This is a genomic window from Fibrobacter sp. UBA3629, assembly GCF_002374005.1.
Lineage (GTDB): Bacteria > Fibrobacterota > Fibrobacteria > Fibrobacterales > Fibrobacteraceae > Fibrobacter.
Map to the genome: position 1 here is coordinate 1 of NZ_DFLC01000040.1, position 115,343 is coordinate 115,343.

Below are 115,343 nucleotides of genomic sequence, written 5' to 3' on the forward strand. Positions count from 1 at the left end.
ACAACTTCTTACGAGCGATGAGGTTCGCGATAAGCGGAGTCTCGTGGAGGGATTCGTAGTAGGCGCTCATCGGCTTGATGCCCACGGAGCACATGGTTTCGAATGCGAGTTCCACACCGGCCTTGATCATGGCGGTCATGAGAACGCCGCGGTCGAAGTATTCCTGTTCGGTGATCACCTTGTCGGTAGCTTCGACCTTTTCGAATTCGAGCTCGCCCGTTTCGCCACGCCACTTGAGCAAATCCTTGTCGCCGGCTTCCCAGTCCACCATCATGGTGCTGGAGAACTTGCCAGAGATGATGTTGTCCTGGTGTTCGCAGTAGAGCGGCTTCATGATCTTCTTCATCTTCTCGGCGAGTTCCGTGGCGCGGATCTTGGCCGGGTTGGAGAGACGGTCCATCATGTTGGTGATGCCACCGTGCTTCAGGGCTTCGGAAATGGTTTCCCAGCCGTACTGGAGCAGCTTGACCGCGTAAGCCGGTTCAACGCCGAAATCCTTCACCATCTTGTCGTAGCAGAGGATCGTGCCGGTCTGGAGCATACCGCAAAGGATGGTCTGTTCGCCCATGAGGTCAGACTTCACTTCGGCAACGAAAGAGCTTTCGAGAACGCCCGGACGGTCGGCATGGAGACCAGCGGCGTAAGCCTTGGCGTAGTCCCAACCCTTACCTTCGGGGTCGTTTTCCGGGTGCACAGCGATAAGGCAGGGCATACCGAAACCGCGAACGTATTCGCTACGGACTTCGGAACCCGGGCCCTTCGGGGCGACCATGATCACGGTGATGTCCTTGCGGATTTCCTGGCCTTCTTCGACGATGTTGAAGCCGTGGCTGTAAGAGAGGGCGGCGCCCTTCTTCATGAGCTTCATGATTGCCGGGATCACGTTGTGGTGCTGCTTGTCCGGTGTGAGGTTGCAAACGAGGTCTGCATCCGGAATCATTTCTTCGTAGGTACCGACCTTGAAGCCGTTTTCAGTAGCGTTCTTCCAGGACTGGCGCTTCTGTTCGATGGCTTCCTTGCGGAGCGTGTAAGAGACGTCGAGGCCGCTATCGCGCAGGTCAAGACCCTGATGGAGACCCTGGGCACCGCAACCGACGAACACGATCTTCTTGCCCTTGAGGGCTTCAACACCACGGCTGAATTCAGAATGTTCCATGAAACGGCAGTGGCCAATTTCTTCGAGTTGGCGACGCATAGGGATAGAATTGAAATAATTCATTTTTTGAACCTCTGTTAAATAAAATTGTTCCGGCGGAAAATGTAGTTAAAAACGCGGCCGCAAAGAGCCCCGATTTAACAGAAAATGTAAGCAAAAACGCCCCAAAAACGTCATTCTGGAGCCGAAGGCGATAGAATCCACTACAAAAGGGGGAAGCCTCCCCCTGTTTTCGGCCTCGTCTCAGCCTGCTCCGCACGCGAACAGGTCCTCGCCTTCGGCTGCGAATTGTTCGCTTAGCGGCCAGGCTATCGCCGAGTCCTACTCCACCCCCTCTCCTAGGGGGACACCCCCTAAAACCCCTGAGTTCAAGTCCTAGTCCAAACGTCATAACCTAGAAGAGAACAAAACCTTATAAAAGTAATAGTACCAATCCCAAAACATAAACTATGCTATATTACCTAAAAGAGGTCATATATGGAATCAGAAAAGAAAGAAAATACCCAGAAACGAGAGTTCCCCACCATCTGGAACACCATAGCAATCTGCCTGGAATTTCCTGCCTGTTGCGGATTTCTAATATGGATAGCTTCTCTCATCCTAAGTTTTTTTGGCATCTCTGATGAGGCGATATTCAAATATTCTCTACCTTTCGTCATCCTTCTAGCAGGCATTTTTATCTTATGGCTGATTCGGCTCACTCTATACCATGCAGAGAATGCCACTAAGGCGCTCAACGAAATCAGAGTCTTGCGAGAAGAAATCAAAGCATTGCACGAAGAACTACAAAAAAAATCCTAATCAATCTTTAATGAGGAAATTACTCTTTTTAGGTTTAAAGAAAGAACACAAATTGAACTAGTTCACCAAAGGAAATCAAGCAGGATGTCTACCGCAGATTACATAGTTTTTGGTATAACGACAGGTATTGCTGTCGGCACTGCCATATGGGGCATACTAACATTAATGTCACATAAGAAAGAATTAAAAAACGATATCAAATGTCGCAACAAAGCCAATGATATAGCAACCGAATCAAATAAAATAAAAAAAGACGAAATTCATTACAATAGCCGAATTCAGTACATCAAACATGTATTACCATTACAAAAAGAATGTCTCAACACGCTAGAAGCACTGATTGCTCTACCTATCCGGAACAACCCAGATTATTTAAATCTACGATTAAAACCTGTCGGGACAATTGAATTCGACGAGCACCAGCCCTTAGTAAGTGACAAAAAAGACGCTCCAAAAAATAATGCGCTGTATTTTACGGTTTATGACAAAATTCGAATGATGCAACCTGAAGTGGAATACTTGTTCCCCGAAGCTAAGGTCGAATGCAATAATTTTATAAAATCTATAAACGAGCTATACAAAAATGTATGGGCGTTAAAAAGCAGTAATCCACAAAAAAGAAATGCCAGCGATGAACCCGCAGCATGGGAAGAATCATCAACGGCATACATTCAGTTGCAGCAGAAAATGGTCAAAATAATTGAAACATCTATAAATCATCATATTTAGCGTCAGCAAACAAAAATTATCGCTTACACAATCGCAGACGGTACAAAACTATTTAAGTAAGGCTCTATTGCAAGCCATCACACTTTTCTATTATTTGACCATTAGATATACTTAAATGTATATCCACGGTGTTTTTTTCGTCTTCCTTTTAAAACACTGGTAATTGTTTGAGGCTTCGTTTTTAAATCCTTAGCAGCGTCCTTGATTGACGTGTAAGTTTTCATAACAGCCCCAGTTAATGGGTCACAAGCAGCAACTGGTTTTGGAATTCCACGTTGATTAGATACAGGAAACAATATATCAACCCAGCCTTGACTTCTGGCTCGTTCATAGGCTGTTTTGGAGCAACGCATAAATTCGGTACGATTATGATACTTGCTTGATTCATTTTTAATCTGATCAAGCGTCGCCCTACTCCAAGTACCATTTTTTGCCTTTTTATTCTTTAACCATACACATTCTTTATCCCACCCATATTTTCTAAGCATATTAAATTTAGATGTCGACGCTTTATATAAATCATTCCAATATTCAAACCGTTTTGCAAAATCAATACATTCCTTCTTAGACACCCTCGTTAATGTACCCAGCCCACTAAACTTCTGCTTATTTAATAAGGTCCATCCATTATTAAGATAATTCTGCATCATCATTGCTTCGTACTTACTCCCCTCTTGTGGAGATATTTGATCTGCCAAGTATTTTACAACTGGAACAGGGACTTTGATTTGATCAGCATACATACGTACACAATCCTTTGCATTATTTTGATGAGCATTATCTCGGTGTTGTTTATTAACAGTTCGTCCAATATAGGCGGTTTTTGTTCCTATAAATTCATACACATATACACAGTCTACAAAACCATTAGTGACAACTTCCTCGTTTCGTTTTAGCCATGTAAAACTAGGCAACAATTTGCGTTCGTACGCAATGTCATACATCCTTTTTGCTTGTTTACGAAATTCCGAGAGCTTCTTAAATCGCTTAGCAACCGCCCTAACATCATCATCTAAATATTTACGTTGCGCTATTGATTCACACTCATGAGTGGTTCGATAATTAAACTCTTTGGCAAATCGATCAACCCAATGGCTGTGTAATGCAGCATTATATAAGTGGCCATACTTTTTACGAAATTCAGTTTTTGATTTGCATTGGCTAGCAGCTTCATGACAACGTTCGTATGAAACATTCTTATGTTCTTTAGGCAACCAATCATCTAACCATCCGTTACGCAAAGCCTCTCTCCACGCAGCACTAAACTTTTTTTTAAATTCGTTCCTAGTATTACAAGACAATGCAGCCCTTTTGCACGATTTTTTCGTCCATTTTGCATGATATATGGTATTTGGGAAAAATTCAACAATCCACCCTTCGTTACACGATTTTTTATATGCGGAAGCATCCGTACGAGCAAATTCTGTACGAGTTTTGCACTTATTCGCAATGGATTGACATACAGCCTTATCAAGAATATTTCGACGAAATCTAGGCATAGAGAGAAGCCCCTTAGCATGTAACTATTGGTTATTATTTACTTTTCAGTTTTTCTCGCACCATTTCCTTGTTAGCAACACGTTAGACCAACATAATCAAATTTTAGCAAAAAAAACTAAGCCACGGTCTTCAGCAGTTCCCTGCCAATACGGCGGAGTTCCTCATCAATGAGTTTCTTTCTTGCCAAAGACGGTTTCTTCGTTCCATTTACGTATGCCGCAAAGAGGGGTTGAGGAATTCCCAGGCGGCGGGCAAACGCCGAGGCGTTCAGTTCAGGAAACAGCCAAAATACACGACCAATGGGATTTGTCTTTTTCGGTGAAAAAAATCCCGAAAGTTCTAGGCCCTCGTCGAGATCATCAAACCACACGCCATCGCAATCAATGCGGCAATTCTCCAGCTGTTTTCGCGTGGCCTTCCGCAGCGGTTCGTAATCGCGGATGAGTTCACGCCCGATTCGGCCGTCTTTCAGTTCAACACAAACAGCGTCTTTCTCGACCCAAAGCCTTTTTACATCTTTTTCCGAAATCTCGTTCATCCGTTCGTTCCAAGCCGTTTCTTTCTCTCCGCGCGGGCAGCCTTGATTTCGGCCTCGATTTCTTCTTCGCTCAAGTTGTCAACGCCATGTTCATGGGCCTGTTTCTGCGCCTCATTGAGGTAATAAAGCAAATCATGCCCCTTATACGTCGGAGGTGTTCCCTTCACCTCAAACGGAATTCCGTTTTCAACAAGAGCACGCTTGAAAAAGATACGCACAGCCGTGGGTATATCCATCCCAAGGCTTTCAAACAGGTCGGAAACCTGCTTTTTCAAATCTTCTTCAATCCTTATTTGCAAAACCGACATCGGCATACAGACCTCCTGCATTATCATATCAAAATATAGTCAAAATAACTGCAAAAAGCAATACTTTTGCATAGAATCGCTATTTTTCGCCCCCCTCACCAAAAAAAATTATACCATTTGGTATAATACTAAATGGTATAATTTGCAAATCTAGGCTGAACTAATGGAAACGTAATATATTCAACACCCATCATTATTCATATCAATTTTGCAACAATTTCTGCATTTTTCATACGAATAACGCAACAAAACTCACAATTTTTGCACCAATAAGGCCAAAATCGTGTTTTTTTAGCAATTTAGCACCCACTTATCCAAAAATGTCATCTGTTCGGCAGTGTGGAACCAGTGTTCGCCGCCGTCCATTACGGTCAAGGGAGCACCGATTCTCTGGGCGAATTCGCGCATCGTTTCTAGCGAGGTCAAGTTGTCATTCGAGCCGTACAGAATCTTTGTCGGGATGCGCCATTCAATCGGATTTTCTCGCACGTAGCACAGGTATTCCCACGAAAGTGTTTCGCCGAAATTCGTCGGCACCGTTTTCTTTTCGCGGAGTTCCTCTTCGGAGACTCCCGCCCATGCCATCATGTCGCAAATCAACTTTTCCAAGTTGACCATCGGCGAAATAAAGTACGCCTGTTTGACGGGCTTATCGGCTAGCGCATTCATCGAGAAGAACGCCCCGATGCTATTTGCTATAAGGGTCACTTCGCCGTAGCCCGCCGCGACAGAATCAAAATATACCGGAAATTCCTTCTTGGCATCCCACGGGGTTTCAGCCTTGTAATCAAACCCGAGAACATCGGCATCAGGGAATAAACCTTTATAATGCAGCGCCTCGTCGGCGTTCCCGCCCTTCCCGTGCACGTAAATGACAAGGCTTTTCATACCCGGCTAGTCCTTGAGGCAACGGACCGAGTAGGCATTGACCTTACTGCGGAAGGACAGGTACGCAAGGCCTCCGTCGTAGTCCAAGAACAAGTTGTACGCGTCGTCTTCATCGTCCTCGGTAGAACTCCAGAAGAACGCGCTGATGCCAGCCACGCCGATGTTGCCTTCGTAGACCCTGCCGGCAGGCAGCGCGGAAAAGCCCACGCCGTCCGTACCGTTGCCATTATGATACCAACCCGTCTGCGACTTGAGAACCTTGCCCGCATTGCTCTGACCACCCACCGCATCAAACAGAATTGCCCACTCGTCACTCGTGGGCAGGTGCCAGCCTTCGGGGCAAACGCCCTGCACCTTTGCCGGAATCGTACAGGTCTTGCCGTAACCGCAGTCCTGCGGATTGTCGGCATCGGTCGCCAGTTTCACCGAGTCAATCGCTGCCGCCCAAGTGTAAAGGCGTCCGGCCACGGCACAGTTTTTAGGTTCTTCATTGCACCAGGACCAATCGTATTTAGCATCGTCAGAACCACCCTGCCCTGGATCAAAGTTCAAGTTCTCGGCCATCCAGGTCTGGTCTCCTATCTTTACGGTCTTGTAGGTTTGTCCGTCGCGGGAGTCAGTCATGATGCCATAGGCAATATCCGGATTGAAGCGACATTCTTTGGGAATATCCCAATTCCACCTATCTTTTTCCCTTTCTTCTTCCAGAAGAGCCGAACAGTCCACATTGTCCTCGCTACTACTGGAACTTGACTCAGTTTCGCTAGAACTTGACTGCACATCAGCAGAACTGCTGGACACGCTTGTCGAGCTGGAGCTCGACTGCGGTGTGACGACTGAAGAAGACGACTCCGCGACGCTAGACGAGGACTCTGCCAAGCTACTACTGGATTCTTCGCTTGCGCTCAGAATGACGGATGAAGAACTACTCGACTTCACCGAACTCGACGAAGCATTGTCCATACTGCTGCTTGACGAACTTTCCGGTTCGCATAAAACCCAGTCACCTTGCTCACACCGTGCATAATAAGTAGGCGTGTAACCCATCGGCGAATGGGGAACCGAAAACACCATAAACCTCCACGATTGCACCTGACCTTCGTTTTCCGCATCGCATTCCCAATCGTCAGGAGCAACATAAAACTCATCACCTTCCCAATCGTCTGGAGCAGCACGAATCACATCACCTTCCGTTAGATTTTCCGGAGAAGTTGCAGAAGGTCCAGACCACTTACCATTTTCACATTTGTAAAAATCGGCATTGATTCTATACGTTCCATTCCAAGCGTCTAACGTTTCCCGGTACTGATACATTAAAAATTTACCCTCGTACTTTTTATCACAAGTACGATATTCCCCTGGATTAAAGGGTTCTTGCACAGAAGGAATTGAAGAAACCTCCTCCGAGGAACTTGAAGTGATTGCCTCAGAAGAAGAAGATTCTACACCTGGGTCATCATTCGGCCCTGCCGATGCAGACGAGCTATCGTCGTCGCCACACGCCGCGAGCGTTAGCGTCAAGGGCAATAAAAAAGCAGCTAGAGATTGCCACGTCGCCTTACGGCTCCTCGCAATGACGTTTCGCATAAGAACTCCTTCGCCTCAACGGCCTGTTATTTAATAGAAATATAACCTTTCCTACCCCACTTGTCCAGAAAGTGCGGCTTCACCCTTCAAATTTCCAGCCGCAGTCGTTGTGGTAAATCATTTGGCGGGTCATGCCGCCGTCGATGCAGATGTTTTCGCCGGTAATGAATCCGGCTTTTTCGCTTGCGAGGTAAAGCACCATGTTCGCGATGTCCAAGGGGTTCCCGACGCGGCCCGCAGGCTGCTGCGTAGCATCGGGGCCTTCGTAGGTCTTGAAATCCGTATCTATCCAGCCCGGCGAAATGGAATTCACGCGCACGTGGCCCGCAAAACTCACGGCCAGCGCATGGGTGAGGGCTGCAATCCCGCCCTTCGCCGCTGTATAGCTTTCTGTTTGCGGCTGGCTCATGCGGTCGCGACTCGAAGAAATGTTTATAATGCTCGCGCCCGACCCAAAATGCGGCGCGAAAAGTTTCGCGAGGTAGAACGGGGCCGTCACGCCGACCGCCAGCGCGTAGCTGAATTCCTCATAACTGCACTCGTCAATGCCCTTCATCAGCGGGAGCGCATTGTTCACCAGCACATCCACGTGCCCATACTTTTCGATGACGAACTGCGCAAACTTTTCAAGGACATCCTTCTTGGAGAGGTCCCCGACAAAGCAAGGGTTCTCGCGGATGTCGATATACGCGACCTTCGCGCCCTCTTTCTCGAATTCACTCACGACGGTAGCGCCAATCCCGTGCGCCCCACCCGTCACCACGACAACTTTATCTTCAAACGATTTCATGTTGGTAAATATACACTAAAATACAGCGAAGCGCGTTCAACAACTTGACACGCAAGCCGCATTATCCTATTCTTTCTGCCGATGCTCCAATTTTTCGATGTCTAAAGGAATAACATGAATATCACAAAAATAGTTTTAGGCCTTTCTGTTTCCGCAGTTCTTTGCCTTATGGCTTGCGGTGACGACAACGGGGTCTCCTGTCAGAAGCCCGTTTATTGCTACAACACAACACTGGGCACTACGGTTTGCGACGAGCGCAAAGAACACCTCATCGAGTTGAGGAACGAATTGCTGAAAATGAGCCCATACGAACCCGCGGTAATATTCGAAGACTGCGCGGATAAGTAGCGTCGCACCTTCAAGACTTAGTCAATCAAGTCGTTCTGGAACCGTGACAGGTGTTCAAACGGCAAGATTTGCCGGCCTCTGAACAGCCCGCAGCCATCGTTAATCAATTGGTTGTTGATGGCCTTGAACATGTTCACGTCGATTTTCGCAAGGTCAATTCCCTGCAATTTCACCAGGCGTTCATACGCCTCGTCAAAGTAGACGCACTCGCCGCTCGGAATCTGGTCGTGCTTGGAGCGGCGTTCCTCTTGCGACTTTTCGTAGCCAAAGTGGTTCGCCTCGCCTATCTCGGCATAATCGTCCATGTCCTTCGTACGCAATTGCACTTCCGTGTAGCAGCGCGCAAGGTTATCGTAGAAAGTGATATGCAACGACTGGTAGCCAGAACTCCTGGGAGTCGCCACCGAATCATGGTAATACGGCCTCACGGAATCCTTTAGCAAGTCGGAATGTCCGCTGTCATCCAGGTGTTTGAAAATCTCCGCCGAAAAGCCACGCTCTTCGAGAAACTCGGGCAATGCATTTGCGATTTCGTACAGGTATTTCCGTTCTACCTCGCTCCGGTCATCGCCCTTCTTTATATGGCAAACCGGCATCGAGATGACGATACGATAGGCAATCAGGTCGCGAAAATTCAACTTGCTCTTGATCTCGGCTTCGGACGGGAATGCGCCATTCTGCTTGTAATAAATGTAGATAAATTCAAGGATGTAGCCATTAAACTTTTCTTCGGCGCGAATCAGGGACTTGATGCGACCCTTGAAGGTGAAAGCAAGGAAGGGATATTCCCTTGTCATGAACTTGTAGAACTCTTTTATCCGTTGAGATTGCGAAGTCAAGAAGTCATTGTGTTCCAGCAGTTCAATAATCTGTATCAGAAAATTCGAGTGTGCAAGGTCGATGTTATTGCGAGTCTCTTTCGCACTGTTCCTGAGGTCGTTCGAATACTGGTGCAGAATCTTCAGCACCGTGTTTCCAGAGAACAGATAGTCGTTCAAACAAATCATCTTTTACCTCGTGAAGCCGAGCTTCATATAGGGGTTTACAAGGCGAAATATAAAAACGTTTTTCGCCCGTCACAGCGGATAAAACTTCTTGAAAATTTTTCTTACAAAACACTTTACACGGGATGAAAAGCACAACAAACGCTTTTACATTTTATTCATAAAAATGCATGCAGGTCTGCGAAATAATGTATATTCAAGACAGGACTTATAGTTTTAAAGCGGATGATTGAATGACTGAAAAATATAAAGGCATGACGGTAAACGAACGGCTGTATCTCGGCGGTTTTATGAACCAATTTGATGAATTCGTCCGGACAAAAAACATTGATGGAATAAAAAGCATTCTTGCCAAAGTGGAAATCACGGACGAGTCGTCTGTTCGCTCAATAATCGAAGGACTCGGATTATAATAACCAGGAAAGGAATTTTCTATGCGTTTCTATGTACCCACAGATATCTACGTTGAAAAGGACTGCGTGAAGAACCACGCGCATAACTTGCTTACGGTTGGAAAGCGCGCATTCATCATGACGGGCAAAACTTCCGCCAAGAAGAACGGTTCCTTGAACGATGTCACCGCCGTCCTGGACGCGGGCCATGTGCCGTACCAGGTTTTTGACCAGGTCGAAGAAAATCCGTCAACCGACACCGTGGGGAACGCCGCAAAACAAGCCCGCGAATTCGGGGCCGATTACATCATCGGCATCGGGGGCGGTTCCGCCATCGACGCGGCAAAAGCAGTTGCATTGCTCCTTGCAAACCCGAGCGTCGATGCGGACAACTTGCACAAGGCTCCCGAAAATCCGCTCGGCCACGTGCCCGTCGTCGCCGTTCCGACTACCTGCGGAACAGGTTCCGAAGCAACGCCGGTCGCCATCATCACGAACCACAAGATTCACCTGAAGAAGAGCATCCCGCACAAGATTTTCCCGGCGCTCGCGCTTGTCGACGGCAAGTACCTCGCCTCGGCTAAGAAGACGCTAATCGTGAACACTGCTGTCGACGCGCTCGCCCACATGGTCGAAAGCATCCTGAACGTCTATTCCAACGCGTTCAACCGCATGTGCCCGGAATACGGCCTCAGGCTCTGGGGCGAATTCAAGGACGCACTCCTCTCCGACGCCCCCGTCAATGAAAACCTTTACGAAAAACTCATGCTCACTTCGACTATCGCGGGCATGTCCATCGCGCACACGAGCACCTCCGTACCGCACGGCATGAGCTACGATCTCACGCTTCATCAGGGCATCCCCCACGGCCCCGCCGTCGGATACTTCCTTGCCGCCTACGTGGAAGTCTGCGAAAAGAAGGTCCCCGAAGATGTCAAGCGCATCTTGACACTGTTGGGCCTCGAAAGCACCGCCGATTTCGCCGCGATGCTCGACAAGCTCATCGGCAAATGCAAGGTTTCGCGCGAAATGCGTGACCAGTTCGCAGCCTCCATGAAGGCAAACCGTTCCAAACTGGACCTCGTCCCCGGCGGAATCACGCCCGAGGAAATCGACTTTATTTACGAGAAGTCGCTGGTTATAGGCTAAATCAAATTTGGTCTTCAATCGACAAATGTAGTGACTGTTGTCATATTTGTCCACAAACGGGTGTTTTTCTTGATTTTTCCCGTTTTTTGAGTATATATTTACAGAAAAGCCGCAATCGAAACGCGGCTAGAGGTGTTGTATATGGGTAATTCAAGGTTTTTCGCGGGTGCGGCACTCGGTTCGCTGCTCGCAGTCACTCCCGCACTCGCCATCGATGTTACCGTCGATGCAGATGCGGGCCTCAAGAAGATTTCGCCGTACCTTTACGGGCGAAACATCGACAAAATCAGCGACGGCAACACCGAAGTCACCGCAGACGAATCCGCATTCATCAACCAGATGCTCGATGCGGGCATTCACTTTTTACGCGCGAACAACGGCAACAACGCCACGCGCTACAACTGGCGCCACAAAATGACGGTTCACCCGGACTGGTTCAACAACGTCTACTCACACGATTGGGCGATTACCGCGCAAAAGGTTCTCGACAACATGCCGGGAGTCGACGCGATGTACGCCTTCCAGCTCACGGGCTATGCAGCAAGCAGCACCGAATACAATTTCCCCGACTGGAACTGGTATCAGGAACACGGCTCTTATCCGTCGCAGACATTCGACCTCGCGGGCGGCGGCGAAGTATCGGAAGACGGCCAGACGCTCATCAAGGCGGGCGACGCCTCGCTCTACAACATGGAATGGCCAGCCGACTCGACCGTCGCGATTATCCCACACTGGAAAGACGAACTTAAGTTCGACATGAGCCGTTTCAAGTACTGGAGCATGGACAACGAAATGGAAATCTGGCGCGGCACGCATTCCGACCTGGATTTGCCTGTCACGGGAGACTTTCTCGTTGAACGCTACATCGATGTCGCCAAGAAGGCCCGCGCCGCCTGGGGCGACATCAAGCTCACCGGCCCGGTGGTCGCAAACGAATGGTTCTGGTGCTCCGTGTCCTCGTACAACAACCAGGATAGACCCAAAGGCCCCGATCGCGATTACTGCTGGCTAGAATACTTCATCATGAAAGTTGCCGAGGCGCAAAAGTCCTCTGGCACACGTCTTCTCGATGTTTTCGACATTCACTGGTATCCGAGTGAAAAAGATTACGAATCGCGCGTGAACTGGCATCGAGTTCTATTCGACACCACCTATAACTATCCCGGAGCAAACGGGATCAAGATGGTGAACGGAGGCTGGGACAACGACAACCAAAAGGAATACATCTTCGTGCGCATCAACAATTGGCTCGAAAAGTACTTCGGCAAGGATCACGGCATTACGCTCGGCATTACCGAAACCGACCTGAACGATTCTGATCCTATGGTGACAGCGCTCATCTATGCGTCTTTCCTCGGAACCATGCAGGACAACGGTGTCGAGATTTTCACCCCGTGGACATGGGGCGACGGCATGTACGAAACGGTGCACCTGTTCAGCCGCTACGGCCATCCGAACCATGTACAGTCTACCTCCAGCAACGACTCGCTGGTGTCGGCCTACAGTTCCATCAGTAACAAGGGCGATTCGCTCACGGTCATCTTCGTGAACCGCGCAGAGAAGGACGCCCAGGACGTGAACCTCAGCCTCGCGAACTTCGCCTCCGATGGAACGGTCAAAACGCTCACCCTGCAGGGCCTCAAGGGCGAAACATTTGTTTCTCATACAGAAAATGCGCTACAGGCAGGGACAGCCACTGCCGCCGGCAACAAGGTTTCGCTCAAGCTCCCGGCAAAGTCTATCACCGCAGTGCTGCTCACTACGGCAAATCCGAAGCAGGGCGTGGTTTCTGCGGACAAGAGGCCCACCGGCAACCTGCTGCACCGCAGAAACGGGAGCTGGTTCATCGACAACGACGCAGGCCACGTGCACAGCATAAGCGTATTCAACAGCCGCGGCCAAAACGTATTGCAAGTGGAGCACCCCGCCCGCGGCAGCATACACCTCGCCGGCGAAACTCTCGGCAAGGGCGTTTTCGTCGTGCGTGTCAAGAGCGCAGGCGGCATGCAAATTCAGAAAATCGATGTGAAATAAATTATATTTCTGTCAGGATTACAGCAAAGGATTCTGACATGAAAAAACTCATACTCACCATGGCCGCCACCCTCGCGCTTCTCGGCTGTGCACAGATTGACGAAACGGAACGCGGCGTTGTTCTCCAGTTCGGCAAGTACAGCGAGACGTTCGAACCCGGCCTCAACTTCTACAACATTCTCACCAAAGAAATTGTCCGCATCCCCGTCAGCACGCAACTCGAAGCCGTCAAGATTGAATCCGGTTCGAAGGACCTGCAGACCGTCTACGTGGGCACGAACGTAAACTACCACGTTGACCCGCTGAACGTCGACAAGATTTACTCCAAGTACGGCACCCGCTACGTTTCCACGGTTCTACAGCCCAAGATCAAGGAAACCATCACGGGCATCACCCCGCAGTACGTTCCCGAAGAGATGCTCCAGAAGCGCGAAGAAATTCGCAGCCGCATGGAATCGGCACTCAAGGCCAAGCTCGATTCCGCGGGCGCACATATCGTCATCGACGGTTTCACCATCACCGAATTCCAGTTCAGCCGCGCCTTCAACGAGGCCATCGAGGCCAAGCAGGTGCAGGAGCAGGAAGCGCTCAAGGAAAAGAACATCAAGATCAAGATGGACTACCAGAACGAGCAGCGCGTCGCGAAAGCAAAAGCAGATTCAGCGGTCATCGCGCTCCAGATGGAAGCCCTCAAGAAGCAAAATGGCAAGGAATACCTGATGCTCAAGTGGATCGAGAAGTGGGATGGCAAGCTTCCGCAGGTAAATGGGAACGATAAAGTCATTCCGATGATTAATATGCAGTAAAAAATATGTTATATTAAAAAAAACATCCAAACAAAGGATTCCATATGCACGCATCTTTCATCGCATTCGTCGTCCTCGGCATCATCATCGTGGCAATCGCCGCATACCGTATCGGCGTCCACGTATCCAAGGCGGCCAAACAAGAATCCCCCGAAGCGAAAAACAAGATTTCCTTCGAAGACTGCCTGGCCAAGAACGCCAAGGCATTCAAGTACGGCTCCTTTACCGACGCCCGCGACGGCGAGACCTACCGCACCGTGAAAATCGGCAACCAGGTCTGGATGGCCGAGAACCTGCGTTTCAAGACGAACGCAAGCTTCGCTCCCGGCAACGAGGAATCCAACATCAAAAAATTCGGAAGGCTCTACACCTGGACATCCGCCCTGGACATCCCGGCGGAATTTGCAGACCAGTCCCCCGCAAAGGACCTGGCCATGTACGAGAAGATGAAAGACGCGAACTTCCAGGGCATCGCCCCGGAAGGCTGGCACATTCCGAGCAACAAGGAATGGGAAGAGCTCATGGCCAATATAGACCCCAAGTCGACCGGTTCCGAGCTCCGCAGCGCATGCGTATGGCAGAAACCCGGCAAGGATTCTCTCGGGTTCTTCGCGCTGCCCGCCGGTTACCGTTTCAACGACGGAAGCTTCCGCCATTTCGGCAGGCGCGCCCGCTTCTGGAGCAAGGACGAATACGGCACGGCCAACGCCTACCGCATGAGCATCACCGAAAACTCCATCGACATCGAAGGGGTTTACAGATCCGACGCCCTTTCCATACGCTGCGTGAAGAACGCCTAACGAGATAAGCTTCTGGCGCACTCTGGACGCAGGGATTTGTCGCTGATTTTAAGAAAGCCCGACTTTTACGACAGCTTCAGGTGCATCGCCTCGCGGTGCACCGACACATGTTGCGTGGGCTGGGAAATCGACATCGACGATGCATCGCAGAAGGCATACCACAAGGTGGCAGGGGCTTTTGGCGACAAGCTGCGCCAAAACATCGAAGACGGGCATTTCAAGCTTTTACCCCACGACCGCTGCCCGTTCTTGGACAAGCAAAACCTCTGCGAGATCTACACGCACCTGGGCGCAGGCGCCCTCTGCGAAATCTGCCGCGAGCATCCGAGGTTCGTGGAAGTCTACGGCGACATCATGGAGCGTGGACTGGGTTTATGCTGCGAAGAAGCGGCACGGCTGTTGCTCGAAGGCAAAGGCCCGCTCGCCTTCACGAGCGAGGAATGCGATGAACCCGAAGACGAGATGGACGAAGATGACAGAGAAGTCCGCGACGAGGTGATGTTCGCCCGCGAACAGATTTTCAAGGCGCTCGCCGACACATCCATCCCTTTCAAGGAAAGGCTCCACCAAGCATTCGGCTACACAGGCGACAAACCGCTCGCACCTTTCGAAAGCGCAAGCGCCATGGTAGAATTCCTAGCGCAACTGGAAAGCTACGGCGCCGACTGGGACGCGGCTCTTGCACGCATCAAGGCGAAGGTCTACGCCGCACAAGAAGCAGGACGCCTGGATAAGGATTCCACGATTCTCGAAGACCAGGGATTCTTCTCGGAAACAGAAAGCGCGAGACTACTCGCCTACCTCGTCTACCGCCATTACTCCAAGTGTCTCTTCGAAGGACGCGAGCAGGGCAAGCTCATGTTCGCCCTATTCTTCTGGAACCTAGCACGGTTCTTTACGCGCGAACTCGCGGGCAATGCGGCAGCCGACGCGCAGTCCATCAAGATTGGCGCAATCAAGATTCTTTCCAAGCAACTGGAATACGCCGAAGAAATCATGGAGATCGTCGAGATTTCGCTTGACGGATAAAGGACTAAGAAGCAGGGCGGTCTTTTTCCATCACGCACTTGCGCCACTTGCCGCTCTTCCAACGACGCCAGAAAATAATCGGCGCCGTACTGTAGACTGCAACAACAGCAATCCAGGCGTAATGGGCCGGCAGGTGATAGACGTAGGCGGCAACATACAGCGCCCCCGCCACGCACCAGTTCATGATGGCGCTAGCAAACATCACCCACAGCGTATCGCCTGCACCGCGAAGCGCTCCCGCATAGATAACAAGCAGCACCTCCACGAAGATATAGAAGGTCGCTATGCGCAGCATGAAGATGCTCATGGGGCGAGCGGCATCGAAAATCGCAATCGCCCCGGACGATGCCTCCGCCATGTCGGGCCTGAATATATCGGTCAGCACTCCCGGCAAGAATACGAAGAAAATTCCCATGACGAGGGAATACCCCCAGCCGAGTTTCAACCCGGAATAAGTTGAGCGCGATGCTGCGGCGCCGTCCCTCGCTCCCACGTAGCGCCCCACGAGGCTTGTCGATGCGACTTCGAGCCCCATCAGCGGAACGTAAGCCACCATGTCCCAGTTGAACATGACCGAGGATGCCGTCGCCGATTCCGATCCGAGAGCATGGAACATGAGAATAAGCATCTGGAACGCCGACATGTTCAGGAACATCTCGACACCCGAGGGAATCCCCTTCTGCAGAAGTTCGCGGGTAAGCGCCCCGCTAAACGCAAACGAGCGGCGCGTGCTAAAGCGGGCATTGCACGACCTGCCCCAGAATTTTGCAAACAAAATAACAGTCGATACCAGATTGCCAATCAGCGTTCCGTAAGCGGCCCCTGCAACGCCCAGTGCCGGAATAGGCCCGCAACCGAATATCAGCAAAAAATTGCAGGCCACATTCACGATCATCCCGACAAAGGCTGCCTGCATTACAATCTTGGTTTCGCCAATGCCACTAAAAAAGCAAGGGGCCACATTTCGCACAAGCGTTATGGCGCCGCCAAACATCAAGATGTTGAAGTACGTTTTCTGATATTCCAGCTGGTCGGCCGACAGATGTTCGAGTCCAAACACCCAGTGCCCAATGGGGATGGTCAAATACAAAAGCGGCACCGCGACTATCGAAACATAGAGCGCCTGCATAAAGACCTTCGCACAGTCCCCCTGACGTTTTGCGCCCAGGCGTTGCGCCACCATCGCAGTCGTGTAACTAATGGCTCCGGTAAAAAAGGTCGTAAGCGCAAGCTGCACCGCGCCCGCACCAAGCGCTGCGTTCATTTCGGCAGGTCCGAGCTTTGAGAGAAACAACCTGTCGATAAACGTCATGAAGGTATCGAACGACATCGACAGGAGCATCGGAAGCGCCACAACAAGCACATCCTTCACATCACCGTTTTTCTTGAACTTCGGCGGCCTATAGAACTTGTTCAGTATCGCATCGACCATAAACGCGCGTAAATATAAAAAAAGACAGGGCCTTGCAGCCCTGCCCTCCGTTTTTTTGAGGTGTATAAAAAAACGGTTTTGGGGGATGCGTCAAATATAACAAATAAAGTTTGTTTTCAATGACTAACCCCGTTTTTTCGCAAAATAACTTATTACGAATTGCTTACAGCAACATTTATGGGATTTTTCGGCAAAAACAGGCACCACGGACATCCGGTCCATCCAACGGAAAATTCGTTTTTGCTACATTTGGCCTACTATGTTTTCACAATTGACCGACTCTCTAGAATCTACCCTCAAGAACCTGCGCGGGCAGGGCAAGCTCACCGAAGAAAACGTTGCCGAATCGCTGCGCGAAGTGCGCCGCGCCTTCCTCGAAGCCGACGTGAACTTCAACGTGACCCGCGACTTCGTGAAGGCCGTCAAGGAAAAGGCCCTCGGGAGCGAGGTGCTCAACTCCGTGACCCCCGGTCAGCAGATTGTGAAAATCATCCACGACGAGCTCGTTGCCGTCATGGGTGGCGAAACCAAGGAAATCAACCTCTCCGGCCCCGCTCCGGTGGGCATCATGATGGCGGGCCTCCAGGGTTCCGGCAAGACGACCTTCGCAGGCAAGATTGCCCTCTGGATGCGCAGCAAGAAGAAGAGGAAACCGCTCCTCGTGGCAGCTGACGTGTACCGCCCGGCAGCCATCAAGCAATTGCAGGTGCTCGGCAAGTCTATCGGCATCCCGGTCTACGAAGAAGGCCAGGGCGACCCGGTGGAAATCATCAAGCACGGCTACCAGTACGCAAAGGACAACGGCTTCGACCTCGTGATTTACGATACCGCAGGCCGCCTGCAGATTGACGAAGAGCTGATGCAGGAACTCGAGAAGGCGAAGGAAGCCGTCCACCCCGACGAAATCCTATTCGTGGCCGACGCGATGATCGGCCAGGAAGCGGTGAACGTCGCCGAAACCTTCTGGCAGCGTCTATCGTTTACGGGCGTGTGCCTCTCGAAGATGGACGGCGACACCCGCGGCGGTGCGGCCCTCAGCATCAAGAAGATGACGGGCGTGCCCATATGCTTTATCGGCGTGGGCGAAAAGCTCCCCGATATCGAGTTGTTCCACCCCGACCGCATGGCGAGCCGCATTCTCGGCATGGGCGACGTAGTGAGCCTCGTGGAAAAGGCACAGCAGGTCATTGACGAAAAGGATGCGAAGGACCTCAAGAAGAAGATTCTCAACAACACGTTCGACCTGAACGACTTCCTGAACCAGCTCCGCACCATCAAGAAGCTCGGCCGCATCAAGGATATCCTCGGGCTCATCCCGGGTTTGAACAAACTACCGCTCGACCAGATTGACGAGAAGCAGTTAGTTTATGTGGAAGCCATCCTCAGCTCCATGACCCCGAAGGAAAGGAAGAAGCCGCAGATTCTGGACGGAAGCCGCAAGAACCGCATCGCGAAGGGTTCGGGCACCGAGATTTCGCGCGTGAACGCCGTGCTCAAGCAATACGACGACATGAAGGAAATGTTCAAGAAGGTGGGCGACATGGCCCGCAAGCAGAACAACGGCGGCCAGATTGGGTCTAACTATACGCCGCCTAAGGTCAAAAAGAAGAGAAAATAACGACTAGGGAGGGGTTCTCCCTCGTAGGCAATTTCGGCGTTTTAGCGTAAATAATTACAAAATGACCTAATTTTACACTATATGAAAAAATTTTTCGTATAGTGTTTTCTTTTTTGTAAGAAAAATGGTAGATTGTAGACAGCAATATTTTCAAAAAACGAAAAAACAACAAAAAAAGGAAAATAAATGGCATCTACCTCCTATTCCGCTAACGCGCTCGTCACGGCCCTCAAGAAACCCCGTGACAAATTCACCAAGGAAGATATCAAGAAGTACATCTTCGACAACGGCATCCGCCACCTGAACTTCATGTATGCAGGCGGAGACGGCCGTCTCAAGACCCTCAACTTCGTCATCAACGATGCCGACTACCTGGACGAAATCCTCAGCTGCGGCGAACGCGTGGACGGCTCCTCGCTGTTCAGCTACATCGAGGCCTCTTCTTCCGACCTCTACGTGGTGCCGAAATTCTCCTCCGCATTCATGGACCCGTTTGCGGAACTCCCGACCCTCTGCCTGCTCTGCTCCTTCTTCAACAAGGACGGACAGCCGCTGGAATCTTCCCCGGAATACACGCTCCACAAGGCATGCGAAGCCTTCAAGAAGGAGACCGGCATGGAATTCCAGGCCATGGGCGAACTGGAATACTACGTGATTGCCGACGACATGGGCGAATTCCCGGCAGTGGACCAGAAGGGCTACCACGAATCCGCACCGTTCGCGAAGTTCAACGAGTTCCGCCAGCAGTGCATGCTCTACATTGCACAGGCGGGCGGCCAGATCAAGTACGGCCACAGCGAAGTGGGCAATTTCACGCAAGACGGCAAGCTCTACGAGCAGAACGAAATCGAGTTCCTCCCCTGCGCCGCCGAAGATGCCGCCAACCAGCTCACCATCGCCAAGTGGATTATCCGTAACCTCGGCGCACAGCTCGGCCTCGACGTGACGTTTGCCCCGAAGATTACCGTTGGCAAGGCGGGTTCGGGCCTTCACATCCACATGCGCATCATGAAGGACGGCAACAACCAGATGCTCAAGAACGGCGTCATCAGCGAAACCGCCCGCCGCGCCATCGCCGGCATGATGAAACTCGCCCCGTCCATCACCGCGTTCGGCAACCAGAACCCGACATCTTACCTGCGCCTGGTGCCCCACCAGGAAGCCCCGACCAACGTGTGCTGGGGCGACCGCAACCGTTCCGTGCTCGTGCGCGTACCGCTCGGCTGGGCATCGAAGACCGACCTCTGCAAAATCGCGAACCCGAACGAGAAGGGCACGAGCTACGACACGCACCAGAAGCAGACCGTGGAAATGCGTTCCCCGGATGCATCCGCCAACGTGTACCTGCTCATGGCCGGCCTCTGCGTCGCCTGCCGCTACGGCCTCTCCCTCAAGGACGGCCTGAAGGTGGCCGAACAGACCTACGTGAACGTGAACATCCACAAGAAGGAAAACGCGAAGCTGTTGAGCAAGCTCGACACTCTGCCGGACAGCTGCTGGGCATCTGCCGACTGCCTTGCCAAGCAGAGGAAGGTGTACGAGGAATTCGGCGTGTTCAGCCCCGCCATGATCGACGGCATCATGGCCCAGCTCAAGGCCTTCAAGGACAAGACGCTCCGCGCCCAGGTCACGAAGTCCAAGACCGCCATGCAGAAGCTCGTGAAGACGTACTTCTACTGCGGCTAATACATCGCGCGCAATTTCAAAACAGGGTTCCGGTTTTTACCGGGACCCTTTCTTTATTCGATTTCCACCTTGATATCCACGCCAGGGAACACGGGTTTCGGCGCGTTCACGACAGGCGAAAGGATTCGGCGCACCGCCGAGAGGTCGTTCGACTTCAGGTACAGTTTTACCCAGCGAACGTTCTGCACCACGGGGATAAACGCATCCACCGGGCCCATGACCATCAGGCTCTTTTCGGCGCGGCAAAGCGCTTCCACGCGGGCGACAGCATCGCGCAGGGCGCCCTCGTCACGGCTCCCGAAGGAGACCTCCACCATTTTGCAGAACGGCGGATAGAATGCATCCTTGCGGTCGCGGGTTTCCATCTCGGCAAAGCCCGCAAAATCGTGGTGGAGCGCGAAGTTCATCACCGGCTCGTTCGGGTTCTGCGTCTGGATTAGCACGCGGCCCGTACCCCCGGCACGGCCCGCTCGCCCCGCCGTCTGGCTCAGCAACTGGAACAGCCTCTCCGTACTGCGGAAATCGGGCATCCCGAAACCGCTGTCGGCACCCACGACGCCCACGAGCTTCACGCCCGGAAAATCGTGGCCCTTCGCGACCATCTGCGTGCCGAGCAGGATGTTGTATTCGCCCTTCCGGAACGATTCCAGAATCTTCTCGACCGAGCCCACGTTCTGCGTGGTATCGCGGTCCATGCGCACAATCTTTGCATCCGGCACCCACTCCAGGATTTCTTCCTCGAGCTTTTCGATGGCACCGCCCACGAACTCGTATGTTTCGGCCCCGCAGGCACGGCACGGCGTGTTCACCGGGTAAAGCAGCCCGCAGTAGTGGCACAGCAGGGAATTGTACTGCCTGTGGTAAACGAGCGGCACATGGCAGTTTTTGCAGTAGAGCGTCTCGCCGCATTCCCCGCAAATGCGGACCTTGGAATACCCGCGACGGTTCATGAGCACAATCGCCTGGTCGCCATCCGCAACGCACTTCACGAGGGCGTCGCGCAAATCGGGCGACATGAGGATTCCCTTCTGCTGGCGGACCTTCCCCATATCGACGATGCTCACCTCGGGCAGGCTCGCCGACGTCGCGCGCTTCTGCAACTTGAGGTATTTTAATTTATCTGTACTTGCGTTATGGAAGGTCTCGATGCAGGGGGTCGCACTCCCGAGTACCACGAGCGCCCCGTACTTGTAGGCCAGGTGGAACGCGAGTTCGCGGGTATGGTAGCGCGGGGCGGGGTCCTGCTGCTTGAACGAGGAATCGTGTTCCTCGTCGAGAATCACGACATCGAAATCGAACGGAGCAAGTATCGCGCTCCGGGTCCCGAGAACCACACGCGCGCTCCCTTCCAGAATCGAGACGAAGGATTCGCGCCGCTTCGGGGCGGAGAGCGCCGAGTGCAGCACGTGCACGGGCACCTGCAAAAAGTCATCGAACCGGCCCGCCGTCTGCGGGGTGAGCCCGATTTCGGGAACGAGAATCAAGACCTTCTTGCCACGGCACAACGCCTCGTAGGCAAGTTCCTGGTACACGCGCGTCTTGCCGGAACCGGTCACGCCATGCAAGAGCGAGCCCCGGAAGCCCGTACCCGAAAGGTCGGACACGAGCGAGTCGAGCGCCACCTGCTGTTCGTCGGTAAGCGGAGGCACGTCGGGGCGCGCGGGCATCTGGGCAGTCGCACCTTCCTCGCCAGAACGTTCCGCCTCCCGCGCCGCAAGCGCATCGAGATACTTCCCGAAATCGGCAGGCCAAAAGACATCCAGCGCCTTCATCGGTGTGCATATATAATAACGTGCCACCCACTCGAGCGATTCCATGTACCGTTCGCTAAAAACGTAGCCCGACGCATGCGGGTAGGCGCACCGCACGTTGAACGCGGGCCTTTCCGCATGCACCTTCGCGACAACCGCAAGCGATGGCGCCTTGCGTGTGGCAAACTGCACCCAGACCACGCTCCCCCGCCGGATTTCAGGGCCAGCGAACAGCCCGGAGGGCACCCCGTAGGTATAGACGGAGGGCGCCTGCGGGATATAGACCTCGCAGAACCGCTCCAGGGTTTCCGGGGCGCATTTGACCCGAATTTGCTCGGGCGCTTCCGTTTTGGGTATGCGTTTTGCCATTTTACCCCCAAAGATAGGTAAAGACAGCCCTATTTCAGCCCCCTTTATTGCCAAAAATTCGCCATTTTCTTAAACGTTCTCTTATCTTTTTATTTAGATTATGATATACGAACCTTAACCGGTTCGTCCACCTATTGGAGATTTTTATGAGCTTATTGGACGCATTTAAACCGAAATGGCAGAATTCCAACCCCGAAAAGCGCATGGAGGCCGTCACCGAGATGGATCCGCGCGAACAGAGCACCCTGGAACGAATCGCCCTTTCCGATGATGATAGTAGCGTAAGGACCGCAGCCGTAAAGAAGTTGACGATTATCCCGTCACTCGCTGCAATTTCGAAGAAGGACAGCGAGGCCGGCATCCGCCGCCTGGCCGAAACCCGCTACTTCGAAGAGGTCGCCAAGAAGCTCAAGGTTTTCCGCGAACCCGCAAACGAAGATGTCCTCCGTTTCATCGACGAACTGAAAGACACGCGCTACGCCGACGAACTCGCCAAGTCCCTGCCCAGTTCCGAGCTCCGCCTCGAACTCATCAAGAAGACGGGCAAGGTGAACGTGCTCGTCCTCGCCGCAAACAGGGACGCCAAGGAAGACATCGCGAAGGCTGCCGTCGAACGCATCGAGTCTGAAGCTTCGCTCACCGACATCTCCAAGAATTCCAAGCATTCCTCCGTCCGTAAAATTGCCGCCGAGAAGCTCCGCGTCAAGAGGGAAACCGAAGACGGCGGCCGCAAGGCTGCGGCTCTCCTTGCCGGCAAGAGGAACGCGCTCGTCCAGCAGGCCCACCATTTCGCCGCCCAGAAGGATCCGCTCGCCGTCAAGCCGCAGTTCGACGCCCTGATGCAAGAAGCTAGGACCTTGGGCATGGGTCCGGACCAGGCGACCCTCGACGAAATCTACGCAAGCTTCATCAAGTTCGTGAACGAGGCCGACGCAGCACGCATCGCCGCCGAAAATGCCGAAGCCGAAAAGGCCGAAAAGCGCACGCACCTCACCCAGACGCTCGAAGAAGTCGAAAGCATCCTCGATAGCGAGAACGCCGCCGAAAAGGCAGACCGCATCGCCGAAATCATCGACGAATGGAACGCACAGAAATCCATCATGGATGCCGCAAGCGTGAAGCGTTTCAACCTCGCGCTCGTTCGCAGCCAGGAACTCAAGAAGCAGGATCAGCCTGCCGAAGGCGAAAACCCTGCAGCGGCGACGGACGAGACCCAGACACGCACCCAGCTGCTCGACATGCTCCGCGCCCTCGCCGACACCGACGCAAACGAAACCACTTCCAAGCACCTCCACGGAATCGTCCGCGACTGGGAGAAGCTCCCGCTGCTCGAAGGCGAAGACCCAATCCTGCAGACCTACAATTCGCTGCGCAACAAGCTCAAGGAAAAGATTTCCGCATTCGAGGATTCCGCACAAAAGACATTCGAAGAAAATTCCGCCAAGCTCCGCGCCCTCATAGACCGCGTCAAGTCGTTCGACGAGAACGATGACTTCAAGGTCATCAGCCAGAAGCTCCGCGAAGCCTTCCAGGAATGGAAGACGATTGTCGGCGAGCAGAAGTTCAAGTACCACGACCTGTGGCTCGAATACAAGTCCGCCACCGAACGCTTCCAGGAAATGCGCCAGTGGGAATCCTGGCACAACGAGAAAGACCGTGCAGCCGTCCTCGAAGAGATGGAAATGCTCGCGAAGGAGCCCGGCAGCCAAGATGTCCTCGACAAGTTGCGCGAATACAGCAACAAGTGGAAGAATATCGGCCCCGTCTCCGCCGCGAAGTTTACCGAATTCCGCGACAAGTTCCAAGCCCTGTTCGAACAGATTAAGCAGAACTGCGCCCCCTTCATCGAAGAGCGCATGGCCGAACGCGTCAAGAACCTCGCCGACAAGGAAGCCCTCTGCCAGAAGGTAGACGAACTTGTCGCAAACACCGAGATGTTCTGGAAAGACAAGTACAAGGCCATGCAGGAGATCCAGGAATCCTGGAAGAACATCGGCATGGTACCCAAGGAAAACCTGAACGCCCTCATGGAGCGCTTCAAGGCATCGACCGGAGCATTCTTCGCCCAGTACAAGGAAAGCCTCAAGCAGGAAGACCAGAACCGCGAAGCGAACCTCGAAAAGAAGCTCAAGCTTTGCGAACAGGCCGAAGCGCTGCAGGAATCTTCCGACTGGAACGCAACTTCGAATAAGTTAAAGCAACTGCAGGACATGTGGAAGGCGACAGGGCCCGTGCCCAAGAGCAAGTCCGAAGAAGTCTGGACACGCTTCCGCAAGGCATGCGACTCCTTCTTCGAAAAGAAGCGCGCCCACTTCGAGACGCTCGACGCATCCAAGCAGGAAAACCTCACCAAGAAAACGGCCCTTTGCGACAAGCTCGACACCATCGACGTAAGCAACATTACGCCCGAAGTCGTAGAACAGGTCAAGGCCATCGACGAGGAATGGAAATCCATCGGCATGATTCCGAAGGAATCCATCGAGAGCGTGAACGAACGTTTCAACACCAAGATGAACCAGTTCATCTCGGCCCAGGCAGCTACCGACGAGGCCCTCAGCAAGCAGCTCGCCAAGATCAAGGCTCAGAAGCAGGAGATGATCGAGAAGGTGAAGCAGTTTGCCGAAAGCGCTGGCAGCAACCAGCTGGCCGACGCCGTGCGCGACCTCCAGAAGGACTGGCGCACCATCGGTTCCTGCGGCATCGAGGATACGGAACTCTACAAGGCGTTCCGCGAAGCCTGCGACGACTTCTTCACCCGCCGCCGCGACCAGCTCGACATCCAGGAGCAGGCACGTCAGAACAACCTCCAGAAGAAAGTGCTGCTCTGCGAACAGGCAGAAGCCCTCCTCGAAGGCCTGAGCGACGCGACCGTCGGCGAGGCCATGAACAAGGTCAAGCACCTGCGCCGCCTGTGGAAGGACGTGGGAGCAGTGCCGCGCGAGCAGAGCGACAAGGTCTGGAAACGCTTCAACGGGGCCTGCGACAAGGTATTCGCGTTTGGCCGCAAGGACGAACCCGCAGCACCGAGCAATCCGGCATAAAGCGCGGTAAGCAACGAAACAGGATTTAGGGATGGCAAACTTGCCATCCTTTTTTTATTTTTGTGCCATAATGAAGTTCCCCCCTTGGACAAGCGTTTCAGAAGCCGCCAGGCTCCTCAAGGAAGGCGAAGTGGTCGCCATCCCGACAGAGACCGTCTATGGGCTTGCGGGGAACGCATACAATCCCGAAGCGCTCGCGAAGATTTTCGCCGCGAAGGAACGGCCCACGTTCGACCCGCTTATCGTGCATATTGCCGACATCGCGGAACTGGAGAACGTCGCCCGCGACATTCCCGAAAGCGCATACCGACTGGCAGAAGCCTTCTGGCCCGGGCCGATGACCATCATCCTCCCCAAAAAGGACTGCATTCCCGACCTGTGCACAAGCGGGCTCCCTTCGGTGGCGGTAAGGTTCCCGAGCCATCCCGTAGCGCAGGCGATTATCAAGGAATCGGGACTCCCGCTTGCGGCCCCGAGCGCAAACCTGTTCAAGCACGTGAGCCCAACAACCGCAGAGCACGTGGCCGCACAGCTTGCAGACCGCATCGCGGGAATCGTCGATGGCGGGCCGTGCTCCGTAGGGGTCGAAAGTGCCATCATCTCGCTTGCCGGGGATGTGCCAACAGTGCTCCGCCCGGGGGCGATTACGCCCGAGATGTTCAAGTCGGTGCTCGGCGAAGTCGCCGTCAAGGAATCCACAAGCAAGCCCGGGCAGGCCATGCAGGCGCCGGGCCAGTGCGATACGCATTACCGCCCGCAGGTGCCTCTCTATTTCGGAGAAGTGCCCGCAGGTTACAAACTGCCGGAGCATACCGCACGCATCGCGTTCGGTAACCAGGCCGGAGCAATCCCCGCCACAGTGAACTTGTCTGCAACGGGTGATATGACCGAGGCGACCGCAAGGCTATACGCCTACATGCACGACCTGGATACGCCCGATTACGACTTGATTCTCGTGGACCCGATCCCGAATACCGGAGTCGGCATGGCGCTGAACGATCGCCTCAAGCGCGCCAGCATCAAGACATTGCCGTAAAAAAAACGGCCAAAACGAAACATTTTCGCGTTTTGATCGTTTTTATAGGTAGGCGAGTCCGCAACGGCAGGGGCTTGCGTTTACGGAGATGGTTTAGTTATATTATTTGAAAGCACAGGAGCATGGCATGACGACGAAGGAAGATTACGAATGCTGGGCCGCCGGAAAGATCATTGCTGCTGAGGCTAAAGGTGAAGCTCATGGCGAATCCAAAGGTCATGCAGATGCTATTGGCATCCTGAAAGACATGGGGTTTCCCGCAGAACAGATTGCCGAGGTTCAAGCAAGGCTTGACGCTAAAGCAACGAAATAGCCGCCTTACATCGGGAACAGCCTGTAGTGTTCTCGCGTATAAGTGCTCGTGTAGGCGTTGAAGTGCCACCATTCGTGTTTCAGCATCACCCAGCCGGCGGCCTTCATGATACGGCGCAACTTGTTCCTGTTGTCAACCTGTTCCTGCGTCAGACGCCCGCTCTTGAGCGCATCCGCCTCGCCTACCGCACCCGCACAGCGCTCGAACGAATCGAAATCCGTCCCCATGTCGAGCAACGCACCCGAGCTATCGGTAATGCTTAGGTCCAGCGCGAGGCCGTAGTTGTGCAGGCCGCCCCTCACCGCCGACGAGACGAAGTTGGTGTACGGAGTCCCCTGCACAGTCTTCTTGAGTGCCGCCTGCGCATAAATGGGGCGCGCCGCATCGAAAATCACGAGCTTCGAACCGGGCATCTCCTTTTCCATGATGGCGAAGGTCTTCTTGAGTTTTGCGTAGGCATCCCTGTGGACAAAGGCCCTCTGCTCGCCGCAATACAAATCATGCCCCGTTACGTTGTTGAAAGTTCCGTAGCGCAAGTCCATGACAAGCAGGGGTTCATTGGTTATTTCCACGAGGTCCTTGTTAGACGATGCGTAATCGATCCACTTATGGACCTCCGCACAAAAGCGCTTCGGTTCCTTCGGCTTCGGCGGTTCGAACCTGGCATCCGTCTCATGCGCCATCGCCGACGCGGCAAGGAGCGACAGACAAAAAAGCAGGGCCTTCATCATATTCCAAGCAGCACTTCCACACCGAACTGGAAGTACAGTCCCATACCCTTCGCCATGAACGGTTCGAGCCTGTAGCCATTTTCCGAATTCTTGTCGCCGTCCTTCGTGACCCAGGAACGTTCGCGGGCGTTCTCGGAACCCAGGAACTTGAGCGCATCCACGTCGAGGTTCCCGAACAAATTATCCAGTTCCAGGTAGAATCTGGATTTGCGGAACCAACCCTTGTCGCGGACAATATCGAGATTCACGCGCACATCCGTACGAAAGAAATCGGTAAATTCCTCCAGGTCACGGAGCCTGCGCGTCCCGAGTATCTGGTTTTCCTGATCCGAGGGCTTGATATCGTAAAAATAGAGCGGACGGTGCAACGCCGCATGGTGCGTGAGGATAATCGAGAACAGCGAATCCTTGCGCGGGTAGTAGCGGAAATGCGAAACGATATCGAATCTCGAATTCGCTTCCCACGGGAGCGAACCGGGACCTTCGAGTTCGTATTCGCCATAGACGGAACTCACGTTCGTTGACATCGAGAAATGGTGCGAAGTCTTCCAATCCACCTTCGCATTCGCACCGAGCACCCAGGCGAATTCCACGGGAGTAATGTCCCTGTACTGCGCATAGGCCTTGGGCAGGGGCAGCACCGGGTCGAAGTAGTAGCGGCCAAAGCCGCTCGCCTGCGCAATCAGGTACTTGGAATTGTAGCCAAGTCCCACCTTCGCCGAAGCGCCCGTTTCAAGCCTTCCCGTCAGGTTTCCGTCATCGTAGAGGTATTTCCAGTCACTGCGGTAGGCCGCGCTGCTGAACAGGCGCCAATACGTGGAATCCTTTTCGCTCAGGTTCTTCTCGAAATCGAGCGAGACCGTCGGGCGCGCATTGTGGTCAATAGCGTCGGCCACCGCACCGAGCGAAAAGATTGTCTGCGAATAATCCGACTTCCAGTCAAAGCGGCTCACGCCCGAAAGCACACCCGTCGTATAGTCGTCTTCCTGCTTGCCTCCAAAGTCCAGGTAACTGCGGTCGACAAAATGCTGCTCATAGAGCAGGGCACCGCTCACCTTGGAACCGAGCAGTTTCGCCTTGAATTCCTTGTCCGCACCGGCGCTAATGACCGTATGCGTCATCTCGTAGGCGTCGATAAAGGCAGCCATCTCCCTCGACGAGACGGAGTTGCGGAATCCGGTCGTATCCTGCAGGGTGTCGCCCACGTTTTCGCGCACGAATCCCGCATGCAGGCTTGTCCCGAACTTGGAATTGTATTCCGCTCCGATGACCAGGTAATCCTGGTTCCCCTTGATGATGTCGACTTCGTTCACCTGATCGTACGCAGTAGTCGTGTCCTGGCTGATGGAGTATTCGTCGGTACTGTACAGGGCCCGGAGCGCCCAGGTGTTGCCCATTGAATCGGAGCCGTTAAGTTGTGCATAGAAATCCATCGCCGAAAGATCGAAGGGGTCGGAGGATTTCACGCGACAATCATCCACGCAGTCGCCATCGCGCTTCCTGAATTCGGTGAAGAACTTTTCGCCCAGGTTCTTGAGCATCTCGCCATCGAGCCTGCGGAACGCGAAACGGAAGCTGTCCCAGAAAAGGAACGGGGAATCGAACTGGATTTCCTGCACCGTGAGGCCCGCAGCCCCCTTGAGTCCCCACTCGCCCTTCGTCTGCTCGGGAATATACTGCACCGAAGTTGCAAGACCCTGGCCGATCGGACCGCTGCCGTAGTGGTCATGAATCTCGATGCCGCTCAGTATGTGCGGGTTCACCACCGAAAGGTTGCCGGGGAACCCGACATCGAGGTGGCGCATGTTCGGGATGCGGAGCCGCCCCAGGTGGTAGGCCACGTCGCCCGCGCGGGAGCCGTCGTAGTAGAGCGCGCTGCTGAAATCCTTCTGCCCGGAAATTCCCGGCATCTGCCCCAGGTGTTCCGTCAAGTCAAAGCGCATGCCCGCCGCATCTTCGAGCTTATCGACCGACACCTTGCGTTGCGGTTCCCACTTCTCCGGTTCGCCGCCACCCACAATCGTACTCGAACCGAGGTCGCGGAGGTCGGTCGAGAGCGTCACGACCATGTCGAGCAGGTCCGCAAAATCCTGCAGGTCCACATACACGCTGTCGTAGCCTTCCTTCTGGAAAACAAGCGACGCGTTCTTCGAATCCACGGTAAATTCGAAACGTCCATTCGAGGATGTCTTGCCGAGTTTTTTGCCGGAGCGGTAGGTAATCTGAACTCCGTCAAGCGGCAGGTCCGAACCCATTTCGAGGACCACGCCCACGACAGGCGTAGGGGTCGCCGCAAACAGGTTCGCCGCCAGGAACAGGGCTATAAGGAGCAGGGATCGAAATCTCATGGATACTAAATTAGAATTTTATGCCGCCGCAGTCCACCAAATTTTATATTTCTCTGCGTATGCTCGATATTTTTCTAGTGCAGATGGAAATCGCGCCGAACGACAAGGCCAGGAATTTCGAAAAGGTCGAAACGCTCACCCGCGAAATCCGCAAACGAACCGAGGATTCCGTTCCCGGGCTCATCGTGCTGCCCGAAATGTTCGCCACAGGCTACCTTCCCTTGCACCCCGAGAGGGCCGCCGAAGACTTTTCCGACGAATCAAGCGGAGAAACGGCAAGTTTTTTGAACAAACTCGCAAGCCAGACAGGGTGCGCCGTCATGGGCGCAGGGATATCGCGCAAAGGCCCTTCGCTCGCGAACCACGCAAGCGTCTACCTGTCCGGAAACCCGCACGAATACGCAAGCTACGACAAGCGGAAGCCCTTCTTCATGGAGCAGGAAAAATTCACCGCCGGGCAGGACATTAGTTTGTTTAAAATACAGGAATGGAACATAGCGCCGACCATCTGTTTCGACCTACGATTCCCGGAGCTCTACCGCGATGCGGTCAAGGCGGGAGCGAACCTCCTGACCGTGCAGGCCGCCTGGCCTGCCGAAAGAATCCTGCACTGGGATACGCTATTGCAGGCGCGCGCCATCGAGAACCAGGCCTATGTCGTCGCCGTCAACTGCGTCACCGCCGATAGCAAATACAATGGGCATTCACGCATTATCGACCCGTTCGGAAACATTGTCGCGAAGGCCGATTCCAATACGGAATGTATCGTGTCCGCACGCATCGAAATCGAACCGCTCCTCCGCTACCGCGAGAGTTTTCCCGTCCTGAAAAGCATCTGACGCGTGACATAAATCACAGCGCGATTTTAGGCTGGAATAATACACTTTGGAGCACCAGTTTCGTAACTCCTTATTTATCAACAGATTATATTTTTCTTGCAAAAGGGGAGTGTGTGATAGACTTTACACATTGTTTCTTACCAAAAAAAATGACATGCTTTTGCCACAAAAATATTCTATTTTCTGGATGTAAAACAAAAACACCCAGAGGTTCCTATGACATCACCAGACATGAACAAGCTGAACTACGCTAGGGCCCTCATCAAAGCCGGACTTGCCCGCGATTTGATTCTGAAAATTACGCTGATTTCCAGCTACCAGTACATGCAAATCCAACGCGAAGTCCTCGCTGCATAACGCCCGCGCCGAATGCAACTCGTTCTGACTATTCCCGCGCAGCCCGCCACTCAGATGAAAGAGAGGCAGGCTGCGCTTCTTGCATGTTATAGGGACGGCACGCTCCTGCTCGACGCCCGCGATTACGAGAAGCCCGCCAGGTTCTACCTCACCCCGAAAGATGTTTTCCCCTGGGAACAGTTCCTCGCAAAGATGCTCTGTGCCTGGCAACTCGGCGACTACAGTGATGTGCCGCCGCAATTCAAGCCGCAAAAACGGATTCCGCAGTTCGTGGTGGACGGGTTTCCCGCCGAACCGCTCGAAAACAAGCTCAAGATTCTCGCGACACTCCGCACGCAGGGATATTTCCCTGCACTGACAGCCCGGAAATAGTTCTATTGCTATTTTTCAAAGCATGGATAGCATGCAAGATATCGCAAGCAAGCGCTGGTTCATGGGAAAGGGACGCAAGATCGATTCCATCGAGACCGTGGACCGCGTCGCCATCGGGGAAACGTTTCTTTCCATCGTCCGCGTGAACTTTGCCGCAAGCGAAAACTGCGAGTCCGACCTCTACGCCGTCATTGAAGACGAGACCCGCACTACAGACTTTTTCTATGACGTGTTTTCGTGCGAGAAGGCAAGATACGGCACGCAATCCGGCGAGTTTATGTTCATGCAGACAGAGCATTTCCCCGTAGATGTTTCCCTGCACGAACTTTTCAATATAGCCCCGCTCGATGCCGAGCAGAGCAATTCCGCATTCGCATCCAAGCATTTTTTCTTCAAGCTGTACCGCAGGCTTTTACCGGGCATTCACCCCGAAGTCGAAATCATGGAACAACTCGACCGCAAACGCTCCGGCGTGAGCCCACAGCTCTACGGCACATGCTACTACGCAGATGCCACGGGGAAACGCTACACCCTCGGGATTCTCGAGGAACGTGCAACCGGCATGCAGGATGCGTGGGCGTATTTCAACGGCGTGATGGACGCGCCGTGCGCCGAGGCACTCGGGATAGCGACTGCGAAGATGCACCGCGCCCTCAGGGGACTCCCGGGCACGCCTGCGCAGAATCCCGAAATACCATTTGACAAATTGGAACATCTTTTGAACTGCGCAACGGGCAGTGAAATGCGCGAACTCGCCGAAAAGGTGAAAGCGACTTTGCCGAAACTCAAGCGCATGGCGAAAGATGCGTTCGGAGCGCCAACCGGCAGCGAGTTGTTCGCACCGCAGCGCATCCACGGGGATTACCACCTGGGGCAGGTGCTGGTTGCCGCCGCAGATTTCAAGATTCTCGATTTTGAAGGCGAACCCTCCCGCACGCTCGAATACCGCAGGGCACTCCGCTCCCCACTTGTTGATGTCGCAGGCATGTTGCGCAGTTTCCAGTACGCGGAAGCAACATCCGGGTTCGACTGCACCGCATGCGAACGCGCGTTTCTTGAAGGCTACGCACAAGCCGCGCACGTAGATGCAGGCAACGCGCAAATCGACCTCGACACCCTCGAGCGTGCAGCCACCCCGTATATCCTAGCAAAGGCCGTTTACGAAGCCTGCTACGAACTCGAGTTCAGGCCCGGATGGTTCCACATCCCGGCCCGCGCGCTCATTAAACTCGCCTGCTAGACCGCAGCCGCCGCAAATTTCTATATTTGCATTCGCTATGACAGTCGAAGAAATGGAAAAGCGCCTCCGCGACGAGGCCTCGGAACTAGCCGCCAACGAACCGCTCTCGAAGCTCATGCTCGAAGAGCAAGTGTTGAACCGCAAGAACTTTGCCGACATGCTATCCGTCACTCTCGCCTGTCAGCTGGCCGGCGAAGTCATCGACCGCGCGGAACTCGAGAAGATGTTCAACGCGCTGTACATCAAGTACCCCGAACTGCTCGTTTCCGCCTGCAAGGACCTAAACGCGACCGTGATGCGCGACCCCGCCTGCACCAGCTACCTCGAGCCGCTCCTGCTGTTCAAGGGTTTCCAGGGTCTGCAAGCCTACCGCGTGGCGCACGCCCTCTGGACGGAAAACCGCCCCTTCCCCGCCAAGATGCTCCAGAACATCATCAGCCGCAAGTTCGGCATGGACATCCACCCGGCCGCAAAAATCGGGCACGGGCTCCTGATCGACCACGCGACAAACATCGTCATCGGCGAAACTGCCGTCGTCGGGAACAACGTGAGCTTCTTGCACGGCGTGACGCTCGGCGGCACCGGCAACGAAGTCGGCGACCGTCACCCGAAAATCGGGAACGGCGTGATGCTCGGCGCACACGCCCAGCTGCTCGGCAACATCCACATCGGCGACTGCGCGAAGATTGGCGCGGGCGCGGTTGTGCTCTGCGACGTTCCGCCGCACACGACATACGCAGGCGTCCCCGCCGTCGAAGTCGGCCACCCGACCGACGACATGCCCAGCTTCAACATGCAACAAGACTTCACGCGCGACTGCGACTAAACTAGACGAAAGTACGCTGCGTCGCAATGCGGCTCGCTACAGACGAAAGACGAAAGGAGGCGCAGGACATGAAAAAAACGGACAAGATCAAGTTCATCGGCGAAAAGCTGGACGAACTCTTCCCGAACCCGCCGATTCCGCTGGACTACTCAAACGCCTACACGATGCTTGTCGCCGTCGTATTGAGCGCGCAATGCACCGACATCCGCGTGAACCAGGTAACGAAGGTGTTGTTCAAGAAAGCGAAAACGCCCGCCGCCATGGTCAAGCTCGGCATCGACGCGATTGCAGAAATCATCAAGCCGTGCGGATTCTTCAACACGAAAAGCAAGAACATTTACAACCTGTCGAAAACGCTCGTCGAGAAACACGGCGGTGAAGTCCCCCGCACATTCGAAGAACTCGAATCACTCCCCGGCGTAGGCCACAAGACGGCAAGCGTCGTGATGAGCCACATCTTCAAGATTCCCGCCTTCCCCGTCGATACGCACATCCACCGCCTAGCCAAGCGCTGGGGACTATCGGACGGCAGTAGCGTGGAACAGACCGAGGCCGACCTCAAGAAGATTTTCCCGAAGGAAGAATGGGAAAAACGCCACCTGCAGATTATCTACTTCGGGCGCACGTACTGCAAGGCTATGGGTCACAAGCCCGAAAACTGCCCCATCTGCAAAATCGTAGGCAGCAAATAATTCTATTGAAAGAAACAAAGATGCCCGGTCAAGCCGGGCATGACAAGTCCTAGTATCTGCAAACTGTTAGCGCTCGCCCTTGAGCAGTTCCTCGAAGAAGACGATCGTCTTCTCGAGACCCTGGCGCAGCGGGATTGTCGGTTCCCAACCGAGTGCGGACTTGGCGAGGTCGATATTCGGGCGGCGCATCTTCGGGTCGTCACCCGGAAGCGGCTTGTACACAATCTTGCTCTTGGAGCCGGTGAGGTCAAGCACTTCCTTCGCAAGTTCAAGCATTGTAAATTCGCCAGGGTTCCCGATGTTCACGGGTCCAATAATCTTGTCCTGGTTCATCATGCGCACAAAACCTTCGATGAGGTCGTCCACATAACAGAAACTGCGGGTCTGGCTGCCGTCGCCGTAAATCGTGAGATCTTCGCCCTTGAGCGCCTGCACAATGAAGTTCGACACCACGCGTCCATCGTTCATAAGCATGCGCGGGCCATACGTATTGAAAATACGCACGATGCGGATGTCCACATTATTTTGCCTGTGGTAATCCATAAAGAGCGTTTCAGCAACGCGCTTGCCTTCGTCGTAGCAGCTGCGGATACCGATGGGGTTCACGTTGCCCCAGTAGTCTTCGGTCTGCGGGTGCACCGCCGGGTCGCCGTAGACTTCGCTAGTGCTCGCCTGCAAAATACGCGCCTTCACGCGCTTCGCCATGCCAAGCATATTGATAGCGCCCATCACGCTCGTCTTGATGGTCTTTACCGGGTTGAACTGGTAATGAATGGGGCTCGCGGGGCACGCGAGATTAAAGATGCGGTCCACTTCCAGCAAAATCGGTTCCGTCACGTCATGGCGAATGAGCTCGAAGTTCCGGTTATCGCGCAGGTGAGCGACGTTCACCATACGGCCCGTAAAGTAGTTGTCAAGGCAAATCACCTCATGACCGTCGTTCAGCAGACGTTCACACAAGTGACTACCCAGGAATCCTGCACCACCGGTAACTAAGCAACGCATAGGGACCTCTCTTTAAAATTACTCGTCGGAGTCTCGCTCCAGTTCTGCGGCAGAATTGCCATGGAGCGCCACCAGGCGCACACCGTTCAGGGTCAGGTACGGGTCGTAGGTATCGATAACCTTGCTGTGCCCCATCACCATGCGGCCCCAGCCACCCGTCGCAAACACGGGAACCTTCTTCTTGCCCATTTCGTCCTTGATCTTTGCCACCAAGGTTTCAAGTTCCGCCATAAAACCGTACAGAAGGCCCGCACGAATGGCATCATCGGTATTGTTCGCAATCACGTGTTCCGGCCATTCAATGCTCACCGGCAACAGGCGTGCCGCCTTCTCGGTCAAAACGTCGAGGCTTGCGCTAATGCCCGGAATAATTATACCGCCAGCGAAGCCGCCGTCCTTCATCACGTCAAATGTCGTTGCCGTGCCCATATCCACCACGATGGCATCCTTGTAGCCACGGTCACGAAGCGCAATAATATTACACAAGCGGTCGGCACCGAGCGACGCCGGGTTCGGGTAGGCAATCGGGCAACCGAGGCAGTTCTTGGAACTTACCACCTGCACCGGGCGCTTGAGGAGCGTCTGCAGGGCCTTGATCCAGGGGCGCTCATGCGCGGGCACCACCGTCGAGAGGCCCACATGCGTAATCTCCGTCGGCTTGATTTTCGAAAAGCGCACAAGTCCGCCAATGCGGTTCATCACCTCGTCGCTCGTCGTTTCCTTGCGGGTCGTGAGCCTCCAGTGGTCCACCACCTTGTCGCCCTTGAAAATACCCAAAACCGTGTGGGAGTTGCCCACATCCACGACGAAGCTAAAAGTTTCGCGATTTGACTTCCGTACAGTTTTATCCAAATTCTTTTTCATGCGCAAATCAAAAAACTAGATTCGCATCGAGATGTCGAGAGCCTTCACGCTATGCGTTAGCGCACCGACAGAGATGTAATCGAGGCCGAGTGTCGCGATTTCCTTCGCGCGTTCGAGCGTCATGTTGCCCGAGCCTTCCACCAGGCACTTGTCTCCGCTTTCCTTGATAATCTTCAGGGCCTCGGCCATCATCTCGTTGCTCATGTTGTCAAGCATGATGACGTCTACGCCCTTGTTCAAAAGAGCGCGCAGCTGGTCGAAGTTTTCCACTTCCATCTCGACCATCAGGCCCTGCGTGTTGTTCTTCTTCACCACTTCGAGTGCTTCGAGAACGCCACCTGCAGCAGCGATGTGGTTGTCCTTCACCAGCACCATGTCAAAGAGGCCCATGCGGTGGTTGGAACCGCCACCCACGCGAACGGCATACTTCTGCAGCGTGCGGAATCCGGGAACCGTCTTGCGGGTATCGAGCACCTTCGTCTTGCCGCCCTTCAGGGCTTCCTGGAAGGTATGCGCGACCGTCGCAACGCCGGAAAGCTGCTGGATAAAGTTCAGGAGCGTACGCTCGCCCGTCAGAAGTTCATGCGTCGTGCCGTCCATTTCGGCAATCAGGTCGCCTTTCTTCACCACGTCGCCATCTTTCTTGTGGAGCGTCACCTTCACGTTCGCCTTCAGTTCCTGGAACACGAGTTCAATGACCGGGAGGCCCGCAAGCACGCCATCTTCTTTTGCAATCAGGCGGGCATGCTGCTTCTGGTCGGCAGGAATGGTCCATTCGCTCGTCACGTCGCCCGTGCGCACGTCTTCGGCAAGCGCGAGGCGAATCATCGTGAGAGCATCATTAACTGGGAATACCGGAGTGGAATTGTCTCCGTACATTATTGCGCTCCTTTACCGGTCAAGACAACGTAAACAGTACGCACCAATATCTGGAAATCCAGAAGCAGGCTCATGTTCTCGTAATAATACATGTCGTACTTCAGTTTTATCTGGACATCTTCGATGCTCGTATCGTAATGGTGACGCACCTGCGCCCAGCCCGTAAGGCCCGGCTTCATCTTGAGGCGGCTGATGTAGAACGGAATCTGTTCGCGAAGCTTGCTGATAAACACGGCACGTTCAGGGCGCGGGCCCACCATGCTCATGTCACCCTTCAAAACACAAAGAATCTGCGGCAGCTCGTCGATGCGGGTCTTGCGCAGGAACTTGCCGACCTTCGTAATGCGCGGGTCGTCCTTGGTGGCCCACTGGGCGCCGAACTTTTCGGCATCGGTACGCATGGTGCGGAACTTGTAGACCGTAAAGGGCTTGCCATACAGGCCGATGCGTTCCTGCGAATAGAAAACGGGGCCGTGGTCCTCGAGCTTGATGGCGATAGCCGCAAGCAGACAGACCGGCAAAGAACATATCCCAAGGAACGCTCCGAACAGCACATCGATAATGCGCTTCACCCGCACCTGCCAGGGCGGCATCGTAAACGCAAAAAGTTCCTGAAGTTCGAAACCATGGACCAAGTTCGCCTTGAACTGGCCATTCACCACGGGATAGAGTCCCGGTACAATATAAATATGAAGTTGAAGTTCGCAAATCCAGACGAGGACGCGCATAATCTCCTGCGGAGAAGAACTCTCATGCGCAATCACAATCCCATCCACACGGTGCTTTTTCACAAGCGCAGGGAGATCGGCATACTTGCCGAGTACGGGGAACCCGGCAAATTCATGATCCATCACCTGGTACCTTTCATCGACGAAGCCCACCACGCGCTGTCCAAAAGCCGGCGTGTTCTTGAGATCCTCGGCAATCTTCTTGCCCGCATCGGTAGCGCCAAGCACGAGGATGTTATTCGCGCCGTAGCCCAAACGAAGCAAGCCGCGCAGGCAGAAGTAAATGAACATGCGGAATCCGGCAACAAGCACCATGGCGAGGCCGCCGTAGATAAAAATCCACGGGAAGCGCGATCCGTACAAGTAGCCCTCGTTCAACGGCTGGTTGGCAAAGATCTTGCCTACAAACTCCGTTCCGAAAAGGCTGATGATAATAAGAACAACGCCTATCACCACCGCCCGCAACACGCGCAGAATCTGGTGCGTCCGCGACATCAGGAGCCATGAACGATAAAGCCCTGCGCAGGTAAACAAGACGAGCCATGCCACGTTCAGGATCAACCCCATGTTGGCGTAATCCGAGAAAAGCTTGGACGGGTCGTACTTGTCGGCAATCCAGCCGCTATGGAACTGGACCCAGAAAGCCAGCACAAAGCATATCGAAAGCGCCACGAAATCCGAAAGGATAACGAGAATGCGTTCCAATGTCGCAGCGCGTATCATAGCTATATCAAACTACAAAAAATGCAGTCCAGAAGGCCATCCGTTACGCGAGGAAGCGGATAACCTGGCTCTTTTCGACGATTTCGGGCAGAGCGTCGATGGCGTCCACCGCCTTCGAGGCCTTGCAGTCTAAAGTCTTTTCGGTGATGACCACGATGGAAACCTTGCCCGGGTCCTTCACGTTCTTCTGGATAATGGTTTCAATGGAAATGTTATTTTCGGCGAGGATGCTGGTAATCTTCGCGAGCACGCCGCAGGCGTCACGGGAAGTGAAGCGCAGGTAGTAGCGGGCGCTCGTCTCGGAAATAGGCACGAGAGTCGCGGAATTGTCGACGTTGAACCAGCCCATGGGGAGCGCCTTGCGGCTACCCTGGTCCACGGAGCGGGCCAAGGAAACGAGGTCGGCTACCACGGCAGAGGCGGTCGGGAGGCGGCCTGCACCGGCACCCGTCTGGACGGTCTCGCCCAGGTTGTCGCACTTGAGGTACACGGCATTAATCACGCCGTTCACGTTCGAGAGCAGGTTTTCGTTAGAGACAAAGCACGGATGCACGCGGGCGTCCACACGGTCGCCGTCGCGGTGGTAGATGCCAAGCAGCTTCACGCAGCAGCCAAGTTCCTTGGCAAATGCGATATCCTGGGCGGTAATCTTGGAAATGCCGGTCACGTGAATCTTCTCGAAATCCACACGCTTGCCGCTGCAGAGGCTGGCGAGCAGGGCCGTCTTGTGGGCGGAGTCGATACCTTCGATATCGAAGGTCGGGTCGGCTTCGGCAAAGCCGAGCTTCTGGGCGTCCTTCAGCACGACGTCGAAGTCGAGGCCTTCGTCAGCCATGCGGCTGAGAATGTAGTTGCAGGTGCCGTTGATGATGCAGCTCAGGTGTTCCACCGTAGAGCCCAACAGGCCTTCCTGGAGGCTACGGATTATAGGAATGCCACCGCCAACCGCGGCTTCGAACAGCACATGCAGGCCCTTTTCGGCTGCGAGCGGGAAAATCTCGTGGCCGTACTTGGCAAGGAGGGCCTTGTTCGCGGTCACCACATGCTTGCCGCTTTCGAGGGCAGCGAGAATCCACTTGCGCGGCATGTTGTAGCCGCCGGCCAGTTCAACGAGCACGTCGATATCGTTACCGGCAATCATCTCGTCGGCGTTGGTCGAAACCTTGTAGCCCTTCGCCTTGTACGGGGCGACTTCTTCTTCGGACTTCGCGCAGATGCATGCGAGTTCAAGTTCGACACCGAGCTTTTCCTTGTACTCGGCAATCTTCTGTTCAAGAATCTGAATGACACCGCCACCGACGGTTCCAGTACCAATTAAGCCAATACGCAGCATATTGCGTCTCCATTTTAAATTTTTCGGAGACATAATATAGAAAAAACGGCATGCCCCGTTCTACCGAACAAGCCCCTCCTTTTTTCACCGCCCGTTGGTAAAGGTTTGTTTACGTTCAAGAAATTTGCACATTTGTGTTTTTTCCTACCAAAACAAGCCAGGTGCATTTTTTTCTAAATTTTTACGCATGGAACAGGAAATATCCAATCCGGCAATCAGCAACCTGCTCAACGAGCAGAAGCTCAAGAACATTGTCTATCCGGCACGCCTCTTCAGGACGCGCCTCAACGAGGAATTCCTAAGGGCGAACCGCACCCGCAGGCCATTCCTGTTCATCAAGATTTACTCGCACCAGTACGACTTTTTCGGCTGGGGGAGCCCCTCGCGCACCGTCGAGCGTACCTGGCGCATCAGCGTGCTCACCATGTTCTCGCACCTCAGGTTTATCGATGTCCTCGGCTACCTTTCCGACAGCAGCGGTCTCGGCATCATCCTCCTGAATTCGGACCTTTCGACGCTCGAGTCCATCCGCAAGGAAATCCTCCACAAGCTGAACGACGCAGGCCTCATCCAGGCCCTCAGGCACAAGCCCAAGTCGCCCATCTTCAAGGCATATATCTACACCGGGCTCCAGGAGAAGGACAACCTGGAACTCGAGGACAAGATCAAGGACTTCAACAGCACGAACGGAAGCTTCTTCTCGCTCGAACGCCTGAACCTCGACCACATCTGGCAGCACCCGCACAAGATACGCTACCGCCACGTTGTGAAACGCATTACGGACATCGCCTGTTCGAGCCTCGCCCTGGTTGTCCTTTCCCCGCTGCTCCTGTTCTGTGCGCTCGCGGTAAAGATCAGCGACCACAAGGGACCGGTCATTTTCAAGCAAACGCGTGTGGGCCGCAACGGCAAACTGTTTACGATGTACAAGTTCCGAAGCATGTACGTGGATGCCGAAGAACGCAAAAAAGAATTGATGGCCCAGAACGAGACGGGCGGCAAGACGTTCAAGATGAAGAACGACCCACGCATCTATCCGTTCGGCCGCATCCTCCGCAAGTTCAGCCTCGACGAACTGCCGCAGCTCGTGAACATCATCAAGGGCGACATGTCCATCGTGGGCCCGCGCCCGCCGATCCCTTCCGAAGTGGCTGAATACGAACCCTGGCACCGCATGCGCCTGTCCGTGACGCCGGGCCTGACCTGCATCTGGCAGGTGAGCGGCCGCAGCAACATCTCGTTCGAAGGGCAGATGCGACTCGACAATGACTATATCCGCCGCGACGGCAAGCTCGGAGAAGACTTCAAGCTGATCCTCAAGACGTTCAAGGTCGTGTTCAAGGGCGAAGGAGCTTACTAATTAATTGATGATTGATAATTGATGATTGATAATTGATGGTTTCTGGGGTTGGGGAGTAAAAAGAAAGGATGTGTGTATGTTTAAGAAATCCCTGACAGCGGCCTCGGTCGCCCTTGCTGCAGCATCAATAGCTTCAGCCGCAAATATCACGGTAGATCCCGCCACCACGGCACAAAAGGTCGTGGGCTTCGGTGCAGGCGCCGCCTACTACCAGAGCTGGATTACCGCCATGAGCTCTTCGATGCAGAAGGACTTCTATGACACCGCTTTTAACGGTCTCAACCTCTCACTCCTCCGCATCGGCAACTGGAAGCAGGAAGACACCACAAGCATCTCCGCCGATGCCGCCATCGTGAAGGCTGGCAAGGAACGCCTCGGCAACCGCCTCAAGATCGAGATGTCCAGCTGGTCTGCACCGGGCAGGCTCAAGCCGAGTGGCAGCGTGAACGGAAACCAGGGCCATTCTAAGGCCGACAAGACACTCAAGACTTCGAACAGCGACCCGTACGGCAAGTTCGTCTACAGCGAATTCGCCGGCTGGTGGAAAAAGAGCCTGCAGGCCTACGCCACCGCGGGCATCACTCCCGATTACATCAGCCTGCAGAACGAACCCGACATGGAAGCCGATTACGAAGAAACCCTCTTCGAGCCTACCGAAAGCAACGGGATTGCCGGTTACAAGCAGGCGCTCCAGGCCGTACGCGATTCCATCAGCACGCTTGCAAACCCGCCGAAGATTATCGGCCCCGAACCGCTCGGTATCGGCTACAGCAACTTCGAAAAGTACGCAAAGGCGCTCGACGACAAGAACCTCGACGGCTACGCCTACCACCTGTACCATGCGGGTGACGGCAACGACAACTCCGGCACCAACTACCTGAATCCGGAAAACTTCCGCAAGGCGATGACCGCCATCGGCAAAAACTACGGCAGCGACAGCAAGCCCATCATCATGACGGAATTCTGCACCATGGAATCTGCCGTGCGCGAGCAGGACATGCTCGGCCTCGCCCACATTATGCAGGTCGGCTTCACGAGCGGCAAGCTCAACGCCTATATCGCCTGGGAGCTCTTCTGGGGTGAACAGAACGGCCAGCTCATCGGCGTTTGCCCGGGCGAAGGCTGGAGCAGCTGCAAGGAAGCCAAGCTCTACATCAACCCCGAATACCACGCCATGCGCCACTACTCGAAGTTCGTGAACCCGGGTTGGCGCGTCGTGAGCAGCACCGCCGACGGCAGCAACGTCTATGCAGCCGCCTTCCGTAGCGCTGACTGCGATTCCATCTCCGTTGTCGCCATCAACAAGGGCTCGGCCCAGAACCTGAACTTCTCCGTGAACGGCTACAACCCGGTCTACGCCGTGCAGTCTACCGAAAGCGGCGAAAAGAGCAAGACAGTCACCGCAGGCGCCATCATCGACGCCCCAGCAAAGTCCATCACCACGGTCGTGTTCACCACAAGCAACACGGCAGCGCTCCAGTGCGAAGACTCCCCCATCGACGACCCGTACATTGACCCCAACCAGAACTTCGGTGATTCTCTCGTGATTGTGGACTACGCGAACGAAACTTCTGCAGCGGGCTGGAAGAGCGACGAGACCCTCGGCAAGGTCACCTTCGAGACGACCGCGCTCGACGGAATTTCCAAGTACGTGAAGGTTCCGCTCGCCGGCTGCGCGCAGGACGACTGCGGCTACCAGCACGCCCTCTTCACAATCCCCGATGCAGCCGCAGTGAAGGAACCGCTTACCAAGTGCAAGGATCTCGTGTTCACCATGCGTAGCATCGACGCCGAAGACGCCTCCGTAAACATCGGCGGCGCGGGCGGCAGCACCTGGAGCAACTACCAGTACGGAAACACCGCCCCCGCGGGCTCCTGGGCCGAAGTATCCGTCCCGCTCGCAAACGAAATTGACTCGACCGGAGCCCCCTTCGGCTCCACGCAGCTCTCGTTCAACAGCGACAACGCGGGCATCTACATCGCAAAGATTGTCGCCACCGGCTGCGGCACCAACGCCATCAAGGGCATCCGTACGAACTTCGCCGCAAGCGACATGAATGCCGAAGCGAGGGTGTTCGACCTGAACGGAAACCTCCTCTGGAGCGGAATCAAGGGTCAGGCCCTGAACGCCGACGGAACTCTCCGCCTCGACCTCAAGAAGGGCATGTACATCGTGAAGACGAGCGCCTCGACCATCAAGACTGTGAAATAAGACACCTTCGGTGCATAAGAGAAACGCCTCCGCAAAAATGCGGGGGCGTCGCTGTTTAAAAAACGGATTTAAACGTCATTACCCTTCTTCGAGGGCTTCCTTGTACTCGTCGACAGTCGCGATATACTCGTCAATCTTGTCGTCCTTCGAATCCAGGTACGAAAGAATCTGGTCGAGGTGTTCCTTCTGGAAAACAGCCTTGAGCTGGCGGCTCGCATGGCCCTTGTAACCCCATTCCTTGAGGATTTCGTCGGTCACCACGAAGGAATCGTTCATGGAGACGAAGCGCATCGGTCCGTATACAGCCCAGTTGTGCTCCATCTGCATGCATTCCGGTTCAGGAAGGTCAGGATTCGCCATGTAGCGCTGGATATGGCGCGTGCGCACATCCTTGATCTTGTCGATGCGCATGTAGCCCATAATCAGGTACTTGTTGCGGAGTTCGGAATCGCTCAACCCCTCGTAACGGGTGCCGAACAGGATGTAACGGCTCTTCGCCTTCAAGATGGCATTAATCGCCTTCACATTGTAGCAGCTCATCAGGCCGTAGGTACTGGTCTCGTAGTTGGGCTCGTAGAGGAAGCCCTTTTCGTTTTCGTTCAGCTGGTCACGAACCGGCATTTCGGACTGATGGCTAGTTTCCACGTAAAGCAGGCTACCGGCGGCGTTACCACGGTAATCCTGCCAACCTTCGAGATTTATTTGTGTCTTCGGCATATTTTCAACTCACCTATGATAAAAAAAACACAAGCGGACCTAAACAGGTTCGTCAGTTACATCCGCAATCTACATTTTTATAGACTACAAGGCCACCGATTCAGCCGAAATTCCCTCAATTCCGAACAAAAACGCCCCTTTTTCAAAAAATTCGGCAGTATCTGAGGTCAAATAGGCCGTCTTTCCGCCCTTCGAGAGGCGGGCATCCATCTCCGGATGCCGTTTGAGGTAGTCGATTGTCTTGGCGGCAACAATATCCCCCTGGAAAACGAGCCGGACCTGCGGTGGCAGTGCGGCCCGAATTTCGGATTCCAGAAGCGGGTAATGCGTACATGCCAACAGGACTGCATCGATTTGCGGGTCGGATGCCATAAGCGCATCCACGTCCTTCTTCACGAAGAACCTAGCCCCCTCCGTCCCGCGCTCGCCGTTTTCCACAATCGGGACCCACATGGGGCAGGCATGCTGAGTCACCTTCAATTCCGGGAAAAAATGCCCGATTTCGATAAGGTAGCTTCCGGACGAGACGGTCCCCGCAGTTCCAAGCACGCCGATATGTCCTCCTCGGCTGAACTTCCCGATTTCCTCCGCAGTCGGCCGGACAATTCCAAGCACGCGCCTGTCAGGAAACTCGTACGGGAGGATATCCTGCTGTATGCTCCGGAGCGCCTTCGCCGATGCCGTATTGCACGCAAGAATCACGAGGGGGCAACCGCGGCTAAAGAGTTCGCGGACAGCCTGGAGCGTATAGCGGAAAATCGTTTCGAAAGTGCGCGAGCCATAAGGTGCACGCGCGTTGTCGCCCAGATAGACAAAATCGTATTCCGGCAGGACCCGTCTCAAATCCTTCAATATGGATAGGCCGCCAAAGCCGGAATCGAAGACGCCTATCATACGGCGGCCTCCATCCGTTCACGGACAACGTGCATCACGTCCTTGCGCGGGTCAAGCGTCCCCTTCTCGGCAGCAAGCGCCTTCACGTCCAGGGGTTCAAGAACCGTCGCCGTCACCTTGCAACGTGCGGAGCTCTTGCGGTGTTCCCAGGCAAAACCGGAACCCTTGATATAGATGGGGAGAATCGTCGCTTCGGTTTCGATGGCCAACCGGAACCCGCCGCTCTTGAACGGCACCATGTTCTCGTCCTTGCCACGCGTCCCTTCCGGGAAAATAAACAGCCTCGGGGCCTTCCCCTTCGCCATCGCTTCACGAATCAGGGCCGCGCCGCCGCCCTTTTCGCGGTTGATGAGCACGCACCCAATCCGGTGCATCCAGAACCCGAGGAAGGGAATAAAGCGGAGTTCCGCCTTCGCGATAAAGCCGATAGTGCGTTCGATGGCAAGGAAAATAATCGGGATGTCCGCATACGAATTGTGGTTTCCCATCACGAACACGGGGCGCGTCCAGTCGACCTTCGAAAGAATCGCCTGGTTCTCGACATCGAGGTCGATTTTCAGGACCTTCATGCAGAATCGCGCGAAGGCCTGGATTTTCTTGTCGACCCAAAGATTCACGCTGCGATGCCGGAAGAGGATAATAAAAGGCAAGACCAGCATGTGCAGGAACATGTAGGCAAGCACAAACAAGACCACTTTTATTTTGAACAAGATAAGAGGCATGAGACAACCTTGCGAAAAACCGGGCGTCCGAGGCAAGAACCGCGACTTCTTAAATTTCCGAAGCCGCCCCTTCCAGAAACGCCGTTTACAATATAATAAAAATAGGCAAGCCTCGGCTCGGGTAACTCCCACATAGTAAAGCCGACGTTCCTCATCAAGTTGCCGTTTTCGTTCCGCACGGTCGCCTTCGCAGGTTCCCGGCGTGAGCCCCTCGCCCAGTCCCGCATAAAAAACGACAGCATACTGCAACCCCTTGGAAGCATGAACCGTTTCTACATGGATGCCGTCCTCGACCGTCAAGCCCTCCCCGAGTTCGTCGCCCGCAACCGGGAGCCTTTCGTCACGCAGGGCCTCCTCGTAGTAGAGCCGCTGCCGGTTGTAACGCACAAGAATCGCGAAATTTTTCCACGAAAGGTCATAGGCCTCGCGAAGTTCCTTTATCTTGCAGACGATCCTGCACATTTCCTCCACCGGGTTTTCGCTTGTCCAAACTTCCGGTTCGCGGTTCTCCTTGAAAATCGGATTGCCGCCAGAGCCGTTCGAGTTTCCCGCACGCAGCACCTTCCGCAAGCGCAGCGGCTTGTTTTCGAAAATGCGATTCGCCAAGTGCAATATGTTCGAAGTCGAACGGTAATTCCATTCCAGGCGAATCAACGTGCTCTCCTTGAAGTCGTCGCAGAAACGGTTGATGTTCCCGATATCGGCCCCGCGGAATCCGTATATCGCCTGGTCGTCGTCGCCCACTACGAACAAACTTTTCCTGTCGCCGAGAAGCGCCTTGACCATCCGGTACTGCGACGGGTTGATATCCTGGTATTCATCCACAAGAATTTCCGTCCACATCGACTGGAAATGCGACCGCGCTTCCGCATCACCTTCCAGAAGTTGAATGGCAAGGTAGATCAGATCTTCGAACACCACACGGCCCGACTCAAGCACCGGTTCCCGGAGTTTCGAAAGCTTGCGCTTCAGCGAAACCGGGAGGCTGTCGTCAAAGAGCCTTTCGCGTTCGAGACTTCCCGACTTGATTCCCAGGCGGGCCGCCATATCCATGAATTCGCGCCCGGAACCATCCTGCGGCACGGGAGCCTCCCGCATCCCCACACGCTCGTAGGCCATGCGTCCACCGATTTTCTGGCGCAGCATGAACAGCGCAAGCGAATGGAAAGTGCAGAGCCGTACCGCCGCATCCGGAAACAGCTTCTGCACGCGTTCGCGCATCTCGGCAGCGGCCTTCGCCGTAAAAGTCAACGCAAGGATATTTTCAGGCTTTACGCCCGACGCAATCCGGTACTGGATTCGCTTCGTCAGCACGGATGTTTTTCCCGAACCAGCTCCCGCCAAAATCAAGAGTTGCGCGCCCGACTCATGGTCATGTAAAACCGCCGCACGCTGGTCGGAATTGAGACCTTGCAAGATGCCCTCGGCATCCATAGTAACCTCTGGAAAGCGGACGCCCCCTCGGCATCCGCGCTATCTACAAAAGCAGGGACGGCTATCCCTGACGGCCTTGAGCGTCCGCCCCTCTTCCCAAGAGGAACACGAACGCCCCAAACAAACTCAAGAGCAGGCTCACGAAATACGCAAGCAGCTGGATCACTACCGATTCGAGACTCGCCACGCCGGCACGAGCAAACAGCGACTGCGCCAGGAGTTCACGGGGCCCGAATCCGCCGATGGATATCGGGAGCGCACTCACGATGGCGACCAGCGGGATGTAGTAGAAATACCACGAAATCGAAAGCGCCACCCCTACGGCCAGGCCGCAGTAGAAGTGGACAAAGATGCGTAACGACTGCGTCACAAGCGACAAGAACGAAATCTGCCACCACAGCTTGACCGAACGGAAATGCTGGAAGCGTTCGAACATGTGGACAAGCCTATCCCCGAACCTCTGCGGCAGGAACTTCGAGATAACCCGCGTCAAGAGCCGCCCGAGACGGCGACTGCAAAGGCAGGCGAACATGGCGCAGAAGCCAAGGAATATCCAAATCGACGGCCAGATAAACGCCCGCTGAGCCTCGTCATGGACAAAGAACAGGGCTCCCATCGCAAGGGCAAACAAAGTAACAAAGAAGAGGCCAAAGAGACGATCGAAAACCGTCGCGGTGAACCCGGCCCCCACGCTATCCTGCCCGCCCTGCATACGGATATCGTAGACCTTCTTCACGTCGCCGCCCACGTTGCCGGGCATGAAGTTGTTGAAGAAGAGGCCCACGTAATAAAGCTTAAGCAGATGCCCATAGCCCAAGTGCACCCCCTGCCGTTCCAGGAGCAGCTTCCACTGGAGGCAGGCCGTAAAGTTCGAAGCGGCAAGGCAGACAAGCGCAAGCACGAACGGGAGCAAGCTTTCCCTCGAAAACAGCCTGTACAGGTCGCCGATGTCCCAGTCCGGGGAACTTACGATGTTCCTATAGACAAAGTACGCAGGGACAAGCGTCACCACGAGCTTGAGCGCAAAGACCAGCGCCGATTTTATTTTGGGATTGAGAGCCATGGGATCCTAGGGCTTGCGGCCAATCACCCCGATGGAAAGCTGCGTGTAGTGCATTACCGGCACGGAGACAAGCGCATCGAGCAAGGCATCCTTCGCCTTCTGGTAGGCCGTACCGTTCAGCGGATACTTCGGAAGCTCGATTCCGAACTTGAACCCGAGTTCGCGCAGCATGCGGTAAAAGAGGTTCGGGCGCATCCAGTCGCCGTAGGCGTACTCGCACTTGAACCCGGCATCCTTCATGAGTTTCTTCAGCTGCGGCATGGTGAACTGCTTTTCCCACCCGGCGAACCACTTGTCCATCGCAATCAGGATATGCTTGATAACCGTATAGGGGTGGACCGTCTGCGGCACATCGCAAAGGCAACAGCCGCCATGCTTAAGGATGCGGTAATTTTCCCGGATGAGCGGGAGCGAATCCTTGAAGTGTTCGGCCAGTCCCTGATGAAACACCAGGTCAAACGTGTTGTCCGGGAACGGAGCCTTGAACGCATCGCCGCGTACGAGCTTCAAATTGTCGTAAAGGTTTTCCTTAGCACGGAGCGCGTCAACAATCTTCAAACTGTTTTCTGCAAAGTCAAGAACATACACGTCGGCGCCCAACCGAGCAAGCTCCGCGCTGTCGCGGCCAGTGCCCGCGCCCACCTCGAGCACCTTGAGACCTTCGAGTTTAAAATTCTTCTTTATAGCATGCAGCACAGACGGAGACGAAGGGTACACCTTGTTCATGTCGTTCTTGCGCTGCCAAAAACGGTTCCATACAGATTGATCGGGTTCTCTAATTGACATAACGCGCAAAATATACGAAAAAAGAAACAGGGAAACGACCCCGCAACGGCCAAGCAAAGCCCAGGCGGAGCTTTCACGGTCACTTTTCGAAACATAATTTTACAAAAATCATGACATTTGTTAAATTTAATGACAAATAATTCAACATTTTAGGAGAAACACTCGCCTTTTCAGGCAAAAAGCGGACTTGGACCAAAATTTTACACTTTTGGCACGCAACTTGCTAATAAAAAAAGCGATATTTAAAGGGCAAGGAAAGAAAATGCATATAGACTCTACCGATACTACCCTCAAACGTTACCTTGAAGACATCAGAAGAACTGCCCCCCTCTCCCGCGACGAGGAGCAGATCCTTTTCCAGAAAGCTAAAGAAGGTGACAAGATTGCCCGCAAGAAACTGATTTCCGCGAACATGCGTTTCGTGCTGAAGGTCGCTATCCAGTACCGCGGCTGTCCCATCCCGCTCCCGGACCTGGTGAGCGAAGGCGCCATGGGCCTCGTGCGCGCCATCGAATCGTTCGAACACACCCGCGGCCTCAAGTTCATCAGCTACGGCGTTTGGTGGATCAAGGCCTACATCACCCGCGCCATCAACGAGCAGGGTAACCTCATCCGCCTGCCGGCAAACCAGCACCTCCGCGTGCGTAAGGCTTTGCACGAGCAGTCCCGCGGCAAGGAAATCAACGAGGAAATCCGCGAGCTCATCCAGATCGGCCAGCGCGGCGTCTCTTTCGACAGCCCGCTGAAGGCAGACTCCAAGGCGACCTACGCCGAAGTGCTGCCCGACACCGGAGCCTCGAACCCGGAAGCGGATTCCGAAATCCAGAGCGTCGAGGCGCTCGCACGCGACTTGATGGAGCAGCTCCCCGAACGCGAAGCGAAGGTCATTACCGGCATCTTCGGCATCAACCAAGAAGCTCCGCAGACGCTTCGTGAAGTGGGCGAATCCATGAACATCTCCCATGAACGCGTCCGCCAGTTGCGCGACCAGGCACTCCGCCGCATCCGCAAGTACAACAGCAAGGAATTCCTGCAAGAAAAGAAGGATGCGTTCCTCGCCGCAATCAACAAGTAACCGACGATTACAAGCCTTTTAAGAGCCCGCGCAAGCGGGCTTTTTTATGAGACTAGGGAGGGGTTCGCACGACGGCCCCTCCCTAAGACCCACCCGACACGCACCTAACTGCATTCGCATTTAGGTGCTCGTGCACACCTTCGGTGTGCATGAAAAAAAGAAAGCGCCCCGTGAGGGGCACTTTCCTAAGAAGGAGAAAATATTGAGCGGTATCCGGAACCTTTAACTTATCAGGAGGGGAGCAATGATAACGTCTTGTGAGGATTTACCCTTCAACCAATCTCAACGAATCCAAATTTATCAAATTTTCTTTATGCGCGTTCTTCCAAAATGCTTATTTTTTTAGCATTCCTTCATCACGTTTTTTTCCGCAACAAAATCCAGCGCGAGGGGCTTTATTCCTCGCGGAAAATGATCTTGCACTTCGGCACAAAGCGGAAGCCACCGCGACGATGGCGTTCGATCTCGAAGAACTTCTTGACACCTTCGCCAGGCGCCCCATCCTTCTCAGCCGTGCCGTTGATATGCGCAATGACGCGGTTCAACCGGCTTTCGAAGTTCGGACGCAGGGGGTCCATGCAAATGGACGGGTCGCGCTTGAATTCACGGTTCTCGTATTCCTCGCGGCCTGTCGCCATATATTCGCGCAGGAGGTTGCGCAGGATGCGGGCGGGAACGTTGCGCATCAGGTGCTTGTTGTTTACCGAGATGGAATCGTCGCTCTTGTAGTAGATGACTTCAACGGAATCACTCATAGCGCCGAGAAGCTGTTCCTGCGCCTTCTGAATCGGCTGCCAGGCCGCGAATTCCTGCTTGACCACGGAACTCATCAGCTTGAGGAACGGTTCCTGCGTAATGACATTCGCCTTGAACCGGACATCCAGGATGTTGCTCGGAGTGCCATAGTAGCAGCCCTTGCGGAGCAGGAGCGTATTCGTCTTCGCATCGCGGACATCTTCCAGCGCAAGGACGCAGCCTACCTCGCGTTCAGGCTTGTTTTCCCATTCGAAGCCGAGTTCATCAAGGCAATCACCGAAGGTAGCAGTCCGTCCCACTAGGCGGTCTCCGACAAAGACGTTTCCATCGCGCATTTCTGCCGGGACACGATTTTCGAGAGCTTCAATAAAGGAGGTCTGGGTCGCAATGATATCCATCTGTTCGTACGCGGGCGTGTTAAGCAGAAGCGGGCCCACGCGGAACATTCCAAGAATCCAGCGAATGGGGTTAGAAACCAAGGCGCCTGGAGTCTCAAAGCGGAAGGAGATGTGCATGTTGCGCATGTCACTTTCTACTTTGTCGGACAGCACCGAGAAATGCGTCAGGAACGGATAACGCTTGGGAATAATCTCGAGGCAAAGGGCTCGAACATCCTTGGTCTGGTAGAACTGGGAAATGAAAGGCAGGTAAGAACGCAGCACTCCACGTGCGGGAACCGCTTCAAAGTCGGCGCAACGTTTTACAATTCTTTCCACGAAATCATCGGGGTTTTCGCCACGGTCATAGAGCCAGGACACCAGGTTATCCAAGATAAACCGGTAAGAACTCTCGTCCATGTAGGCACCCTCAAAGAAGAGGTCGTTCACGAGCTTCGTGTCGAAACGAGAATCGCGACGGAGCAGGGTCAAGATATCTTTCACCGGATACGATATCAACAGCTCAAAGTGCGCCAGTTGAACAAAGAAATTCGAGATCAAGGTTATCCTCCGTTTTGGATAGAAATCTTCCAATTAAAGATTTCGACTACAATTTACAAAAAAATAGACTTTTGCAAGCCGATTTGGTTATATTTGGCTCATGAAATCCGCTAAAATACACCTTTTGCCGGATGAAATCATCAACAAGATTGCGGCAGGCGAGGTAATAGAACGCCCGGCTTCGGCTGTAAAAGAGCTCATGGAGAACTCCATTGACGCTGGCGCTACCCGTATACAGGTGCAAATCGAGCAAGGCGGGAAAAAGAAAATCCTCGTTTCGGACAATGGAAAGGGAATGGACCGAGAAGACCTCCGGCTATGCTACCTGAGGCACACGACTTCCAAGCTGAACAAGGCTGACGACCTGTTCCACCTCCATACGAACGGATTCCGTGGAGAGGCAGTGGCGTCCATCGCCGCCATTTCTAAAATGACCATTTCCACCAGCACCGACAGCGGCGAGGGCGGAAGGCTCATCATCAAGGGCGGAAACGTCGAAGGCGAGGAGGATTACGCCTCGAGCCACGGGACGACATTCCTCATCGAGGACCTGTTTTTCAACACTCCCGTCCGCAGGACCTTCCTCGGAAGCGAGACCTCGGAGTGCACCAAGATTCTCGACGTCGTGCTGAAAGCGGCCATCGCGCACCCCGAAATTCGATTTGACTACAAGGTCGGGGACAAGTCCGTGTTCATCGGGGTTCCCGGCGAACTGCGCAGCCGCCTTGCCGAAGCCATAGGTTCGGGAATCGCAAAGAAGCTCTTGCCCGTCGACTATACCGAAGCGGGAGTCCACGTAACGGGGTACATTTCCCCAACGACCGAAACGAACGGCAAACGCCACCACCAGTTCCTATTCCTGCGCAACCGGCCTATCGAAAGCAAGATGATTGCGAAGGCGGTCTCGCAGGCCTACGAGCCCTACGGAGCGCAGGTCAAGCCCGTTTCCGTCCTCTTCCTCGACATGCCCGATACGGATTTTGACGTGAACGTGCATCCCGCCAAGCGCGAAGTCCGATTTGCGAACCAGAACATCGTCTTCCTCGTCGTAAGCCACGCCATTCGCGACACGTTCCAAAAAGATTTGGAAGCCAACTCCCCGTTCATCGACCTGAGCGAAGAATTCAAGAGTGATGCCAAAAGCGAACAAACTTTGTCCACAACCGCGGCTGGCAGTCCGACGGACAGCGTCCCCCAAAAAGCGACACATTCGCAATACCAGATTCCGGCCTTTAGCGCAAGCCTGAACGAAAGAAAGAAGGCAAAATCCTACAATACGCGCGACGACGTGCAGGACCTGTTTTCTCAGCCCGAAGCAGGGAAAATCATTTCGCTTGAGCCCAGCGCCGGGAACGTCCCGCCTCCGGAACCGGAGCCTGCAGCATGGAATCCGCCGACGCTTTTCCAGATTGCGGACACCTACATCGCAGGCGAAGATAGCGACGGCCTTTTGATTATCGACCAACACGCCGCCCACACAAGAATCCTTTACGAGCAGGCGCTCGAAACCCTGCAAAACGGCAGTTCGCTCGACAGCCAGGAACTCCTGTTCCCCGAACTCATCGAACTTTCCAAAATCGAGAAACAGATTCTCCCTTCCGTAAACGACCAACTCCGGAAGCTCGGATTCTACGTGGAGCATTTCGGAGGCGACACCTACCAGATCCGCGCCATCCCGAGCGGGCTTCCGCTTTCGAGAGCGGTCAAGGCGGTCCACCAGTTTTTCGAAAGCTGCATAGACGAAGGCGACAAGGGCGACCCGCTCAAGATTCAGGATTCGATAGCCAAGGCCTGGGCCCGCACCAACGCCTATCAGGCAGGCGACAAGCTCAAGCCCGAAGAAATGGCAGCACTGATGGGGCAGCTGATGATTACGGAAAATCCCCTCAAGTCCCCTTACGGAGCGCCGACCCTCATGCGCATTACGCTAGAGGAGCTCGCCAAGAAATTCAGACATTAGTTTTTCGGGGGAGAGCCCTTTCGAGAGCCGTTCCCGAAGCCTGCTCGCAAGCGCCCGCGCATCTTGCCGAGCGCACGATTCCAGAGCATTTGCCACAGCCTGTGCCGAAGCCGAACGGTTCTCGTTTCGGCTGTCGAAATAAAGTTCCGGGACCTGCATGCCACCGGACAAAATGTTCGGCAAGGCAAAAAGATCCGTCTTCACGAAATGCTTCCCGACAAAGTATGTCAGCGAATCCAGGACGTCGCATACAACCTCCGGCGTTCCCGAAAGCGCGATTTCGAGGGACCCCGTCCCCGGGGCAGTCAAAGCAAGGGAGAAACGCGCAAAGAAAGTTCCACGTTCATCGGCCGATGACGGCGCCACCGCCACAGAAATCCGATCCTTGACATCGCCCGGGGCATATCGTAGAAGCATGCTTTCGAATGCCTTTGCCAGCGAAGGCCGCGACGCAAGTACAACCGCATTTCGATGCGGATGCTTCAGGAGCCAAAGCGACGCCGATGCAACAAACAGCGGCATGTTGCGCTGCGCCTGCCGTTTGCGGCTGCCCGGCAGCAGCAAGAGAGCGCCGTTGCGCTCTGCCGAAATCCTTCCCGTGAACGGGAATTCAAGGATTTCGGCACGGCAACCCTGCTGCGCGTAAAAGTCGCGTTCAAAATCAAAGAGTACCGCAAGTTTCGCATGGCGCAGTTTTTTCGCCCTGGACCGTTTCCAAGCCCACACCTGGGGCGGTGCCACATAGAGAACCGGTTTCCCGCATCGCTGCGCCACCCGGTTCAATTCCATATTGAATCCAGGATAGTCGATAGCGACAAGAGCAATGCAATCCTTGTCCAAAAGGGCTTCTGCAAGGCGATCGCGCATGCGACGCAAACGCACAAGGTGCGGGATCACATCGCCAAATCCAGAAACCGGGAGCAGCTCATAGTTCACAATCGGTTCAAGCCCTGCCGATTGCATGCGCACTCCCCCCGCACCCACCACGCGAAAGCCTAATTTCACCGTCTCACGAACTAACGGAGCTCCAAGCGAATCGCCCGAATCTTCGCCCGCGCAAAAAAGGACGTAGGCCATGGGTGTTCTCCATCAACGTCTAGATTTAGGAGATACCCAGAACTTGAGCACTCCCATGTCGTGAACGAGCCAGTTCATCAGTTCCTGCGAGTATTCAACGCGCTTCTTTCGCAGAACAATCACATGCTCATTGAGCGTTTCGGTTTCGACATGGAACACAAGTTCGCTACCGCCATTTTCTTCGAACGGTTCAAAGCGCTGCATGCCTTCTTCCAGTTTTTGAAGGAATTCCTCAGTCAGCATCAAGGAATCCAGGCTCACATGAACATACTTGACCATGCGTCCGCGGACATAGTCCAACTGGAAGACTTCCTCCACCGCAATCTGGAGTTCCTCTGTCAACTTGCGTTCCTTATCCCGCTTGTATTCCAGCAAACCCTTGACCAGAATACGGTCATCCCCAGAAATCTTGTCGCGGAAACGTTCCCAGTCGTCTTTCTTGAAGAACAGCTCGACTTCGCTGTGGAAGTCACGGATAACGCCGATACCGATGGCACCGCCACGTTTTGTGTCGATAGACTTCATCGAGGTGACTACGCCACCCACGATAACCGTACTCCCCACCTTGCGTTTCAGTTCGTCATACGCAAGCGAAGATGTCGTAAATCCCTGAAGTTCAGGGCGGAACTCGTTGAGCGGATGCCCCGAAAGGAACAGGCCCAGCACCTCGCGTTCCTTGTTGAGCATTTCCATATCGCCCCACGGCTCGGCATCTTCCAGAACCTCGGCCGTATTCGCCATGGATGCGCCTGCCCCGCCCAAATCAAACAGGGACATCTGCCCCACGGACTTGTCCTGCTGGTATTTAGCAGCCACCTCGATGGCGCGGTCCACTGTCGCCATGAGCACCGCGCGATTTCCCGGAAGGCAATCGAGAGCGCCCGCCATAATGAGGCATTCCAGGACCTTCTTACTCAGCGGAGGATGTTTCTCCTTGAAGCTGCCCTGATATTCGGCCACGCGCTTGCAAAAATCAAAAATATCCTTGTAAGGGCCGTGTTTCTCGCGTTCGGCCACCACATCCTCGACAACGGCGATACCCACGTTCCGGATTCCGCCCAGACCATAGAGAATATTGCCATCCTTGTCGGCCGAGAACACGCCGAGAGAGACGTTGATATTCGGGGAAAGCACCGGCACACCGATGCGCTTACATTCCTGGATGATGGTGACGATGTCTTCCGTCTTGCCCATCTTGGATGTCATGGAAGCGGCCATGTATTCAGGGCCATAGTTCGCCTTGAGATACGCAGTCTGATAAGCCACGTACGCATAGGCGGCCGCATGGCTCTTGTTGAACGCATATCCGCAGAACGGGAGCACGGCATCCCACACCTTCTGAATCAGAGCCTTGTCGTAGCCCTTGTCGATACACTTCTGGAAGAACTCCGGCTGGAGCTTTTCCATCTTTTCGGGCATCTTCTTCGCCATGATACGGCGGATGTTGTCAGCGCCGCCCAGCGTGTAGCCGCCCAGCACCTGAGCAAGCTGCATCACCTGTTCCTGATAGACGATAACGCCGTAGGTTTCCGAAAGGATGGGGTTCAAGTCCGGATGGTAGCAGTCAATCTCTTCGTTGCCCAGCTTGCGCGCAATGAAGTGCGGAATCTGGTCAATCGGGCCCGGACGGTAAAGTGCGTTCATGGCGATAAGGTCGCCAATACGGTTCGGCTTCAGTTCGCGCAAATACTTCTGCATACCCGGAGATTCGAACTGGAACACCGTGGTCGTCATGCCCTTGCCCAAAAGGTCGAACGTCTTCTTGTCATCGAGAGGGATATGCCCCATGTCCAGGTCGATGCCACGATTCTTCTTGATCATGTTCACCGCATCCTGGATGATGGACAAGTTAATCAGGCCGAGGAAGTCCATCTTCAAGAGGCCAATCGTCTCGGAATAATGCTTGTCGTACATCACCACCGGGGTATCGGCGGGGGCCGCCCGGTAAAGCGGGGCAAGGTTGTAAATGGGGGTCGGCGTAATCACCACGCCGCATGCATGTACGCCCGTCTGGCGCGGCAAATCCTCAAGTCGGAGCGCGATACTCCAGAGTTCCTGGTAGCGCGAATTGCCCTCGACCAACGCCCGAAGCGGTTCCGGGCTATAGTCCGGAGCAACCGGGTTCCCTTTCTTGTCGAGGCCCGTCCAGGCATCGTTGAGGCTAAAGTTGAGCACGCGCTGCGGGAAACAGGCGATAATCTGGTCGGCTTCCGTATAATGGATATCCAGGACTCGCGCCACATCCTTGATGACCTGCTTGGACTTGAGCATGCCGTAGGTAATAATCTGGCCCACACAGTCGGCACCGTACTTGCGCGTCACATAATCGATGACACGTCCACGGTCACGGTCAGCAATGTCCGTATCGATATCGGGCATGGACACGCGTTCGGGGTTCAGGAATCTCTCGAAAAGGAGGCCGAACTTGAGCGGGTCGATATCGGTAATGCCGATGATGTAGGTGACGAGCGAACCCGCCGCAGATCCACGCCCCGGTCCCACAGGAATTCCGTGTTCGCGCGACCAGTTGATAAAGTCCCACACGATGAGCAGGTAACCCGCAACGTTCATGTTGCGGATACAGTTCAGTTCCTTGTACATGCGCTGGCCCACTTCGGTCTCGTGCGTCGGGAACTTGAAATCCTCATCGGGGAAACGCCACTTGAGGCGCTCGTTGCAGAGGTGGATGATGTAGATGTCGGAATCGGAGCCCGGCTTGCAATCCTTGGCCGTAGCCTTCGCGATGGCGGCCCGGTCCTCGTCGGTGAGGCTTTCCGCATCCTTCTCGTTTTTCTCGCAATACTTTTTGAGCTGCTTTTCGTAGAAGGTGGGGTATTCCGCATCGTATTCGGCCTTCATGATGGCCTTGATTTCCTGGTATTCTTCCGAGGCCAGGAATTCCTTCGGAATTTCGAATCGGGGCCAAAAGTCGTCGCCGATACCCGTCACCACCTCGAAATTGCAGCGTTCCGCAATGGAAACCGTATTCTCGATGGCTCCTGGAATATGGCCGAAGAGTTCGCGCATCTCGGCTTCGGTGCGGAAATAGAACTTGTCGCTCGGAAAGCGCTTGTCTTCAAACGTCTTGAGCTTTTCGGTCAGGGCGATACAGCGGAGCGCCTTGTGCGCCTGAGCATCCTGCTGCTTGATGTAATGGACATCGCCCACGGCAACGATTCCGCGGCCAAGTTCCTCGGCCAGCCGCACGTTGAAATCGTTCACGCGCCCCTGCAGTTCGATTCCGTTGTTGCAAACCGAAAGGTAGAGGTGGTCTCGATCAAAAATCTTGTCGAGTTCGAACATGAAGTCGCGAGCAGGAGTTTCGCGGGCCGCCGCAACGTTCTGTCCATAACGGCTAAAGTAGTCTCCAGCAATAGCTATGAGGCCCGCCTTGTGTTCGGCGACGACGCTCAAAGGGACAGACGGAATCTCCGCCCAACGGTCCGATTCCTCATAACGGAAACTGACGATACGAAGCAGATTGTAATAGCCTTCCTTGTTCTCCACCAGGAGCGTCAGGCGTTCGTAAGTGGTCGTATCCTTCTGCGTCGAACCGGGAGAATCGACATAGACATGGCACCCCAGCACCGTCTTGATGGGCGGGAGCCCCTTTTCCTTGCGCTTCTTGTTCAGGGCCTTCCCGCGTTCCTGGAATTCCAGGATACCAAACATCGCGCCATGATCCGTCAACGCGACAGCCGGAGCGTTATCGGCCGCTGCGGCAGCAAAAATATCATCTAAGCGGGCGGACGACTGTAAAATCGAGAACTCGGAATGTACTTGGAGATGAACAAAAGCCATACCCGCAATTTAACAAAAAAGCACTTACAGGAACTCCTTCAAAATATCCCTTCATCAAAAATTGTATTTTTTACAACATGAAACGCGCACTTATTACAGGCATTACCGGCCAGGACGGTTCGTACCTGGCAGAATTTCTTCTCGAGAAGGGTTACGAAGTTTATGGGCTCGTCCGCCGCAAAAGCAAGCTCGACTTCAACAACGCCGAACACCTCAAGGGCAAAGTCACCTTCATCTTCGGCGACATGACCGACTCCGCATCGCTTTTGCGTGCCATGGAAATCGCGAAACCCGACGAGATATACAACCTCGCCGCGCAGTCCTTCGTGACCACCTCCTGGGAAACCCCGCTCTCCACCGCCGATATCAACGCCATCGGCGTCACGAAACTTTTGGAAGCGGTCCGCCTCGTGAAGCCCGACACCCGCGTTTACCAGGCATCGACCAGCGAGATGTTCGGCAAGGTGCAGGCTATCCCGCAGAACGAGACTACGCCTTTCTACCCGCGCAGCCCTTATGGAGTTTCCAAGCTCTACGGGCACTGGATTATCAAGAACTACCGCGAGAGCTACGGCATGTTCGCCTGCTCCGGCATCCTCTTCAACCACGAATCTGAACGCCGCGGCGCCGAATTCGTGACCCGAAAGATTACCATCGCTGTCGCAAAGATCAAGGCAGGCAAGCAGGACGTGCTTGAACTCGGGAACATGGACGCAAGCCGCGACTGGGGTCATAGCGCCGACTACGTGCGCGCCATGTGGCTCATGCTGCAGCAGCCCGAGGCCGACGACTTCGTGGTCGCCACCGGCAAGACGCATACCGTCCGCGAGTTCGTAACGCTCGCCTTCAAGGCCGCCGGAATGGAAATCGAATTCCACGGCAAGGGCGTCGACGAATACGCGACCCTCAAGGGTACCGACAAGGTAGTCGTGAAGGTGAACCCGCAGTTCTTCCGCCCCGCCGAAGTGGACCTGCTCATCGGCGACGCAAGCAAGGCGAAGAAGGTCCTTGGCTGGGAACCGCAAATCAGCTACGAAGAACTCGCGAAGCGCATGGTCGAAAGCGACATCAAGCTCCTTGCCGAAGGAAAGATTTGATGAAAGTCGTCATCGTCGGTGCAGCCGGATTCGTAGGCAAGTACCTTACCCGCGAGCTTGAAGCCGCAGGGCATAGCGTGGTGACCGCGGATCTCCCCGAGGTGAACCTGCAGAACGCGCCCCAGGTGGAAGCGCTCATTGAAGGAGCGAAACCCGACGCCATCGTGAATCTCGCCGCCATCAGTTCGGTAGGGGCCTCCTGGAAGTGCCCCGCCGATACCATCAGCGTGAACGTGAACGGAACGCTCAACCTGCTGGAAGCTATCCGCAAGCATGCGCCGCACGCAAAGACGCTTTTAATCGGGAGCGCCGAGGAATACGCCATTCCCGAAGGGAACAAGGCGCTCAAGGAAACGGACCCGCTCGAAGCGAGCAACCCCTACGGCATCTCGAAGATTGCGCAAGAAAACTTCGCACAGCTCTACCGCAAGAAATACGGCATGCAAATCGTGTGCACGCGCTCCTTCAACCACACCGGAGTCGGGCAGACGACAACGTTTGCGCTCCCGAGTTTCGTGAAGCAGGTCGCCGAAATCGACAAGTCGGGAAAGCCCGGCAAGATTCTCGTGGGGAACCTGAGCGCCTGGCGCGATTTCTCCGATGTGGAAGACGTCGTACATGTCTACCGCATGCTGCTCGAAAACGAAAACGAGTTCGACACCTACAACGTGGGCTCCGGAATCGCAAACAGGATCGAAGATTTGCTGAAAGACGTGATTCTAAAATTCACGCCTGCCGAAATTGAAATCGTCGTGGACCCCGAGAAGGTGCGCCCGGTAGAAACTCCATACCTGTGCGCCGACAACACCCGCATAAAGAAGTATTGGAAAGGCACCGACATACGCACGACCCTCAAGAAGATGTTTGACCACTTCAGGGCAGAGGCATAGGACTTGCATGGGTAACGCCCCGAAAATCGCGATAGACGCCCGCATGGTGAGTAGGTCCGGTATAGGCACCTGCATCCAACACTGGCTTCGCGACGTGGGCTACAGCGTAGCGCTCGGCGACCCGAAGGACCTCGATGCCTACGGCGAAGTGCCCACGCACATTCCATTCATCAGCGGCATCTACGGCTACAAGGAACAGCTCAAGTTCCCCTACTGCAAGTTGCGCAAGCAAAAGCCCGACGTTTTGCACATCCCGCACTGCAACGTACCGCTCTTTTACCGCGGGAAGATGATGGTGACGGTCCACGACCTCACCCACCTTGTGCACCCCGAGTTCTTGCCGATGAAGGTAGTGCACCTGTATTTCAAGTTCATCTTCTGGTTCATCTGCAAGCGCGCGAACCGCATTCTCGCGGATTCCGAAAGCACCAAGCGCGACCTTCTGCGGTTCTACAAGGCAGACGAATCGAAAATAACTGTTGTCCCGCTGGGTTACGGGAAGGAATTCGTCCGCAAGCCCAAGGAAGAATTTGAATACCTGTACGAGAAATTCAATATCCCGCGCGACAAGAAGATTCTTTTGTACGTCGGGAACTTGCTCCCCCACAAGAACCTGAACATGCTCCTGAAAGGTTTCGCCCGCATGCAGGGGAAAGAGAATTGCAGGCTCGTGCTTGTCGGCAAGGCATTCAGTGGCCGCACGCAGGACACCCGCGAAAAAGAACTTGGACTAGAAGGCCTCACAATACACGCCGGCATGGTCAGCCAGGAAGACCTCGTGAACTTCTACAACTTGGCCGACCTGTTCGTGCTGCCCTCGCTCTACGAAGGTTTCGGGCTCCCCGTACTCGAAGCATTCGCCTGCGGCACTCCCGTCGCCTGTTCCAACACGTCGTCACTCCCCGAAGTCGGCGGGAGCGTCGCAAAATACTTCGACCCGAAGGATGCCGAAAGCATTGCCCGCACATTGGAAAATTCCATCGACGACAAGGGCAAATACGATGGCGAAATCGATGCCTGGGTAAGCAAGTTCACGTGGGAATCGAGTGCCAGGCAAATTCGCGAAATTGCTACAGAGCTCGCCGCAGAAAAAGGTTAAGGGATGCAGCAGGGTTCGGCAAAAAAAATCCTTTCGAGCGTATTGAAGGCGGCCATCAGTATCGGTGGCCTCGCCTACATATTCTACAAGGTCCCGTTTGCCGATGTAAGCAACCACTGGACAGCGCAGGCACTCCCGTGGATTGGCGTCATCCTCTTCTGCACGCTGTTCAGCATGTTCATCCAGGCGAACCGCTGGCGCGGGCTTTTACTCGAAGAAGGCAAGAAAATCAGGTTCCGCACGTTCTACGCCTACATCGCGCTCGGATATTTTTTCAACAACCTGCTCCCCAGCGGATTCGGCGGGGATGCGGTCAAGACCATCGCATTCGGAAAGCGATTCGGGAACATGGCGAACTCGGTCGCGGCAGTCGCCATCTCTCGCGTGATGGGTCTCATCGCGATGTTCATCTGCTTCTTTGTAACACTCCCGTTCGTTATCGCCCGTTACGACATTCCCGCCATGTATACGGGCGCCGTATGTGCAGTCGCTCTCGTTTCCGTCCTCATCATTGTCGGCGGGCTATTTTCGGATAAAATAAGAATCCCTAAAAAAATCGCAGGGCGCATCCCGTTCCTGACAAAGTTGCAGGACGCCTTCTCCATTTACCGCAATTACAAAAAGGCGTTCTTCCTTTCGGGACTAGATTCTATCTGGCTGCAGATTTCGTCCATCGCCATCCATTACGCATACTTCCAGGCGGTAGGCGTTCCGGTAGATATCGCGACCATCACGGTGTTCATGACAATCACCATCACGGTTTCGATGCTCCCGATTTCAATAAACGGCATCGGTATCCGCGAAGGCGTAAATGTTAGTTTATTCACAGGCCTGCTCGGCATCCCCGCCGACATCGTCCTTGCCGCAGCACTCCTCGGATACATCCCCATGGTATTCCAGGCCGTGCAGGGGGCCGTGGTTTTCGGAGCCCTCGGGAAGCGAAAATAGACGCTTTATCTCCCAAAACTTGTTCTTAAACACCTTTTTCTGACGAAAAATAAGTTTTTTGTTCTCTTCACCTCCTTTTTTCTTATTTTTCTTTACAAACAAAAAAGGATGGACAACATGAAGTTATTGAAAAAAGCCTCCATATTCACATTCTGCACCCTGGCATATTTGACCGGGTGTTCCACCAACGATGATTCATCGCCCATAAGATCCAGGGATGATTCTTCAATCGAAGAACCCCAAGAAACCAACGTGGATGTCGTTGTCGGCTGCGAAGAAATCACGGACGAAGCGGACAAGGCCAAAATCGAAAAAATCAAGAGCGACCTTACCGATGTCTACTCCACCTTCGGGGATGGCGACCTGAGCAAGGCGCAAGAAATGAGCGCCGCGACAAAGTCCTCCATCGAGGCAATCCTCAAGAAGTATCCCGGTAACTGCGAAGCGCAGCTCGCCTACACGGCATCCATCATCTCGGATATCGCGAACAACAAGAAAATCAACAACCTGGTCGATACGCTGCTCGCCCGCACGGGTAAGCCCGGCGCATCGCTCTTCTCGCGCGACATGATGGGTTCTTCCGAGGTTTCCTTCAATCTCGCCTTCCATTCCACCGACGAACTTCGCGGCATTTTGGTAAGCGACGTTCAATCCACCATCGCAACCGCCATTCCGTCGCTGGATTCCTCCATCCGCTACATGACGAACATCGCAAACGACGACGCGTTCACCTGCACCTACACCATCGACGAGCGCGATGTTGAACTTGACCGCGGTGAATTCGCCCCGGTACTTGCCGCGTTGTACGCCGCCAAGGCGACACTCACGGCAGTTGTCAGCATTAACCTCGACATCGACGAGAACGGCAAATACGACTGGATTGATTCCCTTATGGAATTAGGCGCCAAGGTAAACTACTACGACAACCACGGTATCGAGCGCCTGTTCAAGTTTATCGGGAAAGACAGCAAGTTCACCTCTGTCCATGATTCCTGGAAAAAAGAATACAAGAACATCCCGAACATGATAGACAGCGCGATTAGCTACGTGCAGTTCGGCCTGCAGTACGGACTCGAAGAAGCAAAGAACGGCCTCAAGACCCAGGAAAACGACCTCTACATCGTGGGTGACGGCGAAGAAGCCGACCTGAGTACCGCCGACGCCCAGAAGATTATCGATTCCCTGAGCACCATCAAGACCCAGCTCCGTACCGGCTTCGACATCCCCTACGCCGAAGGCAAGACCATCAAGATCGCGCCCTACAAGTGGTTTGAAAACACCGACGGTATCCAGAAGTTCCTGCCGTACCACGTGGTGAACGACAAGTCCGAATGGGTGAACCCGGACGGCGGTTTCTACTGGTCCGAAGACCTGGAATACCATGCTTACGCCCAGAGGTTCATGCAGGGTTACGTGGCCCAGGAATACTACAAGTTCAACCCCAACATTGAAAGCAACCAAGTCAGCGGATGGGAAGACGACGAGACCTCGGGAACAATCTTCATGGATGTCTACGAACCTGAACGTATCGAAGCAGAAATCGGCTACGTTGCTGACGGTTGCAAGATCAAGTTCGTCGTCAACAGCTACGTGGAAGGCGACCCCTGGGCCATGATTAATAGCGACGAGCCAATAACAAAAACCGAATGGAAGATTCCTGACGTGACGCTCCCCGCAGGAATGTGCAAGGACGACAAGGGCACCATCAAGTACGCCGTCGCCTTCTACGAGAACGAGGTTCCCAACTTCGGGTACTTTACCGACAAGGACGGCAACAAGACCGAGACTATCCAGGGCCTCCTCAACGGCAAGATGGTCGATTCCGAAATCGAGAAGTACACCTTCGAAGACCTCCGCAAGTTCATCATCTTCCCCGATGTCACGTTCGGTGGCATTTTCCCCGACATGACCGTAGACTCCTTCTGGGATGAATTCATCAAGGGCGCCATCGACGACGACTTCGACGAATACTACGAAGATGAAGAAGACTGGGACGAACAAGAAAACGAATTCGCCATTGATTAATCAACAGTGAAAGCAATCTTCAAATCACTATGCGCCATAGGCTTGACAAGTCTCCTTGCAACGCCATTGGCGTATGGTGAAACAAAAGGCCTCGCCCACTGCGGCGGGCTTTTTTTGCTGGATACCGATACCAAAGAACTGAGCGGTACTTTCTGCAATGTCGCGGACACGGCACATTCCGACAAGTATTCCGTTTTCGCCTCGTTTTCGCATTACCGCATAGACGGGCTCTGGAAAGACGGCTGGGAACTTTCTTTAAGCAGCAACCGCACGCTCGGTTCGGCGGGTATCCAGGCCGACTTTCGGAACATTACTTTCTCCGTAGCGGCAAGTGGCCTGCCGGCGCTAAAATCAAGCGTCACCATACACACTGCGGATTCTTCGCTGTACGCGACAGCACTTGTCGAGCGCGGAGCTCCGGACCTTGCGACCATCCACTGGGAATCCGAAAACGAAAACGACGAGGTCCACCTGATCGAAGGCGACTGGAATTCGCAATACCTGCGCAAGGGATTTACAGCCGGAGCAAGGTTTGCAGGCAACGAACTTGCCGCAGGCCTGCAGCACATCGGCACGACTCCGTACAACGCAAAGCGGGAATACTTTATCAAGGATTCCTCGCGCATCTGGCTCTGGAACGCCCAATACGCGCACCATTTCGAAACGAGCAAGCTCGATTTCTACTATGCGGGAATTTCTGCCGACGTGAACATTTTCGGGAACACCTGGCGCGACAACAGCACCAAGCGTTTCATGTTCGTCCCGCTAGACGCAAGCCTGCATTACGGCAGTATTCAGTGGGAAAAGGAGACCTTCGGGCTCGATGCACGCGGCATCAAGGCCGATATTCACATGGAGCGGAACAAGAAACGGTTCTTCGAGACGTTCGCCCCGAACCGCCTGCTTCCCGTGTCCATCATGCAGACGCTTTCGTTCTCATTCTTGCAGAAGAACTTCCTGGTGGATGCAGACATCGACCTTTCCGCAGTTACGCTGGGAGGGCACGTTAACCCGCAATTCGAAATCACGACGCACACGAAGGTTTCCCCGCGTATCGACTTGCACGGATACTACACCTACGACGAAATCGAGGTCGACAAGACATCTTCGACAACATCTTTCATTGGCTACAGCGCGCAGAATGAATCCTGGTCGTGGATGCTCGAGAGCTACGGGCTCGTCGCCGGGCTCGGGATTACGCTGGAGCGCGAAACCCAGGGAATTCTCCGCAATCTTTCGCTTTTCGCCAGCGCGACGCAAATCGTCCCGTTCAAGACGGACTATACCGAGCGCACGGAAACTCCATCTGACAAAAACAAAAACGCCGGACTTGAATCCGGCAAGATTTTCCGAAATGGGTTTGCCGCCCACTTCGGCGCATCAATCAGTTTCTAGGGTTTTAACCCCAGACTTCGGTCTTGAGCTCGCGACCCCACATGTCCTTGAGCACGTCTTCGACTTTTTTGCCTTCGAAGAGGAGCGCGTGGACGGAGTTCACGATAGGCATCTCGACACCGAGCTTGTCGGCGAGCGCCTTGGTGCTCTTGCAGGTGGGCACGCCTTCGGCCACCATCTTCATGCCGGCGAGAACCTGCTCGATGGTTTCGCCACGCCCGATGTGTTCACCCACGTAGCGGTTGCGGCTATGCTGCGAGAGGCAGGTCACGATGAGGTCGCCCATGCCGGCGAGGCCCGCAAACGTTTCGGACTTTGCACCGAGAGCCTTGCCCAGGCGGCACATTTCGGCCTGGCCGCGGGTAAGGAGGGCTGCACGCGTGTTGTCGCCAATCTTGTACTTGCCGCTCGCCTCGAGCCCGTAGAGCACGCCAGAGGCAATTGCAATCACGTTCTTCACAGAACCGCAGAGTTCCACGCCCACGATGTCGGTAGAACTGTAAACGCGCAGGTAAGAGCAGCTCATCACCTTCTGCACGAGCTTCGCGGATTCCTCGTTCACGCAGGCGGCCACAATCGCGGTAAGGATATGGCGGCTCACTTCTTCGGCATGCGAAGGCCCGCTGAAGGCGACCATCTTGTCGTCGGTGAGCCACGGCACGTTCGAGAGCAGCACTTCGCTCATCAGCTGGTTCGTACCTTCGAGAATGCCCTTGGTAGCGCAGACAACGATGGGTTCCTTGCCCTTCGCCGGAGTCCACTTGCCCAGGTTCTTCGCGACTCCACCCATGAACTGCGACGGCACCACGATAAGCACCATGTCGCAACCATCGAGAGCGGCATTCATGTCGGTCGTGTACTTGAAATCCGCCGGGAAGATTACGCCGGGGAGTTTGTCCTTGTACTGATGCTCCGTCGAAAGCAGATCGACTTCGGCCTGCGAGTTTGTCCAGAACGAAACTTCGCACTTATTTTCATAGACCACCTGACCGAGAGTCAGGCCCCAACCACCAGTTCCAAGTACAGTTACTTTCATGATAAAAATCCTTTTTTCAACAATCTACAATATTTATGCCTTCGGAGTCTTGCGCTTGCTGCCAAAACCGTTCTCGGTGCCGTTCAAAAGGCGCTTGATGTTCGATTTGTGCTTCACAATCACGAAAAACGCCACCAGAAGGCAGGTAATCATGAGCCCGAGGTTGATATCGTCGGGCGGGAAGGGCAACTTGAGGAAGCCCATCACGGCAAAAACGCCGAGCGCGACGCACGCGCCGATGCTACCTACCGAAACATACTTCGTGCTGAACGTGAGCACCACCCAAACGCCGAGGCAAGAAAGCGCCGTAATCGGGCAGAGCGCGAGGAACACGCCGAGCGCCGCAAGCACGCCCTTGCCACCGCGGAAACCCGCGAAGCAGGTGAAGCTGTGGCCAAGAATCACGAGGATACCCGCGACAAGCGGAACCCAGTGGGAATAGTCCGCACCACCGGCAGCGACCTGGGATTCGCACATGCGCATGGCAATCCACGGGCCGAAGAAGCCCTTGAGCAAGTCCATGAATACCACAGGGAGCGCCGGCTTCCAGCCGAGCACACGGAACGTATTGGTGAGGCCCGCATTCTTGGAGCCGTAATCCCTAATGTCGAACGACTTTCCCTTTGCGAGCTTTGCTATCCATATGGCGCTGGGGATCGACCCCAGCAAGTACGCTATTGGAAGACTCAGTAAACTGTTCAAGTTCTTCATCCTTTCTGAGGGTTAACTTCTGGTCAAAATTCAGGCGCAGGGGCGCACCCTGCAGCTGGAATTCCTCGTAAAACTTCTTGAGCAAGTAACGCTTGTACGATTCGTCTACCAGTTCGGGCGTGCGCGTCTCGATAGCGATGACGGGCGGTTCCACCATCACCTGGCAAGCGCGGGTAAGCGACACCACGCGGGCGTTGTGGCTCGGGGGCGCCTTCTCTTGCAAGAAGTTCGCAAACGATTCTGCCACGCGGTCACGGCCAAGCACACGGCGGCAGTTGGCATACACCGTCTGGATGGCCTGCACAATACGGTTCACGCGCTGGCCTTCCTTGGCGCTTGCAGAAATAATCGGCACATACTCGAGCATCGGCTCGCGTTCTAGCATTTCCTTCACCATGCGGTCGAAGGACTTTTCCGTCTTGTCCGGGTAGATATCCCACTTGTTGAGCACGAGCACCAGGCCCTTGCCCGCCTTGCGGATTTCGGTAATGATGCGGAAATCCTGCACCTCGAGCCCGCGCGTGCAATCGACCATCAGTACCGAGAGGTCGGAGCGGCGGATGCTTTCGAGCGTGCGCATGTTGCTGAAGATTTCGACTTCGTCCTCGACCTTCGCCTTCTTGCGGAGGCCCGCCGTATCGGTCACCACGAACTTCTGACCATCGACAACAAAATCGCAGTCGATGGAATCGCGGGTCGTACCCGGAATGTCAGAGACCACCGCGCGGTCTTCGTTCAGCAGGCGGTTCAACAGCGTGCTCTTGCCCGCGTTCGGGCGGCCGAGAATCGCGAAACGGATGGGGCGTTCTTCCTTGCGCTCGCCACGCACCGGCGTCGGGAGAATCGAGACAACCTCGTCGAGGAGCGAGAGGCAGGCATAGCCCGTAAGCGCACTGATGGTGCGGGGCTGACCAAAACCGAGCTTCAGGAACTCGTAGCTTTCCTGTCGGTCGCCCTGCTGCTCGCTCTTGTTCGCCACAAGGATCACCTTCTTGTCGAGCTTGCGGATAAGGCGCGCGAACTGCTGGTCGAGCTTGGTAATGCCCACGCGGACATCCACCATGAAGAGCACGAGGTCGGATTCCTCGACCGCATTGAAAATCTGCGCACGGACGCTATCGGCCAGCACGTCGATGGAATCGTCGGGCAAGAATCCGCCCGTATCGACCACCGTGAACTCGTGGCCCTTGTAGTTCGCCGTCTGGTAATGCCTATCGCGGGTAACGCCGTCACGGTCAGAAACGACAGCGGCACGCCGCCCCAGGATGCGGTTGAAAAGCGAGGACTTGCCCACGTTCGGGCGTCCGATAATGCACACGACTGGTAATTTCATCGTGTGTAAATATAGAAAAATGGCGGCTAGATATTAGAACGAAGCAATTTGCTCGGCAGTGTAGCAAGCCCTACGGACATTTCTTGAAGATCCTTGCCGATGTACTCGTACAAATATACAGTTCAAGCACCCTGTTCGTGAACGACGCTTAAAATGTAGTCAATCAACATCCGCCTAGAGGTTGATGACGAAATTTGCTTTCGCATCACGGTTTTGGTATCCAAAAGAAATCCGTAGATTTTTCTATAGCCTTCCGTGGCTTGCGTATTCCAATCGGCTTCGGCGTAACCGATGTATTTGATGCCGTTGCCGTCCGGCACATTTCCCGGTAAAATAAATACGTTGAAAATCTTGTCTGGATCAAACTTGTATTTTTCCGGGCATTTATTCGTAGGTCGTGTTCGTGACTTGTCTATAAATTCAGCGTAAGTGATTTGCTTTTGTATGGAATCCGTTCCGGGGATAGAGCCATGGTCTGCGACAGAAACCTGCGAATTATCTTCGGACACATCTGCGCCGTCAATTTTCATCGCTGCGTACGAATAGTATTTAGAATCAAGAATAAAACAACGCTTAACCCCTGTGCTATCGTCAATCATTATCGTGTCGGGCCGGAGAGGTGCATTGCATTTCAACCTTTCTCCGCTCGACCACACCCACCTTGATTTAGGATAGTAGAATCTTTCCATTTCCGAGCGGCTCACCGTTCCATACACTTCGTTAACCATGCTTTCCCATACCGTATGGAAAGAATTTGTCCCGTAAGTTGCAGAACTTATTGTGTCTTCGCTGTCGAAATTCTGGATAACGTTTTTCATGTGAACGAAGAGTTCGGCGTTCTGCTCTAGATGGGTTTCCGAAATTTTTGAGTCCAGAAAACTGACGTAATAGGCCCTGTTCTTCTTGACATCCGCTTCGTTAATAAGTCCTTGATCCGGCATCGCCGCCGTATAGAGGAATCCCAATAGTTCAAATGACTTGTAAACGCAATACTTGTGCAGTTCCGTAATGAGGCGGTCCTGCTTTATGCGGCTCTTGTGGACGATAAAATCAAGGAACGCGATGCCGCGTTCAGAAACAATCGGCTTGATTCTTTTGATGGTGCCGCTCCAGGAAATTTTCCCGGGCAGGCCATCGCCCATGATTTTTTCTTTTTCGGTGTAATAGGAACCGCGATTAAGGAAGTCTTCTATCAGGAACAGGATGCTGCCAATAGGGAAATCGTGACGCAGGTCGTTCTTGTTTATGCGGCAAACCCGTTCGCCCTGCAATTTTTCGCAGTCGCTAATTTTACGAACTAGTAAAAGAATTTCGGAACGAAGGGTTGGCGTGATTTCGACGTTATCACTTGATGTAATCGAGAAACCCATAGGGAACGTCACGCATCTGGCATCAGGCGTGATATTCAAGCCGACAAAGTCCGAACCCTTTTCGGCGACAGTGATTCGCAATCCGTTCATTTACTCGTGGTTCTTTATTTCATCGTTGGCGTTTTTCAGCGATTGAGCAAAATCTTCAACAAACACCTTGTCGAACGCATCTGTACCTGTAAAATTCTCCACTACGCCGCTCAAGTTTTCGGATTTGAAAATTTTTCCGGTATCGCGCTTGAAAACATCTGCCCACAGGTATTTCAAGACCTTGTTTGCAAACTTTTTCCCATCGATTTTTTCGCCTTCGGCTTCAATAAAGAACAGTCCCAACTGCTTGTCATCGGCATTGAAAAAGTCTCCATCGGAGATTTCGCTATTTATCGCTTTGCGGAAAGTTTCCCAACGAATATCAGTATCGCCGATTTTAGACTTAGCTTGATTCTTATGGTCTTCATCATTCCATTTGCAGATATTCGGAACAAGTTCCATATCCCAACGGCGCTGGAATGCGTTATCGAGCGTAAACACATTCTGGTCGCTGGTATTCATCGTTGCGTAGATGGAAAGGTTTGGCGGGAGGCGCAGCCCCGTGCTAGACGAGAAATGGATTCCTGAAACATCAATTGATTTTGTATCGAGTTCATCATCGCCTTTTACGTCACGGATGTAAGCGTTGACATCAGCATTCATGACGAAATATTCGCTCCAGCCTTTTCCGTAATGATTTTCGAAACCATCTGTCCCGACAGGTTCCTTTGATGTATCTCCATTTTTCAGACGGTCCAGAAGTTGGAATACATCGCCAAAAATGGCTGCGGCATTTCCGCGGTTGATTTCTTCAATAACGAGGTAGAACGGTCTGCTCGGATTGTGCAAAGCCTGCTTCAAAATCTTTGCAAAAGGTCCCGGTTTGAACTTGTACTCCACAACGGATTTTCCCTGAGAGTCCTCATGAACTTCGGGAAGGATTTGACCGATAAAGTCGGCGTTGGTGTATTCGGGGTGGAATGTGGTGCGGACGACTTGATTTTCTTCGCTGAATGTCGGGTCTTTAACCTTTTCATCCTTCAGCATTGTGGTAATCGTATGGCTCTTTCCGCACCCCGGAACACCATAATAGATAATTTGGGTGGGGGTGAAATTTGGAATCGGCAATGTCTGATGACTATTTTCTAATTTATTTAGATTGTCTACAATATGATTCGCTGAATTTTCATTCACATCAGCCGTTCCATGATAAGCGACTTTGACATCGTTATCTTTTTCTGCACACTCGAAAACCTTTATCGTTTTGGATATTTCGCCATTATATGTTGTTGGAATGCGATTATCTGTATTATGCTCATTAGCCCATTTTATAATTTCTGCGGGAGAGGCTTTGATTTGCTTAAGTACTTTTGAGTATTTAAATCCAAAATAATGTACCCCAGGGTATCCATTTTCCACCCATTCTTGACGCAAAATTGTTGCCATTTTCTGAATTATTTGCTCGTTATTTAATCCATGAACAAATGATTCGTCAAAAATTGGAAATTCCAAATATTTCTGAAAATCGTATTTTTCGCGCTCTTTGATTTCCCACGAAGCCCAATCAGTCCATTCAGTTTCTGGCAACCTAAGGCTTTTCCACTGTTCTTTATTATAATTAGAATCTGCATCTACGCAATAGAAATTTAGGGTATCAAAATGGTCTACAAAAAGACCATAACATGTAAGCCTAGTGTTAAAATGTTTCTGAATTCGTTCAAAAGAATCTGAATTTTTGGTTGATAGTCCAACACTTGTATGAGGTGAATACTTTATGGAACGTCTTCCAAAATGAAACTTATTCTCGTCCTGAATTTTTGTAAACAAAAGTATGATTGGTATGTCACGAAATGTTTTTACTTCATTTTCACAACGTACAACAATCGTGTCAAACCTACTTGCCAGCTGAATTTCTTGATTTTGCGAACTCTTATAAGATTCACTCGCCGTTACAAAAAATTTTTGTTTTCCCAAAATACACGACACCTCTGCCAATGGAATGGAATTAAAAAACATTCCCTTTAACAGATTTTCATACCCTTCGGCCTTAAAGTGATACGGAGGCAAGTCTCCACTTCCTTCGTGAGATTGCCCAAGAGCAGTTTCCCAAGACGGACATTCGCCATTCCTAGGCGTGAATATCAGCGATCCTTGATCCAATCTCATAATTGCCTCCAAATGTGAGCGATTAAAATTCCGACAATGTTTACGTCCCAGCCGTTGCCTGCTCTTTTAGACAACTGCGAATACGATTGTCCGTCAAAATTGATTTCGCAATTCTTTTTATCACGAGATATATCAAAACCCATCAGACGAAATTGCTCATGAACAGACATCTTTCGAACTATTTCCTTGCCTTTGTCTTTGCCAGACTTTTTGGGAGGTTCAATAACACGAAGACTATTATGTTCAGGCTGAGTAATTGTTATGCTGTACCCATCTTTCTTGATTTTCTTGTTATACACATCAAAACACAACGGCGTTTTTACGACAAAAGAATCAATGTGATGTTTCACCTTCAAATGAGCAATTTGATCATCCGACAGATAAAGAAATTTCTCAGGGGAATTGTCTAAGAAATCTGCCATTTTCAAATCACTTTGGATTTCTGGAGGCTTTATTTCAAAGTTTTCTGGTAGTCCTCCTAACCGAGCGAACATCCAAAGGCGCTCTCTATTTTGCGGAACCCCATAATCCTTCGAGTTCAGAACAACCTTTGCCAATGTGTTTTCTTCCGTCGTGCCATATCCCATTTCAATCAAGTCTTTTACAAGTTGATCATGGATGGGCTTAAACTTTCCAGAAGTAAAGCCTTTAACATTTTCTAAAAGGATGTACTTCGGCTTTTTTACTCGACATATTCGAATGATATGTCCAAGCATTGCCCCTCGACCATAGGGATCTTCGGTTCCCAATTGCATTCCTGCGGAAGAGAATGGCTGGCAAGGAAAACCGCCTGTAAACAAATCAAAATCAGGCAATTCATTAGGGTCAATCTGTGTGATGTCGCCCCAATTCTTTATAGGGTTTCCTTTCACGTCACGATGATTCGCATCAAATAACTTCGAAGCGTATTTATCGAACTCTGAATAACCAACAACAGTGTAATCAAAATTCGTCAAAGCTTTTTTTGCTCTTTTCAATCCAAAGGATGCTCCACCATAACCAGCAAAGCCTTCAAAAACCCTGATTACATTCTTCTTCTGTCGAGTCTGGGCCATATCGCTCCGTGTTGAAAGTGAACGAGTTCACTCTCACGGGAGCGGTTCTGGCCGTTTCGCTTGGCCGGGGTGCGGACAAAAAGAAAAGGCGGGGAGCCGACTCACTCCTCGCCTAAAAGCGCGACATTTTCAAAAGAATACAATACACCCGCAAAAACCCGAGCGGATACAGTACGCCCAGGGTACACTACGCCCATGCAATCCACGGGCGATGGCGAGTCATTGTCTTATTCTTTGTGTTTGAAAGTGTCTAGTTTTCAGTCGAAGAACAAGAGCGATACTCAGCGAGCGTTCGCCCTCGTTCTTGCAGACACTTCCAAGCTTTTTCTGGATATAAAAAAGGCGTGGAGTTGAATGCACTTACCGACTGAAGGCCTAGACTGCCCGAACACAATAAGCACAAACAACTCACGCCCCAAAAGGCCGCTTGCATACAGGCAAACTGCTATTTAAACAATAGACCATGTAGCAAAACGATGCGGCAGGCATACGCCGGTCGCAGACGTGAGCGTTCGCCTTATTCTCCATGTTCGTGAAAGTGTCTAGTTTTCAGCCGGAGAACAAGAGCAAAAACTCTATTTTCATTCAAAATATAGATTATTCCGCTGTCAAAAGATGTCGCCTCGCCCGGAAGGCGAGAAAAAAGCGTAAAAACGCAGAATTCAACCGCCTGCAGGGGTCAATTTTCCTCAAAATTGCCAAAATTTCCGCGAAAATCGCCGATTGTCATAATATGACATACGAGGAATGTATATTTGTATCGAGAACACTTTACCCCGCCTTTTTTTGCTTGTAGGCGGATTGGAGTAGAAGATGGCTAGAAAGACCGAAAAAACGGATAATCTCGCACCTAATCCGCTCATGGAGTCGGGCGTAGAAAAGATGATTCGAGTCATTCGTGACAAGCAAGTGCTGCTTGACCGCGATTTGGCGATGCTTTACGGGGTGGAAACGAAGCGTATAAATGAGCAGGTAAAGCGCAATATTGAGCGTTTTCCCGAAGATTTTTGCATACAACTCTCTCTAGAGGAATCGCAACTTCTAAGGTCGCAAAATGCGACCTTAGAAAAAAAGGGGCAAAATTTAAAGGGAAAGCACACAAAATACCGTTCTTTAGCTTTTACCGAACAAGGCGTTGCGATGCTGTCTTCGGTTCTAAAAAGTGAGTCTGCAATCAAGGTCAACATCGCCATCATGCGGGCTTTCGTGCAATTGCGTCACCTTATGATGGGTAACGGAGGCCTCGTCAACCGGCTTTCAAACGTGGAAGCAAAGGATCTGGAACAGGACGACCGCTTGACAGGTCATGACGAGCATCTGCTTGACCATGACCGTAAATTTGACGAACTGTTCGAGGCGATGGACCGTGGCGAGCTCAAATCCAAGGGTTTATTTTATAACAACCAGGAGTTCGATGCCTATGTATTTGTCTGCAACCTGATTCGCCAGGCCAAAAAGAGAATTGTGCTGGTCGATAGATATGTAAACGAGAAAACCTTGACGATGATGCTCAAGCGGGAAAAAGGCGTTTCCGTGACTATTTACACCTACGACAAGAGCAAGGTTCTTGAGGTGGACTTGGCGACTTACAACGAACAATATCCCGACAGCCCGATGCAAGTCCTGCCTAGTTACGGAATGCACGACCGATTCTTGTTCATAGACGATACAGCCTACCACTTCGGGGCTTCGCTCAAGGACCTTGGCAAGAATACGTTCTTCTTTACGCAAGAAGATTTTACGTTGGACGAAGTGCTGAAGGAATCGCAGAAAATTCAGGCAGAAAAAGAAAGCTAGGCGTTACAAGGTAACAACGCAGATTAGGATTCTGCGGGCGTTACTCCAGCGTAAATCCCCGCCGGAAGTTCTCGATGAGGCAGCAGCTGATGCTCACATCGGTCTCGTATTCGGTAATGTCTTCGCGCTTGACCCACATGGCTTCGGAGAGTTCTTCTTTTTGCATATGGATGGTGTCGTCGCCATCGAGTTCAGCAGTGAAGCCCGCGATAAGCGAGTCGCTGAAGGGCCACGGCTGGCTCCCGAAATAGCGGATATTTTTCACGCGGAGGCCCGCCTCTTCCATGACTTCGCGGTGCACGGCCTGTTCAAGGCTCTCGCCCACTTCCACGAAGCCAGAAATCAAGAAAAGCCTCGGGTTCGGATTGTCGATGTTGTGGGCCATCAGGAGTTTGTCGCCATTGCGGACGGCCACAATCACGACCGGAGAGATGCGCGGGTACACGGTGTTCCTGCATTTAGGACAAACTACCGCGCGTTCCTTTTCGCTACGGGTCATCTCGCTTCCGCAGCGGCCGCAGAACCTGTTGAGCGATTCCCAGTGAGCGATGTGCGCGGCGGTAGCGCCACCCATGCGCAAGAGCGGATCGCCCATGTAGCGGTACGTGCGTGCCGGGCAAAGGACATAATCGTCCGACGCGGATTCCACCAGTTCCTTCGAAATGCTTAAATCCGCCAGGAAATACGCCGTATCGTCAATGCTGAAAAGGTAATGGCACGGGATATTCCCCTGATTGAAGTCTTCTACCCTAGGAATTTCAAAGGAATCACCGTTCTTTTTGAGAAGGCTCTTATCCCCGAAAAAGACAACAAGAAAATCCGACGGTTTCGGGCTTTGAACCCGGAACTCGTTTTTTAAAATGTGCGGGGCAATTTCGTGAATCACGGTTTATTCCAGATACGTGTACCCGTAAAGGCCGCCGCGATAGATGTTCAGGAATTCCTTGCCTTCTTGCAGGCTAATCTTCCCTTCCTTCACGGAGCGCGACACCCAGTTTTCCATGGTGCGCACAAGGGCCTTGTCGCTGAAGTTCACGTAATCGAGCACGTCTTCCACAGATTCGCCGTCAATCACCTTGTCGATTTCGTAGCCGCCCTTGTCGTTGCAAACGATATGGACTGCGTTCGTATCGCCAAAGAGGTTGTGCAGGTCACCGAGGATTTCCTGGTAGGCGCCCACGAGGTAGACCGCGATGTAGTACGGTTCGCCATTCTTGAGTTCATGCAGCGGGAGCGTGCGGCTCACATCGCCACCACGGACGAACATGTCGATCTTTCCGTCGGAGTCGCAAGTGACATCCTGGAGGGTGGTTTCTACCGTCGGTTCCTCGTTCAGGCGCTGGATAGGCATGAGCGGGAAAACCTGGTCCACGCCCCAGCTGTCAGGCAGGCTCTGGAACAAACTGAAGTTGCAGAAGTACTTCTGCGCGAGCAGGCGCGGGAGTTCGCTGAGTTCGTAAGGCGGATGGCGCAAGTCCTTCGCCAGCTGGTCCACCTTGCGCACGATGCTCCAGAACAGGCGTTCGCACATGGCGCGCGTCGGCAGGTCGTAATCGCCCACCTTGAAACCGTTCAGAACGTCATCGTTCAGCTGGATGGCATCGTGCCAGCTTTCGAGCAGGTTCTTCGGGGTGAGCCCCTTGTAGATGCCGTACAAATCCTTCAATGCATCGGGAGCGTCGTCGTCAATCTCGTGCGTATTCTCGTCGAAGAACGCCTGGCCGGCGGTTTCCAGCACGTTGAACACCAAAATGGAATGGTGCGCCGCAAGAGCACGGCCCGATTCCGCAATGATGTTCGGGTGCGGCACGTCCCCGTTTTCACAGGCTTCGTACATGGCATACACCACGTCGTTCGCGTATTCCTGGATGGAGTAGTTCACCGAGCTCGCATTGGAACTGCGGGTGCCGTCGTAATCCACACCGAGACCACCGCCCACGTCCACGAATTCAAGGCTCATGCCCATCTTGCGAATCTGCACGTAGAACTGCGAGACTTCGCGCAGGCCCGATTTGATGTGGCGAATGTTGGTAATCTGGCTACCCAAGTGGAAGTGGATGAGCTTCATGCAGTCTTCCATCTTCTCCTGCTTGATGTAGTCCAGCGCTTCTAGCAGTTCGGAACTGTTGAGGCCGAACTTGCTGTGGTATCCGCCAGATTCTTCCCACTTGCCGCTGCCGGAGCTGGCGAGCTTGATGCGGATGCCGATGTTCGGGCGCACGCCGATACGGCGAGAAAGTTCCACCACCAGGTGGAGTTCGTTCATCTTCTCGACGACGATGAAAATCTTCTTGCCCATCTTCTGCGCGAGGAGGGCAAGTTCAATGAAGTCCTCGTCCTTGTAGCCGTTGCAGATAATCAGCGAATCAGGATTGTCCATATTCGCGAGCACCGCATGCAGTTCCGGCTTGGAACCGGCCTCGAGACCGATGTTGTATTTTTTGCCGTGACTGACGATTTCTTCGAGCACGGCGCGTTGCTGGTTCACCTTGATCGGGAAAATGCTGTAGTAGCTCCCGTTGAAACCATATTCCGTGCGGGACTTGTTGAAGCACTCGTTGATCTTCTCGATGCGGCTGTCCAGGATATCCGGGAAGCGAAGCAGCATCGGGGTGGAGACGTCGCGGAGCGAAAGTTCCTGCACCAACTCGTAAAGGTCAATGTCCGGGCCGCCTTCCTTGAGCGGGTGAACCGTTGCGTGGCCCTTCTCGTTGATGTCGAAGAAGTTCACGCCCCAACCCTTGACGTTGTACAAGTCACGGGAATCGTCAATGCGCCATTTTTTCATTGCTCTGAGTCTCTCTAGTCAACGAGAACAGGGTTGAAGTTTTCCTTCCACGGGAGGCCGTACTTGGTGAGGGCTTCCATGAACGGATCCGGGTCGAATTCTTCCACGGTATGTACGCCCGGCTTGTTCCACTTGCCGGTGAGCACCATCATGGCGCCGCACATAGCCGGAACGCCAGTCGTGTAGGCAATCGCCTGGCTGCCCAGTTCCTTGTAGCATTCCTGATGGTCGCAAACGTTGTAGAGGTAGTAGGTCTTCAGCTTGCCGTCCTTGGTGCCCTTGAAAATGCAACCGATGTTCGTCTTGCCCACGGTGCGGGGGCCGAGGCTTGCCGGGTCCGGGAGGAGCGCCTTGAGGAACTGGATAGGCACGATGTCCTGACCCTGGAACTTGATCGGCTGCGTGCTGAGCATGCCCACGTCTTCGAGGCAGCGCATGTGGTCGAGGTAGCTCTGGCCAAACGTCATGAAGAAGCGGATGCGCTTGACGCCCGGGATGTTCTGGGCCAGGGATTCGATTTCTTCGTGGTGCAGCAGATACATGTCCTTCTTGCCCACTTCGTCAAACACGTATTCGCGCTTGATGCTCATGGCCGGGATTTCGACCCAGTGGCCCTTGCCGTTTTCGTCGGTGTCCCAGTAGCTACCCGGAGCAGAAACTTCGCGCAGGTTGATTTCGGGGTTAAAGTTGGTGGCAAACTTGTAGCCGTGATCGCCGCCGTTGCAGTCGAGGATGTCGATTTCTTCGATGGTATCGAACTGGTGCTTGAGGGCGTAGGCGCAGTAGGCCTGGGAAACACCTGGGTCAAAGCCGGAACCGAGCAGCGCCGTGAGGCCGGCCTTTTCAAACTTTTCCTTGTAAGCCCACTGCCAGCTGTAGTCGAAGTAGGCGCTGAAGCCCTGTTCCTTGCAGCGCTTGTCGTAGACCTTGCGCCATTCCGGATCGTCGATGTTTTCGGGCTCGTAGTTCGCCGTATCCATGTAGTTCACGCCGCATTCGAGGCAGGCGTCCATGATGGCGAGGTCCTGGTACGGGAGCGCGATGTTCATCACCAGGTCGGGCTTGTATTCCTTGATGAGCTTAGAGACATTTTCGGCCTTGTCTGCATCCACGGCGGCAGTCGTGATGACCGTCTTCGTGTTCGGGCGCAGTTCCTGTGCCAGCTTCTCGCAGTTTTCGCGGTGGCGGCTAGCGATGCAGATTTCGCTGAACACTTCGCTTGCCGTGCAGCACTTCTTGATAGCAACCGTGGCGACAGCGCCACAACCGATAATCAATGCTCTTGCCATTTTTTGTTTATTCCTCACGTTAAGAGTTAATCCATCGGGATGGCGATCCCGGTGGTGAATGTTAGCTTGATAAATTTAGGAAAAAGAAAACCGGGTTTGCAAAACCCGGTTTGAAATTGAAGTAAGAGAACGGTCTTTTTTACTTCAGCACAAAGAGTTTCGAGCTGACCTTTCCTTCGTGCTTGATTGCAAGGATGTATGTTCCGTTCGGAATACCCTCAGCACTCCACCTCACCGACTCGGCACCCGGCATGCCCCTATCCACCGAGAAGGAGGCAACCACGGAACCATTCGTTTTCATGACGGAAACATTGTAGCGACCCGGCTTGGTCACCGCAAGGCCAATCTCGTCACGAGAAATACTCATAATCTTCACGTTAGAAGCCACCGGCGACGCCACAGGCTTTTCAACCTTGATTTCTTCGCCACGCTTCTTCGCAAGGAGCCTTGCAGGATCGTTAGGCGAGTAAGCAACATGGTAGACAAAGCTATTCTGGTGGACAATCACTTCCTTCGCAAGAACCTGGCCAAAAATCTTCTTCGCGCCGGAAGGCTGTCCCAGCACGACCTTGCTATAAGGAGCGATAATCGTACCATGCCACACCGAGCTGATATCCATTTCGTTGTTGCTGTGCTGAATCAACTTGAAACCACGCGCCACCGCATTGGACATAGACTGGAAACGAACTTCAACAGACTCATTTTCCACATACTTACCACGCCAGATGACGTTGCCGTTCAGATGGAGAACCGTCTCGTAAGAAGGATGTTCGAACATAAAGGTCGAACCCGATTCGAGCTGGATATTGCCAACATAGATTTCACCGGTCCCGATGATAAGTTTACCACCGCCTTCCACCTTAAGGAATCCAAAGTTGTTATGACCTTCTTCGCCAGAAATGGTAAACGTCTCACCATTCTTGACAATCTTCTGCTGGTAGCTAATCATGCCGTCTATAGACTCGACATTCTTTTTCACTTTGAACGGCCAGGTAGCAGGATTCGGGTAGAAAATACGCTTCTGGTAGTCCGCTGCATTGCCCTGGATGGTCACGCCATAGTAATCCCTATCCGAAACAAACATAGCGACATTGCCAACCTGGGCCTTGTCACGAATAAGGACTCCGCCCTTGCTATAAATAGCCTTGACAAACGCACGAGAACCTTCGTTGACCGTATTTATCTTTCTTGTTCCTTCCGAAGCAACCTTGCAACCAAAGGAAATATTATCTTTCTTCGTCAAATTTTCATTGGGAGAGTCGAAACAAGCAACATTGTCATTGACGGAAAGGTAATCCAAGGCATAAAGTGTAACGTCATCAGGAATATCCTGCGGATCGCCCACAGGGAATCCCTGTCGAACCCACCCAGGGTCATCAAAATCCATAACCATGCTGACCGTTTCGGCATAAATCTTGTCATAGTCCGAAACTCCGTCGCCTGCCGTGCTATACTTGTTTTCGTTAGTCTTGAACCTATAGTATTCATCAAAGTCCACGACACCATCGCCATCGCTATCGAGATCAACAGGATGCAGGGCATCGGTCGTTGCAAATCCGGTCGGTGTATCATAGGTCACGTATCCCGAAAGCATTTTCTTGAGAGCGTCCCAATAAATGTACGATTCACTTCCAAAATTATCAAGATTGACAAGGTGGACCAGAGTATCATTCTTTCCATCAACCGTAAGCGCAAGGCCATCGATCAGCAGCGCATGACCACCAGCAGGCGTGCTAATAGAAATGAAAAGCGGTTTTCCCTTCTGGATATCATTACCCCTAATCAAGTTGTAGACTTTTTCGCCACTCAGCGGCTCCTTGCTTAGGTTGTGCACAACTGCATTGGCGCCATACATAATTTCGTTGATAAGCTTCGCAGAAGTTCTGTTATCCTCTCCTTCGCTCAAATTCGGCCTAAAGACACCCGTTTTCGGGTCGCCACCATCCAAGACCACCTTCGCCTTGTAAATCATCTCGTCCTGGGTCATAGCATTTTCTATGGTATTCCTGTTGCCAAAGAAATAGCTGTACATATTGAACACCGCAATGCCCCAGCAGCGACCAATAAAGATTTCACGTTCTTCGACGCCCGTGTAGAAGTGATAGTGACCATCGAACGTAGATTCATTCCAATGGAACTGATCAATCAGCGAGCCGAAGGAGGTCATCAGCATGCGTGTATCCTTGTATGCACCGTAAGATTCCACATTAAGGTCGACAAGAGCCTTGGCGGGTACATCCCTAAAGGTCGCGCTCCAAGAACTCCTGAACCTCTCTGCTTCGGTGAGGCCCTCCGTCTTTTCGTCATACATCGTCTTTGCCACAAAGCGTTCGTTCTTCTTTAGCTGGTGGTCAACAGCACGCGGCTTCGCGACGTAATTGTAAGTCAAGTCATGATCCAGTGGACTTTCCGTATATGTATAGTGAAGGGATTCTCCATCGACGCCCATGTCCCAATTAACGATGAAGTCCCTGTCAACCTTGAAGTTTCCAAAATTGTTCTTCCTCAGAAGAATGCAGAAATCCTTCGATCCCTGAGGCATATCCAGCATAACATCGAGGACGTAGCGTCCCTTGCCCGTGTCATTAAGATTTATGATGGCATTGTCAATACCCTTGATGTTCTTATCGACGCAACCGAGCGTGCGGTCAATAATGAACTTTTGCCCCTCTTCAGCAAAGAACAGGTAGGCCATACGAACCTTTCGCGTCTGATTCTCCGGGTTATTGATATGAAAATGCAAACCCGCCTGGTTTGGTATATAAGAATACTCATCCGTGATATTTGCCGTCACCTGATGAGCGAAGCCCATGGATGCACAGGCCAGCATAGTTAGAAGTTGTTTTTTCATTATTAGTCCTATGATTTTTTAACATACAACTTTGTTGTATTTAGTACAACGTTATGTGTTATTTAATAAGAGCAGAAATATAAAAAACAATTCCGGCTAAAAAACAAACTTCCACATTTATTTGTTTATAAAATTTTATTATAAGAAAAAAATATCTTTCCACAATCAAAGCGCCATGACTGGCAGAACAAGCGCACCCCCCCTATTAGGATCTTTCTCACCAACAAATCCCTAATATCAGCCCTAAAAAAAGGCATTATCCCCCAATAAGCAACAATATGCTTGATGGAATCGGAAGCGAATACTAAATTAATCATAAACTAATCGGAGGTTTCATGAACAAAGAAGTCCTATTTACACTGTGCGCGGCTGCCGCCATGGCATCTGCGCAGACAACCGCCAACATCGACGATTTCGAAGATGGAAACGGGCTCGCAAGCACCGGAGGCAAGAACGACGCCTGGTACGCTTTCAACGACAAAAACGACAAGGGTGCTTCGTCCTACACGAACACGGAAGACGAATTTGGCCTTGTCGTTGTTTTGCCGGAAGCTGCCGCAGGCGGTTCAAAATTCGGAGCTGGCTTGACCGGCATCAAACTTGTCAAGGGCGACAACCCCTACGACCCCTACGTAACGCTCGGTTTGAACGTCGCGGGTGGCCTTTCCGGCTGTACCGCTATTTCGTACAAGTATAAGGGGGCGGGCCACAATCTGAAGGCCGTGATGGACGGCGACGAAAAAGGTGCGTTGACCGAATACAACAGGCACTCGAAAGCCATGGCGGGCAGCGCAAGCTGGAGCACGGCATCTGTCCCCGTATCGTCGCTCACCCAGGAAGATGGCTGGGGAACCACGATCCCCCTGAAGATGGCGAACGTCGTGCAGCTGGCCTGGGAAATCAAGGGCGAAGCGACAGCCGACTATCTCTACATCGACGATGTGAACTGCGCCGGCTACGTCGGTGGCGGCAGCACCACACCCGACGTTCCGAAGTCTGCCGTTGTCATCGATGACTTCGATGACGGCAACACCACAGCCGAAAAGCTCGGAAAGACCGCCTACTGGTACCTGTACAAGGCCGGCGGATCCTTCACCAACACTCAGGACGCAAACCAGTCCTGGGATATGATTGTAAAGGAAGGCACCAACTCCTATATCGAGATGAAGGGCATTTCTGGCATTACACCGGGCGACACGGCTTACCCGTCCGTTGGCATGGAAGTCGCCTTCGATGCCGGAACACTTGCCAACTGCACCGCCATCCAATATGACTACAAGGGTTCCGGACACCACATGCGCAGTTCCGTGACAGGAGTCAAGGCCGACAACGGATACGAGCACGTAGCAACCGACCAGAGTGCCGCTGCCGCCTGGAAGACGGTGACCGTTTCCACCATGGCCCAGCCTGAATGGGTTGCAGATGTCGCCCCGACAAGCATTGTAGCCTTCTCCTGGGCCAAGGTTTCAAAGTTGACCTGGGTGGTCGATGAGAAACTTACCGCAGCGAATCTCGGGACCTCCCTGGCAATCGACAACGTGAAATGTGTCGGGACCTTGCCTGCCCAAGCTATCCAGGCCATTCCCGCTGTCGCAAGCGCGAGCTTCAAGGCCTCCCTCCAGGGCAATACCTTGCAGGTCGCTGTTGCCAAGGCCGGCGTCGTAAAGGTCCAGGTTGTCGACATGATGGGCGTCACTATCGAAAGCCACAGCGAAATGGTCGCCGCAGGCAACTTCGCCCATACATTCAAGGCAATGCCTAGCGGTCGCTACGTGGTCCGTGTGCAGCAGGGTTCGACGGTCAAGCTCCTGAACATGCAGGTCAAGTAAAGCGCCTAGCCGCGCCAAACGCAGTCAAGGATATCGAACAAATTAAAAGCCCCGGTTCATTTAGAACCGAGGCTTTCTAGTTTTAAAATGGAATTCGATTAGTAGTTTGCGCAGAGCGCATTACTCGTCACCTCGGTCATATCGGCATGCAAGCATGCCGCTGCGACGCTCGGTTCCTAGTAATTTTCAGCAGTGACTTCGAAGAAGGACTGCGGGTGGGCGCACACCGGGCATGCAGCCGGAGCCTTGGTGCCGACGACGATGTGGCCGCAGTTGCGGCATTCCCAAACCTTGACTTCGCTCTTCTCGAACACGGCGGCAGTCTCCACGTTCTTGAGGAGGGCGCGGTAGCGCTCTTCGTGGCGCTTTTCGATGGCGGCGACCATGCGGAACTTGTTGGCGAGAGCCTTGAAGCCTTCGGCCTCGGCGGTCTTCGCGAAGTCCTCGTACATGTCGGTCCATTCGTAGTTCTCGCCATCGGCGGCAGCCTTCAGGTTTTCGGCGGTATCGCCGATGCCTTCCAGTTCCTTGAACCACATCTTGGCGTGTTCCTTCTCGTTGTCGGCAGTCTTGAGGAAGAGTTCAGCAATCTGCTCGAAGCCATCCTTCTTAGCACGGCTGGCGAAGTAGGTGTACTTGTTGCGGGCCTGGGATTCACCTGCGAAGGCGGCCTGGAGGTTCTTTTCGGTCTGGGTTCCGGCGTACTTGTTTGCCATATTGTATCCTTTTGTGAATTGTGTCTCTACATCGTAATATAGATTATTGGATTGTCCGAGAACGCCAACACACAAAAAGCGACCGGTTTTATCCGGTCGCAATGGATTTAGAATATCCAGGGTTCGAGCCTTAACAATTTACCCGTTCGCCTTCTTGAAGGCTTCAACGTTCGCCTTGAACTCGGCGAGGTATTCCTTGGCCTTCGCGGCGACCGCCTCGGGCACGTAGCCGAATTCCTTCTCGAGCACGCTAGCCGGAGCGGATGCGCCGAAGCGTTCCAGGCCGCAGGCCTTGCCAAAGCCACCAACCACGCGGTCGAAGAGAACCGGGAGGCCACTGGAGAGAGCGAACACCGGAGTCCACGGCACAATCACCTGGTCGCGGTAAGCTTTTTCCTGCTTGAGGAAGAGAGCCGGGCTGATCATGGAGACGACGCGCACGGCCTTGCCTTCGGCGCGGAGGAGTTCAGCGGCCTGGTGTTCCAGCAGCACGTCGGAACCGTTCGCCACGAGAGTGAGGTCCGGGTGGGTGCCAGCGGCGGTATTGTCGCTCACGATGTAGGCGCCCTTGCGGCAGGCCTTCGCGGCTTCGTAGCGGTTTTCGCCGGGGAGCGTGTTCACCACCTGGCGGGTAAGGATAAGCGCCGTCGGGCTGTCGTTGTTCTCGAAAGCCATTTCCCAGGCGGCGAGAGTCTCGAAAGCGTCTGCCGGACGGAGCACGAGCATTTCGGCCTTGCCGTTTTCCTTCGTGAGGTCTTCGAGCAGGCGGATCTGCGTCTCGTGTTCGATGGGCTGGTGCGTCGGGCCGTCTTCGCCCACGCGGAAGCTATCGTGCGTGAACACATACTTGACGGGCAGGCCCATGAGGGCGGCCATGCGGATAGCGGGCTTCATGAAGTCGCTGAACACGAAGAACGTGGCGCAAATCGGGAACAGGCCCTTCTGCAACGCGATACCGTTCATGATGGCGCCCATCGTGAGTTCTGCAACACCCACTTGCACGAACGCGCCCTTGAAGTCGTTCGGGCGGAAGATGCCCGTCTTGTTGAGGAACGCCTGCGTGTTGTCGGAGTTGGAGAGGTCGGCGGAACTGCAAATGATGTTGTGGAAGTTTTCGGCGAGGTAGCCGAGAACCGTACCGCTCGTGACGCGGGTAGCGACCCCTTCCTTGATGGGGAGGTTCGAGAGGTTGAGCACCGGAGCCTTGCCGGAGAGCCATTCATTGAGGGTCGCGGACTTCTCGGCATTCGCCTTGTCCCAGTCGGCCTTGGCCTTCTTCCATTCGGCGACTTCCTTGCGGAGTTCGTTCGCACGAGCCTCGAAGCCCGCCTTCACGTCGTCGAACACCTGGAACGGGTCGTCCGGGTTACCGCCGAGGTTCTTGACCGTAGCGGTTGTGGAAGCACCGGCAGCGTTGAGCGGCTGCCCGTGCGTAGAAACTTCGCCTTCGTAGCTCTTGCCGTCTTCGGCGACTGCGCCCTTCGCCATCGTGGTGTGACCGTACACGAGCGTCGGCTTTTCCTTCTCGGCCCAGGCTTCCTTGAAAGCCTTGCGCAGTTCGGCGATGTTGCTGCCGTCGCATTCGATAACGCGGAAACCCCATGCCTTGTACTGGCCGACGAAGTCGTGGCTCATCACGTCTTCGGTCTTGCAACTGAGCTGCACCTGGTTCGCGTCGTAGAAGAAGATGAGGTTCGAAAGCTTGAGGTGGCCCGCGATGCGGCCCACGCCGTAGGCAATTTCTTCTTCGAGGCCGCCGTCAGAAACAAGGCAGACAGTCTTGTGCTCGAGGATGGAACCGAAGCGTTCCACCATGAAGCGTTCGGCGATGGCGGCGCCAAGTGCGATGCCGTGGCCGATGCCGAGCGGGCCCGAGGAGTTCTCGATGCCGAGCATCACGTCGAGTTCGGGGTGGCCGGGAGTGCGGCTGCCGAGCTGGCGGAAGTTCTTCACGTCGTCGAGCGTAAGGCGGCCGGTGAGCACGAGCTCGGAGTACAGGAGCGGGCTCATGTGGCCCGGGTCCATAAAGAAGCGGTCGCGGCCCATCCATTCCGGATCGTCCGGGTCGTAGCGCAAAAATTCCGCAAACAAAAGCGTCGTGGCGTCGGCGGCGCCCATCGCGCCACCCGGATGCCCGGACTTCGCCTTCTGCACCATCGCGGCAGAAAGGATTCGGACGTTGTCGGCTGCTTTCGTAACTAGGGAGTCTTGCACGGTAAAACCTCTTGGGTGTTGATTTTTACGCGCCAAATGTAGTTTTTTTTACGCTTTCTCTCAAGGCTTGATGCCCCCGTTAAAGTTCGATAACATAAAAAGTTATATTTTGCAAGCAACCAAGAAAAAAGCATTATGGCTTCCAACATGAAGATTAAAGATCCTATTCTATTGACACTCAAGAACTTACTGCACCCAGCAGGCCTTATCGGCCTGGTTATAGCCCTCATCATTCCGGCCCTTATCTGGTTTCTCGGTCGCCCCAGCGGCGGACACAAGGAAATCATCCGCCAGCTCGACCTGAACCTCCCCCTCCCGCTGTTCCTGTTCCAGTTCGCGGCCGCCATCATCCTGTTCGCGTTCCTGAACAAGGATTTCCGCGAATGGTTCAAGGGTATCCTCCCGCCAAAACCTTTCAGCATCCTCGCCATAGCGGTGGCCATCGGCATCGCCGTCTTCGCGGGTACCCAGATAGAAGCCCGCCACCGCGTCCAAAGCGACGAAAGCGTGTTCATGTCGGTCGCCCAGAACATGTACTACAACCACGAATCGGGCACCTGCAACCAGGGCGTTTTCGAAGACGGCAACCTCAAGTGCTTAGCCACGTCGAACAGCTTCAAGACGAAGGGGCTCGCCTTCCTCTACTACCTCGGCATGCACGTGTTCGGCACCGACCTGCACTGGATTTTCAACGCCGAGCTCCTGATGCTTCCGCTCAGTTTCCTCTTGATGTTCCTCGCGATTGTCGCCTGGACGCGCCAGCCCCTGCTCGCCTTCCTCGCAGCCCTACTCATGGCACTGCAGCCCACCGTGCTCTTCCAGTTCCGCGCCATGTCGGTGGAACCGCTCTACATTTTCCTCTCCGCGCTCTCGCTATTCATTTTCAAGTGGGCCTACGACCGCAACACCGTAATGCACTGGGCGCTCCTCGCCCTCAGCCTCGCGTTCTTCGCGCAGACCCGCCAGGAAACCGCATTCTGCCTGCTTTCATTCATATTCTTCGCCTTCCCGAAAATCCTCGACAAGAAGGATTTCAAGGCGCCCACGTTCTTCGTGACGCTCTCGCTGTTCTCGGTACCTGCACTGCTTACCATCAGCTACTTCCAGGGATTCGGGTTCCAGGGCGGCGAATTTGAAGCCCACGGACATTTCCTCGAAGACCTGAAACGCAACTGGATCGAGATGACCCGCCCCCTCAAGGAAAACGGCGAACTCGAGAACCCGTTCCTCACCTACTTCAACTACCTGTTCGCCATCGGCGGAGTCTACCTGCTGTTCCGCGCCATCTACGACGCCACAAAGGGCAGCCGGTTCTACCTGTGGACGCTCGTGTTCCTTTTGCTCTACCACGTGCAGACCTACATGATTCTCGAGAACGTCTCGGGAGACTTTAGCATCCAGATTAACCAGCGCTACAGCCTGGTGATGCTGCCCAGCATGGCCTTCGTGGGGGCTCTCCCCATCGCGCACGCCATCGAGTATTTCGCAGCATCTGCAAGCAAGAAAGAAGCAAAGCCGCTCGCATTTGCGGGCATGGTCATCGTCGCCATCGTCCTCAGCGCATGGACATTCCACTACAAGGAAGACTTCAACAAGAACATCATGTATAACCACAACCACCTGACCACCGAGGAATACGGAATCCTCGGCTGGCTCAAGGAGCTGCCCCAAAAGGACCGCTACTTCATTTACGGGCGTCCCTGGCATTTTGTGGGATACGGGATTTCTTCCATCCACTATGACAGGGCGCGCCAGATGTCGACGGAACAGCTGAATGAGCTTGTCGACAAGTACAAGGGCGAAGTCTACTACATCCGCGGTCTCGACTGCTGGGACAGCCAGACCTACCACAAGAAGGCGGTAGAGCACCGTATTCCAACCACCTGCGATGTGTTCGAACGCGAAATGGACCTCGTGGGCGTGAAGAACATCCTGATTACCAACAGCTACTGGGTGCAAATCGCGAAGTTCAACGGTCGCAAGCAATACAACCCCACGAACATCATCCAGGTTTCTGAACCCACGAGGGGCAAGGTCACAGCAGCAAACGACAGCGCCGCCGTAACTGCAAGCGAGAGTGCCTCGGAAAATCCAAGCGAATCCCCGCTGCTCCTGAATTACAAGCTCAAGGAACAGGCAGAAGCGACCCGGAACTGGGCACTCCGGATTACGCTTGACAAGTTCCTGCTGAAAGATACAGTCTACGCCCCCGGAGAATACAACGTTCTGGTGGGTTATGACAAATTGCAGCCCGGTTACAACACCATCCGCTACATCGTCACGGACACGGAAAAGCGCACGAAGCTTGCCGATGTTTCAAAATACTACTTCAACGATGCCGGGGGGACAACTCGCCTTCCGCAGTCGATACTCGTCGAGCACCGCCAGGACTGGGGCAAACTCCACTGGGGCAAGAGCATCGAGAACCACGACATGATTCTCGACGGCAAGCACTTCGCCGAAGGATTCTCGACTCACGCCGCCTCGGAAACATCGTTCAATCTCGAAGGCAAGTACCGCGCGTTCCGCACATCGTTCGGGCTCGACGACGAAAGCCTCTGCAGCGAGGGCGTTTCGGTGCAAATCATCGGTGACGGGAACGTGCTTGCCACGAGCCCCGTATTCCAGAACGGAATCATCCACACGCTATCAGCAAACACCGAGGGAGTCCAGAAACTCACCCTCAAGACTATACCCAAGGGGAGCATCGACTGCAGCCACGTGGACTTCGTCCATCCCGTCCTGATTCCTTAATTACTATTATTTAGCCATGCTTTTATCTGTCATCATTCCCGTCTTTAACGAAGAAGAAATCGTTGCCGAAACCTACCGCGTTCTCGAAGAAGAACTCAAGGATATCGAACACGAACTCATTTTCGTGAACGACGGTTCGAAGGACAAGACGCGCGAAATTGTCGAGGGACTGCTTCCGGGCAATCCGAATAACAAGATTATCAACTTCAGCCGCAATTTCGGGCACCAGGCTGCCTTCAGCGCGGGGCTCGACCATGCAATCGGCGATGCGGTGGTGATTATCGACGGCGACCTGCAGGACCCGCCAAGCCTCATCCACGAAATGCTCGCAAAGTGGCGCGAGGGCTACCAGGTCGTCTACGCGCAGAGGAACAAGCGCAAGGGCGAAACCATCTTCAAGCGTTTTACCGCGTTCTGCTTCTACCGTATCATCGGCAAGCTCACAAGCATCGAAATTCCGCCCGATACCGGTGACTTCCGCCTCATGGACCGCTGCGTGGTGGACCAGCTCAAGAACTTACCGGAACGTAGCCGCTTCTTGCGCGGGCTTGTCTGTTGGGTTGGCTTCAAGAAGATTGGCGTCAAGTATGACCGTGCCGAACGCACTGCGGGCAAGTCCAAGTACCCGCTCAAGAAGATGCTGCACCTCGCCTTCGACGGCATTACCGGATTCAGTTCCGCCCCGCTCAAGGTCAGTTTCTACATGGGACTTTTTGCAACCGTTGTCGGTTTCGGCGTATTCGTATGGTCCATCCTCGAAAAAATACTGAGCCCCGCGACGACAGTCCCCGGCTGGGCTTCGCTCATGACGGCCATCGTGTTCTTTGCGGGCGTGCAACTCATGTCGATAGGAATCCTCGGCGAATACATCGGCCGCATCTACGACGAAGTCAAGCAGCGTCCGCTATACATCGAAGATAAGAAGAACTAGCAGTCATCCAAAAGCAAGTCATCCCGGAGCCATCGGCCCCGGGATTTATACGGTTATATGTAGACGTTTAAATTAGGCGCAATACTATGAAAGCTAACGGCAGCTTGGATTTCGTATTAAGCGAATTGGATGATATTCAGCTACAGGGAGTTTAACGATTGATCCAGTGAGATCTTTTTTTATACAAAATGCATCCGACTCGTAAAATGCATCCGACTCGTCATATATTGCATCCGCAAACAACCAGAAACACGCTGGATATTCAGATTCTTCCACAGTTTTGAAAACCGCACCTTTTGCATAATGGCCCGATGGAACTATATCAAATTCAGCGGCATTCGTCCCTTCCATCCCAACAGATGCGAGTTTATCTACACCTCCAACAGTTTCTATTAATGTATTTACATCTGATTCTGTCGGAAGAATCCATTTGCTATCGTATGTGCTACACTTTTCATCAATTTGTTGCGAACTATTCCAAGTAAAATAGTTGCCATATACCCTGCAAAGAGCTTTATTTCCATCATAACACTTCTCTGCGACGCCAAAGTTATAATAATAGAGTAGGTTCTCCGCCATCCAAGTCTGGTCGCCTATTGTTACAGTCACATAAGTGCTGTCATAGATTTTTTCCTTTGAAAGTTTAATCGACAGAGAAGAACTTCTCGGTTCATTAAACATATTACCACTTGGCTGGACACAACGAACAGGTAACATTACCGACTTATCTTCAAAACCTATATTTACACTGACAATTTTGCCAGCCCCACCGTTTTTCTTAAGCGAAAAGACTTCGGCATAACCACCTGTAGTGTCACTGGTCCAATACATGCCCTCTTCGCCTACTTTGTGCCATTTAGTATAAAGGAAATAACCTGCCAAAGCACCACTATCATTAAAAGATGTGCTATTTTCTAAATTACGAGACTTTCTAATTTCCTCAGATTTCGGCAAGCGCCACCCATTCGGGCAAGCTTTCTTAGCCTCTGACCATGTGAAATATTTGGGAGCACCATTCCATTCACCTGAAGAATGCCCCCAAACACTGTTTACCAAATCCTGGTCCATCCAAATATAATTGTTATGTCTCACATAGCTTGAAGTGTATGTTTTACTATTGATCACATAAGTGAAGCTTCCGCTCGACCCGAAACTGGACGACGAAGAAGAGGTCTCCGAACTACTCGATTTTACCGAACTGCTCGACTTCGCGGAGCTACTAGACTTTGCGGAGCTGCTAGATTCAGCAGAGCTACTGGACAATTTCTCAGAACTCTGGGTCGGAACCGCTTCCGAAGACTGCGGTTCGGCACCGCTCGATGTCGGAACAGAAGATGACGACGGATTATCAACATCCGAAGACGAAGGCAACGGATCATCGTCTCCCGACGACGAAGAATAATCAACATCGTCCACATACTCAAGCGCCCCGAAGTTGTTGTCGAACTCTTCCTGGTAGTTGCTGCAAGCCGCAAAGAGGAAAGCGAGGATGAGCGCAAAAATCTTTTTCATAGTTTCCTCCCTAGAATGCGATGCTCAGCCCGAGGCCGATTCCACCCACAATAGCGATGCCGATACCCGCAGTGCGGAATTTCTGGTACTTGCCGATGTCGTCATGTCGCTTATTGAATTCTTCGCGCGAAGCCGGTTTCTTTTCACTTTCGGTTTTGGCCTTGTTGTTGTAAACCACAGCAAGCGTCGTGCCCGCAACGAGCATCGCCGCCGAAATACCGATAAGCACCCAGTGCGTGTCTCCCGACTTTTCCGCTTCGGGAATGCCGGTATCGACCTTGTCGCCCGCCTGCGGGGCAGCTTCCGCTACCGGGGCAGCATTTGTTTCCGTTCCCGAGGCGGTCACCACCTCGGATGCAACCGTCTTCGTGTTCATCTTGGGCATCGCCTTGATGGCCGTAGAATCGCGACCCCAAATCCAGCGGCCCACGAGGTCGTTGCTCGCCTTCTCGAACTCCACGCGGCCCTTGTAGGTGGCCATCTCGCCGTCGCGCCCCTTCGGGAAGTTCACCGACTTGTCCTTCATGTCCACCAGCAGGTGTGCGTTCTCCTTGCCCGAAGGAATCTGCGTCACGTTGAAGAGTTCGGCGCCGCTCAGGTAGTACGCGCCCGCCACCGGCCTGTTCAGGTCCAGGTAGAGCGAGAGGTCGCTCGTATCGAGCACCACCTTCAGGTTCGTCTTCGTATGCAAAAGCGAGTCGTTCATGTGGTCGAGTGCCTGCACAAAGAGCGGTGCAAACTCGTCGCCCGACTTACGCAGCACAATGTCACCGCACTTCGAGAGCCAGAGTTCGGTAAAATGCTTCTGCTGGTCCATACGGCGTTCGTCGTAGCGCAGCTTGAAGTTGTAAGATGCATCGAAAGCGCCCGCATGCGAGAGCGGTTCTAGGTCCACGCCGCCCTCAATTTTCAGGAGGTTCTCCTTGCTCGCGATAATGCGGGAAAAAGCGTCGGTACAGGCGTCAATCTGCTGCGTGCGCTGTTCCAGGTCGTTCGCCATGGTCACCACGCCCAGGCGCAGTTCGCCGGTCACTTCCATGTAGCGCGATTCGAATTCGGGGAGTTCCACGGCATAAAAATGACCGCACTCCTCGTCTAGCACGTCGTTTATAGAAACCATGCTACACCGGTCGTTCATTTTCGCGATGCGGTTCGCACGGATAATCAGGGAATCAAGTTCGGGGTTATCGCTCCCGATGCCCGCCTTCAACTGTTGCAAGTCGGCCTGTATCGCCTGGAACTCGGAGGCGTCCTTCACAAAGATAGATACAGTCGGGTCGGCAAAGGCCATGCCTGCAAGGCACGCCAACACAACAGCAATAAAACTAGATTTCATAGAATCTCCTAATCCCTTTCGCCAAGTGAATATAAATATAACAATCGCAAAACTTTTTTTTAACAACATCGCGGAGCTCTTGCGTCATATCACATCCTCGGCTTTCATTTATTTGAGCAAAATCAAATTCGCGGAGCCCCTTTTGTCAAAAATCACACCCGCGGGCCCGATTTTACTAAATTTTACATCATGAAGAACAAACTTTTCGTGATGAGTGCCGCGAGCGGCGCAGGCAAGACCACCCTCAAGGACAAGGTCATTGGCGAATTCCCGGACATCGTGTATTCCATCTCGGCCACCACCCGCGCCCCCCGCGAGGGCGAAGTAAACGGCGTGCACTACTTCTTCAAGACGAAGGAAGAGTTCGAGCAGATGATCAAGGACGATGCGCTGGTGGAATACAACCTGGTGCACGGCAACTACTACGGCACTCCCAAGTTCTTTGTCGAGGACATGCTCCGTCAGGGCAAGCGCGTCCTGTTCGACATCGACGTGTTCGGCAAGGTGAACTTCGACAAGGTCTACCCCGACGCGACCGGCATCCTCATCCTCCCCCCGAGCGAAGAGGAACTCGAACGCAGGCTCCGCGGCCGCGGCACCGACTCGGAAGAAGTCATCCAGACCCGCCTCCACAATGCGAAAAAGGAGATGGAATTCGCGAAAACGCAGGGAAAATACGAATATACCATCGTGAACGACGACCTCGAGAAGGCCGCAAATGAGCTCCGCGCCATCCTAAAAGGTGGCAACTAGCCCCCGGGCAGGGAATCCGCAAAAGTCTTTTTTTGGCGATTTTGAAGAAATTTCGCCAAATTTTATAGTTTTGAACGTTAATTTATACGTAAATGACGGAAAAATTTACATTTCCGTCCTTTACACACAAATGGTTTATTTCTATATTGCCCCGGCAAAAACAACAACCCCGGTCTCCGGGAACCCCAAAAAGAGGTTAAAATGGCAACTGTTATCCGTCTCGCCCGCTTCGGCAAGCGTCACAACCCCATCTACCGCGCCGTCGTCATCGACAACCGCAAGGCTCGCGACGATAGCTTTATCGAACAGGTCGGCTTCTACAACCCGAACCTCAAGAAGGCCGATATCCGCTTCGACCAGGAAAAGATCCTCAAGTGGCTCTCCGTCGGCGCCCAGCCGTCCGACACCGTCCGCAACCTCCTGAAGCAGGTCGGCATCCTCGACCTCTTCCACGAGATCAAGGCCGGCCGCTCCATCGAAGGCAAGACCGCCACTCCGCGTCCGGAAAAGAAGAAGGCCGTGAAGCTCGGCCCCAAGGCCCTCGCCAAGATCGAAGCCGAGAAAGCCGCCAAGGAAGCTGCCGAGGCCGCTCCCGCCGCCGAAGCTCCGGCCGAAGCATAATCAAGCTTTGCTAAAGAGTCCTGTGCCCCACGCACGGGACTTTTTTTATCCCCCGAACACTTCAAACCACTATAAGATGTCCGATTCCGAAGCCTACATCACCGTCTGCCAGCTCATGCGCACGCATGGCGTGAAGGGTTACATCAAGGCGATGCCCCTCACCCACGACATTACGCGCCACAAGAGCCTCAAGGACGTGCGCCTCAAAAAGACGAACGGCGAGGAACTGGACCTGCGTATCGAGGATTCCAAGCAGGCGAACGACATCTGGCTTTTGAAGTTCGAAGGCTACGACACGCCCGAATCGATCGCGCACTTCGTGAACGGCGACGTGATGATTCCGGAATCGGAGAGGCTCCCCGCCCCCGAAGGCGAGTACTACATCGACGACCTGGAAGGCTTCCGCGTCCATACCGAAGACGGCAAGGACATCGGCGAAGTGCTCGAGGTGCAGGAACTCCCGACGGTCAACGCGTTCCACATCAGGTTCGACGACGCGTTCCAGTCCGAATTCAGCAGCAAGTCCATCCTCGCCCCGTGGATAGACGACTGCGTGCTCGATATCGACGAGGACGGAGAGTTCATCGTGTGCGACGCAGCCTACCTGAAGGCGCTCTGCCCCGAGGACCACTCCTCGGAAGCGCTGCCCGAGAACAGCGGGGAGGCATGATGGTCATCGACTGCATCACCATATTCCCCGAGATGTTCGCCCCGATGAAGCAATCCATCATGGGGCGTGCACAGGCGAAGGGCCTCATGGAATTCAACACGGTCTACCTCCGCGACTTCGCGATAAACGACTACGGCCAGGTGGACGACGTGCCCTACGGGGGCGAACCGGGCATGGTGCTCCGCCCCGAACCGCTCGCCGCAGCCATCCGCAGCACGGGCGTAAAGCAGGACGGAGGCAAGGTCATCTACCTCACGGCAGACGGCGTGCCCTTCACGCACAAGATTGCAGAGGAACTCTCACACGAGACCCACCTGGTGCTCGTGTGCGGGCACTACAAGGGCATCGACGACCGCATCCGCCAGACCGAGGTCGACATGGAGATTTCCATAGGCGATTTCGTGGTCAGCGGGGGCGAACTGCCCGCAATGCTTTTGACCGATGCCGTGGTGAGGCTCATCGACGGAGCGCTCGGGAACCGCGAGAGCGGCGACACCGACTCCTTCGCGCAGGGCGTACTGGGATGGCCGGTCTACACCCGCCCCGAGGTTTTCGAGGGAAAAAAGGTGCCCGAAGTGCTGCTTTCGGGCCATCACAAGAACATTTCGGAGTGGCGGAGGCAGGAATCCTTGAAAAGAACGCAAGAAAGACGCCCCGACATCCTTGAAAAAATCAAATTAAATGCTAAATTTGGCGACAAATAATTAAGAGGTACACATTATGTCCCTGAACATCGAAGCAATCCACAACGAAAACGTGAAGTCCGATATTCCGGCTTTCCGCGCCGGCGACACCGTTACCGTGAACGTCAAGGTCATTGAAGGCACCAAGGAACGTATCCAGCCGTTCAAGGGTGTCGTGATCCAGCACAAGAACTCCGGCATTTCCAAGACGATCACCGTCCGCAAGATGTCCGGCTCCGTGGCCGTCGAACGCATCTTCCCGGTCAACAGCCCCCGCATCGACTCCATCGTTCTCGACCGCGCCGGCAAGGTCCGCCAGTCCCGCATCTACTACATGCGCAACCTCCGCGGTAAGGCAGCTCGTATCGAAGAACGCGAGGCCTAATTAGGCTTCAAGGGGTAGTTTCCCGATGAACGGGAATTCCCGGCAGCAAGTTATCCCGCCCACGCATTCGCGCGTGAAGGCGGGTTTTGTTGTATATTCTCCGGACTCCGGAAATCGGGAACTCATCATCCTCGACGAGGGCGAACTCGTCGCCGTGGACAAGGCTGGCGGCAACCGAACCGTCAAGTTCAAGATGCAGCCGGGCGATATCGTCGGTGTGGCATCGCTTTTCGAACGCGAGCCCCTGCGCTACACCATCGAGGCTTCCGTAGATTCCGAAATCACCGTGCTCTCGGAAGAATGTCTCGAGTCCGAGCTCAAGAACATCCCCGTCTGGCTGCTCGCCATCCTGAAGAACCTCGCCGTAAAGACTCGCCTGCTAAAGGAAACCGCACGCACGACCCCGGTCGAGAATACGCTGATGAGTCTCGCGGAATACTGCGCCCACCTGGAATCGGGGCACAAGTACGCATTCGAAGATCTCGTCCGTGAATTCAACTGGATTACCCGCATCCCGGCAGCGACCATCAAGGAAGACGTGAAGGCCCTTGCCCGCCGCAACTTCATTGCCATTTCGAAAGACGGCGATTCGCTCTACCTGCAGGTCCACAACGCGATGCTCATGCAAATCTATTCGGACTACCTGTTTGCGCAGGACGAAGGCATCTCATGGGAACCGCTCCGGCTGAGCCTCCCGCAAAAACGCATCCTCGTGCACCTCACCACGCTCGACGAGACCGTCGAGATGGAAGCTCCCGAATGGATATCGCTCCTGAACGAGAGGGAACTCCCCATCGATGTCGCGCAGTGGATTACGCTCCAGGACCTGGGCTGCTTCAAGGAAGGGCTTTCGAACAAGTTCCACATCGACCTCAAGAAGATTGAATACTTCCTCACGGCGCTGCGTTACGACTCCAACCTCCGGGGGGCCGTCTGATGCTCGTCAAGGAAGGCGAATACCTGTTCCTCGAAGGCGACAAGGCATCGAGCCTCGTCATCGTCAAGTCGGGCATGCTCGTCGGCATGTCCAAGCAGCTGCGGCAGAGGCACTGGCAGAACTTCGGGCCCGGCTCGCTCATCGGCGAATTCAGCCTCCTCGAAAGCGCCCCCCGCGAATACACGGTCCGCGCCGCCGAAAATAGCGAAATAGTCTTCATCGAGCAGGCGGCACTCCAGCGTGAACTCGAACTCAAGCCTGCCTGGTTCCGCTCCACGCTTTCGTTTATCGCAAACCACTGCCACATCGCCGAGAGCAACCAGAAAAAGCACAAGATCGTGCAGGCGCTCCCGGCACTGCTGTTCCTTTTCAGCAAGCACCTTTCTACCTCGGGCGCGGACAACATCCCGGTTACGACCATCCGCAAGAAGATGCTCGTCCTCAACAACACGGATGCTTCCGACACAGACAAACTATTGCAGATTCTAGAGGGCATCGGACTTTTGAAAGTCGAAGGCGAAACGGTGAGGGTCTCCAGCCTCCAGATTGTCCCCATGCTCTACGAGGCCCTCCGCTACCGCGCCATCAACAAGCAGGTATCGCCGAACATCCTTTCCATCACCGACCAGCTCGTGCTCACCGCATTCGTAAAGGCCGTCCGCGACAACGGGATTCCGCTCAAGAACGGGCATGCCACCGTTCCCATGGATACGTTCGAGTCGCAGGCAAAAAAGACCCTGTTCGGAAGCACCCTTTCGATGCGCACGCTCGCGCCGCTACTGCAAAGCGGGACACTCCAATCCGAGCCTGCGTTTGGCGAGGAATCCGCCCTCGAAAACATCGAGAGCATCTCCGGCGACTTCGAGCATATCCTCGACCTGCTCGAACTCAACCGTATATTCCCGCTGCTCGACAAGAAGCTGGTATAGCGAATTTTTCTATATTTCCGCGCGAAACAAACAATCACCTTAAAACAAGGCTAAACATGAAACTTTCCGCACTCCTCGTGACCCTTTCCTCCATCGCCGCATTCGCCCAGGAAGCCGACCCTGCACAGCAGCCCGGCGGCGGCATCATGGGATTCCTTCCCATCATCCTCCTGTTCGTCGTGATGTGGCTCTTCTTCATCCGCCCGCAGAGCAAGGAAAGGAAGAAGATGGAAGAAATGCGCAAGGCCCTCAAGAAGGGTGACAAGATCATCACCACGGCCGGCATCATCGGCACCGTCACGAACATCGAGGATTCCACGGGCTACGTGACCGTGCGTACATCCTCCACGACCCTCATCGAATTCGAAAAGGGCGCCATTCTCCGCGTGCTGAACGCCGAAGCAAAGTCCGCCGAAGAAAAGAAGGACGAAAAGAAGTAATCCGCGACAAGGAATAACCCATGGCCCTCCTCCCCATCCGCATTTACGGCGACCCGGTGCTCCGCAAAAAAAGCGAGCCGATTACCGAAATCACTCCGGAACTGCGCCAACTGGCACAGGACATGCTCGAAACCATGTACGACGCCCCGGGCTGTGGGCTTGCCGCCCCGCAGATTGGCAGGAACATCCGCCTCGTGGTCATCGACACGGCCATCCCCGGCGAGGAGGACCCGCGTCCCTACATCATGTTCAACCCCGAATGGGAACCCGAAGAAGATGCGAAGCCCGTGGACTACGACGAAGGCTGTCTCTCTCTTCCGGATATCTTCTGCAATGTAGTGCGCCCGGACAAGGTGTGTGTGCGCTTTTTCGACATCAACGGCGAACCGCAAGAAATCCATAACTGCGAAGGGCTCTTTGCCCGCTGTATCCAGCACGAGACGGACCACCTGAACGGCGACCTGTTCGTGGACAAGATTTCTACCGCCGACCGCACGATGAACCAGTCCAAGCTCCGCAAGATGGCGAAAGAGACCCAGGCAAAACTGAAGAAGAAGTGACCGGCGGTTGGTGATTGGGTGTCCTAAATTTTCCGCGCTCTGCGTTTTCGCACTTTCGGCAATAGCGTTTGCCGACGATTTTGAACTGCCGGTTTTGCCCGAGACAAAACCCGTCCAGCAAGCTCTACCGCAGGACTCCGCCGGACAGAAGCAGACAAACGACGAATCCGATTACGGGGCACCCGTAAATTTCACACCGATCGAAGCGACAAGCGTCTCCGAAACGCACAACGCAAGCGCAAACTTGCCGGCAGGCGTCATCGCAAAAAAGATTCCCGAGAACCTGAACCGCCCCCTGAAAGTGGGAGTCTACATCGGAGTCAAGGAACTCTACCTGAAGCTCGAAGGCGAGACCATACACATAACCCCAGCGGGCAACAAGGTGAAGTTCCAGGGCAAGGAAAACGCCGCCACGCTCGACAGCAAGGAAATCTACGGCGAAGGGAATTGCATCTCTATCGCGCCGACGACAAAGGAACTCGCCACCGCGTGCTACCCCGGGCACTTCTACGTAAGCGCAAGCAAGGGTTTGATAAACGCAGTAAACGTGGTCGACGTAGAGGACTACCTGCGCGGTGTCGTGCCCTACGAAATCGGCAAGCTCGACAGCAGCAGGTTCAGTGCCCTCGAATCGCAGGCCATCGCCGCGCGCACGTATGCCTACAAGCACTTCGGCAGCCGCGAATCCATGGGCTTCGACGTGTACGCCGACACCAAGGACCAGGTGTACAAGGGCCTACAAAGCGCAACCCCACTCACCGACAGCGCCGTGAAGGCGACCGCCGGAATCGTGATGACCTACAACGGCGAATTCATCATCGCCTACTACCATTCCACCTGCGGCGGCGAAACCGAGACGCTCGCCACCTGGGAACGCCCCGACCTGCCCTACCTGAAAAGCAGCCCCGACCTGCGCCCCGACGGAACGCCCTGGTGCAGCGAATCGAGCTACAGCAAGTGGGAACGCAAGTTCGGCGACAAGGAAATGGAAACGCTCGCGAAAAAGAATGCGAAAGAGGCCAAGGCGAAAGCCCCGGACTTCAAGAAAATCAAGGACATCGCCATCAAGGATACGCTCCCGAGCGGAAGAATCCTCACGCTCGCCGTCGAAACAGACAAGGGCAAGTTCGAAGTCCGGGGCGACAAAGTGCGATGGCTGTTCAAGAAGGGCGGGACAATCCTCCCGTCGTCGTTCTTCAGGATAGAACACAAGAAAGGCGAATGGACAGTTTCCGGCAAAGGATTCGGACACGGGGTCGGCATGTGCCAAATGGGCGTCCGCGCCCGGAGTGCCGCGGGCCAAGATTTCAAGACCATCCTCACGCACTACTACCCGGGAATCACGCTGGAGCGGTTCGAGAAATGAGTGCCGAGGATCCGGTTTTTGCCGTAATCAGCCAGGGGTGTGCCGCAAATTTCGGCGACGGGGAACGCATTGCAAGGGCGCTAGCCACCCTACACCCGGATTGCCGCATCCTGTTCAGCCTACCGGAAGCGAAGTCAACCGCACAAGGAAAGCCAAGTCAGCAGGTTACGCCTGACGCCATCTACCTGAACGTCTGCACCGTGAAGGGCAACGCGGGGGCTCTGAAGCTTTTACGGGCCGCATCCGAATCGTTTCCGGATGTGCCGCTGTTCATCACAGGGTGCGCCCCGAAGGACTTCCGCGAGGAAGCCTCCAGGTTCACAAACAAAGTAGTTTTTACGGATTTAAAGGAAATCTCCGCCACCTCTGGAATTAGCAACCTTGTCGCGGAATCCAAAATTCCGATGCAAGGCAGGATCCTTCGAGAATCGCCGTTCACAGGAATCGTGAATATCGAGGAAGGCTGTCTCGACGCCTGCGCGTTCTGCAGCACGCACCTCGTGAAAGGACGTCTCAAAAGCTACGCCCCCGAAGGAATCGTCGAGCAGGTCAAACAGCTCGTAGCTGACGGTTGCTCCGAAATCCAGCTTACCGGCCAGGACTGCGCCTGCTACGGGTTCGACATCGGGACAAACCTTGCAGAACTCACGCAGGACATTCTCGCGCATGTTCCCGGCGACTACCGGATGCGCCTCGGCATGGGAAACCCGCGCCACATGCAGCAATACGCAGATTCGCTCTGGGAATGTTTCCAGGACGACCGTCTCTACAAATTTATCCACATTCCTGTGCAGAGCGGGAGCGACAGAATCCTGAAGGCGATGAACCGGAGGCACTCCGCAAGTGACTTTTTCCGGCTCGCCGACGAATTCAACACGCGCTTCCCGCTAGCGACCCTCAGCACCGACCTCATCGTCGGATTTCCCGGAGAAACGGACAGCGACTTCGAGGCGACACTCCAGCTGCTCCGTGACACCCGACCGACGGTATGCAACATCACGCGCTTTGTCGCCCGGCCGGGAACGGCCGCCGCGCGGATGGAGGCCGACACGGCACTGCGCGTACCCGACAGTATCAAGCACGAACGTTCCGCCGTGCTTGCCGCGGCCTTCCAAAAAATCGCGCAACAGAACAATTCCCGGTGGATGGGTCGCGAGTGCCGCGTCACCGCCGAAAAGGCGGGCCACCGGAGTGGCACCTCCATCGCGCGGAACGAGGCCTACCGCCCGGTAGCCCTCGTCGGCGACATTCCCGCAGGCAAGTCGCTAAAGGTCCGCATCACAGGTGCAGAACCCTTCGCACTCATCGGGGAAAAACAGGACTAGGGCGGGCCTCGAGCATATATAAAAAAGGCCCGGCTTTTGCCGGGTCCTTTTCAAGCTTGTCCTTCCGAACTAGTTTCCACGGCGGAGGTAGCCGCGAGTCGTCGTGTAGGAGGCGCGCTGGTACGGGGCATCCACGAACTGCGTGGCACCATTGCCCATGTAGGCGCAGTACTTGTAATGTTCCTTAATGATGGACACCTGGTAGATGTAGGGACCCGTGCCGAGCTTGCGGCCCTGCTGAGAAATCGGATACATCTTGATGGTCACCATCATTTCGGCAACACCGCTCGTCTGGACCGGTTCGCCCTTGTCCGGGAAGCAGTATTGACCCTGCAGACCAGCATTCACAACCGGGTCCGTCACCATCTGGCGGAACACGTTGGGATCCTTCACGCTTTCGGTGTACTGGCTGATGAAGTGGCCAAGGTGGTCAAACACGCGCACGTTCACCTGGAAAGGCTGCGACGTACGGAACGAGATGCTGGAGCAGCTTTCGGTGCCGTTCGCATCCGCATAGCAGCGGCCCATCACCGGAGTCCCGTTATCGCCCTGCACACCGTTGTTGTTTTTGATCTTGGCGTTCGGCCATGTCACAGCAGCACCGGCATGGCCATCAGCACCAACCGGAGCTCCCGTAATGGCGTCCCAGTTGTCCTTGAGCCAACCGTTCTGGTCTCCGCCATCAATAAAGTCTGTCGGAAGCGGAGTAATCAGCAACTCGGCAGTGGCGTTATTCTTAAGCATTCCGTCATCGGACGCTTCGGCCAAAGCCGTCAACTCATCCACATAGAATTCCGGACGGACAAGCGTCGTATCCTTCATGTCGATAACCGTAGTCGGGTTCACAATCAACTTCGTCGAAGCCCATTCCGTCGGGAAGCTTTCAACCGTCTTGCCCGCCGAAGAAGTGATGTAGACCGGAACCAGCTGACCCAATTCGTTTACCACGAACATCTTTTCGCTCCAAGCGTTATGCGCTTCGCTCAGAGGATCATTGTTCGGATAGTTGAACGCAATCATATCGCCACCCTGAAGGGACTTTTCTACGTTATTCTTGTCCTTCACTTTGCCCTTGATATCGTAGACAACACCTTCGGCACCCTTGTCCATGACAAATTCCACGCTGGTCACATACATGCCAAGCGTATCATAAGCGGCACAGGCACCGGCGGCAGCATCGTAGTTGGTGCAGTGCGCCACGACGAGGGTCGGAATCTGTTCCGAGTTGCCGCCTGCAATCATCATGGCAATCGTCTCGTCAGAAAGCGGCGTATTCAAAATAAGGCTTGTCGTCGCCACACCGTCGGTCACGGTAACAGCGGCATCCTTGACTGTCGGCTGACCATACTTGGTCGGAGCAAGTTCAGCAAGGGAAGTCTTCATGTACATGTTGGAACCGTCGGACTGGCGGTCCGCATAGAAGAAGTGCAGGTGATGCCAGGTATTGTCTGCCCAATGGACAGAGCCATCGCCCTTCGGCTGGCAGTTTTCACCCGTTCCCGTCTTGTTCGCAAGAGGAGGTGCCCCCAGAACGGCAAGGGCAGGGTCCGTCACGCAGCCATGACCATTCGCAGCAAGCGTCTCGATATCGACACGGCCCGGAGCGGCAAGGTGTGTACCGCCAAGGTCCACGGCAAGCACGCCGTCCACGAAAATCCACATATCGTCGTCACCCGTGAACTCGAAGATTTCGTGGTTCGGGGACTGGTTCTTGGAATGATACTTGAACTTGGCGTAACCCATCATGGTAAAGCCATAGTTGCGGAGGTGCTGCTGGCCGAGCGTGCCCGCACCGGTAGCGGCAGCCTGGGCGGCCGTCGGAGTACGGGGGCCACCGTTAGCAAGCCAGGAATTGCAGAGGGCATTGGTCTTCGAGCCCATCATGTCCGTCTGGTCACCCGCATACTGGTAATCATACGGCGGGCAGAAGATGGAGAGCGTCTGCGGACCCCACTGGTCACACTGGTCCGTCGAGCAGCCGCCGTTCGCCTTGGTCGCCATATCAATACGCATCTGCGTGTTCGTATCGACGATATCGAGCGGGAAGTATCCGCCGTTACTGTAGTTATAGTCAATGGAATAGACACCCGTAGATACAGACGGGAGGACCAGAACCGTGTTGCTACGCTTGCTCCAGCCGTTTCCGTCGGCATACCACTGGTCGAAGAACTGGTTGTCGCACAACGGAGCCCCGGTTCCCAGGATTTTCACGCCGTCAAGCATGTCGAGTTCTCCCGTAGCGGGATCGGGGATAAACTGCAGGTAGGACTGGACCATGCCGGGAGTATAATACACCGTATTAGCCCAGAAGTTCCCGTTGCACTTTGCACCGCTGATTGCGCCCGCCTGGTACGCTTCGTAACCGCGACGGGTCCATCCCCTGGCCGTCTTGTCGTTACATTCGCCGTACTTGAGTTCCTGGGCCGTCGTAACCCCCTGCAGGTATGTCGGCAAATACGGGTTCAAAACATTAGGCTTGCCATCCTGTCCAATCCAGGCACCGGCCTTAGAACGACCGTTACCGCAGGAATTGTGATAAGGAGCGAGCCCATACCACGCCTGGTCGTAACCGGGATAGTTCTTGGCCAAAATCTTGTTGCCGCATTGGCCACCACAGTAGTTTCCGTCACCCGTGCTGATGTATTCTTCGGAAAAGTTCTCGAAGTCCGGATGATTCACGGGGAAATCGCGAACGATGATATCCAAGTTCGCCGCGCCAGCGACATCGGCGTGAACCGGAGTTAATCCAAACAATCCGACAAAAGCGACGGAGAGTCCTGCTACCAATTTTGTCTTCATATAATCCAATCTCCACCTACTCAACATAGGTTCTATTCGTATATATACATACTAAATATAAACCAAAATCGACGATTTATTCTCTTTTTTTTTCAAAAAGCACCGCAAAAAAGCTGTTTTACGGTTTTGCGTGACAAAAAACATGAAGTTTGGACCTCCAGTCGGGGTCCAAACTTCCCTTTTCGTCAAATTTGTGTGACCCAGTTCTATATTTGGGACATGAACTGGTCCATTATTTTCGCCATCGCCATCGCGCTCATCCTGCTAAGGGTCCTCTACCTGCGCATCAAGGCCAACAGCCTGGAATCGGATTCCTTCAAGAACATGCTCCCCAAAGACAAGCTCGCCGTGCTCAAGGAATGCCTGCTCAACAACCCCACGCGCACCACCCTCGCAAACCTCGACACCTTCCTCAAGGAACAGGGAATCGAGACGGACACCGAAAGCTACCGTCCCTACATGGAGCGCCAGTTGCAGCTGTTGCGCAAAAAGAACGCAATCGCCGAAGACAACGAGCTATACGCCGAAGAAACCGCCTGGGTCGACAGGATCCGCCCCCTGGAGTTCACCGAAGCCGAGAAGGCTTTTGCCGAAGGAAACGAGGACTCGTTCGTCGACCACACGCTCGAAGGCATCTCGCGCCTCTATTCCGACGATGCCATCCTTGACGAACTTTCGAAGCTCGAACCACGCTATGCCAAGGCAACTTCCCTTATCGACGGCTACAAGAAACTCATCGCGCTCCGAGACGAAAGCGGCGCCGACGACAAGTCGCTCGAAGCGCTGCGCAAGCACCGCGATGCCTGGATGAACGATTTGCTCACCCGCACCTAGCAGTTAAAAAAAATTAGTTTGTACAAAAAAAATTCCCCGGCTAGGCCGGGGATAAAATTTTTCCGTTCGCGAGTCGATTAGAACCAGCGCCAGGTGAGGCCGAAGAGTACCATCGTCTTGTACTGGGCGTCGCGGTCCAAGTCCTTGTCGTAGGCCATATCGTAGCCGACCTGGAGTTCCACGTAAGGAACGAGCGTCACGGCGAGGAGGTTTTCCCACTTGCCGTCGATTTCGTCAATGCCCTTGAAGTTCACGAAAGCCCACAGACGGCTCTTGAAGCTAGCAATGTTGGAGAACGCATACTTGAATTCCGTGATGGATTCAAGGCCCGGTTCATCCTTGAACTTTTCGAACTTTTCCGTATCCTTGTCATCGGCAAAGCCATAGCCGTTGGAAATCGTCATGCGGTTAGCAAAACCGAGACGCTGGCTGAACATGTCGTTCGGGATGAAGGCCACACCGGCGACCTGCGTTTCATATGCAGGATCCATGAAGCTAGATACGGCCTTCTTCACTTCGTTGCCCTCGTCGTCCGTGCTGTAAGTATAGCCGGCGAGGAACTGGGTCTCGAAGCGGTTACCCGCGTAAAGCTTGAACTTCTCGGTGATGTTGAAGTCGACCATGGATTCCCAGAAGATCTTGTCAGCGGACTTGCGCTGACCAAGGCCATCTGTCCAGGTCTTGCCCACGGCGAGGTTCACGAGGTTGCGCCAGTTGGCCACCTTCCACTTGCCCGTCACGTCGGCATCGAAGGACACAAGCCAGGTGTAGTTGGAAGTTCCATCCTGCTGCCAGTTGGAGAAGTTGTAGTAGTTCCACTTGACAGCGGCGACCACATCGGCAGTCCAGTTCTCGGGAAGCGAGCCCTCGAACATGCCGCCTTCCGCCATGGCGGGAGCAGCAAATGTGCAAGCGGTAGCGCATGCCAAAAGAAGCGATTTTATTTTCATGTTGTTTTCCTCGTTTTGGCCCGGGCGTAACCCACAGGGCCGGATGTTCGTTTTAAAGATAGCACTTTTTTCGGCAAAATGGGCAGGCGTTTTCTATTATTGCACACATGACCCGCGTAGCCGCGACACTGATCCTGCTCCTGAGCATGCTCGCACATGCCCAAAACGCCTCTCCCTGGAGGTTCGAAGCCGGCGTATCGGCAGGGCAGCCAACCCCGGTCATGATAGAAGCGGGAATCGGCTACAAGGCGCTGACCCTGCACCTAGAAGGGCTCGGCATCCACAAGGGCGAAAACGACTTCTGGTGCGGATTCCGCGGCGGGTTCGACTGGACTTTCTTCCGCGAACTCCCGTTTAGAGTAGACCTGGGCGTCGGTGGCGGCTACGAATTCGCAGAAGCCCCCAACAAGATGCACCAGGCATTGAACAAGGCGAACGGGGCCATGTACCTCTACCCCTACAACTACAAGGAATCCCTGGACGTTTCCGCCGAAATACGGATCCACCTCTTCGGGTTCTTCACCCAGATCGCCTACCCCATCTACTACTTCATGAAGCACGACGAGCCCGCAATCCTCTGGCGGGCCGGGTACCTGGCAGAATTCTAATGCAAAAATCCCCCGGTTTTGAACCGAGGGATTTTTCATGCGGACAGGGCTGCCGAATTACTTCTTCGGGAGCTTGACTTCCTTGCCGAAGTCCACGTTCGTCTTGTTGCCGAGCAACAGGGCGCGCGTCTTGAGCGGAAGGCCGAAGCAGCGGATGAAGCCCGTCGCGTCCTTCTGGTCGTACATGTCGACGTCGGTGAATCCACCGAGGCCCATATCGTAGAGGCTGTAGGGGCTCTTGATGCCGGCCGGGATGATGTTGCCCTTGTAGAGCTTGAGGGTCACGTCACCGGTAACAACCTTGTTCACTTCGGTGAAGAAGGCGTCCATAGCCTGGCGGAGCGGAGTGAACCACTGGCCATTGTACACGAGGTTCGCGTACGTCATGGACATCTTCTGGGCTTCGAACAAAGTTTCCTTGTCGAGCACGAGCTGTTCAAGGCATTCGTGAGCCTTGTACAGGAGCGTGCCACCCGGAGTTTCGTACACGCCGCGGCTCTTGAGGCCAACGAGGCGGTTTTCGACGATGTCCAAGAGACCGCAAGCGTTCTTGCCGCCAATCTTGTTCAGGTATTCGAGGAGTTCGACAGCGCCCATCTTCTTGCCGTCGATAGCCACCGGATTACCCTTATCGAAGGTAATCGTCACGTGGTCGGCCTTGTTCGGGGCCTTTTCGTACGTGGCGGTGTGCTTGAGGAATTCGTACTTGTGTTCCTGTTCCGGGAATTCCAGAACGCCACCTTCGTGAGAGAGGTGCCACAGGTTGCCGTCTTCGGAGTAAATCTTCTTCTTGCTGATGCCGTTCAGCGGAATCTTGTGTGCGGCAGCGTAGTCGATAGCGTCTTCGCGGCTGTGGAACGTCCACTTCGGGTCCTTCCACGGAGCGATGATCTGGAGCTTCGGGTTGAGAGCGGCGTAGGTCAGTTCGAAACGGACCTGGTCGTTACCCTTACCGGTAGCGCCGTGAGCAACAGCGTAAGCGCCTTCCTTCTCGGCAATCTTCACCTGGTACTTGGCGATGAGCGGACGGGCGAAAGAAGTACCCAGGAGGTACGTGCCTTCGTACTTTGCACCGGCGCGAACGGTCGGCCAAACGTAGTCTTCAAGGAATTCCTTCTTGAGGTCGAGAACGTAGCACTTGCTAGCGCCGGTCTTGAGGGCCTTGTCTTCGAGGGCCTTGGCGTCGGGGAAGTCGTTCTGACCGAGGTCGGCAGCGAAAGCGATCACTTCGCAATCGTAGTTTTCCTTGAGCCAGGGGATGATGATGCTGGTATCGAGTCCACCGCTATAAGCGAGGACAACCTTTTTCTTGGATTCTTTCTTAGCCATTGTATTTCCTTTGAGAAAATTTTAGACGAACCAAATATAGAATTAAAAGCCGATTACGGCACCCAGGTAGGCAGACATCGCCCACGAATCCACGGACCTGTTGAAGAAGCGCTGGAAACCCATTTCGAACGAGACCCACATCGTCGACAGCCGCTTCTTCGCCCACGACCAAACCTCCTGCATGTCGAACGCCACGCCCGGAGCTAGCGTCAGGAGCTGGGCCCCGCCAAAATTGTATTCGTAAAGGATGCTTCCCGTCGCTCCAAAATACGTAAGGAACGCGACTCCCGCCCCGGCTTCGACTCCAATAGAGAATCCATCCAACGAGAACATCTTTTCGCAGTCCTCTATTTCCTGTTTTTCGTTTTTCGTCCCCCCCGGTATCGGAAGCCACCATTCATCGTCTCGCTGGTGCCATTCTTCGCGGATATCCTCAAGGTCCGTATTTTCCAGTTCCACAATCGGGCCTACGAACCAATCCCAAAAGCCCTGCGGGAAATGGAACCGCGTATTGACCCGGTACCTCTGGTAGCGAAGCATCACGTCCGTATCAAGGTCTCCCCCGAAAAACCGCACGTCCCCCCCCGCACTAATCCAGTCGCTATAGAAGTATTCAAACTGGCCCTGCCAAACGCCGAGGCAATCGCATTCCTTGGTCGGATTGAAGATTCCTGCCGCAAGCCCCACCAAAAGTCCATAACCCGTATAGGCAGACTGACGCGGGAGCGGGACACTCTTCTTGGCAGTTCGTTCCGTAGAATCCGCGGCAGAGGGTTCTATAGCCGACGAGTCCTTCACCGCAGGTTCAGCGGCCAGGGACGCAAAGGCCAGAAGGAATGTCAAGACAAGGACTCGCATTACCCATAATCTATAAAAACCCAGTTGCCGATGCAACCGGGTCAAATGGGATTCTGGCAATCTTGTTTATCTTGATTAGTATGTGCCCAACAGGGAACGCACCTTCTCCATCATCGCCTTCGACTTCACGCGGGCCTTCTCCTTGCCGTACGCGAGAATCTTGTCTATTTCTTCGGTGTGGTTAAGCAGGTAGAAGTACTTTTCGCGGGCGGCGCCCAGGTGTTCTTCAAGAACGTTCTGCAGCTCCTGCTTCGCGTGTCCCCAGCCCATGCCGCCGGCGCGGTAGCGGGCGGCGAGCGCCTCGGTCTGTTCCGGAGTAGCGAAGAGTTTGTACAACTTAAACACGTTGCAGGTATCCGGATCCTTCGGTTCCTCGATGCCCTGGGAGTTCGTGACAATCTTGCCAATCTTCTTCTTGAGGGCCTTGCTCTCGAGGAAGATGTCAATGACGTTGTCGTAAGACTTGCTCATCTTGCGGCCGTCGAGACCCGGGATAATGCCGGTCGTTTCCTGGAACACGGGTTCCGGGATGGTGAACACGTCCTGCCCAAAATGCTTGTTGAACTTGATGGCAATATCGCGTGCGAATTCCACGTGCTGCTTCTGGTCCTTGCCCACGGGCACGATGTCTGCGCTGAACATCAAAATGTCGGCGTCCATGAGGCACGGGTAGCAATAGAGGCCCATGTTCACGTTTGCATCCGGATCTTCACCGGCGGCGTTGTTCGCCTCGACCTTCGCTTTGTAGGCGTGGGCGCGGTTCATGAATCCCTTCGGCGTAAAGCAGCTGAGCGCCCAGCTGAGCTCGAAGATTTCGGGAATGTCGCTCTGCTTGTAGAACAGGCCTTCTTCGGGGTTCAGGCCAAGCGCAAGCCAGGTCGCCGCAATCTTGTAGATGTTCGCGCGCATCTCGGCGCCGTTCTGCACGGTAGTGAGAGCGTGGTAGTCTGCAATGAAGTAGACCGTATCGTAGGTCTTCGAAAGTTCAAGAGCGGGGCGGATTGCACCGAGATAGTTACCCAGGTGAGGTGTGCCGGTGGGCTTGATGCCCGTAAGGGATATCTTTTTCATGGGCGCAAATATAGCAAGATTTACGGGGCGGTCTAAAACGGCAAGCGTTATTTATTTAAATTTAAAGAAAATGATGCAGAACGAAAAATACATCCTGGTCGACAGCGAAGAAGGCCTCGCGAACCTTATCGCGGACCTCGAACTCTACGATATGGCGGCCGTGGATACCGAGGCCGATTCCATGCACCATTATCTTGCAAGGCTCTGCCTCATCCAGATTACGATTGGCGAACACCACTATATCGTCGACCCGCTCTGTGCCGTCGACATTTCACCGATTTTTTCGACTCGGGCCATGCAAACGGTCATCTTCCACGGGGCCGACTACGACCTGCGGCTCCTGTGGCAGACCTACAAGTTTTCACCCAAAAGCATTTTCGATACCATGCTTGCGGCCAAGTTCCTGGGCGAAGAACACCTGGGGCTTGCAGACCTCGTCCGGAAATTTTTCGGTGACGAACTCAAAAAGGAAAACCAGCGCGCCGACTGGACCATTCGCCCACTCCCGCTCGAAATGTGCGAATACGCCATCCACGACACCTTCTACCTGCACGAACTGTGCGCCATCCTTTCCGAAAAGCTCATCGCCGCAGGGCGCTACGGCTGGCTCATGGAACAGGGACGCGTTCTCATCGAGCACGCGAAGAACCCGGGAGAAAAGACGAACGACCCCTGGCGCATTTCCGGTTCCAACATTTTTCCACCCTGCGAGCTCAACATTCTCAAGTTTCTTTGGGAATGGCGCGAAAAGCAGGCCGAAGCCATGGACCGCCCACCCTACAAGGTGATGCCCGCCGAACTCATGCTCGCCATAGTGCGCGCGGCCCAAGCGCATTTCCCGAACGTGAAGGTAGAACAGCTTCCAAAGCTTCCGCGAAACTTCAGGGACGAGCGTCTCGATTCCTTCAAGGAAATGCTGCAACAGGCCGTTTCCACCCCCGAAAGCGAATGGCCCGAACGCAAGCCCAAGGCTCCGCCTCCGCCAGTAATCCCCCACTCGGAACTCTTAGCCGCCCTCAAGATATGGCGCGACGAGGAAGCCGAAAGCCTACACCTCGACCCCTCGCTCCTGGCAAACAAAGGGCAGCTCATCTGGCTTGCCGCGCCCGGCAACATGGCCTGGGAAGAAAGGTATAGCGAAGCCCACCTCATGTCGTGGCAAAAGGACCTTTGGAACGGGATTCTCCGGAAGAAACTCCCGACAGCAAAACGCATAGGCGAGGATTAGGCCATGTCCCTTCTACCGGCAATCGCACTCGCCATCCTCGTGATGCTCGTATTCGGCAGTAGCCCCATCGTCGACCTCGTCCTCAAGAAACGGCGCGAAAAGAACGGCGACGACGTCATCAAGGAACCCTGGGTGCAGATTCACGAGATTCCGGGCTACAGGGACTCGCACCACATTGCCGCGTTCTACCCGCTCAAGGGAGAGCCCAACCTCTTGCCCATTATCGAGGAACTCGCACGCGAAGGCAGGCTCCTGCTCCCGCGCTGCGAAGGCGAGGGCATCATGAATTTCTACAAGGTCGCGAACCTGAAAAAGGATCTCGTTCCCGGGCACTTCGGCATCATGGAACCGCGGGAAGGTCTCGAAAAGTTCGAAGGCGAAATCCGCGTCTTCCTCGTACCGGGAGTAAAGTTCAACTGGGACGGCAGCCGCATCGGCCACGGCAAGGGCTACTACGACCGTTTCCTCGCAAAATACCCGGGCGCCTACAAGGCGGGAATCGCGACCCCGGCACAAATTTCCAAGGAACCGCTGGAACAAAAGGCGACCGACATCAAGATGGATACCGTCATCGCCTGCAAGCCAAGGTACTAGACAATACTCAATAGTTTTTCAACGGAGCAACAGAATGCAATTTGACAATGACGACAATCGTCGCGGTCCCAGCAGCGACCGCAAACCCGGTTTCGGACGCCGCTTTGACAACCGCAAGTTCGGCAACCGCGATTTTGAAAGCCGCAGTTTCAGCAGCCGCGATTTCAAAGGCAATGATTTCAGGAGCCGTGACTTCGACCGCAGGCCCCGTCCCGAAAACATCGTCACCGCCATGGGGGACGCCGAATCGCAGCCGCAGGTCGCCGTCGGCGGGATCAGGGAAGTCTCCGAGCTTCTCGCCAAGGAGCCCTTGCGCATTCACCGCATCCTCTTCATGCACCAGTCCGGGAACCCCAAGCTCTACGAACTCCAGAAGGCCGCAAAACGCGCTCACGTCCACGTGCAGCAGGTAGACTCGAAAATTCTCGACAGCTACGCAAGGCCGAACCAGGGCGTCGTCGCGCTCATGAACGAAAAGGAACTGCTGAACTGGATGGATGTCCGCGAGGAATTTTTCAATGCGGTAGACAAGGGCGAAAAGAAACTCATCGCCGTCGCGACCAACATCGAAGACCCGCGAAACCTCGGCGCCTGCATCCGTAGCTGCCTCGCCCTGGGAGTCGACCTTTTCATGATTCCGGCAAAAGGCATGTGCGGAATCACCCCGAGTGTCGCGAGGGCATCGGCGGGAGCACTCGACAAAATGCGCGTCTGCCGCCCCGACAACCTGGAAGGCGCCATCGAAGAACTGAAAATGGCCGGCTATCAGATTCTCGGTCTCGACGCCGACACCGAAACAAACCTCGCCGGGTTCGAATTCAAGGACCAGGCGGTCATCGCCGTAGGCGGTGAAGACGTCGGACTTCCGCCTTTCATCAAGAAGAAATGCGACGCCGTCCTCCGCATCCCGATGATGCCCGAAGCCCACTCCTACAACGCATCCGTAGCTCTCTCCCTCGGACTCTACGAATGTGCGAGACTCCGCATCAAGGCCTAAACAAATTTATCTTGGAATAAAAACGGAAGAGAGGTCCGTATGGAAAGCGCAAGAAAAGTCATCAACCAGTTCCTCAAGACAAAATACAGTCCCGCCGAACTGAAAAGCGAACTCTTCAAGGTTGGCGAAGCCGCCAAGGAAGAAGGCTGGACCTTCATGGACGCAAGCTTCCAGCTCGGAGGCAAGGCCCGTGACGACGGCATGGAACCCGACGAGGTTGAGCAGATCCTCCGCAGGGCATTCTCTACCGAAAAGCGCTCCACCGACCGTAGCGAGGAAAAGGCCGCCGCTGCGGCTGCTGCTCCCGCAGCACCGGGCGAAGCCCCGGCGACATCAGTCGCCCCGCAGCGCGCAACAATCATATCGCCAATGCCTGCCGGCATGATCTCGATGGAGCAGATGCTTGCGCTCGGCCTCGACACGCAGTCCATGGAACTGCTGCAGAACTTCAAGATCGACCCCGAGGCTCTTTCCATCCCCTGGCCCGCCGCCGACTGGCGCAAGGACCTCGCGAAGCTCCTCGAAGTCACCTTCGAAAACGACGAGACCATCGACTTCAAGATTTCCGACACGCCGACCGCCACTTCCGAACTCGTCTCGAACATCGTTGACCGCGACGACACTATCAAGAAAATCATGAAGAGCCTGGACAGCCAGGAAGGCGCGCTCATCTGCGTGAACGCGACCAAGGGCGGGGCCGACGCAAGCGACGAAAGCTGGCGCTACCGCTACGCCGTCGTCGACAACCCGAAGATGTCCCTTGCAAAGCAGCTCGCCTACTACAAGGCATTGAACCTCCCCTGCGCCGCCCTCGTGAACACGGGTGCGAACTCCGTACAGGCCTGGATCAAGATTGGCGCGAACGACCGCGAAGAATACGACGAGCGCATCGAGTTCCTTTTCAAGACGCTCGACTCCCAAGGCTTCAAGGTAGATTCCGCGAACAAGAGCCCCACCATGATGGCCCGCATGCCGGGCGTGCTGCGCGGTGGCAAGCAGCAGTATCTCATCGGTCTCGAACAGGGGGCGAAAAACTTCAAGGAATGGCAGGAATGGGTCGAGTACTCCCTCGACGGAAAACCTCTCATCGAACTTGCGAGCGACAGCGAAGAGGCGCCCAAGAAAGATGCGAGCATCATCGAGAACATGCTGCGCGCAGGCGAATTCTTCCTCTTCCAGGCACCGCCCAAGAGCGGGAAGTCGCTTGCCCTGATGGACATGGGGCTTTCAATTTGTTACGGAGAAGACTGGTTCGGAAGTTCCACTTCTTCGAACGACGTGCTCTTTATCAACTTCGAGCTCACCAAGTCCGTATTCCTGAACCGCCTCCACATGCTCGGCAACAAGCGCGGGCTCAGCGCCAACACGCCCAAGTTCGGCTTCCTCAACCTCCGCGG

95 protein-coding genes (1 of these 95 running past the window's edge) are annotated in these 115,343 nt (G+C 54.1%); 51 read left to right on the forward strand and 44 right to left on the reverse strand.

The genetic code is table 11. From position 1 onward, the window contains the following. Nucleotides 1-1,219, reverse strand: a 1,219-nt coding sequence (gene ilvC, locus B2310_RS11830) for a ketol-acid reductoisomerase (RefSeq protein WP_290731872.1), incomplete at its 3' end; no start/stop codon positions are given. A 414-nt stretch (nt 1,220-1,633) separates the two neighbouring features. Between ilvC and B2310_RS11835 the strand changes: the two genes are divergently transcribed. Both B2310_RS11835 and B2310_RS11840 read left to right on the forward strand, forming a co-directional pair. After that, nucleotides 1,634-1,957, forward strand: coding sequence for a hypothetical protein (locus B2310_RS11835; RefSeq protein WP_290731875.1), 324 nt, complete (start codon nt 1,634-1,636; stop codon nt 1,955-1,957). Nucleotides 1,958-2,041: 84 nt separating this feature from the next. Then, nucleotides 2,042-2,686 (forward strand): hypothetical protein, encoded by a 645-nt coding sequence (locus tag B2310_RS11840; RefSeq protein ID WP_290731877.1) that lies wholly within the window; start codon nt 2,042-2,044, stop codon nt 2,684-2,686. A 101-nt stretch (nt 2,687-2,787) separates the two neighbouring features. Here the strand turns inward: B2310_RS11840 and B2310_RS11845 are convergent, their stop codons facing one another. From B2310_RS11845 to B2310_RS11875, 7 genes are all read right to left on the reverse strand, one after another. After that, a complete protein-coding gene (locus B2310_RS11845) occupies nt 2,788-4,185 on the reverse strand; it encodes a hypothetical protein (RefSeq protein WP_290731880.1) in 1,398 nt (465 codons plus the stop codon). A 116-nt stretch (nt 4,186-4,301) separates the two neighbouring features. Continuing rightward, nucleotides 4,302-4,724 (reverse strand): DUF2442 domain-containing protein, encoded by a 423-nt coding sequence (locus B2310_RS11850; RefSeq protein ID WP_290731883.1) that lies wholly within the window; start codon nt 4,722-4,724, stop codon nt 4,302-4,304. Further along, nucleotides 4,721-5,038 (reverse strand): type II toxin-antitoxin system RelB/DinJ family antitoxin, encoded by a 318-nt coding sequence (locus tag B2310_RS11855; protein ID WP_290731886.1) that lies wholly within the window; start codon nt 5,036-5,038, stop codon nt 4,721-4,723. Before B2310_RS11855 ends, B2310_RS11850 begins: the two co-directional genes overlap by 4 nt. Before the next feature lie 285 nt (nt 5,039-5,323). Next, nucleotides 5,324-5,920 (reverse strand): alpha/beta hydrolase, encoded by a 597-nt coding sequence (locus B2310_RS11860; RefSeq protein ID WP_290731889.1) that lies wholly within the window; start codon nt 5,918-5,920, stop codon nt 5,324-5,326. Between the two features lie 6 nt (nt 5,921-5,926). Then, nucleotides 5,927-6,883, reverse strand: a complete 957-nt coding sequence (locus B2310_RS11865) for a fibrobacter succinogenes major paralogous domain-containing protein (protein ID WP_290731892.1) — start codon at nt 6,881-6,883, stop codon at nt 5,927-5,929. A 703-nt stretch (nt 6,884-7,586) separates the two neighbouring features. Continuing rightward, entirely contained in the window at nt 7,587-8,297 is a 711-nt protein-coding gene (locus tag B2310_RS11870; RefSeq protein WP_290731895.1) for an SDR family NAD(P)-dependent oxidoreductase, read from the reverse strand. Between the two features lie 365 nt (nt 8,298-8,662). Next, a complete protein-coding gene (locus B2310_RS11875; protein WP_173382363.1) occupies nt 8,663-9,652 on the reverse strand; it encodes a guanosine polyphosphate pyrophosphohydrolase in 990 nt (329 codons plus the stop codon). A gap of 230 nt (nt 9,653-9,882) precedes the next feature. On the opposite strand from B2310_RS11875, the gene B2310_RS11880 reads away from it, so the two are divergent. From B2310_RS11880 to fliB, 6 genes are all read left to right on the forward strand, one after another. Beyond that, a complete protein-coding gene (locus tag B2310_RS11880; RefSeq protein WP_173382364.1) occupies nt 9,883-10,062 on the forward strand; it encodes a hypothetical protein in 180 nt (59 codons plus the stop codon). Nucleotides 10,063-10,083: 21 nt separating this feature from the next. Beyond that, the gene (locus B2310_RS11885) at nt 10,084-11,190 is read left to right on the forward strand and encodes an iron-containing alcohol dehydrogenase family protein (RefSeq protein WP_290731901.1); all 1,107 of its coding nucleotides are present in this window, start codon (nt 10,084-10,086) and stop codon (nt 11,188-11,190) included. A 141-nt stretch (nt 11,191-11,331) separates the two neighbouring features. Beyond that, entirely contained in the window at nt 11,332-13,224 is a 1,893-nt protein-coding gene (locus tag B2310_RS11890) for a glycoside hydrolase family 44 protein (protein WP_290731904.1), read from the forward strand. 38 nt (nt 13,225-13,262) lie between these two features. After that, nucleotides 13,263-14,030 (forward strand): prohibitin family protein, encoded by a 768-nt coding sequence (locus B2310_RS11895; RefSeq protein ID WP_173365326.1) that lies wholly within the window; start codon nt 13,263-13,265, stop codon nt 14,028-14,030. A 44-nt stretch (nt 14,031-14,074) separates the two neighbouring features. Continuing rightward, nucleotides 14,075-14,830, forward strand: a complete 756-nt coding sequence (locus tag B2310_RS11900) for a fibrobacter succinogenes major paralogous domain-containing protein (protein ID WP_290731907.1) — start codon at nt 14,075-14,077, stop codon at nt 14,828-14,830. 36 nt (nt 14,831-14,866) lie between these two features. Then, on the forward strand, nt 14,867-15,859 hold the full coding sequence (gene fliB, locus B2310_RS11905; RefSeq protein ID WP_290731910.1) for a flagellin lysine-N-methylase: 993 nt from the start codon (nt 14,867-14,869) through the stop codon (nt 15,857-15,859). Between the two features lie 4 nt (nt 15,860-15,863). Here the strand turns inward: fliB and B2310_RS11910 are convergent, their stop codons facing one another. Continuing rightward, the gene (locus B2310_RS11910; protein ID WP_290723372.1) at nt 15,864-17,291 is read right to left on the reverse strand and encodes an MATE family efflux transporter; all 1,428 of its coding nucleotides are present in this window, start codon (nt 17,289-17,291) and stop codon (nt 15,864-15,866) included. Nucleotides 17,292-17,550: 259 nt separating this feature from the next. On the opposite strand from B2310_RS11910, the gene ffh reads away from it, so the two are divergent. Then, a complete protein-coding gene (gene ffh / locus B2310_RS11915) occupies nt 17,551-18,909 on the forward strand; it encodes a signal recognition particle protein (RefSeq protein WP_072809714.1) in 1,359 nt (452 codons plus the stop codon). A 186-nt stretch (nt 18,910-19,095) separates the two neighbouring features. Continuing rightward, a complete protein-coding gene (locus B2310_RS11920; RefSeq protein WP_290731915.1) occupies nt 19,096-20,595 on the forward strand; it encodes a glutamine synthetase family protein in 1,500 nt (499 codons plus the stop codon). Between the two features lie 53 nt (nt 20,596-20,648). Here the strand turns inward: B2310_RS11920 and priA are convergent, their stop codons facing one another. Next, nucleotides 20,649-22,715, reverse strand: a complete 2,067-nt coding sequence (priA, locus tag B2310_RS11925; protein ID WP_290731918.1) for a replication restart helicase PriA — start codon at nt 22,713-22,715, stop codon at nt 20,649-20,651. A gap of 146 nt (nt 22,716-22,861) precedes the next feature. Here priA and B2310_RS11930 point away from each other — a divergent pair, with 146 nt between their 5' ends. The 3 genes from B2310_RS11930 (at nt 22,862) to B2310_RS11940 (ending at nt 27,105) form a co-directional block, all read left to right on the forward strand. Continuing rightward, nucleotides 22,862-25,756 (forward strand): DUF349 domain-containing protein, encoded by a 2,895-nt coding sequence (locus B2310_RS11930; RefSeq protein ID WP_290731921.1) that lies wholly within the window; start codon nt 22,862-22,864, stop codon nt 25,754-25,756. Between the two features lie 70 nt (nt 25,757-25,826). Then, nucleotides 25,827-26,792 carry an L-threonylcarbamoyladenylate synthase gene (locus B2310_RS11935; protein WP_290731924.1) on the forward strand — a complete coding sequence of 322 codons (966 nt, stop codon included), beginning with the start codon at nt 25,827-25,829 and terminating at the stop codon, nt 26,790-26,792. A 127-nt stretch (nt 26,793-26,919) separates the two neighbouring features. Then, nucleotides 26,920-27,105 (forward strand): hypothetical protein, encoded by a 186-nt coding sequence (locus tag B2310_RS11940; protein ID WP_290731927.1) that lies wholly within the window; start codon nt 26,920-26,922, stop codon nt 27,103-27,105. Nucleotides 27,106-27,110: 5 nt separating this feature from the next. Here the strand turns inward: B2310_RS11940 and B2310_RS11945 are convergent, their stop codons facing one another. Both B2310_RS11945 and B2310_RS11950 read right to left on the reverse strand, forming a co-directional pair. Continuing rightward, the gene (locus tag B2310_RS11945) at nt 27,111-27,836 is read right to left on the reverse strand and encodes a M15 family metallopeptidase (RefSeq protein WP_290731930.1); all 726 of its coding nucleotides are present in this window, start codon (nt 27,834-27,836) and stop codon (nt 27,111-27,113) included. After that, nucleotides 27,833-30,184, reverse strand: a complete 2,352-nt coding sequence (locus B2310_RS11950; protein WP_290731933.1) for a hypothetical protein — start codon at nt 30,182-30,184, stop codon at nt 27,833-27,835. The genes B2310_RS11945 and B2310_RS11950 overlap by 4 nt, the downstream gene beginning before the upstream one ends. A 59-nt stretch (nt 30,185-30,243) precedes the next feature. Between B2310_RS11950 and B2310_RS11955 the strand changes: the two genes are divergently transcribed. The 6 genes from B2310_RS11955 (at nt 30,244) to nth (ending at nt 34,510) form a co-directional block, all read left to right on the forward strand. Further along, nucleotides 30,244-31,023, forward strand: coding sequence for a nitrilase-related carbon-nitrogen hydrolase (locus B2310_RS11955; protein WP_290731936.1), 780 nt, complete (start codon nt 30,244-30,246; stop codon nt 31,021-31,023). A 216-nt stretch (nt 31,024-31,239) separates the two neighbouring features. Then, complete coding sequence (locus tag B2310_RS11960) at nt 31,240-31,380, forward strand: hypothetical protein (protein WP_173365295.1); 141 nt, start codon at nt 31,240-31,242, stop codon at nt 31,378-31,380. A 12-nt stretch (nt 31,381-31,392) separates the two neighbouring features. Beyond that, the gene (locus tag B2310_RS11965) at nt 31,393-31,752 is read left to right on the forward strand and encodes a hypothetical protein (RefSeq protein WP_173365315.1); all 360 of its coding nucleotides are present in this window, start codon (nt 31,393-31,395) and stop codon (nt 31,750-31,752) included. 22 nt (nt 31,753-31,774) lie between these two features. After that, the gene (locus B2310_RS11970) at nt 31,775-32,992 is read left to right on the forward strand and encodes a phosphotransferase (protein WP_290731939.1); all 1,218 of its coding nucleotides are present in this window, start codon (nt 31,775-31,777) and stop codon (nt 32,990-32,992) included. Between the two features lie 37 nt (nt 32,993-33,029). Further along, nucleotides 33,030-33,818: a serine O-acetyltransferase gene (gene cysE, locus B2310_RS11975; protein ID WP_290731942.1), complete on the forward strand. Its 789-nt coding sequence runs from the start codon at nt 33,030-33,032 to the stop codon at nt 33,816-33,818. Nucleotides 33,819-33,886: 68 nt separating this feature from the next. Beyond that, on the forward strand, nt 33,887-34,510 hold the full coding sequence (gene nth, locus B2310_RS11980) for an endonuclease III (RefSeq protein WP_173382269.1): 624 nt from the start codon (nt 33,887-33,889) through the stop codon (nt 34,508-34,510). A gap of 66 nt (nt 34,511-34,576) precedes the next feature. Here the strand turns inward: nth and B2310_RS11985 are convergent, their stop codons facing one another. The 5 genes from B2310_RS11985 to B2310_RS12005 are packed head-to-tail and all read right to left on the reverse strand — an operon-like array spanning nt 34,577 to nt 40,042. Beyond that, complete coding sequence (locus B2310_RS11985) at nt 34,577-35,515, reverse strand: UDP-glucuronic acid decarboxylase family protein (protein ID WP_290731945.1); 939 nt, start codon at nt 35,513-35,515, stop codon at nt 34,577-34,579. Between the two features lie 18 nt (nt 35,516-35,533). After that, nucleotides 35,534-36,379 carry a type III pantothenate kinase gene (locus B2310_RS11990; RefSeq protein ID WP_290731948.1) on the reverse strand — a complete coding sequence of 282 codons (846 nt, stop codon included), beginning with the start codon at nt 36,377-36,379 and terminating at the stop codon, nt 35,534-35,536. 15 nt (nt 36,380-36,394) lie between these two features. Beyond that, nucleotides 36,395-37,258, reverse strand: coding sequence for a carboxylating nicotinate-nucleotide diphosphorylase (nadC, locus tag B2310_RS11995; RefSeq protein ID WP_173382272.1), 864 nt, complete (start codon nt 37,256-37,258; stop codon nt 36,395-36,397). Next, nucleotides 37,258-38,709, reverse strand: coding sequence for a sugar transferase (locus B2310_RS12000; RefSeq protein ID WP_173382273.1), 1,452 nt, complete (start codon nt 38,707-38,709; stop codon nt 37,258-37,260). The genes nadC and B2310_RS12000 overlap by 1 nt, the downstream gene beginning before the upstream one ends. 43 nt (nt 38,710-38,752) lie before the next feature. After that, nucleotides 38,753-40,042 (reverse strand): homoserine dehydrogenase, encoded by a 1,290-nt coding sequence (locus B2310_RS12005; RefSeq protein ID WP_173382274.1) that lies wholly within the window; start codon nt 40,040-40,042, stop codon nt 38,753-38,755. A gap of 187 nt (nt 40,043-40,229) precedes the next feature. Between B2310_RS12005 and B2310_RS12010 the strand changes: the two genes are divergently transcribed. Continuing rightward, nucleotides 40,230-41,402, forward strand: a complete 1,173-nt coding sequence (locus tag B2310_RS12010; protein WP_173365310.1) for a sugar transferase — start codon at nt 40,230-40,232, stop codon at nt 41,400-41,402. Between the two features lie 76 nt (nt 41,403-41,478). Then, nucleotides 41,479-43,614 carry a glycosyl hydrolase gene (locus B2310_RS12015; RefSeq protein WP_290731953.1) on the forward strand — a complete coding sequence of 712 codons (2,136 nt, stop codon included), beginning with the start codon at nt 41,479-41,481 and terminating at the stop codon, nt 43,612-43,614. Between the two features lie 78 nt (nt 43,615-43,692). On the opposite strand, the gene B2310_RS12020 is transcribed toward B2310_RS12015, so the two are convergent. The 5 genes from B2310_RS12020 to B2310_RS12040 form a co-directional block, all read right to left on the reverse strand. Next, a complete protein-coding gene (locus tag B2310_RS12020; RefSeq protein WP_173365308.1) occupies nt 43,693-44,331 on the reverse strand; it encodes a hypothetical protein in 639 nt (212 codons plus the stop codon). A gap of 84 nt (nt 44,332-44,415) precedes the next feature. After that, nucleotides 44,416-45,225 carry a glutamate racemase gene (gene murI, locus B2310_RS12025; protein WP_290723415.1) on the reverse strand — a complete coding sequence of 270 codons (810 nt, stop codon included), beginning with the start codon at nt 45,223-45,225 and terminating at the stop codon, nt 44,416-44,418. Next, nucleotides 45,222-47,381 (reverse strand): UvrD-helicase domain-containing protein, encoded by a 2,160-nt coding sequence (locus B2310_RS12030; RefSeq protein WP_290731956.1) that lies wholly within the window; start codon nt 47,379-47,381, stop codon nt 45,222-45,224. Before B2310_RS12030 ends, murI begins: the two co-directional genes overlap by 4 nt. Before the next feature lie 61 nt (nt 47,382-47,442). Next, nucleotides 47,443-48,444 carry a lysylphosphatidylglycerol synthase transmembrane domain-containing protein gene (locus tag B2310_RS12035; RefSeq protein WP_173382276.1) on the reverse strand — a complete coding sequence of 334 codons (1,002 nt, stop codon included), beginning with the start codon at nt 48,442-48,444 and terminating at the stop codon, nt 47,443-47,445. Nucleotides 48,445-48,450: 6 nt separating this feature from the next. Further along, nucleotides 48,451-49,230: a class I SAM-dependent methyltransferase gene (locus B2310_RS12040; protein ID WP_173365307.1), complete on the reverse strand. Its 780-nt coding sequence runs from the start codon at nt 49,228-49,230 to the stop codon at nt 48,451-48,453. 262 nt (nt 49,231-49,492) lie between these two features. Here B2310_RS12040 and B2310_RS12045 point away from each other — a divergent pair, with 262 nt between their 5' ends. Further along, a complete protein-coding gene (locus tag B2310_RS12045) occupies nt 49,493-50,305 on the forward strand; it encodes a sigma-70 family RNA polymerase sigma factor (RefSeq protein ID WP_173365306.1) in 813 nt (270 codons plus the stop codon). A 395-nt stretch (nt 50,306-50,700) separates the two neighbouring features. Here the strand turns inward: B2310_RS12045 and B2310_RS12050 are convergent, their stop codons facing one another. Beyond that, on the reverse strand, nt 50,701-51,999 hold the full coding sequence (locus B2310_RS12050) for a hypothetical protein (RefSeq protein ID WP_173365305.1): 1,299 nt from the start codon (nt 51,997-51,999) through the stop codon (nt 50,701-50,703). Nucleotides 52,000-52,099: 100 nt separating this feature from the next. On the opposite strand from B2310_RS12050, the gene mutL reads away from it, so the two are divergent. After that, on the forward strand, nt 52,100-53,959 hold the full coding sequence (gene mutL / locus B2310_RS12055; RefSeq protein ID WP_290723423.1) for a DNA mismatch repair endonuclease MutL: 1,860 nt from the start codon (nt 52,100-52,102) through the stop codon (nt 53,957-53,959). On the opposite strand, the gene B2310_RS12060 is transcribed toward mutL, so the two are convergent. After that, on the reverse strand, nt 53,927-55,036 hold the full coding sequence (locus B2310_RS12060; RefSeq protein WP_290731961.1) for a lipid-A-disaccharide synthase: 1,110 nt from the start codon (nt 55,034-55,036) through the stop codon (nt 53,927-53,929). The genes mutL and B2310_RS12060 overlap by 33 nt on opposite strands. Before the next feature lie 12 nt (nt 55,037-55,048). After that, on the reverse strand, nt 55,049-58,837 hold the full coding sequence (gene dnaE, locus B2310_RS12065) for a DNA polymerase III subunit alpha (RefSeq protein ID WP_173365302.1): 3,789 nt from the start codon (nt 58,835-58,837) through the stop codon (nt 55,049-55,051). Between the two features lie 77 nt (nt 58,838-58,914). On the opposite strand from dnaE, the gene gmd reads away from it, so the two are divergent. The 6 genes from gmd (at nt 58,915) to B2310_RS12095 (ending at nt 66,291) form a co-directional block, all read left to right on the forward strand. Continuing rightward, nucleotides 58,915-59,934, forward strand: a complete 1,020-nt coding sequence (gmd, locus tag B2310_RS12070; RefSeq protein ID WP_173365301.1) for a GDP-mannose 4,6-dehydratase — start codon at nt 58,915-58,917, stop codon at nt 59,932-59,934. After that, the gene (locus B2310_RS12075) at nt 59,934-60,824 is read left to right on the forward strand and encodes a GDP-mannose 4,6-dehydratase (protein WP_290723430.1); all 891 of its coding nucleotides are present in this window, start codon (nt 59,934-59,936) and stop codon (nt 60,822-60,824) included. Before gmd ends, B2310_RS12075 begins: the two co-directional genes overlap by 1 nt. Nucleotides 60,825-60,831: 7 nt before the next feature. Beyond that, entirely contained in the window at nt 60,832-61,923 is a 1,092-nt protein-coding gene (locus B2310_RS12080) for a glycosyltransferase family 4 protein (RefSeq protein ID WP_290731966.1), read from the forward strand. Nucleotides 61,924-61,926: 3 nt separating this feature from the next. Continuing rightward, nucleotides 61,927-62,871: a lysylphosphatidylglycerol synthase transmembrane domain-containing protein gene (locus B2310_RS12085; protein WP_290723433.1), complete on the forward strand. Its 945-nt coding sequence runs from the start codon at nt 61,927-61,929 to the stop codon at nt 62,869-62,871. Between the two features lie 117 nt (nt 62,872-62,988). Continuing rightward, nucleotides 62,989-64,896 (forward strand): hypothetical protein, encoded by a 1,908-nt coding sequence (locus B2310_RS12090; RefSeq protein ID WP_290731969.1) that lies wholly within the window; start codon nt 62,989-62,991, stop codon nt 64,894-64,896. 114 nt (nt 64,897-65,010) lie between these two features. Further along, nucleotides 65,011-66,291, forward strand: a complete 1,281-nt coding sequence (locus B2310_RS12095; protein WP_290731972.1) for a hypothetical protein — start codon at nt 65,011-65,013, stop codon at nt 66,289-66,291. 4 nt (nt 66,292-66,295) lie between these two features. On the opposite strand, the gene B2310_RS12100 is transcribed toward B2310_RS12095, so the two are convergent. From B2310_RS12100 to dcm, 6 genes are all read right to left on the reverse strand, one after another. Beyond that, the gene (locus tag B2310_RS12100; RefSeq protein ID WP_290731975.1) at nt 66,296-67,327 is read right to left on the reverse strand and encodes an NAD(P)H-dependent glycerol-3-phosphate dehydrogenase; all 1,032 of its coding nucleotides are present in this window, start codon (nt 67,325-67,327) and stop codon (nt 66,296-66,298) included. Nucleotides 67,328-67,360: 33 nt separating this feature from the next. Then, entirely contained in the window at nt 67,361-67,996 is a 636-nt protein-coding gene (plsY, locus tag B2310_RS12105; protein WP_290731978.1) for a glycerol-3-phosphate 1-O-acyltransferase PlsY, read from the reverse strand. Next, entirely contained in the window at nt 67,929-69,371 is a 1,443-nt protein-coding gene (gene der / locus B2310_RS12110; RefSeq protein WP_290731981.1) for a ribosome biogenesis GTPase Der, read from the reverse strand. Before der ends, plsY begins: the two co-directional genes overlap by 68 nt. 122 nt (nt 69,372-69,493) lie before the next feature. Beyond that, nucleotides 69,494-70,831, reverse strand: a complete 1,338-nt coding sequence (locus B2310_RS12115; RefSeq protein ID WP_290731984.1) for an LlaJI family restriction endonuclease — start codon at nt 70,829-70,831, stop codon at nt 69,494-69,496. After that, nucleotides 70,832-72,937, reverse strand: a complete 2,106-nt coding sequence (locus B2310_RS12120; RefSeq protein WP_290731987.1) for a hypothetical protein — start codon at nt 72,935-72,937, stop codon at nt 70,832-70,834. Then, on the reverse strand, nt 72,934-73,992 hold the full coding sequence (gene dcm, locus B2310_RS12125) for a DNA (cytosine-5-)-methyltransferase (protein WP_290731990.1): 1,059 nt from the start codon (nt 73,990-73,992) through the stop codon (nt 72,934-72,936). Before dcm ends, B2310_RS12120 begins: the two co-directional genes overlap by 4 nt. 813 nt (nt 73,993-74,805) lie before the next feature. Here dcm and B2310_RS12130 point away from each other — a divergent pair. After that, on the forward strand, nt 74,806-75,789 hold the full coding sequence (locus tag B2310_RS12130; protein ID WP_290731993.1) for an ORF6N domain-containing protein: 984 nt from the start codon (nt 74,806-74,808) through the stop codon (nt 75,787-75,789). 40 nt (nt 75,790-75,829) lie between these two features. On the opposite strand, the gene nudC is transcribed toward B2310_RS12130, so the two are convergent. From nudC to B2310_RS12150, 4 genes are all read right to left on the reverse strand, one after another. Then, nucleotides 75,830-76,675 carry an NAD(+) diphosphatase gene (nudC, locus tag B2310_RS12135; protein WP_290731996.1) on the reverse strand — a complete coding sequence of 282 codons (846 nt, stop codon included), beginning with the start codon at nt 76,673-76,675 and terminating at the stop codon, nt 75,830-75,832. 3 nt (nt 76,676-76,678) lie between these two features. Then, entirely contained in the window at nt 76,679-78,577 is a 1,899-nt protein-coding gene (speA, locus tag B2310_RS12140) for a biosynthetic arginine decarboxylase (protein ID WP_290731999.1), read from the reverse strand. 14 nt (nt 78,578-78,591) lie between these two features. Then, nucleotides 78,592-79,866 (reverse strand): saccharopine dehydrogenase family protein, encoded by a 1,275-nt coding sequence (locus B2310_RS12145; protein ID WP_290732002.1) that lies wholly within the window; start codon nt 79,864-79,866, stop codon nt 78,592-78,594. 139 nt (nt 79,867-80,005) lie between these two features. Next, nucleotides 80,006-82,561, reverse strand: a complete 2,556-nt coding sequence (locus B2310_RS12150; protein WP_290732005.1) for a hypothetical protein — start codon at nt 82,559-82,561, stop codon at nt 80,006-80,008. A gap of 491 nt (nt 82,562-83,052) precedes the next feature. On the opposite strand from B2310_RS12150, the gene B2310_RS12155 reads away from it, so the two are divergent. Then, complete coding sequence (locus B2310_RS12155) at nt 83,053-84,546, forward strand: carbohydrate binding domain-containing protein (protein WP_290732008.1); 1,494 nt, start codon at nt 83,053-83,055, stop codon at nt 84,544-84,546. Between the two features lie 176 nt (nt 84,547-84,722). Here the strand turns inward: B2310_RS12155 and rbr are convergent, their stop codons facing one another. Both rbr and B2310_RS12165 read right to left on the reverse strand, forming a co-directional pair. After that, entirely contained in the window at nt 84,723-85,262 is a 540-nt protein-coding gene (gene rbr, locus B2310_RS12160; protein ID WP_173366184.1) for a rubrerythrin, read from the reverse strand. Nucleotides 85,263-85,400: 138 nt separating this feature from the next. After that, nucleotides 85,401-87,476 (reverse strand): transketolase family protein, encoded by a 2,076-nt coding sequence (locus tag B2310_RS12165; RefSeq protein WP_290732011.1) that lies wholly within the window; start codon nt 87,474-87,476, stop codon nt 85,401-85,403. Between the two features lie 147 nt (nt 87,477-87,623). Between B2310_RS12165 and B2310_RS12170 the strand changes: the two genes are divergently transcribed. Together B2310_RS12170 and B2310_RS12175 are read left to right on the forward strand one after the other, a co-directional pair. Next, entirely contained in the window at nt 87,624-90,230 is a 2,607-nt protein-coding gene (locus B2310_RS12170) for an NPCBM/NEW2 domain-containing protein (protein WP_290732013.1), read from the forward strand. 16 nt (nt 90,231-90,246) lie between these two features. After that, entirely contained in the window at nt 90,247-91,161 is a 915-nt protein-coding gene (locus B2310_RS12175; protein WP_173382378.1) for a glycosyltransferase family 2 protein, read from the forward strand. 93 nt (nt 91,162-91,254) lie between these two features. On the opposite strand, the gene B2310_RS12180 is transcribed toward B2310_RS12175, so the two are convergent. Next, nucleotides 91,255-92,229, reverse strand: a complete 975-nt coding sequence (locus B2310_RS12180; protein WP_290732016.1) for an FISUMP domain-containing protein — start codon at nt 92,227-92,229, stop codon at nt 91,255-91,257. A 61-nt stretch (nt 92,230-92,290) separates the two neighbouring features. On the opposite strand from B2310_RS12180, the gene B2310_RS12185 reads away from it, so the two are divergent. Continuing rightward, on the forward strand, nt 92,291-92,563 hold the full coding sequence (locus B2310_RS12185) for a hypothetical protein (RefSeq protein WP_290732019.1): 273 nt from the start codon (nt 92,291-92,293) through the stop codon (nt 92,561-92,563). A 120-nt stretch (nt 92,564-92,683) separates the two neighbouring features. Here B2310_RS12185 and B2310_RS12190 read toward each other — a convergent pair whose 3' ends face one another. Further along, nucleotides 92,684-94,009, reverse strand: coding sequence for a hypothetical protein (locus B2310_RS12190; RefSeq protein WP_290732022.1), 1,326 nt, complete (start codon nt 94,007-94,009; stop codon nt 92,684-92,686). A gap of 189 nt (nt 94,010-94,198) precedes the next feature. Here B2310_RS12190 and gmk point away from each other — a divergent pair, with 189 nt between their 5' ends. From gmk to B2310_RS12245, 11 genes are all read left to right on the forward strand, one after another. Continuing rightward, entirely contained in the window at nt 94,199-94,762 is a 564-nt protein-coding gene (gmk, locus tag B2310_RS12195; protein ID WP_173366190.1) for a guanylate kinase, read from the forward strand. 201 nt (nt 94,763-94,963) lie between these two features. Then, nucleotides 94,964-95,383, forward strand: coding sequence for a 30S ribosomal protein S16 (rpsP, locus tag B2310_RS12200; RefSeq protein ID WP_290732027.1), 420 nt, complete (start codon nt 94,964-94,966; stop codon nt 95,381-95,383). Nucleotides 95,384-95,459: 76 nt separating this feature from the next. After that, a complete protein-coding gene (gene rimM / locus B2310_RS12205) occupies nt 95,460-96,053 on the forward strand; it encodes a ribosome maturation factor RimM (protein WP_173366192.1) in 594 nt (197 codons plus the stop codon). Beyond that, nucleotides 96,053-96,757 carry a tRNA (guanosine(37)-N1)-methyltransferase TrmD gene (gene trmD / locus B2310_RS12210; protein ID WP_173382394.1) on the forward strand — a complete coding sequence of 235 codons (705 nt, stop codon included), beginning with the start codon at nt 96,053-96,055 and terminating at the stop codon, nt 96,755-96,757. The genes rimM and trmD overlap by 1 nt, the downstream gene beginning before the upstream one ends. A gap of 16 nt (nt 96,758-96,773) precedes the next feature. Beyond that, nucleotides 96,774-97,121, forward strand: coding sequence for a 50S ribosomal protein L19 (gene rplS / locus B2310_RS12215; RefSeq protein WP_173382384.1), 348 nt, complete (start codon nt 96,774-96,776; stop codon nt 97,119-97,121). A 25-nt stretch (nt 97,122-97,146) separates the two neighbouring features. Next, on the forward strand, nt 97,147-98,058 hold the full coding sequence (locus B2310_RS12220) for a cyclic nucleotide-binding domain-containing protein (RefSeq protein WP_290732030.1): 912 nt from the start codon (nt 97,147-97,149) through the stop codon (nt 98,056-98,058). Next, the gene (locus tag B2310_RS12225; RefSeq protein WP_290732034.1) at nt 98,058-98,987 is read left to right on the forward strand and encodes a cyclic nucleotide-binding domain-containing protein; all 930 of its coding nucleotides are present in this window, start codon (nt 98,058-98,060) and stop codon (nt 98,985-98,987) included. Before B2310_RS12220 ends, B2310_RS12225 begins: the two co-directional genes overlap by 1 nt. A 56-nt stretch (nt 98,988-99,043) precedes the next feature. Further along, complete coding sequence (yajC, locus tag B2310_RS12230; RefSeq protein ID WP_290732037.1) at nt 99,044-99,427, forward strand: preprotein translocase subunit YajC; 384 nt, start codon at nt 99,044-99,046, stop codon at nt 99,425-99,427. Between the two features lie 20 nt (nt 99,428-99,447). Then, nucleotides 99,448-99,987 (forward strand): peptide deformylase, encoded by a 540-nt coding sequence (gene def, locus B2310_RS12235; RefSeq protein ID WP_173366197.1) that lies wholly within the window; start codon nt 99,448-99,450, stop codon nt 99,985-99,987. Between the two features lie 10 nt (nt 99,988-99,997). Then, nucleotides 99,998-101,353, forward strand: coding sequence for a SpoIID/LytB domain-containing protein (locus tag B2310_RS12240; RefSeq protein ID WP_290732040.1), 1,356 nt, complete (start codon nt 99,998-100,000; stop codon nt 101,351-101,353). Beyond that, nucleotides 101,350-102,678, forward strand: a complete 1,329-nt coding sequence (locus B2310_RS12245; protein ID WP_290732043.1) for a MiaB/RimO family radical SAM methylthiotransferase — start codon at nt 101,350-101,352, stop codon at nt 102,676-102,678. Before B2310_RS12240 ends, B2310_RS12245 begins: the two co-directional genes overlap by 4 nt. Nucleotides 102,679-102,747: 69 nt before the next feature. Here B2310_RS12245 and B2310_RS12250 read toward each other — a convergent pair whose 3' ends face one another. Further along, entirely contained in the window at nt 102,748-105,477 is a 2,730-nt protein-coding gene (locus tag B2310_RS12250) for a fibro-slime domain-containing protein (protein WP_290732046.1), read from the reverse strand. A gap of 219 nt (nt 105,478-105,696) precedes the next feature. On the opposite strand from B2310_RS12250, the gene B2310_RS12255 reads away from it, so the two are divergent. Next, nucleotides 105,697-106,311: a hypothetical protein gene (locus tag B2310_RS12255; RefSeq protein ID WP_290732048.1), complete on the forward strand. Its 615-nt coding sequence runs from the start codon at nt 105,697-105,699 to the stop codon at nt 106,309-106,311. 77 nt (nt 106,312-106,388) lie between these two features. Here the strand turns inward: B2310_RS12255 and B2310_RS12260 are convergent, their stop codons facing one another. After that, on the reverse strand, nt 106,389-107,261 hold the full coding sequence (locus B2310_RS12260; RefSeq protein ID WP_173382391.1) for a DUF3078 domain-containing protein: 873 nt from the start codon (nt 107,259-107,261) through the stop codon (nt 106,389-106,391). A gap of 107 nt (nt 107,262-107,368) precedes the next feature. Here B2310_RS12260 and B2310_RS12265 point away from each other — a divergent pair, with 107 nt between their 5' ends. Next, a complete protein-coding gene (locus B2310_RS12265) occupies nt 107,369-107,869 on the forward strand; it encodes a hypothetical protein (RefSeq protein WP_290732051.1) in 501 nt (166 codons plus the stop codon). Nucleotides 107,870-107,926: 57 nt separating this feature from the next. Here the strand turns inward: B2310_RS12265 and B2310_RS12270 are convergent, their stop codons facing one another. The 3 genes from B2310_RS12270 to B2310_RS12280 form a co-directional block, all read right to left on the reverse strand. Beyond that, nucleotides 107,927-109,198, reverse strand: coding sequence for an argininosuccinate synthase (locus B2310_RS12270; RefSeq protein ID WP_290732054.1), 1,272 nt, complete (start codon nt 109,196-109,198; stop codon nt 107,927-107,929). Between the two features lie 42 nt (nt 109,199-109,240). Continuing rightward, nucleotides 109,241-110,056: a hypothetical protein gene (locus B2310_RS12275; protein ID WP_290732057.1), complete on the reverse strand. Its 816-nt coding sequence runs from the start codon at nt 110,054-110,056 to the stop codon at nt 109,241-109,243. Between the two features lie 75 nt (nt 110,057-110,131). Next, a complete protein-coding gene (locus B2310_RS12280; RefSeq protein WP_290732060.1) occupies nt 110,132-111,127 on the reverse strand; it encodes a tryptophan--tRNA ligase in 996 nt (331 codons plus the stop codon). Between the two features lie 70 nt (nt 111,128-111,197). On the opposite strand from B2310_RS12280, the gene B2310_RS12285 reads away from it, so the two are divergent. The 4 genes in view from B2310_RS12285 to B2310_RS12300 are tightly spaced (at most 39 nt apart) and all read left to right on the forward strand, a layout consistent with a single transcriptional unit that may run on beyond the window. Continuing rightward, nucleotides 111,198-112,355, forward strand: coding sequence for a ribonuclease D (locus tag B2310_RS12285; protein ID WP_290732063.1), 1,158 nt, complete (start codon nt 111,198-111,200; stop codon nt 112,353-112,355). A 3-nt stretch (nt 112,356-112,358) separates the two neighbouring features. Continuing rightward, nucleotides 112,359-112,949: a 5-formyltetrahydrofolate cyclo-ligase gene (locus tag B2310_RS12290; protein WP_173364836.1), complete on the forward strand. Its 591-nt coding sequence runs from the start codon at nt 112,359-112,361 to the stop codon at nt 112,947-112,949. Nucleotides 112,950-112,983: 34 nt separating this feature from the next. Next, nucleotides 112,984-113,946, forward strand: a complete 963-nt coding sequence (locus B2310_RS12295) for a TrmH family RNA methyltransferase (protein ID WP_290732066.1) — start codon at nt 112,984-112,986, stop codon at nt 113,944-113,946. 39 nt (nt 113,947-113,985) lie between these two features. Next, nucleotides 113,986-115,343, forward strand: the 5' portion of a protein-coding gene (locus B2310_RS12300; protein ID WP_173382598.1) for an AAA family ATPase. Its footprint extends 388 nt past the window's final position; 1,358 of the gene's 1,746 nt are visible here — the first part of the coding sequence; the start codon lies at nt 113,986-113,988; the stop codon falls past the right edge of the window.

Coding starts and splice junctions, on each gene's coding strand:
- B2310_RS11835 (WP_290731875.1), top strand. CDS start 1,634: ATGGAATCAGAAAAGAAAGAAAATACCCAGAAACGAGAGTTCCCCACC.
- B2310_RS11840 (WP_290731877.1), top strand. CDS start 2,042: ATGTCTACCGCAGATTACATAGTTTTTGGTATAACGACAGGTATTGCT.
- B2310_RS11845 (WP_290731880.1), bottom strand. CDS start 4,185: ATGCCTAGATTTCGTCGAAATATTCTTGATAAGGCTGTATGTCAATCC.
- B2310_RS11850 (WP_290731883.1), bottom strand. CDS start 4,724: ATGAACGAGATTTCGGAAAAAGATGTAAAAAGGCTTTGGGTCGAGAAA.
- B2310_RS11855 (WP_290731886.1), bottom strand. CDS start 5,038: ATGCCGATGTCGGTTTTGCAAATAAGGATTGAAGAAGATTTGAAAAAG.
- B2310_RS11860 (WP_290731889.1), bottom strand. CDS start 5,920: ATGAAAAGCCTTGTCATTTACGTGCACGGGAAGGGCGGGAACGCCGAC.
- B2310_RS11865 (WP_290731892.1), bottom strand. CDS start 6,883: ATGGACAATGCTTCGTCGAGTTCGGTGAAGTCGAGTAGTTCTTCATCC.
- B2310_RS11870 (WP_290731895.1), bottom strand. CDS start 8,297: ATGAAATCGTTTGAAGATAAAGTTGTCGTGGTGACGGGTGGGGCGCAC.
- B2310_RS11875 (WP_173382363.1), bottom strand. CDS start 9,652: ATGATTTGTTTGAACGACTATCTGTTCTCTGGAAACACGGTGCTGAAG.
- B2310_RS11880 (WP_173382364.1), top strand. CDS start 9,883: ATGACTGAAAAATATAAAGGCATGACGGTAAACGAACGGCTGTATCTC.
- B2310_RS11885 (WP_290731901.1), top strand. CDS start 10,084: ATGCGTTTCTATGTACCCACAGATATCTACGTTGAAAAGGACTGCGTG.
- B2310_RS11890 (WP_290731904.1), top strand. CDS start 11,332: ATGGGTAATTCAAGGTTTTTCGCGGGTGCGGCACTCGGTTCGCTGCTC.
- B2310_RS11895 (WP_173365326.1), top strand. CDS start 13,263: ATGAAAAAACTCATACTCACCATGGCCGCCACCCTCGCGCTTCTCGGC.
- B2310_RS11900 (WP_290731907.1), top strand. CDS start 14,075: ATGCACGCATCTTTCATCGCATTCGTCGTCCTCGGCATCATCATCGTG.
- B2310_RS11910 (WP_290723372.1), bottom strand. CDS start 17,291: ATGGTCGATGCGATACTGAACAAGTTCTATAGGCCGCCGAAGTTCAAG.
- ffh (WP_072809714.1), top strand. CDS start 17,551: ATGTTTTCACAATTGACCGACTCTCTAGAATCTACCCTCAAGAACCTG.
- B2310_RS11920 (WP_290731915.1), top strand. CDS start 19,096: ATGGCATCTACCTCCTATTCCGCTAACGCGCTCGTCACGGCCCTCAAG.
- priA (WP_290731918.1), bottom strand. CDS start 22,715: ATGGCAAAACGCATACCCAAAACGGAAGCGCCCGAGCAAATTCGGGTC.
- B2310_RS11930 (WP_290731921.1), top strand. CDS start 22,862: ATGAGCTTATTGGACGCATTTAAACCGAAATGGCAGAATTCCAACCCC.
- B2310_RS11935 (WP_290731924.1), top strand. CDS start 25,827: ATGAAGTTCCCCCCTTGGACAAGCGTTTCAGAAGCCGCCAGGCTCCTC.
- B2310_RS11940 (WP_290731927.1), top strand. CDS start 26,920: ATGACGACGAAGGAAGATTACGAATGCTGGGCCGCCGGAAAGATCATT.
- B2310_RS11945 (WP_290731930.1), bottom strand. CDS start 27,836: ATGATGAAGGCCCTGCTTTTTTGTCTGTCGCTCCTTGCCGCGTCGGCG.
- B2310_RS11950 (WP_290731933.1), bottom strand. CDS start 30,184: ATGAGATTTCGATCCCTGCTCCTTATAGCCCTGTTCCTGGCGGCGAAC.
- B2310_RS11955 (WP_290731936.1), top strand. CDS start 30,244: ATGCTCGATATTTTTCTAGTGCAGATGGAAATCGCGCCGAACGACAAG.
- B2310_RS11960 (WP_173365295.1), top strand. CDS start 31,240: ATGACATCACCAGACATGAACAAGCTGAACTACGCTAGGGCCCTCATC.
- B2310_RS11965 (WP_173365315.1), top strand. CDS start 31,393: ATGCAACTCGTTCTGACTATTCCCGCGCAGCCCGCCACTCAGATGAAA.
- B2310_RS11970 (WP_290731939.1), top strand. CDS start 31,775: ATGGATAGCATGCAAGATATCGCAAGCAAGCGCTGGTTCATGGGAAAG.
- cysE (WP_290731942.1), top strand. CDS start 33,030: ATGACAGTCGAAGAAATGGAAAAGCGCCTCCGCGACGAGGCCTCGGAA.
- nth (WP_173382269.1), top strand. CDS start 33,887: ATGAAAAAAACGGACAAGATCAAGTTCATCGGCGAAAAGCTGGACGAA.
- B2310_RS11985 (WP_290731945.1), bottom strand. CDS start 35,515: ATGCGTTGCTTAGTTACCGGTGGTGCAGGATTCCTGGGTAGTCACTTG.
- B2310_RS11990 (WP_290731948.1), bottom strand. CDS start 36,379: ATGAAAAAGAATTTGGATAAAACTGTACGGAAGTCAAATCGCGAAACT.
- nadC (WP_173382272.1), bottom strand. CDS start 37,258: ATGTACGGAGACAATTCCACTCCGGTATTCCCAGTTAATGATGCTCTC.
- B2310_RS12000 (WP_173382273.1), bottom strand. CDS start 38,709: ATGATACGCGCTGCGACATTGGAACGCATTCTCGTTATCCTTTCGGAT.
- B2310_RS12005 (WP_173382274.1), bottom strand. CDS start 40,042: ATGCTGCGTATTGGCTTAATTGGTACTGGAACCGTCGGTGGCGGTGTC.
- B2310_RS12010 (WP_173365310.1), top strand. CDS start 40,230: ATGGAACAGGAAATATCCAATCCGGCAATCAGCAACCTGCTCAACGAG.
- B2310_RS12015 (WP_290731953.1), top strand. CDS start 41,479: ATGTTTAAGAAATCCCTGACAGCGGCCTCGGTCGCCCTTGCTGCAGCA.
- B2310_RS12020 (WP_173365308.1), bottom strand. CDS start 44,331: ATGCCGAAGACACAAATAAATCTCGAAGGTTGGCAGGATTACCGTGGT.
- murI (WP_290723415.1), bottom strand. CDS start 45,225: ATGATAGGCGTCTTCGATTCCGGCTTTGGCGGCCTATCCATATTGAAG.
- B2310_RS12030 (WP_290731956.1), bottom strand. CDS start 47,381: ATGGATGCCGAGGGCATCTTGCAAGGTCTCAATTCCGACCAGCGTGCG.
- B2310_RS12035 (WP_173382276.1), bottom strand. CDS start 48,444: ATGGCTCTCAATCCCAAAATAAAATCGGCGCTGGTCTTTGCGCTCAAG.
- B2310_RS12040 (WP_173365307.1), bottom strand. CDS start 49,230: ATGTCAATTAGAGAACCCGATCAATCTGTATGGAACCGTTTTTGGCAG.
- B2310_RS12045 (WP_173365306.1), top strand. CDS start 49,493: ATGCATATAGACTCTACCGATACTACCCTCAAACGTTACCTTGAAGAC.
- mutL (WP_290723423.1), top strand. CDS start 52,100: ATGAAATCCGCTAAAATACACCTTTTGCCGGATGAAATCATCAACAAG.
- B2310_RS12060 (WP_290731961.1), bottom strand. CDS start 55,036: ATGGCCTACGTCCTTTTTTGCGCGGGCGAAGATTCGGGCGATTCGCTT.
- dnaE (WP_173365302.1), bottom strand. CDS start 58,837: ATGGCTTTTGTTCATCTCCAAGTACATTCCGAGTTCTCGATTTTACAG.
- gmd (WP_173365301.1), top strand. CDS start 58,915: ATGAAACGCGCACTTATTACAGGCATTACCGGCCAGGACGGTTCGTAC.
- B2310_RS12075 (WP_290723430.1), top strand. CDS start 59,934: ATGAAAGTCGTCATCGTCGGTGCAGCCGGATTCGTAGGCAAGTACCTT.
- B2310_RS12080 (WP_290731966.1), top strand. CDS start 60,832: ATGGGTAACGCCCCGAAAATCGCGATAGACGCCCGCATGGTGAGTAGG.
- B2310_RS12085 (WP_290723433.1), top strand. CDS start 61,927: ATGCAGCAGGGTTCGGCAAAAAAAATCCTTTCGAGCGTATTGAAGGCG.
- B2310_RS12090 (WP_290731969.1), top strand. CDS start 62,989: ATGAAGTTATTGAAAAAAGCCTCCATATTCACATTCTGCACCCTGGCA.
- B2310_RS12100 (WP_290731975.1), bottom strand. CDS start 67,327: ATGAAAGTAACTGTACTTGGAACTGGTGGTTGGGGCCTGACTCTCGGT.
- der (WP_290731981.1), bottom strand. CDS start 69,371: ATGAAATTACCAGTCGTGTGCATTATCGGACGCCCGAACGTGGGCAAG.
- B2310_RS12115 (WP_290731984.1), bottom strand. CDS start 70,831: ATGAACGGATTGCGAATCACTGTCGCCGAAAAGGGTTCGGACTTTGTC.
- B2310_RS12120 (WP_290731987.1), bottom strand. CDS start 72,937: ATGAGATTGGATCAAGGATCGCTGATATTCACGCCTAGGAATGGCGAA.
- dcm (WP_290731990.1), bottom strand. CDS start 73,992: ATGGCCCAGACTCGACAGAAGAAGAATGTAATCAGGGTTTTTGAAGGC.
- B2310_RS12130 (WP_290731993.1), top strand. CDS start 74,806: ATGGCTAGAAAGACCGAAAAAACGGATAATCTCGCACCTAATCCGCTC.
- speA (WP_290731999.1), bottom strand. CDS start 78,577: ATGAAAAAATGGCGCATTGACGATTCCCGTGACTTGTACAACGTCAAG.
- B2310_RS12145 (WP_290732002.1), bottom strand. CDS start 79,866: ATGGCAAGAGCATTGATTATCGGTTGTGGCGCTGTCGCCACGGTTGCT.
- B2310_RS12150 (WP_290732005.1), bottom strand. CDS start 82,561: ATGGCCTACCTGTTCTTTGCTGAAGAGGGGCAAAAGTTCATTATTGAC.
- B2310_RS12155 (WP_290732008.1), top strand. CDS start 83,053: ATGAACAAAGAAGTCCTATTTACACTGTGCGCGGCTGCCGCCATGGCA.
- rbr (WP_173366184.1), bottom strand. CDS start 85,262: ATGGCAAACAAGTACGCCGGAACCCAGACCGAAAAGAACCTCCAGGCC.
- B2310_RS12170 (WP_290732013.1), top strand. CDS start 87,624: ATGAAGATTAAAGATCCTATTCTATTGACACTCAAGAACTTACTGCAC.
- B2310_RS12175 (WP_173382378.1), top strand. CDS start 90,247: ATGCTTTTATCTGTCATCATTCCCGTCTTTAACGAAGAAGAAATCGTT.
- B2310_RS12180 (WP_290732016.1), bottom strand. CDS start 92,229: ATGGACCAGGATTTGGTAAACAGTGTTTGGGGGCATTCTTCAGGTGAA.
- B2310_RS12190 (WP_290732022.1), bottom strand. CDS start 94,009: ATGAAATCTAGTTTTATTGCTGTTGTGTTGGCGTGCCTTGCAGGCATG.
- gmk (WP_173366190.1), top strand. CDS start 94,199: ATGAAGAACAAACTTTTCGTGATGAGTGCCGCGAGCGGCGCAGGCAAG.
- rpsP (WP_290732027.1), top strand. CDS start 94,964: ATGGCAACTGTTATCCGTCTCGCCCGCTTCGGCAAGCGTCACAACCCC.
- rimM (WP_173366192.1), top strand. CDS start 95,460: ATGTCCGATTCCGAAGCCTACATCACCGTCTGCCAGCTCATGCGCACG.
- trmD (WP_173382394.1), top strand. CDS start 96,053: ATGGTCATCGACTGCATCACCATATTCCCCGAGATGTTCGCCCCGATG.
- rplS (WP_173382384.1), top strand. CDS start 96,774: ATGTCCCTGAACATCGAAGCAATCCACAACGAAAACGTGAAGTCCGAT.
- B2310_RS12220 (WP_290732030.1), top strand. CDS start 97,147: ATGAACGGGAATTCCCGGCAGCAAGTTATCCCGCCCACGCATTCGCGC.
- B2310_RS12225 (WP_290732034.1), top strand. CDS start 98,058: ATGCTCGTCAAGGAAGGCGAATACCTGTTCCTCGAAGGCGACAAGGCA.
- yajC (WP_290732037.1), top strand. CDS start 99,044: ATGAAACTTTCCGCACTCCTCGTGACCCTTTCCTCCATCGCCGCATTC.
- def (WP_173366197.1), top strand. CDS start 99,448: ATGGCCCTCCTCCCCATCCGCATTTACGGCGACCCGGTGCTCCGCAAA.
- B2310_RS12245 (WP_290732043.1), top strand. CDS start 101,350: ATGAGTGCCGAGGATCCGGTTTTTGCCGTAATCAGCCAGGGGTGTGCC.
- B2310_RS12250 (WP_290732046.1), bottom strand. CDS start 105,477: ATGAAGACAAAATTGGTAGCAGGACTCTCCGTCGCTTTTGTCGGATTG.
- B2310_RS12255 (WP_290732048.1), top strand. CDS start 105,697: ATGAACTGGTCCATTATTTTCGCCATCGCCATCGCGCTCATCCTGCTA.
- B2310_RS12260 (WP_173382391.1), bottom strand. CDS start 107,261: ATGAAAATAAAATCGCTTCTTTTGGCATGCGCTACCGCTTGCACATTT.
- B2310_RS12265 (WP_290732051.1), top strand. CDS start 107,369: ATGACCCGCGTAGCCGCGACACTGATCCTGCTCCTGAGCATGCTCGCA.
- B2310_RS12270 (WP_290732054.1), bottom strand. CDS start 109,198: ATGGCTAAGAAAGAATCCAAGAAAAAGGTTGTCCTCGCTTATAGCGGT.
- B2310_RS12275 (WP_290732057.1), bottom strand. CDS start 110,056: ATGCGAGTCCTTGTCTTGACATTCCTTCTGGCCTTTGCGTCCCTGGCC.
- B2310_RS12280 (WP_290732060.1), bottom strand. CDS start 111,127: ATGAAAAAGATATCCCTTACGGGCATCAAGCCCACCGGCACACCTCAC.
- B2310_RS12285 (WP_290732063.1), top strand. CDS start 111,198: ATGATGCAGAACGAAAAATACATCCTGGTCGACAGCGAAGAAGGCCTC.
- B2310_RS12290 (WP_173364836.1), top strand. CDS start 112,359: ATGTCCCTTCTACCGGCAATCGCACTCGCCATCCTCGTGATGCTCGTA.
- B2310_RS12295 (WP_290732066.1), top strand. CDS start 112,984: ATGCAATTTGACAATGACGACAATCGTCGCGGTCCCAGCAGCGACCGC.